This is a genomic window from Solilutibacter silvestris (assembly GCF_050574925.1).
GTDB lineage: Bacteria > Pseudomonadota > Gammaproteobacteria > Xanthomonadales > Xanthomonadaceae > Solilutibacter > Solilutibacter silvestris_A.
Genome location: NZ_JBCMOO010000002.1, coordinates 860,680 through 972,266, shown reverse-complemented (window position 1 = coordinate 972,266; position 111,587 = coordinate 860,680). Strand labels below are relative to the sequence as shown.

Annotated in this window: 116 protein-coding genes, 2 tRNA genes and 2 pseudogenes (2 of these 120 only partly in view); 74 read left to right on the top strand and 46 right to left on the bottom strand. The window is 63.8% G+C overall.

Annotated features, from left to right (window positions below; all coding sequences use genetic code 11):
* Positions 1-99, top strand: partial view of an acyltransferase family protein gene (locus tag ABE093_RS05100; protein WP_430759750.1) — the 3' end only. It extends 1,068 nt beyond the left edge of the window; 99 of the gene's 1,167 nt are visible here — the last part of the coding sequence; its start codon lies off the left edge, out of view; it ends in the stop codon at positions 97-99.
* A 52-nt stretch (positions 100-151) separates the two neighbouring features.
* A complete protein-coding gene (gene gnd, locus ABE093_RS05095; RefSeq protein ID WP_430759749.1) occupies positions 152-1,168 on the top strand; it encodes a phosphogluconate dehydrogenase (NAD(+)-dependent, decarboxylating) in 1,017 nt (338 codons plus the stop codon).
* Positions 1,169-1,182: 14 nt separating this feature from the next.
* On the opposite strand, the gene ABE093_RS05090 is transcribed toward gnd, so the two are convergent.
* Positions 1,183-2,103, bottom strand: a complete 921-nt coding sequence (locus ABE093_RS05090) for an AraC family transcriptional regulator (protein ID WP_430759748.1) — start codon at positions 2,101-2,103, stop codon at positions 1,183-1,185.
* Between the two features lie 81 nt (positions 2,104-2,184).
* On the opposite strand from ABE093_RS05090, the gene ABE093_RS05085 reads away from it, so the two are divergent.
* Positions 2,185-2,874 (top strand): alpha/beta hydrolase, encoded by a 690-nt coding sequence (locus ABE093_RS05085; protein WP_430759747.1) that lies wholly within the window; start codon positions 2,185-2,187, stop codon positions 2,872-2,874.
* 9 nt (positions 2,875-2,883) lie between these two features.
* On the opposite strand, the gene ABE093_RS05080 is transcribed toward ABE093_RS05085, so the two are convergent.
* Entirely contained in the window at positions 2,884-3,369 is a 486-nt protein-coding gene (locus ABE093_RS05080; protein ID WP_430759746.1) for a GNAT family N-acetyltransferase, read from the bottom strand.
* The gene (locus tag ABE093_RS05075; protein ID WP_430759745.1) at positions 3,366-4,256 is read right to left on the bottom strand and encodes a pseudouridine synthase; all 891 of its coding nucleotides are present in this window, start codon (positions 4,254-4,256) and stop codon (positions 3,366-3,368) included. Before ABE093_RS05075 ends, ABE093_RS05080 begins: the two co-directional genes overlap by 4 nt.
* A 74-nt stretch (positions 4,257-4,330) precedes the next feature.
* Here ABE093_RS05075 and ABE093_RS05070 point away from each other — a divergent pair, with 74 nt between their 5' ends.
* Complete coding sequence (locus ABE093_RS05070) at positions 4,331-4,915, top strand: GIY-YIG nuclease family protein (RefSeq protein ID WP_430759744.1); 585 nt, start codon at positions 4,331-4,333, stop codon at positions 4,913-4,915.
* Positions 4,916-4,969: 54 nt separating this feature from the next.
* On the opposite strand, the pseudogene ABE093_RS05065 reads toward ABE093_RS05070, so the two are convergent.
* From ABE093_RS05065 to ABE093_RS05050, 4 genes and pseudogenes are all read right to left on the bottom strand, one after another.
* A pseudogene (locus tag ABE093_RS05065) lies at positions 4,970-5,125 on the bottom strand (HupB); the annotation flags it as partial.
* Positions 5,126-5,136: 11 nt separating this feature from the next.
* A complete protein-coding gene (locus ABE093_RS05060; protein ID WP_430760091.1) occupies positions 5,137-5,568 on the bottom strand; it encodes a hypothetical protein in 432 nt (143 codons plus the stop codon).
* Between the two features lie 176 nt (positions 5,569-5,744).
* A complete protein-coding gene (locus tag ABE093_RS05055) occupies positions 5,745-6,518 on the bottom strand; it encodes an NrdJb (RefSeq protein ID WP_430759743.1) in 774 nt (257 codons plus the stop codon).
* A gap of 3 nt (positions 6,519-6,521) precedes the next feature.
* Positions 6,522-8,678, bottom strand: coding sequence for an adenosylcobalamin-dependent ribonucleoside-diphosphate reductase (locus tag ABE093_RS05050; protein WP_430759742.1), 2,157 nt, complete (start codon positions 8,676-8,678; stop codon positions 6,522-6,524).
* A gap of 346 nt (positions 8,679-9,024) precedes the next feature.
* Between ABE093_RS05050 and ABE093_RS05045 the strand changes: the two genes are divergently transcribed.
* The 8 genes from ABE093_RS05045 to ABE093_RS05010 are packed head-to-tail and all read left to right on the top strand — an operon-like array spanning position 9,025 to position 15,373.
* Entirely contained in the window at positions 9,025-10,407 is a 1,383-nt protein-coding gene (locus tag ABE093_RS05045) for a trypsin-like peptidase domain-containing protein (protein ID WP_430759741.1), read from the top strand.
* An 8-nt stretch (positions 10,408-10,415) separates the two neighbouring features.
* The gene (locus ABE093_RS05040) at positions 10,416-10,829 is read left to right on the top strand and encodes a hypothetical protein (protein WP_430759740.1); all 414 of its coding nucleotides are present in this window, start codon (positions 10,416-10,418) and stop codon (positions 10,827-10,829) included.
* A 7-nt stretch (positions 10,830-10,836) separates the two neighbouring features.
* Positions 10,837-11,208, top strand: a complete 372-nt coding sequence (locus tag ABE093_RS05035; RefSeq protein ID WP_430760090.1) for a hypothetical protein — start codon at positions 10,837-10,839, stop codon at positions 11,206-11,208.
* 10 nt (positions 11,209-11,218) lie between these two features.
* A complete protein-coding gene (locus tag ABE093_RS05030; protein ID WP_430759739.1) occupies positions 11,219-11,698 on the top strand; it encodes a phage holin family protein in 480 nt (159 codons plus the stop codon).
* Positions 11,695-12,087 carry a hypothetical protein gene (locus tag ABE093_RS05025; RefSeq protein WP_430759738.1) on the top strand — a complete coding sequence of 131 codons (393 nt, stop codon included), beginning with the start codon at positions 11,695-11,697 and terminating at the stop codon, positions 12,085-12,087. Before ABE093_RS05030 ends, ABE093_RS05025 begins: the two co-directional genes overlap by 4 nt.
* Before the next feature lie 8 nt (positions 12,088-12,095).
* On the top strand, positions 12,096-13,211 hold the full coding sequence (locus ABE093_RS05020) for an AI-2E family transporter (protein WP_430759737.1): 1,116 nt from the start codon (positions 12,096-12,098) through the stop codon (positions 13,209-13,211).
* Positions 13,212-13,255: 44 nt separating this feature from the next.
* Positions 13,256-13,966 (top strand): HAD family hydrolase, encoded by a 711-nt coding sequence (locus ABE093_RS05015; RefSeq protein WP_430759736.1) that lies wholly within the window; start codon positions 13,256-13,258, stop codon positions 13,964-13,966.
* Between the two features lie 6 nt (positions 13,967-13,972).
* Positions 13,973-15,373, top strand: a complete 1,401-nt coding sequence (locus tag ABE093_RS05010) for a leucyl aminopeptidase family protein (protein WP_430759735.1) — start codon at positions 13,973-13,975, stop codon at positions 15,371-15,373.
* On the opposite strand, the gene ABE093_RS05005 is transcribed toward ABE093_RS05010, so the two are convergent.
* The 5 genes from ABE093_RS05005 to ABE093_RS04985 are packed head-to-tail and all read right to left on the bottom strand — an operon-like array spanning position 15,368 to position 19,638.
* A complete protein-coding gene (locus ABE093_RS05005; protein ID WP_430759734.1) occupies positions 15,368-16,171 on the bottom strand; it encodes a hypothetical protein in 804 nt (267 codons plus the stop codon). The genes ABE093_RS05010 and ABE093_RS05005 overlap by 6 nt on opposite strands.
* On the bottom strand, positions 16,168-16,785 hold the full coding sequence (locus tag ABE093_RS05000; RefSeq protein ID WP_430759733.1) for a response regulator: 618 nt from the start codon (positions 16,783-16,785) through the stop codon (positions 16,168-16,170). Before ABE093_RS05000 ends, ABE093_RS05005 begins: the two co-directional genes overlap by 4 nt.
* Entirely contained in the window at positions 16,782-17,906 is a 1,125-nt protein-coding gene (locus ABE093_RS04995; RefSeq protein WP_430759732.1) for a sensor histidine kinase, read from the bottom strand. Before ABE093_RS04995 ends, ABE093_RS05000 begins: the two co-directional genes overlap by 4 nt.
* A gap of 29 nt (positions 17,907-17,935) precedes the next feature.
* On the bottom strand, positions 17,936-18,703 hold the full coding sequence (locus tag ABE093_RS04990) for an ABC transporter permease (RefSeq protein ID WP_430759731.1): 768 nt from the start codon (positions 18,701-18,703) through the stop codon (positions 17,936-17,938).
* Positions 18,703-19,638 carry an ATP-binding cassette domain-containing protein gene (locus tag ABE093_RS04985; RefSeq protein ID WP_430759730.1) on the bottom strand — a complete coding sequence of 312 codons (936 nt, stop codon included), beginning with the start codon at positions 19,636-19,638 and terminating at the stop codon, positions 18,703-18,705. Before ABE093_RS04985 ends, ABE093_RS04990 begins: the two co-directional genes overlap by 1 nt.
* 186 nt (positions 19,639-19,824) lie before the next feature.
* Between ABE093_RS04985 and ABE093_RS04980 the strand changes: the two genes are divergently transcribed.
* The 4 genes from ABE093_RS04980 to ABE093_RS04965 are packed head-to-tail and all read left to right on the top strand — an operon-like array spanning position 19,825 to position 24,345.
* The gene (locus ABE093_RS04980) at positions 19,825-21,075 is read left to right on the top strand and encodes an efflux RND transporter periplasmic adaptor subunit (protein WP_430759729.1); all 1,251 of its coding nucleotides are present in this window, start codon (positions 19,825-19,827) and stop codon (positions 21,073-21,075) included.
* 54 nt (positions 21,076-21,129) lie between these two features.
* Positions 21,130-21,822 carry an ABC transporter ATP-binding protein gene (locus tag ABE093_RS04975; protein WP_430759728.1) on the top strand — a complete coding sequence of 231 codons (693 nt, stop codon included), beginning with the start codon at positions 21,130-21,132 and terminating at the stop codon, positions 21,820-21,822.
* 14 nt (positions 21,823-21,836) lie between these two features.
* On the top strand, positions 21,837-23,003 hold the full coding sequence (locus ABE093_RS04970) for an ABC transporter permease (RefSeq protein WP_430759727.1): 1,167 nt from the start codon (positions 21,837-21,839) through the stop codon (positions 23,001-23,003).
* A gap of 16 nt (positions 23,004-23,019) precedes the next feature.
* On the top strand, positions 23,020-24,345 hold the full coding sequence (locus ABE093_RS04965; RefSeq protein ID WP_430759726.1) for an ABC transporter permease: 1,326 nt from the start codon (positions 23,020-23,022) through the stop codon (positions 24,343-24,345).
* Between the two features lie 3 nt (positions 24,346-24,348).
* On the opposite strand, the gene ABE093_RS04960 is transcribed toward ABE093_RS04965, so the two are convergent.
* The 8 genes from ABE093_RS04960 to cutA form a co-directional block, all read right to left on the bottom strand.
* The gene (locus ABE093_RS04960; RefSeq protein ID WP_430760089.1) at positions 24,349-25,185 is read right to left on the bottom strand and encodes an EamA family transporter; all 837 of its coding nucleotides are present in this window, start codon (positions 25,183-25,185) and stop codon (positions 24,349-24,351) included.
* A 41-nt stretch (positions 25,186-25,226) separates the two neighbouring features.
* On the bottom strand, positions 25,227-25,742 hold the full coding sequence (locus ABE093_RS04955) for a DinB family protein (protein WP_430759725.1): 516 nt from the start codon (positions 25,740-25,742) through the stop codon (positions 25,227-25,229).
* A 7-nt stretch (positions 25,743-25,749) separates the two neighbouring features.
* The gene (gene accC, locus ABE093_RS04950; protein WP_430759724.1) at positions 25,750-27,117 is read right to left on the bottom strand and encodes an acetyl-CoA carboxylase biotin carboxylase subunit; all 1,368 of its coding nucleotides are present in this window, start codon (positions 27,115-27,117) and stop codon (positions 25,750-25,752) included.
* Positions 27,118-27,129: 12 nt separating this feature from the next.
* The gene (accB, locus tag ABE093_RS04945; protein ID WP_430759723.1) at positions 27,130-27,606 is read right to left on the bottom strand and encodes an acetyl-CoA carboxylase biotin carboxyl carrier protein; all 477 of its coding nucleotides are present in this window, start codon (positions 27,604-27,606) and stop codon (positions 27,130-27,132) included.
* Between the two features lie 41 nt (positions 27,607-27,647).
* Entirely contained in the window at positions 27,648-28,094 is a 447-nt protein-coding gene (aroQ, locus tag ABE093_RS04940) for a type II 3-dehydroquinate dehydratase (RefSeq protein ID WP_430759722.1), read from the bottom strand.
* Positions 28,095-28,217: 123 nt separating this feature from the next.
* Positions 28,218-28,808: a TlpA family protein disulfide reductase gene (locus tag ABE093_RS04935; RefSeq protein ID WP_430759721.1), complete on the bottom strand. Its 591-nt coding sequence runs from the start codon at positions 28,806-28,808 to the stop codon at positions 28,218-28,220.
* 10 nt (positions 28,809-28,818) lie between these two features.
* The gene (locus tag ABE093_RS04930; protein ID WP_430759720.1) at positions 28,819-31,116 is read right to left on the bottom strand and encodes a protein-disulfide reductase DsbD family protein; all 2,298 of its coding nucleotides are present in this window, start codon (positions 31,114-31,116) and stop codon (positions 28,819-28,821) included.
* Positions 31,113-31,439 (bottom strand): divalent-cation tolerance protein CutA, encoded by a 327-nt coding sequence (gene cutA / locus ABE093_RS04925; protein WP_430759719.1) that lies wholly within the window; start codon positions 31,437-31,439, stop codon positions 31,113-31,115. The genes ABE093_RS04930 and cutA overlap by 4 nt, the downstream gene beginning before the upstream one ends.
* Before the next feature lie 206 nt (positions 31,440-31,645).
* On the opposite strand from cutA, the gene groES reads away from it, so the two are divergent.
* The 14 genes from groES to dusA all read left to right on the top strand — a co-directional run bounded on the left by groES (position 31,646) and on the right by dusA (position 51,199).
* Complete coding sequence (gene groES, locus ABE093_RS04920) at positions 31,646-31,933, top strand: co-chaperone GroES (RefSeq protein WP_430759718.1); 288 nt, start codon at positions 31,646-31,648, stop codon at positions 31,931-31,933.
* Between the two features lie 40 nt (positions 31,934-31,973).
* Positions 31,974-33,614: a chaperonin GroEL gene (gene groL, locus ABE093_RS04915; RefSeq protein WP_430759717.1), complete on the top strand. Its 1,641-nt coding sequence runs from the start codon at positions 31,974-31,976 to the stop codon at positions 33,612-33,614.
* Positions 33,615-33,758: 144 nt separating this feature from the next.
* On the top strand, positions 33,759-34,241 hold the full coding sequence (locus tag ABE093_RS04910) for a hypothetical protein (protein WP_430759716.1): 483 nt from the start codon (positions 33,759-33,761) through the stop codon (positions 34,239-34,241).
* A gap of 27 nt (positions 34,242-34,268) precedes the next feature.
* Complete coding sequence (locus ABE093_RS04905; RefSeq protein WP_430759715.1) at positions 34,269-35,654, top strand: ATP-binding protein; 1,386 nt, start codon at positions 34,269-34,271, stop codon at positions 35,652-35,654.
* 1 nt (position 35,655) lies between these two features.
* On the top strand, positions 35,656-36,333 hold the full coding sequence (locus ABE093_RS04900; RefSeq protein ID WP_430759714.1) for a response regulator: 678 nt from the start codon (positions 35,656-35,658) through the stop codon (positions 36,331-36,333).
* Positions 36,334-36,408: 75 nt separating this feature from the next.
* Positions 36,409-37,503, top strand: a complete 1,095-nt coding sequence (locus ABE093_RS04895; protein ID WP_430759713.1) for a S41 family peptidase — start codon at positions 36,409-36,411, stop codon at positions 37,501-37,503.
* Positions 37,504-37,612: 109 nt separating this feature from the next.
* On the top strand, positions 37,613-38,080 hold the full coding sequence (locus tag ABE093_RS04890) for a LuxR family transcriptional regulator (protein WP_430760088.1): 468 nt from the start codon (positions 37,613-37,615) through the stop codon (positions 38,078-38,080).
* Positions 38,081-38,210: 130 nt separating this feature from the next.
* A complete protein-coding gene (locus tag ABE093_RS04885; protein WP_430759712.1) occupies positions 38,211-39,587 on the top strand; it encodes an efflux RND transporter periplasmic adaptor subunit in 1,377 nt (458 codons plus the stop codon).
* Positions 39,584-42,748 (top strand): efflux RND transporter permease subunit, encoded by a 3,165-nt coding sequence (locus tag ABE093_RS04880; RefSeq protein WP_430759711.1) that lies wholly within the window; start codon positions 39,584-39,586, stop codon positions 42,746-42,748. The genes ABE093_RS04885 and ABE093_RS04880 overlap by 4 nt, the downstream gene beginning before the upstream one ends.
* Complete coding sequence (locus ABE093_RS04875) at positions 42,745-45,933, top strand: efflux RND transporter permease subunit (protein ID WP_430759710.1); 3,189 nt, start codon at positions 42,745-42,747, stop codon at positions 45,931-45,933. Before ABE093_RS04880 ends, ABE093_RS04875 begins: the two co-directional genes overlap by 4 nt.
* Positions 45,930-47,339 (top strand): efflux transporter outer membrane subunit, encoded by a 1,410-nt coding sequence (locus ABE093_RS04870; protein WP_430759709.1) that lies wholly within the window; start codon positions 45,930-45,932, stop codon positions 47,337-47,339. Before ABE093_RS04875 ends, ABE093_RS04870 begins: the two co-directional genes overlap by 4 nt.
* A gap of 33 nt (positions 47,340-47,372) precedes the next feature.
* A complete protein-coding gene (locus ABE093_RS04865; protein WP_430759708.1) occupies positions 47,373-48,986 on the top strand; it encodes a phytoene desaturase family protein in 1,614 nt (537 codons plus the stop codon).
* A gap of 17 nt (positions 48,987-49,003) precedes the next feature.
* Positions 49,004-50,170, top strand: a complete 1,167-nt coding sequence (locus ABE093_RS04860; RefSeq protein WP_430759707.1) for a M23 family metallopeptidase — start codon at positions 49,004-49,006, stop codon at positions 50,168-50,170.
* A gap of 36 nt (positions 50,171-50,206) precedes the next feature.
* Complete coding sequence (gene dusA / locus ABE093_RS04855) at positions 50,207-51,199, top strand: tRNA dihydrouridine(20/20a) synthase DusA (protein WP_430759706.1); 993 nt, start codon at positions 50,207-50,209, stop codon at positions 51,197-51,199.
* Between the two features lie 9 nt (positions 51,200-51,208).
* On the opposite strand, the gene ABE093_RS04850 is transcribed toward dusA, so the two are convergent.
* Positions 51,209-51,691, bottom strand: coding sequence for a MarR family winged helix-turn-helix transcriptional regulator (locus tag ABE093_RS04850; RefSeq protein ID WP_430759705.1), 483 nt, complete (start codon positions 51,689-51,691; stop codon positions 51,209-51,211).
* Positions 51,692-51,808: 117 nt separating this feature from the next.
* Here ABE093_RS04850 and ABE093_RS04845 point away from each other — a divergent pair, with 117 nt between their 5' ends.
* The 4 genes from ABE093_RS04845 (at position 51,809) to ABE093_RS04830 (ending at position 55,110) form a co-directional block, all read left to right on the top strand.
* Entirely contained in the window at positions 51,809-52,363 is a 555-nt protein-coding gene (locus tag ABE093_RS04845; protein ID WP_430759704.1) for an NAD(P)H-dependent oxidoreductase, read from the top strand.
* A 160-nt stretch (positions 52,364-52,523) separates the two neighbouring features.
* Positions 52,524-52,901 carry a hypothetical protein gene (locus ABE093_RS04840; RefSeq protein WP_430759703.1) on the top strand — a complete coding sequence of 126 codons (378 nt, stop codon included), beginning with the start codon at positions 52,524-52,526 and terminating at the stop codon, positions 52,899-52,901.
* 85 nt (positions 52,902-52,986) lie between these two features.
* Positions 52,987-53,673, top strand: a complete 687-nt coding sequence (locus ABE093_RS04835; protein WP_430759702.1) for a response regulator transcription factor — start codon at positions 52,987-52,989, stop codon at positions 53,671-53,673.
* 36 nt (positions 53,674-53,709) lie between these two features.
* Positions 53,710-55,110 (top strand): ATP-binding protein, encoded by a 1,401-nt coding sequence (locus tag ABE093_RS04830; protein WP_430759701.1) that lies wholly within the window; start codon positions 53,710-53,712, stop codon positions 55,108-55,110.
* 9 nt (positions 55,111-55,119) lie between these two features.
* Here ABE093_RS04830 and ABE093_RS04825 read toward each other — a convergent pair whose 3' ends face one another.
* Positions 55,120-55,407: a hypothetical protein gene (locus tag ABE093_RS04825; protein ID WP_430759700.1), complete on the bottom strand. Its 288-nt coding sequence runs from the start codon at positions 55,405-55,407 to the stop codon at positions 55,120-55,122.
* 59 nt (positions 55,408-55,466) lie between these two features.
* On the opposite strand from ABE093_RS04825, the gene ABE093_RS04820 reads away from it, so the two are divergent.
* From ABE093_RS04820 to rocF, 5 genes are all read left to right on the top strand, one after another.
* On the top strand, positions 55,467-56,459 hold the full coding sequence (locus ABE093_RS04820) for a biotin--[acetyl-CoA-carboxylase] ligase (protein ID WP_430759699.1): 993 nt from the start codon (positions 55,467-55,469) through the stop codon (positions 56,457-56,459).
* On the top strand, positions 56,456-57,172 hold the full coding sequence (locus tag ABE093_RS04815; protein WP_430759698.1) for a type III pantothenate kinase: 717 nt from the start codon (positions 56,456-56,458) through the stop codon (positions 57,170-57,172). Before ABE093_RS04820 ends, ABE093_RS04815 begins: the two co-directional genes overlap by 4 nt.
* Positions 57,173-57,191: 19 nt before the next feature.
* Positions 57,192-57,821 carry a hypothetical protein gene (locus ABE093_RS04810; RefSeq protein ID WP_430759697.1) on the top strand — a complete coding sequence of 210 codons (630 nt, stop codon included), beginning with the start codon at positions 57,192-57,194 and terminating at the stop codon, positions 57,819-57,821.
* A 15-nt stretch (positions 57,822-57,836) separates the two neighbouring features.
* Positions 57,837-57,912 (top strand) — tRNA-Thr (locus ABE093_RS04805).
* Between the two features lie 21 nt (positions 57,913-57,933).
* Positions 57,934-58,857: an arginase gene (gene rocF, locus ABE093_RS04800; protein WP_430759696.1), complete on the top strand. Its 924-nt coding sequence runs from the start codon at positions 57,934-57,936 to the stop codon at positions 58,855-58,857.
* Positions 58,858-58,870: 13 nt separating this feature from the next.
* Here the strand turns inward: rocF and ABE093_RS04795 are convergent, their stop codons facing one another.
* A complete protein-coding gene (locus ABE093_RS04795) occupies positions 58,871-59,056 on the bottom strand; it encodes a hypothetical protein (protein WP_430759695.1) in 186 nt (61 codons plus the stop codon).
* A gap of 28 nt (positions 59,057-59,084) precedes the next feature.
* On the opposite strand from ABE093_RS04795, the gene ABE093_RS04790 reads away from it, so the two are divergent.
* The 3 genes from ABE093_RS04790 (at position 59,085) to ABE093_RS04780 (ending at position 61,186) form a co-directional block, all read left to right on the top strand.
* Positions 59,085-59,285, top strand: coding sequence for a CsbD family protein (locus tag ABE093_RS04790; RefSeq protein WP_430759694.1), 201 nt, complete (start codon positions 59,085-59,087; stop codon positions 59,283-59,285).
* Between the two features lie 306 nt (positions 59,286-59,591).
* Positions 59,592-60,056 carry a lysozyme inhibitor LprI family protein gene (locus tag ABE093_RS04785; RefSeq protein ID WP_430759693.1) on the top strand — a complete coding sequence of 155 codons (465 nt, stop codon included), beginning with the start codon at positions 59,592-59,594 and terminating at the stop codon, positions 60,054-60,056.
* A 44-nt stretch (positions 60,057-60,100) separates the two neighbouring features.
* Entirely contained in the window at positions 60,101-61,186 is a 1,086-nt protein-coding gene (locus ABE093_RS04780) for a peptidoglycan-binding domain-containing protein (RefSeq protein ID WP_430759692.1), read from the top strand.
* A 48-nt stretch (positions 61,187-61,234) separates the two neighbouring features.
* Here the strand turns inward: ABE093_RS04780 and ABE093_RS04775 are convergent, their stop codons facing one another.
* Positions 61,235-62,059 carry a hypothetical protein gene (locus tag ABE093_RS04775; RefSeq protein ID WP_430759691.1) on the bottom strand — a complete coding sequence of 275 codons (825 nt, stop codon included), beginning with the start codon at positions 62,057-62,059 and terminating at the stop codon, positions 61,235-61,237.
* Positions 62,060-62,167: 108 nt separating this feature from the next.
* On the opposite strand from ABE093_RS04775, the gene ABE093_RS04770 reads away from it, so the two are divergent.
* Positions 62,168-63,481, top strand: coding sequence for a tryptophan--tRNA ligase (locus ABE093_RS04770; RefSeq protein ID WP_430759690.1), 1,314 nt, complete (start codon positions 62,168-62,170; stop codon positions 63,479-63,481).
* A gap of 3 nt (positions 63,482-63,484) precedes the next feature.
* Here ABE093_RS04770 and ABE093_RS04765 read toward each other — a convergent pair whose 3' ends face one another.
* Genes ABE093_RS04765 through ABE093_RS04755 form a run of 3 tightly spaced genes read right to left on the bottom strand, consistent with a single transcriptional unit; the run spans position 63,485 to position 65,029 of the window.
* Complete coding sequence (locus tag ABE093_RS04765; protein WP_430759689.1) at positions 63,485-63,877, bottom strand: hypothetical protein; 393 nt, start codon at positions 63,875-63,877, stop codon at positions 63,485-63,487.
* The gene (locus tag ABE093_RS04760; RefSeq protein WP_430759688.1) at positions 63,870-64,352 is read right to left on the bottom strand and encodes an OsmC family protein; all 483 of its coding nucleotides are present in this window, start codon (positions 64,350-64,352) and stop codon (positions 63,870-63,872) included. Before ABE093_RS04760 ends, ABE093_RS04765 begins: the two co-directional genes overlap by 8 nt.
* Positions 64,349-65,029 (bottom strand): DUF6058 family natural product biosynthesis protein, encoded by a 681-nt coding sequence (locus ABE093_RS04755; protein ID WP_430759687.1) that lies wholly within the window; start codon positions 65,027-65,029, stop codon positions 64,349-64,351. Before ABE093_RS04755 ends, ABE093_RS04760 begins: the two co-directional genes overlap by 4 nt.
* Before the next feature lie 70 nt (positions 65,030-65,099).
* Here ABE093_RS04755 and ABE093_RS04750 point away from each other — a divergent pair, with 70 nt between their 5' ends.
* Positions 65,100-65,801: an ArsR/SmtB family transcription factor gene (locus ABE093_RS04750; protein ID WP_430759686.1), complete on the top strand. Its 702-nt coding sequence runs from the start codon at positions 65,100-65,102 to the stop codon at positions 65,799-65,801.
* 9 nt (positions 65,802-65,810) lie between these two features.
* On the opposite strand, the gene ABE093_RS04745 is transcribed toward ABE093_RS04750, so the two are convergent.
* The 5 genes from ABE093_RS04745 to ABE093_RS04725 all read right to left on the bottom strand — a co-directional run bounded on the left by ABE093_RS04745 (position 65,811) and on the right by ABE093_RS04725 (position 72,967).
* Entirely contained in the window at positions 65,811-66,197 is a 387-nt protein-coding gene (locus tag ABE093_RS04745; RefSeq protein WP_430759685.1) for a VOC family protein, read from the bottom strand.
* A complete protein-coding gene (locus ABE093_RS04740; RefSeq protein WP_430759684.1) occupies positions 66,197-67,519 on the bottom strand; it encodes a dihydrolipoamide acetyltransferase family protein in 1,323 nt (440 codons plus the stop codon). Before ABE093_RS04740 ends, ABE093_RS04745 begins: the two co-directional genes overlap by 1 nt.
* Positions 67,520-67,528: 9 nt before the next feature.
* A complete protein-coding gene (locus tag ABE093_RS04735; protein WP_430759683.1) occupies positions 67,529-68,524 on the bottom strand; it encodes an alpha-ketoacid dehydrogenase subunit beta in 996 nt (331 codons plus the stop codon).
* Positions 68,521-69,594, bottom strand: a complete 1,074-nt coding sequence (pdhA, locus tag ABE093_RS04730) for a pyruvate dehydrogenase (acetyl-transferring) E1 component subunit alpha (RefSeq protein ID WP_430759682.1) — start codon at positions 69,592-69,594, stop codon at positions 68,521-68,523. Before pdhA ends, ABE093_RS04735 begins: the two co-directional genes overlap by 4 nt.
* 139 nt (positions 69,595-69,733) lie before the next feature.
* Positions 69,734-72,967 (bottom strand): lamin tail domain-containing protein, encoded by a 3,234-nt coding sequence (locus ABE093_RS04725; RefSeq protein ID WP_430759681.1) that lies wholly within the window; start codon positions 72,965-72,967, stop codon positions 69,734-69,736.
* 115 nt (positions 72,968-73,082) lie between these two features.
* Here ABE093_RS04725 and ABE093_RS04720 point away from each other — a divergent pair, with 115 nt between their 5' ends.
* A complete protein-coding gene (locus ABE093_RS04720; RefSeq protein ID WP_430759680.1) occupies positions 73,083-73,946 on the top strand; it encodes a tryptophan 2,3-dioxygenase in 864 nt (287 codons plus the stop codon).
* A 140-nt stretch (positions 73,947-74,086) separates the two neighbouring features.
* Entirely contained in the window at positions 74,087-75,613 is a 1,527-nt protein-coding gene (locus ABE093_RS04715) for a peptide MFS transporter (protein ID WP_430760087.1), read from the top strand.
* A 64-nt stretch (positions 75,614-75,677) separates the two neighbouring features.
* Here the strand turns inward: ABE093_RS04715 and ABE093_RS04710 are convergent, their stop codons facing one another.
* Positions 75,678-76,175 carry a MarR family winged helix-turn-helix transcriptional regulator gene (locus tag ABE093_RS04710; protein WP_430759679.1) on the bottom strand — a complete coding sequence of 166 codons (498 nt, stop codon included), beginning with the start codon at positions 76,173-76,175 and terminating at the stop codon, positions 75,678-75,680.
* 71 nt (positions 76,176-76,246) lie between these two features.
* Between ABE093_RS04710 and hppD the strand changes: the two genes are divergently transcribed.
* Both hppD and hmgA read left to right on the top strand, forming a co-directional pair.
* Positions 76,247-77,332, top strand: coding sequence for a 4-hydroxyphenylpyruvate dioxygenase (hppD, locus tag ABE093_RS04705; protein WP_430759678.1), 1,086 nt, complete (start codon positions 76,247-76,249; stop codon positions 77,330-77,332).
* Between the two features lie 55 nt (positions 77,333-77,387).
* Positions 77,388-78,668, top strand: coding sequence for a homogentisate 1,2-dioxygenase (gene hmgA, locus ABE093_RS04700; RefSeq protein ID WP_430760086.1), 1,281 nt, complete (start codon positions 77,388-77,390; stop codon positions 78,666-78,668).
* Positions 78,669-78,721: 53 nt separating this feature from the next.
* Here the strand turns inward: hmgA and ABE093_RS04695 are convergent, their stop codons facing one another.
* On the bottom strand, positions 78,722-79,447 hold the full coding sequence (locus ABE093_RS04695) for a hypothetical protein (protein WP_430759677.1): 726 nt from the start codon (positions 79,445-79,447) through the stop codon (positions 78,722-78,724).
* Positions 79,448-79,536: 89 nt separating this feature from the next.
* Here ABE093_RS04695 and nhaA point away from each other — a divergent pair, with 89 nt between their 5' ends.
* Complete coding sequence (nhaA, locus tag ABE093_RS04690; RefSeq protein ID WP_430759676.1) at positions 79,537-80,766, top strand: Na+/H+ antiporter NhaA; 1,230 nt, start codon at positions 79,537-79,539, stop codon at positions 80,764-80,766.
* Here the strand turns inward: nhaA and ABE093_RS04685 are convergent.
* The 3 genes from ABE093_RS04685 to ABE093_RS04675 are packed head-to-tail and all read right to left on the bottom strand — an operon-like array spanning position 80,733 to position 83,012.
* Complete coding sequence (locus tag ABE093_RS04685) at positions 80,733-81,641, bottom strand: DMT family transporter (RefSeq protein WP_430759675.1); 909 nt, start codon at positions 81,639-81,641, stop codon at positions 80,733-80,735. The two genes, nhaA and ABE093_RS04685, sit on opposite strands and share 34 nt — an antisense overlap.
* Before the next feature lies 1 nt (position 81,642).
* The gene (locus ABE093_RS04680; protein WP_430759674.1) at positions 81,643-82,122 is read right to left on the bottom strand and encodes a DUF962 domain-containing protein; all 480 of its coding nucleotides are present in this window, start codon (positions 82,120-82,122) and stop codon (positions 81,643-81,645) included.
* Entirely contained in the window at positions 82,119-83,012 is an 894-nt protein-coding gene (locus tag ABE093_RS04675) for a phosphoribosylaminoimidazolesuccinocarboxamide synthase (RefSeq protein ID WP_430759673.1), read from the bottom strand. Before ABE093_RS04675 ends, ABE093_RS04680 begins: the two co-directional genes overlap by 4 nt.
* 62 nt (positions 83,013-83,074) lie before the next feature.
* Between ABE093_RS04675 and ABE093_RS04670 the strand changes: the two genes are divergently transcribed.
* The 7 genes from ABE093_RS04670 (at position 83,075) to ABE093_RS04640 (ending at position 87,852) form a co-directional block, all read left to right on the top strand.
* Positions 83,075-83,428, top strand: a complete 354-nt coding sequence (locus ABE093_RS04670; RefSeq protein WP_430759672.1) for a DnaJ domain-containing protein — start codon at positions 83,075-83,077, stop codon at positions 83,426-83,428.
* Positions 83,429-83,445: 17 nt separating this feature from the next.
* Entirely contained in the window at positions 83,446-84,117 is a 672-nt protein-coding gene (gene rpe / locus ABE093_RS04665; RefSeq protein ID WP_430759671.1) for a ribulose-phosphate 3-epimerase, read from the top strand.
* Positions 84,118-84,403: 286 nt separating this feature from the next.
* A complete protein-coding gene (locus tag ABE093_RS04660; RefSeq protein ID WP_430759670.1) occupies positions 84,404-84,637 on the top strand; it encodes a hypothetical protein in 234 nt (77 codons plus the stop codon).
* 101 nt (positions 84,638-84,738) lie between these two features.
* Positions 84,739-85,023, top strand: coding sequence for a hypothetical protein (locus ABE093_RS04655; protein WP_430759669.1), 285 nt, complete (start codon positions 84,739-84,741; stop codon positions 85,021-85,023).
* 33 nt (positions 85,024-85,056) lie between these two features.
* On the top strand, positions 85,057-85,731 hold the full coding sequence (locus ABE093_RS04650) for a winged helix-turn-helix domain-containing protein (protein ID WP_430759668.1): 675 nt from the start codon (positions 85,057-85,059) through the stop codon (positions 85,729-85,731).
* A gap of 1 nt (position 85,732) precedes the next feature.
* Positions 85,733-87,100 carry an ATP-binding protein gene (locus ABE093_RS04645; RefSeq protein WP_430759667.1) on the top strand — a complete coding sequence of 456 codons (1,368 nt, stop codon included), beginning with the start codon at positions 85,733-85,735 and terminating at the stop codon, positions 87,098-87,100.
* Positions 87,101-87,132: 32 nt separating this feature from the next.
* Positions 87,133-87,852 (top strand): haloacid dehalogenase-like hydrolase, encoded by a 720-nt coding sequence (locus ABE093_RS04640; protein WP_430759666.1) that lies wholly within the window; start codon positions 87,133-87,135, stop codon positions 87,850-87,852.
* Here the strand turns inward: ABE093_RS04640 and ABE093_RS04635 are convergent.
* The 3 genes from ABE093_RS04635 to crp form a co-directional block, all read right to left on the bottom strand.
* Entirely contained in the window at positions 87,830-88,255 is a 426-nt protein-coding gene (locus ABE093_RS04635) for a zf-TFIIB domain-containing protein (protein ID WP_430759665.1), read from the bottom strand. The two genes, ABE093_RS04640 and ABE093_RS04635, sit on opposite strands and share 23 nt — an antisense overlap.
* Before the next feature lie 2 nt (positions 88,256-88,257).
* Positions 88,258-88,725 carry a GNAT family N-acetyltransferase gene (locus ABE093_RS04630; RefSeq protein WP_430759664.1) on the bottom strand — a complete coding sequence of 156 codons (468 nt, stop codon included), beginning with the start codon at positions 88,723-88,725 and terminating at the stop codon, positions 88,258-88,260.
* Between the two features lie 369 nt (positions 88,726-89,094).
* A complete protein-coding gene (crp, locus tag ABE093_RS04625) occupies positions 89,095-89,784 on the bottom strand; it encodes a cAMP-activated global transcriptional regulator CRP (RefSeq protein WP_430759663.1) in 690 nt (229 codons plus the stop codon).
* A gap of 199 nt (positions 89,785-89,983) precedes the next feature.
* On the opposite strand from crp, the gene speD reads away from it, so the two are divergent.
* Positions 89,984-90,775, top strand: coding sequence for an adenosylmethionine decarboxylase (gene speD / locus ABE093_RS04620; protein WP_430759662.1), 792 nt, complete (start codon positions 89,984-89,986; stop codon positions 90,773-90,775).
* Positions 90,776-90,817: 42 nt separating this feature from the next.
* Here the strand turns inward: speD and coq7 are convergent, their stop codons facing one another.
* A complete protein-coding gene (gene coq7, locus ABE093_RS04615) occupies positions 90,818-91,456 on the bottom strand; it encodes a 2-polyprenyl-3-methyl-6-methoxy-1,4-benzoquinone monooxygenase (protein ID WP_430759661.1) in 639 nt (212 codons plus the stop codon).
* Between the two features lie 132 nt (positions 91,457-91,588).
* On the opposite strand from coq7, the gene rplM reads away from it, so the two are divergent.
* The 6 genes from rplM to maiA all read left to right on the top strand — a co-directional run bounded on the left by rplM (position 91,589) and on the right by maiA (position 95,039).
* On the top strand, positions 91,589-92,017 hold the full coding sequence (gene rplM / locus ABE093_RS04610) for a 50S ribosomal protein L13 (protein ID WP_430759660.1): 429 nt from the start codon (positions 91,589-91,591) through the stop codon (positions 92,015-92,017).
* 8 nt (positions 92,018-92,025) lie between these two features.
* Positions 92,026-92,418 (top strand): 30S ribosomal protein S9, encoded by a 393-nt coding sequence (gene rpsI, locus ABE093_RS04605; protein ID WP_430759659.1) that lies wholly within the window; start codon positions 92,026-92,028, stop codon positions 92,416-92,418.
* Positions 92,419-92,430: 12 nt separating this feature from the next.
* Positions 92,431-92,505, top strand: a tRNA-Gln gene (locus tag ABE093_RS04600).
* A 70-nt stretch (positions 92,506-92,575) separates the two neighbouring features.
* Positions 92,576-93,325 (top strand): 2OG-Fe dioxygenase family protein, encoded by a 750-nt coding sequence (locus ABE093_RS04595; RefSeq protein ID WP_430759658.1) that lies wholly within the window; start codon positions 92,576-92,578, stop codon positions 93,323-93,325.
* Between the two features lie 53 nt (positions 93,326-93,378).
* On the top strand, positions 93,379-94,362 hold the full coding sequence (locus ABE093_RS04590; RefSeq protein ID WP_430759657.1) for a fumarylacetoacetate hydrolase family protein: 984 nt from the start codon (positions 93,379-93,381) through the stop codon (positions 94,360-94,362).
* 2 nt (positions 94,363-94,364) lie between these two features.
* Positions 94,365-95,039 (top strand): maleylacetoacetate isomerase, encoded by a 675-nt coding sequence (gene maiA / locus ABE093_RS04585; RefSeq protein WP_430759656.1) that lies wholly within the window; start codon positions 94,365-94,367, stop codon positions 95,037-95,039.
* 162 nt (positions 95,040-95,201) lie between these two features.
* On the opposite strand, the pseudogene ABE093_RS04580 reads toward maiA, so the two are convergent.
* Positions 95,202-96,320: pseudogene (locus ABE093_RS04580) on the bottom strand (PilT/PilU family type 4a pilus ATPase); the annotation flags it as partial.
* Positions 96,321-96,571: 251 nt separating this feature from the next.
* Here ABE093_RS04580 and ABE093_RS04575 point away from each other — a divergent pair.
* From ABE093_RS04575 to ABE093_RS04525, 11 genes are all read left to right on the top strand, one after another.
* Positions 96,572-96,790, top strand: a complete 219-nt coding sequence (locus tag ABE093_RS04575; RefSeq protein ID WP_430759655.1) for a YdcH family protein — start codon at positions 96,572-96,574, stop codon at positions 96,788-96,790.
* A 127-nt stretch (positions 96,791-96,917) separates the two neighbouring features.
* Positions 96,918-97,298, top strand: coding sequence for a CBS domain-containing protein (locus ABE093_RS04570; protein ID WP_430759654.1), 381 nt, complete (start codon positions 96,918-96,920; stop codon positions 97,296-97,298).
* Between the two features lie 19 nt (positions 97,299-97,317).
* On the top strand, positions 97,318-98,139 hold the full coding sequence (locus ABE093_RS04565) for an ABC transporter permease (protein WP_430759653.1): 822 nt from the start codon (positions 97,318-97,320) through the stop codon (positions 98,137-98,139).
* The gene (locus ABE093_RS04560; protein ID WP_430759652.1) at positions 98,129-99,394 is read left to right on the top strand and encodes an ABC transporter ATP-binding protein; all 1,266 of its coding nucleotides are present in this window, start codon (positions 98,129-98,131) and stop codon (positions 99,392-99,394) included. The genes ABE093_RS04565 and ABE093_RS04560 overlap by 11 nt, the downstream gene beginning before the upstream one ends.
* A gap of 2 nt (positions 99,395-99,396) precedes the next feature.
* A complete protein-coding gene (locus ABE093_RS04555) occupies positions 99,397-101,001 on the top strand; it encodes a methyltransferase domain-containing protein (RefSeq protein WP_430759651.1) in 1,605 nt (534 codons plus the stop codon).
* A gap of 111 nt (positions 101,002-101,112) precedes the next feature.
* On the top strand, positions 101,113-101,574 hold the full coding sequence (locus tag ABE093_RS04550; protein WP_430759650.1) for a hypothetical protein: 462 nt from the start codon (positions 101,113-101,115) through the stop codon (positions 101,572-101,574).
* Positions 101,575-101,619: 45 nt separating this feature from the next.
* Entirely contained in the window at positions 101,620-102,576 is a 957-nt protein-coding gene (locus ABE093_RS04545; RefSeq protein ID WP_430759649.1) for a glycosyltransferase, read from the top strand.
* Complete coding sequence (locus ABE093_RS04540) at positions 102,573-103,220, top strand: class I SAM-dependent methyltransferase (RefSeq protein ID WP_430759648.1); 648 nt, start codon at positions 102,573-102,575, stop codon at positions 103,218-103,220. Before ABE093_RS04545 ends, ABE093_RS04540 begins: the two co-directional genes overlap by 4 nt.
* A 6-nt stretch (positions 103,221-103,226) precedes the next feature.
* Positions 103,227-103,580 (top strand): EamA family transporter, encoded by a 354-nt coding sequence (locus tag ABE093_RS04535; protein ID WP_430759647.1) that lies wholly within the window; start codon positions 103,227-103,229, stop codon positions 103,578-103,580.
* Positions 103,577-105,166, top strand: a complete 1,590-nt coding sequence (locus ABE093_RS04530; protein WP_430759646.1) for a hypothetical protein — start codon at positions 103,577-103,579, stop codon at positions 105,164-105,166. Before ABE093_RS04535 ends, ABE093_RS04530 begins: the two co-directional genes overlap by 4 nt.
* 316 nt (positions 105,167-105,482) lie before the next feature.
* A complete protein-coding gene (locus tag ABE093_RS04525; RefSeq protein WP_430759645.1) occupies positions 105,483-106,868 on the top strand; it encodes a sulfotransferase family protein in 1,386 nt (461 codons plus the stop codon).
* A gap of 61 nt (positions 106,869-106,929) precedes the next feature.
* Here ABE093_RS04525 and ABE093_RS04520 read toward each other — a convergent pair whose 3' ends face one another.
* The 4 genes in view from ABE093_RS04520 to ABE093_RS04505 are tightly spaced (at most 27 nt apart) and all read right to left on the bottom strand, a layout consistent with a single transcriptional unit that may run on beyond the window.
* Entirely contained in the window at positions 106,930-108,123 is a 1,194-nt protein-coding gene (locus ABE093_RS04520; RefSeq protein ID WP_430759644.1) for a glycosyltransferase, read from the bottom strand.
* Positions 108,124-110,205: an HAD family hydrolase gene (locus ABE093_RS04515; RefSeq protein ID WP_430759643.1), complete on the bottom strand. Its 2,082-nt coding sequence runs from the start codon at positions 110,203-110,205 to the stop codon at positions 108,124-108,126. It lies immediately after the preceding gene.
* 27 nt (positions 110,206-110,232) lie between these two features.
* On the bottom strand, positions 110,233-111,174 hold the full coding sequence (locus tag ABE093_RS04510) for an electron transfer flavoprotein subunit alpha/FixB family protein (protein ID WP_430759642.1): 942 nt from the start codon (positions 111,172-111,174) through the stop codon (positions 110,233-110,235).
* On the bottom strand, positions 111,174-111,587 hold the 3' portion of the coding sequence (locus tag ABE093_RS04505; RefSeq protein ID WP_430759641.1) for an electron transfer flavoprotein subunit beta/FixA family protein. It continues 333 nt past the right edge of the window; 414 of the gene's 747 nt are visible here — the last part of the coding sequence; the start codon falls outside the window, past its right edge; the stop codon is at positions 111,174-111,176. The genes ABE093_RS04510 and ABE093_RS04505 overlap by 1 nt, the downstream gene beginning before the upstream one ends.

The following is a 111,587-nucleotide window of genomic DNA, read 5'->3' as shown; positions in this document are numbered from 1 at the left end:
GCGGTATCGCGCCTGGTCTTCGGGATGAAGCTGCGATCCGCGCGTCCCCAACCCGTTGCGATCCCGATTGCGCAGGGAGCACGCGAGGACGTCCAGTAGATTCGCTCCGGGGCTGCAGGCATGATGGTGCGGTCCCACGAGGAGCGCGCGCATGCAGCTTGGAATGATCGGCCTTGGCCGGATGGGTTCGAACATGGTGCGTCGTCTCTTGGCAGGCGGACACCAGTGCGTCGCATACGACAGGTCTCCCGATGCGGTGCAAACGGTCGTCAAGGAAGGCGCGACGGGCGCCGCATCGTTGGGCGAATTCGTGCAGGCATTGGCAAAGCCGCGCGCCATCTGGCTGATGGTGCCGGCAGGCGTGGTCGACGAGACCATCGCCGACCTGCTGTCCCTTCTCGAGCCCGGTGACATCCTGATCGATGGCGGCAACTCCTATTACATCGACGACATCCGTCGCGCCAATGCATTGGCGGCGCAAGGCATCCACTATGTCGACGCCGGCACCAGCGGCGGGGTCTGGGGATTGGAGCGCGGTTATTGCCTGATGATCGGCGGCGAGGCGGACGTGGTGAAGCATCTCGATCCGATCTTCGCGACGCTGGCACCGGGGCGCGGCGATATCGCCCGCACTGCAGGCCGCGAGCATGTCGGCGGCACCGCCGAGGACGGGTATCTGCATTGCGGTCCCAGTGGCGCCGGACACTTCGTCAAGATGGTGCACAACGGCATCGAGTACGGCTTGATGGCGGCCTATGCGGAAGGCCTGGCGATTCTCAAGGGCGCCAATATCGGCAATTCGAGCGGGACGGTCGATGCCGAGACGACGCCGCTACGCGATCCCGAACACTATCGCTACGACCTGAACCTGGCCGACATCACCGAAGTCTGGCGCCGCGGGAGCGTCGTCACGTCCTGGCTGCTGGATCTCTCGGCGGCGGCGCTGATGAAGGATCCGGCGTTGTCGAATTTCGCCGGTCGGGTTTCGGATTCCGGGGAAGGGCGCTGGACGGTCAAGGCCGCCATTGATGAAGGCGTGCCCGCGCATGTCCTGTCATCGGCGCTCTACGAGCGTTTCAGTTCGCGTGGCAATGCGGATTTCGCGGACAAGCTGCTGTCGGCGATGCGCTACCAGTTTGGCGGACATGTCGAAAAGCCTGCGGGGTGATGACCGATCGGCATTCACCGATGCTTGCGCGATGCGGCGCGATGGTCGGTAGGCGCCGAGCCGAATTGCCGTTTGAATGCGCGACTGAAAGCGGGCTCGGAGTCGTAACCCGCGCGCTGTGCGATTTGCGAGATGCGCAACTTCGTGGAAGTCAGCATGTCCGCTGCCAGGTGCATGCGCCAGCGTGTCAGGTAACGCATCGGGGGTTCGCCCAGCGTTTCGACGAAACGCTGCGACAGGCCGGAGCGCGACTGGTTCAATTCGCTTGCCAATGTGGCGACGTTCCAGTCTTTCCCGGGTTGCGCATGCAGCAGTGCCAGCGCGCGACCGACCACGGCGTCATCCAGTGCCCGGGCGAGGCCGCCGGCTTGCGGCGATGCAGTCACCAGCCAGTGTCGCAGCGACCACACGAACAGCAGATCCACCAGTCGCGACAGCATCACCGAACTGCCCAGCCACGGCTGGTCGGCTTCCCGCCGGATCGCTGCCAACGTCACGGACAGCCATTCTTTCGGCGTATCCGGGAAGGCCGCAGGCGGCTCTGCCGCATTCGCGACATGCAGCAGTGCGGGCAGGGCATTCGCCAGCAATATTCCACCAGCGCCTTCGAAACGGAACTCGCAGGTGGTCACCTGCGGTCGCGCAATGTCATTGCCTGTGCATTCCAACCGATGCGAGCCGCCTTGCGGCAGAAGCACCAGGTCTCCGGGTTCAAGCACGATGCCACGACGTTCGCCCGCGATATGCAGGCGGCATGGTGCGTGTTCGACGAAATGAAAGCGCGGCGAGGCGTGCGGAAATTCCAGCAATTGACCGGCATGCAATGCACGGCTGGTGGTGTTGCCGCCGCGAATCCGCGCGGACTCGAAGATGTCGAAGAACACGTCGGCATCGTGCATCACCTGGACCTCTTCCCTGTTCTGGCGTTTCGGCATGGCAATCCGGTGTTTGGGTCAATCCGGCGTCATGAAGCGGTTGTACAGTTCCCGCCACGTCCCTTCAAGCAGGAGTGAGCGATGAGCAAGCCCGCAGTGGTTCTGGTCCATGGCTTCTGGGGCGGTGCCGCCCATTGGGCCAAGGCGATCGTCGAATTGAAGCGCCTGGGTTACAACGACCTGCACGCAGTGGAGAATCCGCTGACCTCGCTGGCCGATGACGTCGAGCGTACCCGCAAGATGGTCGCGCAGATCAACGGTCCCGTCGTATTGGTGGGTCATTCCTATGGTGGCGCGGTCATTACCGAGGCCGGCAACCTGCCGAACGTCGCCGCACTGGTCTACATCGCGGCATTCGCGCCCGATGCCGGCGAAAGCCCCGGCGGCATTACCCAGCAGCATCCGCCGGCGGCCGTTGCCAATATCGCCCCGGACAGTGATGGCTATCTGTGGGTCATCCCCGACAAGTTCCACGAAAGCTTCTGCCAGGACCTCACCGCCGACGAAGGACTGGTGATGGCGGTGACGCAAAAGGCGCCGCTGGGTTCCACCTTTGGCGACAACATCAGCGATCCGGCGTGGAAGCACAAGCCGTGCTGGTACCAGATCTCCAGCCAGGACCGGATGATCGCGCCGGAAAACCAGCAGCGGATGTCGGCGCGCATGAATCCGCGCAAGACCATCACCCTGGAGTCCAGCCATGCCTCGCTGGCATCGCACCCAGCGGAGATCGCGGCGTTGATCGACGAGGCGGCGAAAGCGACGGCCTGAGTCGCGGGGCTACGACGTGGCTCGATACCGCATCGCCACGTCGCAGCGCTCGTAACGGGCGCCGTACTGTTCCATGATCTGCGCATCGTGCACGAAGCCGAGTTTCTCGTAGAGATGGATGGCCGGCGCGCACTTCGAGTTCGTGAGCAGGTACAGGGGATCGGCCTTCAGTGATTCCGCGCGCTCGATGATGGCGGACAGCAGGAATTCGCCGGCCTTCTGGCCGCGCACCGATTCCCGCACGCCCATCTTCGTGAGTTCGTAGCTGGACGCGCCGGTCTTCTGCAGGGCGCAGGCGCCGACGATGCCCAGTGTTTCGTGTTCGACGAAGAGGATGACGCCGCCCGGCTCGATGATCTTCTTCCCCGGGTTTTCGAGCACTTCGCGATCGGTGTCCTCGAGCCGGAACATCGAGCTGATCCATTCGGCGTTGATGTCGTGGAAATGTGGCGCCAGCGCTTCGCTGTACTCGCGGATGGTCAGGGCATTGTTCATGGCGACAGGATAAAGCCACTGGAGAAACTGCGCTCGGCGCCGCTGACGGGATCGATGAAATCGAGGCGCCTGGCGAGCAATTGCAGGGGCGCCGAATAGTCGCCTGCTCCGCGATGGCGCAGTAACGGATATACGCCATCGTTGGCGATCGGCGCGCCCAGCGCCGCCATGTGCACGCGCAGCTGGTGCTTGCGCCCGGTGATGGGTGTCAATGCGTAGCGCCAGTGCCCGTCGCCGCGCTCGATGACCTCGATGCGGGTTTCGCTGTTCGCCGGGCCTTCGATCTCCTGCATGCGGAAGAACGGTTCGCCGGCGAGGATGCGGCTCTTGCGAATGCACGGAAACTCGATGCCGGGCAATGCCGGGGCGAGCGCCTCATAGCTCTTGTGGATGTGTCGTTCGCGGAACAACGCCTGGTAGCGTGCACGGCTGCGTGGACTGGTGGAGAACAGCACCAGTCCGGCGGTCTCGCGGTCGATCCGGTGCAGCGGCGCCAGGTCGTGGTTCCCAGTGCGGCGAATCAAGCGGCCGAGCAGGGTTTCATGGACATGCGGGCCGGCAGGCACGACCGGGAGGAAATGCGGCTTGTCCGCGACCAACAGGTCCGGGTCTTCATGCAGCACGACTTCATCGAACGGAATCGGCGCTTCGTCGGGAACTTCGCGGTAGTAATGGACCTCGAGCCCGACCCGATACGGCGTTTCCGGCGTCAGGCATCGTCCTTCGCCATCGATCACGCGTTCGCGGGCCATGCGTTCCAGCCATTGCGCGCGCGACACCGACGGAAAACGCTCGCACAGGCAATCGAGCACCGTTGACCACGCTCCGGGTGGCAACTGCAGCGTGCTTGCGGCGAGGCCGTCGATGGCGGGAGGGCGTTTGCGCATGGTAAAGAAGCGTGCCCGTGGCACAGGATGTGGTTTCGTGGTGGCGCTCTGTTGATTGCCACATACTTCGCGTGATGATAACGACCCCATATCGCGGACGGGCATTCGTCTACATATTGCCCTTGGCCGGTCCCGAAGACCTGCTGAAGGTCGGGCTTACGCATGATCCCCTGGCACGCTGGTCGGCATTCCATTCCCGCTGGTTCGAAGAGTTTGATATCGATCGTGCGATGTTGCTGGAGACGGAATCCCGCAAGGATGCACAGGCACTGGAAACACGCCTGAGGCGAGAGCTTGTCGAATTCAACTGCCCGGTACCCCTGGCGATACGCGTGCAGGCAGGCGGGCAGAGGGAGTGGCATCGCGGTGCTTATGAACTGGCCCGGCGGTTCGTTTTTGATCGGGAGCTGGAAGGATATTTCGTGCGGTCATCGGCGAGGGAGTTCCTGACCGAATCGATGCATGAAATGGCGGGGAGCACCAATGCCTTGTTGCATCAGGCGGTCAGTGATTTCCAGGCCGGGCAATTGAGTGCTTCCCAGATGGCTGCGCTTGGAAATCTCGTGGATGCCCATCGCGCATTTGGCAGCGACGCTTTCCACGAAGGCTTCGACGCCCTTCAAGCGGAATGGCGTTTGAGGGCATCTGGATGCCCGTAACCAAAGGGCCCACGAATGTGAGCCCTTGGTCGAACTGCGCGGCTAGTGATGCTTGGCTTTCTTGCCGCCGCCATCCTGCTTGTTGACGGTTGCCCAGGCGATTCGCTCGGCGGTCTCCTTGCTCTTTCCTGCGCGTTCCTCGCTATGTTCGATGTGCTTGGCCTGGCGTTTTTGTTTGTCGGTATAACTCGATTTGTCTCCGCGTGGCATGTCGGTTCCTCCTAGTGGATCTTTTCGATCGTGAAGCCGCCGACTTCGACTCCCAGGTTCACGCCTTCACCCTTGCCGGCCAGCGCCAGCGAAACATTGCCCTTGGTCAGCACCTGCAGGGAGCCGGACTTGGCAAGCCCTGCGTTGACTTCGGCCTTGGCATAGGTGCCCAGGACGTCATTGATGTTCTGGACATCGGTAAAACGCCCGGTGCCCTTGTCGATCTGCCATTTGCCGATGCTGGCGCCCAGCGCCTTGGCGGAAATCCTGACCGGCATCGATTTCTTGTTGGAGCAGTCGACGGTTCCGCTGCCGGTCGCGGACGAATACACCATGGACCAGCCATCGAGTCTGTAGTGCAGCTTGCAGTCGATTCCTTCGGCGCTTGCGAAGGATGGCGCGGCAATCGCCATCGCCAGAACGAGCAGTGATGATTTTATGATTTTCATGATGCGTCCTCCTTTGGGACGCATCGACGCTAGCCTGTGCGGAGTAATGTGCAGTGATATCCGTGTGACGAATTTGATAGTTGTCATCCGTTCAACAATTCAATTGTCGTGACACCAATAGAAACGGGACCTTTCGGTCCCGTTTTCTATTGCTCGAATTTCTCAACCCGTCACCCGCACTTGCTGTATCCGCAGTTCAGGCAGGTTGCGCAGCCATCCATGATCACGATGGCCTTGTTGTTGCACTTGTGGCACATGGTGGCGCTGGGCGGGAAGCTGGTGCCTTCGCCGGTGACGGCGATGTCTTCCTCGATCACGACGACCGGGCTGGCATCAGCGTTTTTTTTTGAGCCCTGCTCGTAGGCGCGACGCTTTTCGGCGATCAGCGCGCGCTGGTGCTCGTCCATGTCCGGGTCGTGCATCATGCCGATGGTCTTGAGGTGGTCCTCGACAATACTGCCGAGTTCGGCCACCAGCGACGGCATGTAGACGCCACCGGCCTTGTAGTAACCGCCCTTGGGATCGAACACCGCCTTCATCTCGTCGACCAGGAAGGTGACGTCGCCACCCTTGCGGAACACCGCCGACATGATGCGGGTCAGCGCGACGATCCACTGGAAGTGTTCCATCGACTTCGAGTTGATGAAGACCTCGAACGGACGACGCAGTTCGTGTTCGGTGCCGGCATTGAGCACGATGTCGTTGATGGTCACGTACATCGCGTGTTCCACCAGCGGCGATTTGATCTTGTAGGTGCTGCCGATCAGGATTTCCGGACGCTCGATCTTCTCGTGCATCTGGATCACGTCGGCCATCGGCAATTCCGCTTCGGCCTTCTCGCGGCTGATGCTGCCGCCGGACTGCGCGGGCGCGGCGTCGCGTGCCTTGTCTTCCGGCGTGACGACGTTGTAGCCCTTGATTTTCTGGTCGATCTTGACAGCCATGATTCAGAACTTCCCGTAGTAGCCTTCTTTCAGTGCATCGAACAGGTTGGCGGCGGTGTGGGTTTCGCCGTCGTATTCGATTTCCTCGTTGCCCTTCACCTCGATCATGCTGCCGTCTTCGAGTTCGAAGCGGTAGGTGGTGTTCTCGAGGTCCTTCTCCTTCACCAGCACGCCCTGGAAGGCGGCCGGGTTGAAGCGGAAGGTGGTGCAGCCCTTCAGCCCTTGCTGGTAGGCGTAGCGGTAGATGTCCTTGAAGTCCTCGTACGGATAATCCGTCGGGACGTTCGCGGTCTTGGAGATCGAGCTGTCCACCCACTTCTGCGCGGCGGCCTGCACGTCGACGTGTTCCTTCGGCGTGATGTCGTCGGCGGCGATGAAGTAGTCCGGCAGCGCGGCCTTGGGGTCGTCGGAGAACGGCATCGCGTCGGCGTTGATGCGTTCGCGGTAGGCCAGCAGTTCGAAGGAATAGACGTCGACCTTTTCCTTCGACTTCTTGCCTTCGCGGATCACGTTGCGGCTGTAGTGGTGGGCGAACGACGGTTCGATGCCGTTGCTGGCGTTGTTGGCCAGCGACAGGCTGATGGTGCCGGTCGGCGCGATCGAGCTGTGGTGGGTGAAGCGCGCGCCGACGTCGGCGAGTTCGTCGACGAGTTCGGGCGCGACTTCGGCGATGCGCTGCATGTAGCGCGAGTAACGCGCGTGCAGCACCTTGCCTTCGATTTCCTGGCCGATGCGCCAGCCGTCCTTCGCCATCTCCGGACGCTTGCGCAGCATCTCGGCGGTGACTTCGAAGCGCTCGTCCATGATCGGCGCCGGGCCTTTTTCCTTCGCCAGGTCCACCGCGACTTCCCAGCCGGCGATCGCCATTTCGCGGGCGATGCGTTCGGTGAATTCGCACGACTCCTTCGAGCCGTACTTCATCTTGAGCATGGTCACGGTGCTGCCAAGGCCGAGGAAGCCCATGCCGTGGCGGCGCTTGCGCATGATCTCGTCACGCTGCTTCTGCAAGGGCAGGCCGTTCACTTCCACCACGTTGTCGAGCATGCGGGTGAAGACGCGCACCACTTCCTTGTATTCGGCCCAGTCGAAGCTGGCTTCGTCGGTGAAGGGCTGGCGTACGAACTTGGTCAGGTTGACCGAGCCGAGCAGGCAGGCGCCGTAGGCCGGCAGCGGCTGTTCGCCGCAGGGATTGGTCGCGCGGATGTTCTCGCACCACCAGTTGTTGTTCATCTCGTTGACCTTGTCGATCAGGATGAAGCCCGGTTCGGCATAGTCATAGGTGGACGCCATGATCATGTCCCACAGATGGCGGGCACGGACCTGGCCGTAGACGCGGCAGGCGACCAGGCCGTCGTCGCGGGTGACATAGCCTTCGTGGTTCGGCCAGTCGCGCCACACCACCTGATTGGGGTCCTCGACGTTCACTTCGCCGAGTTCCTTGTGCGACAGCGGGAACACCAGCGGCCACTGGCCGTCGGCTTCGACCGCCTGCATGAAACCGTCGGTGATCAGCAACGAGAGGTTGAACTGGCGCAGGCGACCGTCTTCGCGCTTGGCGCGGATGAAGTCGCGGGCGTCGGGATGGCTGACGTCGAAGGTGCCCATCTGCGCGCCGCGGCGGCCACCGGCCGAGGACACGGTGAAGCACATCTTGTCGTAGATATCCATGAAGGACATCGGGCCCGAGGTGTAGGCACCGGCGCCGGCGACGAAGGCGCCCTTGGGACGCAGCGTCGAGAATTCGTAGCCGATCCCGCAACCGGCCTTCAGCGTCAGGCCGGCCTCGTGGACGCGCTCGAGGATGCCGTCCATCGAATCCGGGATGGTGCCGGAGACGGTGCAGTTGATGGTGCTGGTGGCGGGCTTGTGGGCCTGCGCGCCGGCATTGGACGTGATGCGGCCGGCCGGGATCGCGCCGCGGCGCAGCGCCCACAGGAAGCGGTCGGTCCAGAACGGACGCTGTTCGACATTCGGTTCGGCTTCCGCCAGGGCCTTGGCCACGCGCAGGTAGGTGGCGTCGATGTCGGCATCGATCGCTTCGCCCTGCTTGGTCTTCAACCTGTACTTCTTGTCCCAGATGTCGAGCGATGCCGGCTGCATCGGGATATCCCCTTCGGGGGCGGCGATGCGAACGGCTTCCAGGCGGGGCGCGGTGCTCATGCGGCGTGTGTCTCCTCAAGTCCAGTATGGACCCGACAGCGCCAGGCGTGGCGGCCGCGAGTCCTCTATATATATAGATGAGAACCCCAGATTTGGGTCTTCCATCTCCCCCGACCACAAGATGTTGTGGAACGGGTGGAAAAACTAAAGCCAGCCTGAAGGACTGTCAAGCGCGAAGAATGTTTCAATCGGAAGACCGGGATTTCCTCGTATTCATCATTTTTTGCGACGCAGCATCCGGCCGCCGATGCGTCGCAGCTCCCCTGAAACGCCAAGGCTGCGTACCATTCATGTGCCAGCCACGGTCGGCTGGCGATAACACGGTGTCAGGAGTCCGGACACACCCATGCGCAAGACCCCGCTCATCCTCGTCCTGGCGGCTGCCGCGGCCTTCGGCGGCTTCGCCGCGACCGCCCTGCGCGAGGCCGTGACCACCCCGGCGGATGCCCATACGCCGCCCACCCTGGCCCTGCCGACAGCGGCCACGCTGCCCTCGGCGGTGGCCGGGCAGACGGTGCCTTCGCTGGCGCCGATGCTGCAGAAGGTCCTGCCGGCGGTGGTCAGCGTCCACAGCAAGCAGCGCCAGCGGGTGAACACCCCGTTCGGCGACGACCCGGTCTATCGCCGCCTGTTCGGCATTCCCGAGGAACGCGTGCTGGAGTCGCTGGGATCGGGGGTGATCGTCGATGCCCAGCAGGGCCTCGTCCTCACCAACCACCACGTGATCGAAGGCGCCGACGATGTCTCGGTGACGTTGTCGGACGGCCGAACCCTGAAGGCGGTCTTCCGCGGTTCCGATGCCGATACCGATATCGCGCTGATGCAGATCCCGGCGCAGAACCTCAACGCGCTGCCGATCGCCAACAGCGATCGCCTGCGCGTCGGCGACTTCGTGGTCGCGGTCGGCAACCCCTTCGGCGTCGGCCAGACCGTGACCTCGGGGATCGTCTCGGCGCTCGGCCGCAACAACCTGCCTGGCCTCGGCTACCAGAACTTCATCCAGACCGACGCCTCGATCAATCCCGGCAATTCCGGGGGCGCGCTGGTCGATCTCAACGGGCAACTGGTCGGCATCAATACCGCCAGCTTCAATCCGGGCGGATCGATGGCCGGCAACATCGGCCTCGGCTTCGCCATTCCGTCCAACCTGGCCTCGACGGTGATGCGCCAGCTGCTGACCAACAAGGGCATGGTCAGGCGCGGCACGCTCGGCGTCGCCACCACCGACTCGAATTCGCCGGTGGGCGCGCGCGTGACCAATGTCTACGACAAGGCCTCGGGGCTGCTGGTCGGCGACGTGATCACCGCGGTGAATGGCCAGCGCGTTTCCAGCATGGACGACTTCCACAACCTGGAAGGCCTGCAGGTCGGCGCGAGTTCGGCCAAGCTCGACATCCTGCGCGCGGGCAAGGCGGCGACGCTCAACGTGGCGCTGCGCCAGCAGTCGGGTGATGGGGCCAGCCTCGATCCACGCCTGGCTGGCGTCACATTCGCCGAGCTGCCGGAGAGTTATCGTCGTCAGGGCTTGAATGGCGTGCTGGTGGCGTCGGTGTCAGCCAACAGCCGCGCCGCGCGTTCCGGATTGAGCCAAGGCGACGTGCTTCTGGAGGGAACCAATGGCCGCTTCAACGATCTCACCAGTTTCCGTGCGAGTTTCCGCACGCAACCGCAACAACTTGTATTCCGTGTCCTGCGCGATGAACGCGTTGGGTCGATAGTGATTCGATGACAGTCATGATGACAAAAGCATTTCCCGTATTGATCCTCGGCCTGGCATTCATCGCCGGTTGCCAGAAACAGGACGCGCCAGCCGCCACGCCGCCGCCGCAGGCCGCAGCCACCGCGCCAGCAACCCAAGCGCCGACGCCGGCGAATGCCGCGACGGCCAGGAAGAAAGCCGTGGGTTCGCGCGACGGCATCTTCACGGGAATGCGCTTCCCGATGAACAAAGCCGACTTCATCACGCAGATCAACGGTCGCCTTAGCGACAATTGCAAACGTCCGGATCGTCATGGACGCTTGTGCCCGAAGCTGGAACAGCGGAGTGCCGTCTGTTCGGCCGCGGTGAAGCGCCCTGTCATCACCGATGCGGATGCGGCGCGCGACGCCGGTGGCAAGTACCTGCGCTGCCTGCATCGCGGCCACGCCTGATCCATCCATACAGGAGAACAGCATGTCGACGATGAAAGAAAACCTCAGCGATGCCGGTGGCCACCTGAAGCAGGCGGCGATCCATGCCGGCGACAGCATGAAGAGCGCGGCAGCCGCAGCGGGCGAGGAGTTCAAGCTCGGACGCGCCAACATGAAGTCGGAACTCGCGGATGGCGCGCAGTCCGGCAAGGCCGCTGCCGAACAGATGGGCGCCGCCGCCAAGGAACAGATGGATGCGCTGATGGGCAAGAGCCGCGACATGATGGATTCCGCGGCGGAACTGATCCGCGAACGTCCGCTCACCGCGTTCGGCATCGCCTTCGCCGCAGGCTGGGTGATCGCCAAGCTCGCCCGTTCCTCCGGCAACAGCGACACCTAAGCCGCTCCCCGTGACGGAAGAGTCCGGGCCGGAGCGCGATCCGGAGACGCCTGGAGCTCCGGGCGATCTTCTCGGTGCCTTCCGCGATGTCGGTGCGGCGGGACGATCCGGTTTCGCCGCGGCGAAGCACGTCGGCGAAGCGCTGCGCGCGCTGGTCGCTGCCGATATCGCGCTGGCACGCAGTGCGCTCGGTCGCGCGCTGGCATTCACCGCGGTGGCGATCGTGTTTGGCGTCTCGGCATGGTTGCTGCTGATGGCGGCGCTGGTCGCGGTATTGGGCGCGGCGATGCAATGGTCGTGGCCGCTGGCGTTGTCGGTGGTCGCGCTCGCCAATGTCGCGGTGACGGCATGGGCCGGCTGGCGCGCGATCAGCTATTTCGAACACACGCGGATGAAGGCGACGCGCCGGCAGCTGGCGCAGCTCGGCATTGGCGATGGAGACGGCGACAACGAGGACGTTGCCGACGGCGACGAGGCGACACGATCATGAGTTTCGACGAGAGCATCCAGCGGGTGAAGCGCGCGGAACTGGCGCTCGACGCCAGCACCCGCAAGGTCACGGATCACTGGCAGCAGTTGCGCCAGACCTGGCGTGACGCGTGGACGCCCGGACGCATCGTGGTCGCCGGCATCGCCAGCGGATTCGTGGTCGGTCGCGGTGAATTGCCGACGGCAACCGGCAGCGGCTTCATCAATCTCGTCAGTGCCGTCAGTGGACTGTTCGCAGTCGATCAGGCGGGTGAAGTTGCGGAGGTCGCGGGAGATGCCGTTGACCAGGTGCAACAGGTCGCGGAGGCGGCCGATGTCGGCGGTGTGGTTGCGGAAGACGAAGAGCCTGTCCGTGCATACGAGGCGCTGCGGCGATCGGGTGCATGGTGAATCCGCCGATGGACGACGCAGACGGAGAGGAATCCGCGCACCTTGAGGTGACGGACGAAGGCGCGGAACGACCGCCGCGACCGCGGTCCTCGAAAGCGGCGATCGTGATCGCCACGCTGATGGTGGCGGTGGTGTTGTGGGCGACGCAGGAAATCGTGCTGCCGATCCTGCTGGCGCTGTTCTTCGCGTTGATCGGCAATCCGATCATCCGCCTGCTCGGACGCCTGCATGTTCCGCGCGTGCTGTCGGCGATCGTGGTGGTGTTCGGCGGCATCGTGCTCGCGGTGGCGCTGGCAGGCCAGGTCGCGCAGCCGGCGATGGACTGGGCACGCACCTTGCCGCAGCAGGTGACGAAAGTGACGCCGAAGCTGCGTGCGTTGATCAAGCCGGTGCAGGAAGCCAACCGCATGGCCGAAAGCCTGGCCAAGGTCACGGCGACGCCGAATGCGCCGAAGCAGGTGCAGGTGATCGCGGCCGACAGCTCCGACCCGATGACGCGGGTCGCGAAGTTCGCGCCGCATCTGGTCGCGCAGTTGCTGGCGGTGGTGCTGCTGACGCTGTTCTTCATGATCTTCGGCGAGACGCTGCAGAAGCATTCGCTCGAACTGGTGCCGAGCTGGCGCAAGAAGCGCGTGACCATGGAGATCCTGCAATCGATCGAGCAGGAAGTGTCGCGCTACGTGCTCACCATCAGCCTGATCAATATCGCGCTGGGACTGGCGATCGCCGGCTGCCTGTATGCCATCGCCGGCATCGACCTGCAGAGCGCGCTCTTGTGGGGCACCATGGCGATGGTGCTGAACTACGCGCCGATCGTCGGGCCGCTGATCGGCGTGGTGGTGATGCTGGTGATGGGCATCGTCACCGAACCCGATCTCGCCCACGCGCTGATCCCCGGCGCCATCTATCTGGGCCTGCATACGCTGGAAGGGCAGATCATCACCCCGGTGGTGCTGGGCAAGCGCATGGCGATCTCGCCGCTGCTGCTGATGATCGCGCTGATGGTGTTCGGCTGGGCCTGGGGGATCGTCGGCCTGCTGCTGGCGGTGCCGCTGCTGGTCTGCCTCAAGATCGTACTGTCGAAACTCGATGGCATGGAGGGCTGGGCGCGGTTGATGGAATGAGCCCGGCGAGTGAGTCCGGGCGCGTTCGGCCCTAGACTATGCGGATGGCAAGTCCGATCTCCGCGATCACCCTCGACCTCGACGATACCCTGTGGCCGTTCCCGCCGATCGGCGAACGCATCGAACGCGTGCTCCACGCCTGGTTCGAACGCCACAGCCCGCCCACGGCGGCGATGTTCCCGATCCCGGCGATGCGCGCGTTGCGCCAGCAGCTGATGGCGCGCCATCCCGAACTGGCGCACGACGCCAGCACGCTGCGCCAGCGCGGCATCGAGCATGCATTGCGCGAGAGCGGCGGCGACCTGACCTTGGCCGGTCCTGCCTATGATGCTTTTTACGAGGAGCGCAATCGCGTCGAGTTCTACGACGATGCGATCGAGGCGCTGCAACGCATCGCCGCGCGTTTCCCGATCATCGCGTTGACCAACGGCAATGCCGATCTCGAACGCATCGGCATCGCCCATCTGTTCCGGGGCGTGGTGACCGCGCGCGAATTCGGCGCCGGCAAGCCCGATCCGGCGATCTTCCATCACGCCTGCGAGCTGTTGGACGCGTCGCCGCAACAGACGCTGCACGTCGGCGACGACATCGAACTCGACGTGATCGGCGCGCAATCGGCGGGATTGCAGACCGCGTGGATCAACCGCATCGACGCGATGTGGCCGGCGGATTTGCGCGCACCCGATACGACGTTCACCACCTTGTCCGCCTGCGCCGACTGGCTGGACACACACCACGCAGACCGTAACCGCTGAATCGCCATGACCGATCGATCGAGCCCGAATAGAGCAGCCATCGTCACCCATTCCGACAACGCCAGGCCGCTGTGGTGCCTGACCGCCGATGCTTTCCCGGCGTGGCTGGCCACGCAGCCCGCGGACGTCGTGCGCTGGATCGAAACGCAGGCATACACCGCGAATGCGGGCAGTGTGTTGTTGCTGCCAGGCATCGATGGCCTTGGCGGTGCGATTCTCGCCATCGGCGATCCGCTCGATGCGTATTCGTATTCGCATGGGCCGCTGGCGTTGCCGGTGGGCGACTGGGCTCCGCAGGACATGGTCAACGATGCGCGGCGCGCAGCCTTGCAGCTGGGCTGGAGCCTCGGTGCCTATCGCTTCGATCGCTACAAGGCGGCCTTGCGTGAACCGGCGCGATTGCTGCTGGCGCATCCCGATGCCGAAGTCGCCGACGTGTTCGCGGCCTGTTGTCGCGTGCGCGACATGGTGCACACGCCGACCGAACACATGGGGCCGGACGAGATCGAGGCGATCGCCCGCGAAATCGCCGCGAAACACGGCGCCAGCATCGACGTGCACGCAGGCGATGCCCTGATCTCCGACAACTACCCGGCGATCCACGCGGTTGGACGCGCTTCGCATCGCGCCCCGCGCATCATCGAATTGAACTGGGGCGATGCCAACGCGCCGCACCTGGCGATCGTCGGCAAGGGCGTGTGCTTCGATACCGGCGGCCTCAATCTCAAGGCCGGCCCCGGCATGCGCAACATGAAGAAGGACATGGGCGGTGCCGCGCACGCGATCGCGCTCGCCGAGTTGCTGATGCAGCGCAAGACGCCGCTGCGCATCACCTTGCTGGTGCCGGCGGTGGAGAATGCGGTCGGCCCGAATGCGCTGCGTCCGGGCGAGATCATTTCCACCCGCAAGGGCGTCAGCGTCGAGATCGACAATACCGATGCCGAAGGCCGCCTGGTATTGGCCGATGCGTTGACGCGCGCCGCGGAACTCAAGCCTTCACTGGTGATCGATTTCGCCACCTTGACCGGTGCCGCGCGTGTCGCGCTCGGTCCCGACCTTCCGGCGCTGTATGCCAACGATGAAGTCGTCGCGGCCGCATGGCTGCAATCCGGCGGCGAGCAGCGCGACCCGCTGTGGCGGATGCCGTTGTGGCAGCCCTATCTGCGCTATCTCGTCAGCGGGATCGCCGATATCGCCAACGGCAGTTCGACGACGATGGCCGGCAGCGTCACCGCGGCCCTGTTCCTGCAGAAATTCGTGCCGGTAGAACAGCGCTGGGCGCATGTCGACGTCTATTCCTGGAACGACAGCGATCGTCCCGGCCGTCCCGCCGGCGGCGAAGCGCAGGGCTTGCGTGCCGCGTTCGCGATGCTGAAGAACGCGAAAGTGGTCAGCCCGCAGTCATGAGTTCGTGATCGTCGGGCCGAACACGATCGCGTAGGCCAGCACCACCACGATGCTGGCGGCGATCCATGCCCAGCTGCGCGGGAATGTCACGGCATCGGAATCGCCGGCGCCGACGCGCGTGCGCGACGGGCCCCAGGCGAAGCCGGAGGTTCCGCCAAGACTCGCGGCCGCGGCGGAAGTGAGGACGATGACGATGCCTTCGGGATTGAACAGGCCGATGGTGATGCAGGTGACCGCGCCGGCGAGATAGGTGAGCAGGGCGATGCGTTGCACGCGTCGTGGGCGTTCTTCATGCCCGCCGACGATGCCGGCCAGCGTGCGCATGCTCCAGACCACGCTGCGGTCGTAGAAGAAGTAACCGACGCCTGCCATCAGCACGCGCCACAGCCACGGCATCGCCACATCGTGCAGCAGGCCATCGTTGCCGACGCCAAGATCGCCAATGCCGGCGACGCCCGAGAACATCATGTAGCCGAAAGCGGTCATCAGGCCGATGCTGGCCAGCATCCAGGTGAACAACCGCGCCAGCGGGGCACGGGCGACCGGCAGCAATCGTGCGCAGACCAGTCCGGTGAGCAGGCTCACGACTGGACCGGCCAGCGCCACCAACTTCACGCCCAGCGCGCTCAGGCGCGGATCGTTGCATTCGACGTAGAACGCGCCGAATTTCTTGACGTCGCTGCCGAGCGCGACGCAACTGGCCGCGTGTCCGAGATGTTCGTGCAGCGCAGTTCCGGTGACATAGGCCAGCGCAGCGAGTGCGATGACGGTCAGCCAGTCGAAACCGCGCGTGTTCACAGCCAGCCTTTCTGGCGCGCGAGTCGCGCCGCTTCGATGCGGTTGCCGACGCCAAGCTTGCCGATGATTTCCGACAGGTAGTTGCGCACCGTGCCCTGCGAGAGATTGAGCCGGCCGGCGATTTCGTTGCTCGACAGGCCGTCGCCGGCGAGGCGCAGCACCTGGCGTTCGCGATCGTTGAGCGGATCGGGTTCGGTCCACGCCGCCATCGCCAGTTGCGGGTCGATGGCGCGGCCGCCGCGATGCACCTGTCGCAGCGCTTCTGCGAGTTGTTCGGCGGGCGCGTCTTTCAACAGGTATCCGGTGACGCCGGCATCCAGCGCGCGGCGCAGGAAGCCGGCGCGGCCGAAGGTGGTGACGATCGCGACCTTGATCGGCAACTCATGGCGCTGGATGCGTTGCGCGAGATCGAGTCCGGACAGCCCCGGCATTTCGATGTCGGTGAGCAGCAGGTCGGGCTTGAGGCGCTGCAGTTCGCGCCAGGCGATTTCGCCATCGGCGGCGTCGCCGACCACGTCGATGTCGTTCTCCAGCCGCAGCAGCGCCGCCAACGCGCCGCGCACCATGGCCTGGTCTTCGGCGATCAGGACGCGGATCTTGTTGGGCGTGGTCATGCCAGGCACCTCGCGGGCAGGCGCGCGACCAGCGTGGTGCCGCGATCGCTGCGCTCGCCGTTTGCGAGCAATTCCAATGAGCCGCCGTGCGCTTCCAGGCGTTCGCGCATGCCGGTGAGCCCGTTGCCGGCGCGCAATTCGCCGCCGCGGCCATCATCGCGGATTTCCATCGCCACGCCCTTGCCGTCGCGTTGCAGGCGCACTTCCACGTAACGGGCCCCCGCATGTCGTTGCACGTTGGTGATGGCTTCGCGCAGGCTCATCGCCAGCGCCGATTCCGCGTCGGGCTTGAGCAGGATCTCGTCGATCTGGGTCGCGAGCAGGATGTTGTCGGCGTGCAGCAGCACCTTGGCCGAGGCCAGTTCCGCGGTCAGTACCGCGTTGCGCATGTTGGTGACGGTGGCGCGCACTTCCGACAGCGTGTCGCGGGCGATGCGCGCGACTTCCGCCATCTCGCGCTGCGCGCCTTGCGGATCGCGATCGATCAGCTTGCCGGCGAGATCGGCTTTGAGCGCGACCATCGACAAGGTGTGGCCGAGCAGGTCGTGGAGGTCGCGGCCGATGCGCTCGCGTTCGGCGAAGGCGGCCATGCGCCGCACTTCGGCATGCGATAGCGCCAGCTCTGCGTTCTTGCGCGCGTTGCTGCGTTCGAACTGCACCAGGATGCCGATGATGATGGTGGTGATCGGCAGCCAGGCCAGCGCGCCCCACGGATAGTGCAGCCAGCGTCCTTCGCCGATGCAGACGAGGTTGGCGAACAGCAGGCCCAGGGCATAGTGGATCGGTCGCAACAGGCCGCAGCTCAGCATGATGCAGCCGAACACGAAATAGGTCATGCCGCTGGGGTACCACGGCATCAGCACCAGGCTCATCACCAGCATCGCCGTGGCGTACCACCCCGCCACGCGCGGCGATCCGGTGCAGCACTTGGCGTAGAAGAACAGGAACAACGAATAGCTGACGAGTGTCAGCCACACCCAGCGGAGGGTATAGCCGTGGTCATCGAAGATCGGGATGATGAAGACCCATGACGACCACAGCAGCTGGATGGCATGGCTCCACACCGGGTGGCCGCGCGCCAGGTCACGCGCGACCAGCGAGTCCGGGGCGGGGGTGAACATGGCGCGTAATGCTTGCAAGATTGCGACCCTCAGCCGTTGTTGCGCAGGCGGCGCTGTGCGAGCAGGAAGAACACCAGCGCGAACATCGCCAGTGCTGCGATGTGCTGCCACACCGGGTAGCCGGAATCATAGCCCACCACTTTCAGCGACAGCTGCACCAGGTGCCAGGACGGCAGCGCCATCGCGATCTTGGACACGATCGGTGGCATCGCCGACAGCGGCATCCACAGGCCGGACAGCAACGACATCGGCAGGTAGATCAGGTTGACCGCCGCCGGTGCGCCATTGGCGGGAAGACGCGTGCCGAGGAAGAGCCCGAGCGAACCCATCGGCAACACGCCGAGGATGTTGATCAGCATCAGTTCCGCGTATTGCCCCACGTGCAGGCGCACGCCGCCGAGGGTGACCGCCAGCAACAACAGCCCGATGCTGACGACCGCCGCGAACAGCATCGCCATGCCGAGCTTGGCGACCAGATAGGCGGAAGGCGGCATCGGCAGTGCGCGCTTGTATTGCAGATGGCCGAGCGCCCGTTCGTTCGCCACCGTCAATCCGAAACCGAACAGGGAAATGCCCAGCGTGCCGAACACGCCGTAGCTGACGTAGAGATAGGTCGCGCCCTGGGCGTTGCCGTGGTTCATCAGCAGGCCGAACATCACGTAGAACAGCATCGGGAACCCGATGGTCGGGAACACGAACATCGGCGCGCGCAACAGTCGCAGGAATTCGTTGCGGGTTTCCAGCGCGTGGATGCGCAGGCGCGACGGCTGCGAAGCAGGAATGTCGAAGGCGGACATCAGTGGGTCTCCTGGACGTCGTGGGTAGGGGCGTCGCGGGTGAGGGCGAGGAAGGCGTCGGCCAGTCCGGCGCGGGTGACTTCCAGTTCGCTGAGGGTGGGATCGATCGACAACAGCCAGCGCAGCACCGCAGCCGCATCTTCCACCTGCAATTCGACGCGGCCGTCGATGACGCTGGCCTCGCGCACGCCGGGCCATGCCGCGAGCTGTTCCTGCGAGACCAGGCTGCGGCAACGGATGCGCTGGCCGCTCACGAGTGCGCGAATGTCGTCGACGGTGCCCTGCGCGACCTCGCGACCGTTGCGCACCACCACCACGCGGTCGGCGAGCGCCTGCGCTTCTTCCAGGTAGTGGGTGGTGAGGAGGACGGCGGTGCCCTGCGCGACGAGATTACGGATGGCGGCCCACAGGGTTTCGCGCGATTCGATGTCGAGGCCGGTGGTCGGTTCGTCGAGGAAGATCAGTTCGGGATTGCCGCAGATCGCCAGCGCGAATTGCACGCGGCGCTGCTGGCCGCCGGAGAGCTTCGCGTAGCGGCGCTTGAGCAGGTCTTGCAGCCCGGCCATGCGCACGCATTCGTCGAAGTCACGCGGCGCCGCGTAATAGCTGCGGGTGAGTTCGAGCAATTCCTGCACCGTGTTGTTGTCGGGCAGGCTCGCGGTCTGCAGCATCACGCCGATGCGCTGGCGCGCCGCGATCTCCTGCGGCGATTGTCCGAACAACTGCGCTTCGCCCCGCGTCGGCGCGGCAAGGCCGAGCAGCAGCGAGATCGCGGTGGTCTTGCCGGCGCCGTTCGCGCCGAGCAGCGCCAGCACTTCGCCGCGGTGGATGTCGAGGTCGAGGCCATCAAGGGCCACGACCGAGTCGTAGTGCTTGCGGGCGCCATCGAGTCGGGCGATCGTGCCCGTTGAAAGCGGGCGGGTGGGCATATCCATGCAGGCATCCTCTTGGGGTGGCCCACTGTGCGATTCGGCGCCGCCGGAATGGAGTCGCAGGCGTCAGCCGATCGACATGACAACCGTCACCTGACACCGGCGCCGACCAACCTTAATGTGGCATGGCACTCGACCGGGGTCCCCGGGACGGGCACACTCCGCCAAACGTCAGAACGCCCGCACTGCATGAATACGAACGCCGACCTGTTGTCACAATTGCGCATTGATCGTTCCGCGCCGCCACCCAAGCGCTCGTTGCGCTGGTTGTGGATCACGCTTGCAGTCCTGGTGGTGCTTGCGATTCTCGCGGTCGTCGGCTGGATGCTCATCGCGCGCAGCCGCGTCACCGAAGTGCAGACCGCAACGGTCGCGGCGATGGGCGGCTCCGGCAACCAGGCGGCCTCGGTGCTCGATGCCACCGGGTATGTCGTGGCGCGACGCATCGCGACGGTGTCGGCCAAGGTCACCGGGAAACTGCACGATGTGCGCATCCAGGAGGGCCAGCATGTCGTGGCGGGGCAGATCATCGCCACCCTCGATCCGATCGATGCCGACGAAGCGCGGGCGCTCGCGGTCGCGCAGGCGCACGCGACGGAAAGCCAGGCCGGCAGCCTGCAGGCGCAACTGACCGACGCCGAAGCCAACGTCAAGCGATTGGTCCCGTTGATGCAACAGAAATTGGTCTCACAGGCGCAGTACACGCAGGCGGTGGCGCAGCGCGACAGCCTGCGCGCGCAGCTGGCATCGGCCAACGCCAGCACCAAGGCCGCGCATGCGCAGCTCGCGATCGCCGGCACCGGCGTCGACAACACCATCATTCGCGCGCCGTTCGATGGCGTGGTGATCGCCAAGGCGGCGCAGCCGGGCGAAATCGTCTCGCCGTTCTCGGCGGGCGGCGGGTTCACCCGTACCGGCATCGGCACCATCGTCGACATGGATTCCCTGGAAGTGGAAGTCGATGTCGGCGAGGCCTACATCGGCCGCGTGCAACCGGGCATGCCGGTCGAGGCCACGCTCAACGCCTATCCCGACTGGAAGATCCCGGCGCACGTGATCGCGATCATCCCGACCGCCGATCGCGGCAAGGCGACGGTGAAGGTGCGCGTCGCACTCGACAAGAAGGACGACCGCATCGTGCCCGACATGGGCGTGAGCGTGAGCTTCCTAGAAAAAGCGCGCCCCGCGGACCAGCCCGCCCCCAAGGGCGTGAAGGTGCCGACGGCCGCGATCGTGCAGCGTGATGGCAAGGATGTGGTATTCGTGGTTGGCGATGGCGGCAAGGTGGCGATGCACGAGGTCACCGTCGCCGGAAAGGTCGGCAATGACGCGAAACAGGTGGTCGCGGGCGCATCCGCCGGCGACACGGTGGTGGTGCAACCACCGGCCGAATTGAAGGACGGCAGCAAGGTGAAGGACGCTGCCGCGAAAAGCGAATGACCGGCGCATCGCGCCAAAACCGAAGTGCCGAATCGAATCCCTGGGAGCAATGACATGACTGCATTGGTATCGACCCGCAATCTCACCAAGACCTATCAGCGCGGGCCCGAGAAGGTCGAAGTGCTGCACGGCATCGACCTCGACATCGCGCCGGGCGATTTCGTCGCCCTGATGGGACCGTCGGGTTCGGGCAAATCGACCCTGCTCAACCTGATCGGCGGACTCGACACCCCGACCTCGGGCGAGATCAGCGTCGGCGGCACCCGCATCGACCGCATGGGTGGCGGGCAACTCGCGCAGTGGCGCAGCGACCACGTCGGCTTCGTCTTCCAGTTCTACAACCTGATGCCGATGCTCACCGCGCAGAAGAACGTCGAGCTGCCGTTGCTGCTCACCAATCTGAGCGCGGCGCAGCGCAAGCAGAACGCCGAGATCGCATTGAAGCTGGTCGGCCTCGACGATCGCATGAAGCATCGCCCGAACGAACTCTCGGGCGGCCAGCAGCAGCGCGTGGCGATCGCGCGCGCCATCGTGTCCGACCCGACCCTGCTGATCTGCGACGAACCGACCGGCGACCTCGACCGCCATTCGGCCGAGGAAATCCTCAACCTGCTGCAGACACTCAATCGCCAGCACGGCAAGACCATCGTGATGGTGACCCACGATCCCAAGGCCGCCGAATACGCCACCCACACCCTGCATCTCGACAAGGGCGTGCTGGTGGAACAAGTCGCGCACGCGGCCTGACCGGAGCCACGGCGATGAAATATCTCCACCTCATCTGGGCGGAACTCTTCCGCCGCAAGACGCGCACGATATTGACGATCCTGTCGATCCTCGCGGCCTTCCTGTTGTTCGGCCTGCTCAACGGCGTGCGCGAGAGCTTCATCAACGCCGGCAAGAGCGCGATCGGCGCCGAACGCCTGCAGACCGGTTCGCGCCTGTCCTTCATCCAGTCGCTGCCGATGTCGCTACAGGCGCGCATCGCGCAAGTGGACGGCGTCAAGACCGTCACCTACGCCAACTGGTTCGGCGGCGCTTACCAGGAACCGCGCAACCAGATCTTCAGCTTCGCGGTCGCGCCCAACTATTTGGATGTCTATCCCGAGATCCAGGTCGATCCCAAGCAGCGTGAGACCTTCAACAATACCCGTACCGGCGCACTGGTCGGCGAGGGATTGATGAAGCGTTTCGGCTGGAAGGTCGGGCAGCGCGTGCCGCTGATCTCGACGATCTTCCCCAATCGCGACGGCAGCAAGAACTGGCAGTTCGACATTGTTGGCGTGTTGCACGCCAAGGACAAGAAGACGGCCGGCTGGTACGACCAGATGTTCATGCTGCAATGGAAGTATTTCGACGAATCGACGCCGTACAACCAGGGCGCCGCCGGCTGGTACGTCGAGTTGGTGAACGATCCCAAGCAGGCCGATCGTGTCGCCAAGGCGGTCGATGCCTTGTCGATGAATTCGCCGAACGAAACCAAGACCCAGACCGAAGCCGCGGCGATGGCGTCGTGGATGAAACAGACCGCCGACATCGGTCTGATCGTCACTTCGATCATGGGCGCGGTGTTCTTCACCTTGATCCTGTTGACCGGCAACACCATGGCGCAGGCGGTGCGCGAACGCATTCCGGAACTGGCGGTGCTCAAGACGATTGGCTTTCGCGATCGCACGGTGCTCGGCCTGGTGTTGGCGGAATCGGTGCTGCTGGTGCTGCTCGGTGGTGTCTGCGGACTGGGGCTTGCCGCCGTGCTCGGGCCGATTCTCAGTGCCGGATCAGGCGGCACGATCGGTCTTCCGCCGATCGGAGTCGCAAGTTGGTCGCTCGGTCTTGCGTTGATGGTCGTCATCGGTCTCGTCGTCGGCGCGCTGCCGGCCATCCGCGCCATGCGCCTCAACATCGTCGATGCCCTTTCCGGGCGCTGATCGGGAATTCAAGTCCATGAGCAAGTTCAAATCTTTCGCGCTCGGCTTCGGCCTGTTCCTGATCGTCGTCATCGGGGTCGCCATCTGGCTGGCATCGCCATGGTTCGTGCTGCTGGCGCTCGCGGTCGCGTTCGCCGCGTGGATGTTCGCCACCCGACGCGGCCAGCAGACGGCATCGGTGACGCAGGTCGGCGTCAGCACGCTGCGACAGCGTCTCGGTTCGTCGTCGGTGATCGTGCTCGGCATCGCCGGCGTGGTCGCGGTGCTGGTGGCGATGCTGGCGATGGCGGAAGGCTATCGCCAGACCTTGCAGGCCAGCGGCAGCGAGGACACCGCCATCGTTCTGCGCGGCGCATCCTCGGCCGAGGTGATGTCGACGCTGGGCAACGATGCGATCCAGGTGATCCAGCAGGTGCCCGGCATCGCCAAGGGCAGCGACGGTCGTCCGCTCGCGTCCGCCGAAACCGTGGTCGCGGCCAACCTGCCGATCCGCAATGGCGGCCCCGACGAGGACGGCAGCGTGCAGTTGCGTGGTGTCGGTCCGCAGGCGTGGCTGGTGCGGCCGAACCTCAAGATCACCCAGGGCCGCAAGTTCGAGCCGGGCCGTCGCGAGATCGTGGTCGGCAGCGGTGCACAGCGGCAATTCCGCGGGCTCGATGTCGGCAAGCAGGTGCGCATCGGCAGCGACATGTGGAATGTCGTCGGCGTGTTCCATGCCGGTGATGCCAACGATTCCGAAATCTGGGCCGATGCCGAAATCGTCGCCGCGACCTATCGCCGTGGCAGCTCGCGCAACTCGGTGATCGCGAAGCTGGAGAATCCGCAGGCGTTCAAGGCCTTCAAGGCGACGCTTGCCGCCGATCCGCGCGTCGAAGTGGAAACGCAGACCACGCTGGATTACTTCAGCAAGCAGTCGGAAACGATGACCAAGGTGATCCGCGCCATCGGTATGGTGGTCGGCGCGATCATGGCGATCGGCGCGGTGTTCGGCGCGCTCAACACCATGTTCGCGACGGTGGCGACACGTGCCCGCGAGATCGCGACGCTGCGTGCGATCGGTTTCCGCAGCGTGCCGGTGGTGATCGCGGTGATGCTGGAGACGATGTTGCTGGCCCTGCTTGGCGGGCTCATCGGGGGTGCATTGGCGTGGCTGGTGTTCAACGGCTATACCGCATCGACCATTGCCGGTGGCGTCGGCCAGCTCACCTTCGCCTTCAAGGTCTCGCCCGACGTGTTGTGGACCGGCCTCAAGTGGGCGCTGGCGATCGGCTTCATCGGCGGCCTGTTCCCGGCGCTGCGCGCCGCACGCATGCCGGTGACGGATGCGTTGAGGAGCCTGTAAGCCTCAACCGATCGGCAACGGTTCGTCTTCCGACACGGGGCGGCGCGTACTCAGCGCCGTCCCGGCCGCGGCCACGACGATCGCGGCAATCGCCAGCCATTGCAGCGGTCCCAGGTGTTCGCTCAGCAGCGCGACGCCCGCAAGCGCCGCGATCGCCGGTTCCAGGCTCAGCAATACGCTGAAGGTGCGCGTCGACATCCGCGTCATCGCGATCATCTCGAGCGAATACGGCAGCGCCGAACTCAGCACCGCGACGCCAAGCGCGTAGGGCAGCAGGTCCAGCGAGAACAATGCGGTGCCCGCATGCGCCAAGCCAATCGGGATTGTCGCCAGCGCGCCGATGGCGATGCCGAGCGGAACAGCGGTGGCGCCATAGGCGGCACCTGCCTTGCGTCCCAGCACGATGTAGAGCGCCCAGCCCACGCCTGCAGCCAGCGCATACATCACGCCGACCGGATCGAGTGGCTTGTCGAGGCCGCGTAACGGCAGCAGCAACAGCAGTCCGGCGATGACGAGTGCCGTCCACACGAAATCGACCGGACGTCGCGAGTGGAACAGCGCCAGCGCGAGCGGCCCGGTGAATTCCAAGGCCACCGCGATGCCGAGCGGAATCGTCCGCAGCGACATGTAGAACACGAAGTTCATCGCGCCGATCGCGAGGCCATAGCCCCACAGCACGCGCCAATCTTTCTTTGCTGACGACGGTGATGATCGCCATGGACGCCGCAGCAACACCAGAATGATCGCGCTCAGTCCGAGTCGATAAGCGGTCGCGCCTTCCGCGCCGACCGCCGGGAACAGATGCTTGGCCAGGCTCGCGCCGAACTGGTACGAGACCATCGCGGCCACCAGCGCAGCGATGGCGACGAGCGCGCCCCGATTCACGCGATGCCGCTGCGTGTCGCGTCGATCTTGCCGAGCAGCCATTGCAGTCCGGCCAGATGTTGCTGGTCGTGGCTGCAGAGGTAGTGGACGAGGCCGCGCGTGGTCGTCGGGCCGTAATCCTCGAACACCGCGGTGCGTGCGAGTTGCGTCGCGTCCAGTCCAGCCAGCATCGCCACCGTGCGTTCGCGCGCGGCGCGGAACCCCGCGAGCGCCTCGGCGGCGTCCTTGCTCGCATAGGCGCGCGACTGCGCCAACGCTTCGCTGCCGAGATCGGGCAGGAACGGATGCTCCTCTTCGAGGATGCGGCGGAAGCGCTGGTGATACCCGTCGATCTCGACATCGTGGACATGCCACAGCTGTTCGATCGCGGTGAAGCGTTCGCTGGGGATGCCCGTCCAGTCCGACGGCGCCCAATGGACGTGGCTGGCCGGGAATTCGCCGTAATACGCTGCCAGCTGCGTCGGGAACGCAGCCAGCGCGTCGAGCATTGCAGTGGAAATCGCGGCGCTCAAGAAAGCCTCAACCGATCGGCAGGGTGCGGCCCTTGCGTTCGGCCAGTCGCTTCTCGAGGTAGTGGATGTTCTGTCCACCATTCTGGAAGCCGACGTCGCGCATGATGCGCTGCTGCAACGGGATGTTGGTCTTGATGCCGTCGACCACCATCTCCGACAGCGCCACGCGCATGCGCGCGATCGCGGTCTCGCGGTCGGGGCCGTGCACGATCAGCTTGCCGATCATCGAATCGTAGTTCGGCGGCACGCGATAGCCTTCGTAGATGTGCGAATCCACGCGCACGCCGGGACCGCCGGGTGCATGGAAATGCTGGATCAGGCCGGGCGAGGGCAGGAACGATTCCGGATCCTCGGCGTTGATGCGGCATTCGATCGCATGGCCGCGCAACACGATGTCTTCCTGCTTGATCGTGAGCTTCTGCCCGGCGGCGATCTTCAACTGCTCGGCCACCAGGTCGATGCCGGTGACGAATTCGGTCACCGGATGTTCCACCTGGATGCGGGTGTTCATTTCGATGAAGTAGAAGCGCCCGTTCTCGTAGAGGAACTCGAAGGTGCCGGCGCCGCGATAGCCGATGCGCTTGCACGCCTCGACGCAGACCTTGCCGATCTCGGCGCGCTGTTCGTCGGTGATGCCGGGTGCAGGCGCTTCTTCCACCACCTTCTGGTGGCGGCGCTGCATCGAGCAGTCGCGTTCGCCGAGATGGATCGCGTTGCCCTGGCCGTCGGCCAGCACCTGGATCTCGACATGGCGCGGGTTCTCGAGGAACTTCTCCATGTAGACCATGGCGTTGCCGAACGCCGCCTTGGCTTCGGCCTGCGTGGTCGCGATGGCGTTGATCAGCGCGGCTTCGCTGTGGACCACGCGCATGCCGCGACCGCCGCCGCCGCCCGCCGCCTTCACGATCACCGGATAACCGATTTCGCGGGCGATGCGGATGTTCTCGTCGGCGTCGTCGCCGAGCGGACCGCCGCTGCCGGGCACGCAGGGCACGCCGGCGGACTTCATCGCGCGGATCGCTTCCACCTTGTCGCCCATCAGGCGGATGGTGTCGGCCTTCGGCCCGATGAAGACGAAGCCGGACTGTTCGACGCGTTCGGCGAAATCGGCGTTCTCACTGAGGAAGCCGTAGCCGGGATGGATGGCCTGGGCGTCCGTGACCTCGGCCGCGGCGATGATCGCCGGCATGTTGAGGTAGCTCTCCGACGACGGCGCCGGACCGATGCACACGGACTCGTCGGCCATGGCGACGTGCTTGAGATTGCGATCGACGGTGGAATGCACCGCGACCGTGCGGATGCCCAATGCCTGGCAAGCGCGCACGATGCGCAGCGCGATCTCGCCGCGATTGGCGATGACGACTTTATCGAGCATACCGTTGCCCATTTACCCGATCACGAACAGCGGCTGGTCGAACTCGACCGGCTGGCCGCTCTCGCACTGGATCGCCAGCACGGTGCCGCCGACTTCGGCTTCGATCGGATTGAACATCTTCATCGCTTCGATGATGCCCAGCGTGTCGCCCGGCTTGACCTGCTGGCCAACGGTGACGAAGGCCGGCTTGTCCGGCGACGGCGAGGCGTAGAAGGTGCCGACCATCGGCGCGCGCACCACGTGGCCCGGCGGCAGATCGCTCGGCTTCGGGGCGCCACCGGTCGCGGCCTGCACCGGCGACTGCATCGGCATCGGCGCGGCGGCAGCGGGGGCGACCGCAGGCGCGGCCACGACCACGGCGGGTGCGGCGGCCGGCGCGGCGCTGGCGCGCGACAGGCGCACGGCTTCCTCGCCCTCGCGGATTTCGATCTCGGTGAGGTTCGACTCTTCGAGGAGGTCGATCAGCTTCTTGATTTTGCGAAGGTCCATGGGGCCTCTCTTCTTTATTGAATTCTTGGTGACGACGTCGGTCAGGCTGCCGCGGCCAGCTTCTTCAGCGCGGCGTCCAGGGCGTAGCGGTAACTGTCGGCCCCGAAGCCGGCGATGGTGCCGACGGCGAGGTCGCTGAAATAACTGGTGTGGCGGAACGGTTCGCGCGTGTGCGGATTGGACAGGTGGACTTCGATGAAGGGGATCGCGACTGCCGCCAAGGCATCGCGGACCGCCACCGACGTGTGGGTGAAGGCCGCAGGATTGATGATGATGAAGGCAGTATCGTTGCCGCGAGCCGTCTGGATGCGCTCGACCATCGCGCCTTCGTGATTGGTCTGGAACGTTTCCAGCGCGATGCCGACCTGTTCGCTGCGTGTCCGCAGCTGTTCGTCGATGTCGGCCAGCGTGGCATGTCCGTAGATGCCGGGCTCGCGCGAGCCAAGCAGATTCAGGTTCGGACCGTGCAGGACGAGGATCGAGGGCATCCGGGGGAGAACGGACGATGGATTGGACGGTGGGCGCGTAGTCTGGCCGATCCCGGGGCTTGCTGTCCAGTTCGGCGACGATGGGCGATTTTAAACGATTGTTTGAGTTGCGATGTGGGTGCGTCAGTCGATTCTTGCCCATTCCGCCAGTTCATCGGCGCTCTGGAACGGTCCGACATGCTGGCGAACGACGCGTCCACCGGCATCGACCAGCAAGGTGTAGGGCAGCACGCTTGAAGGATCACCGAGCAGGGTGGCGTTGGCCTTGGTCGGTTCGGCCAGCAGCACCGGATAGCCCAATGGCCGGCGTTGCACGAAGGCGCGGACATCGTCGGCCTCGTCCCAGGCCACGCCGACCACCCGGGTGGTGCCGCGGCTGGCCAGCGACTCCAGCATCGGCATCTCGTGCAGGCAGGGGCCGCACCAGGTTGCCCAGACATTGATCAACAGCGGTTTGCCGAGATAGGCCGCAGGCAACGGGATGCGCGCGCCCTGGAGGTCGGGGAGTTCCATCTTCGGCAAGGGTTCGCCGTTGCGCGCCATCACCGCGCCCTCCGGCACGTGGGCGCGGAATTGCAGCCAGCGGTTGAGCATGTGCTGACCGATGCTGGTCCGCCACAGCGGTGCGAAGCCCTGGGTCACCAGCGTCACGAACAGCAGCAGGCTGGCGAAGATCGCCGCCAGCGAGACGATGGTGCCGAAACGCGGCTTCATGCGGGCACGCTCATTTCGCCGCGGCGCGCGCCAGGGCGTTGTCGACGATGCCGTTGGTCAGCACCGTTTGCAGCAGTTCGCCATCGCCACCGGAACGCGGATAGACCACGTAGAGCGGCACGCCGACCGCGTTGTGCGCCTTGAGGAAAGCGGCGATATCGGCGTCCTCGTTGGTGAAGTCACCGACCAGATAGACCGCATCGTGCTTCTCCAGCGACTGCTTGAAGGCATCACTGGTGAACACCGCCTTCTCGTTGACCTTGCAGGTGATGCACCAGTCGGCGGTCATGTTGACGAAGACGACCTTGTGCTGCACGCGCAGTTCGGCGAGGCGTTGCGGGGTCCATGGCTGCACGCGGCTGTCGGCATTCGCAGGGAGGGAAGACGTTGCGGTTGGCGTCGGCATCCGCGCGATCGTCGCCAGCGCCAGTCCGCACAGTGCGATGCCGAGGATCGCGGCGATCTTGCCCCAGCGCGCGCGCGACCACGCCCACAGCGCGAACGTCAGCGCGATCGCCGCCAGGCCCCAGGCGAGGACGACATCGGCACCACGCTGGTGGGCCAGCGTCCACAGCATCCATGCGGCGGTGATGTACATCGGGAACGCCAGCACCTGCTTGAACGTATCCATCCACGCACCGGGTTTCGGCAGGCGCTTCGCCAGTGCCGGCACGTAGGCGATCAGCAGCACCGGCAACGCGAGTCCGAGCCCGAGCATCACGAACACCAGCAGTGTCGCAGCCGCAGGTGCAGTCAGGGCATAGGCAAGCGCGGTCACCATGAAGGGGCCGGTGCATGGTGTCGCCACCATCACCGCCAGCAGGCCGGTCAGGAAATCGCCGCGCGCGCTGTCCACGTTCGATGCCGCGGCGAGGCGCTGCGGCGCGAATCCCGGCAACGCCCACAGGCCCGACAGCGACAGTCCGAGCGCGAACATCAGCAACCCGAGCACGGCGACCACCAGCGGCGATTGCAGCCAGAAGCCCCAGCCGGCGGCGTGGCCTGCGCGTTGCAGCAACACCACGGCCAGCCACAACGCGGCCATCGCGGCGAGGATGCCCAGCGTGTAGAAGATTGCGTGGCGTTTGGCATGTTCGCGACTGTGCCCGCCCTGCACCAGCGACAGCGCCTTGAGCGACAGCACCGGTAGCACGCAGGGCATCAGGTTGAGGATGACACCGCCAAGCAGCGCAAACAGCAACGCGCCGATCAGCCCGACGCGATTGACGGGTGCGGTGGCGGTGTTCGCGGGTGTCGTGGCCTGCACCGTCGATGCAGCGCCCGTCGCGGCGACTGCTGCAGTCGTCGCTGCCGCGGTTTCAGCCGGAGTGGCGGATGTCGGCGCCGCGGAAATCGCCGTCTGCACGGGTTCGCTCGTCACGGCCTTCGTCTGCTGCGTCGATGCGGCGGCGGGCAGCGCGAGATTGAAACGGTTGCGCATCACCGGATAGCAGATGCCGCCATCCTGGCAGCCCTGCCATTCGGCATCGAGCGTCACGTTGGCGGCGCGATCGTGCGCGCGCTGCAGCGGCACCGGGATCATCGCTTCGCCGAAGTACACCGCGACATCGCCGAAGTGTTCGTCGTGGTGGGGTTGCGCCTTCGGCAACTGCGGCGTGCCGAGCTTGATGCCGGGGTCGCCCGACAGTTTCAGCTTGAGCTTGTCGCGATAGAGGTAATAGCCCTTCGCCGGCGTCACCCGCAGCAACAGCCGGGAACCGCCATCGGCGATCGCCTCGAACTTGAACGCCTGTTCCGGCGGCAGCGGCGCGTTGGCCTGCCCGCCGATCAATCCACCGCCGGCGTCATTGCGTGCGCCACCGAGGCTCTTGCCGAAGGCCGCGAATCCGGCATCTCCCGCACCATCATTCGCGGCGGGCAACACCACCGACAGCGTGCGGGTCTGCGGCGGATAGCAGACGCCGGCATCGGCGCAGCCCTGGTATTTGATGCGCAGGCTCACCGCGTCGCCGCTGGCCTTGCCCGGCAGCACCGCGGTCACGCTGTCGCGATAGGTCTGAACGTCGCCGAAGAATTCGTCGTGATGTTTCGCGCCGTCGGGCAGTTGCAGCGCACCGGCTTCGAATCCGCCCAGCGGCTGCACGCCGATGCGATGGCGATACAGGTAATAGCCCTTGGCGATCGTCCACGTCACCTCGATGTGGTCGCGACTGGGCGCGCTCGCTTTCGGGATGAAGACGCTGTCGACGGGCGGCAGCTGGCTCGGGTCGACGGTTTGCGCCGCGACGGGCAGGAGCAGCGACAGGCCGACGGCCAGCGTGGCGAGGTGGCGGAACAGGAGCTTCATGGGGCGCGGGTTTCCGTGGCGATCCAGTCGAGATAGGCGGGCAGTCCGCCCGTCGCTTCGACCGCGATCAATTCCGGGAGTTCGTAGGGATGGAGTGTGGCCAGCCGTTCGCGCAGGGCGTCGAGGCGGTCGACGCCGGTCTTGATGACGAGCAGGATCTCGTCGTCGCGCTGGACCTGGCCCTGCCAGCGGTAGGTGGAGCGGACGCCAGGCAGCACGTTGACGCAGGCGGCCAGCCGTTCCTCCACCAGGGCGGTGGCGATGCGGTCGGCGCTGGCGGCGTCGGGGCAGGTGCTGAAACAGACGAGCGGGGTCATATACATAGGGTACGGGTTGGGCTTCGCCGGCGTCTGTGATCGACGGTCCGCGAGACATGCCGGGGCGTCCCCTTGAAACCCCGGGCCGCCGCCCCATCTCCAAGCCATGCCCGTTCGCGGCTCATTGCGCCCGGGATTCTGGCAGTCGCTTCGCCAGACTGCTAAAATCGACAAGTTTTCTCCATCCAATCAACTACTTAAAGAGATTGCGCATGAACCTCAAGCCGCTCTACGACCGCGTGGTCGTCAAGCCGATCGACGCCGAAGAAACCTCCATCGGCGGAATCATCATTCCCGACGCCGCCAAGGAAAAGCCGACCAAGGGTGAAGTGGTCGCAGTTGGCTCCGGCAAGGTGTTCGACAACGGCCAGACCCGCGCCATGACCGTCAAGGTCGGCGACAAGGTGATCTACGGCCAGTACTCCGGCAGCGCCTACAAGGCCGACGGCGTCGAATACAAGATCGTGAAGGAAGACGACATCCTCGCCGTCCTCGCCTGATTCGTTGTTCCAGAAATCAAATTAATTCGGAGTTACACACATGGCTGCAAAAGACATTCGTTTCGGTGAGGACGCCCGCTCGCGCATGGTGCGCGGCGTCAACGTGCTCGCCAACGCCGTGAAGGCGACGCTCGGCCCGAAGGGTCGCAACGTGGTGCTGCAGAAGAGCTTCGGCGCGCCGACGATCACCAAGGACGGCGTGTCCGTCGCCAAGGAGATCGAACTGGCCGACGCGTTCGAGAACATGGGCGCGCAGATGGTGAAGGAAGTCGCTTCCAAGACCTCCGACAACGCCGGTGACGGCACCACCACCGCCACCGTGCTGGCGCAGGCGATGATCCGCGAGGGCATGAAGGGCGTTGCCGCCGGCATGAACCCGATGGACCTGAAGCGCGGCATGGACAAGGCTGTCGCCGCCGCGACCGCCGAGCTCAAGAAGATGAGCAAGCCGACCACCGACGACAAGGCGATCGCCCAGGTCGGCACGATCTCGGCCAACTCGGACGAATCGATCGGCAACATCATCGCCGACGCGATGAAGAAGGTCGGCAAGGAAGGCGTGATCACCGTTGAGGAAGGCTCGGGCCTGGACAACGAACTCGACGTCGTCGAGGGCATGCAGTTCGACCGCGGCTACCTGTCGCCGTACTTCATCAACAACCAGCAGTCGATGTCGGCCGAGCTGGATGATCCGTACATCCTCCTGCACGACAAGAAGATCTCCAGCGTGCGCGACCTGCTGCCCGTCCTCGAAGGCGTGGCCAAGGCCGGCAAGCCGCTGCTGATCGTTGCGGAGGAAGTGGAAGGCGAAGCGCTGGCGACCCTGGTGGTCAACACCATCCGCGGCATCGTCAAGGTCTGCGCGGTGAAGGCTCCGGGCTTCGGCGATCGTCGCAAGGCGATGCTGGAAGACATGGCCATCCTGACCGGCGGCACCGTGATCTCCGAGGAAGTCGGCCTCTCGCTCGAGAAGGCGACCATCAAGGATCTCGGCCGCGCCAAGAAGGTGCAGGTCTCGAAGGAAAACACCACGATCATCGACGGCGCCGGCGAAACCTCGGGCATCGAAGCGCGCATCAAGCAGATCAAGGCGCAGATCGAAGAGACCTCGTCCGATTACGATCGCGAGAAGCTGCAGGAACGCGTGGCCAAGCTGGCCGGCGGCGTTGCGGTGATCAAGGTCGGTGCCGCGACCGAAGTCGAGATGAAGGAAAAGAAGGCGCGCGTGGAAGATGCGCTGCACGCCACCCGCGCTGCGGTGGAAGAAGGCATCGTCCCCGGCGGCGGCGTGGCGCTGGTGCGCGCGCTGTCCGTGATCAAGGGCCTGAAGGGCGCCAACGAAGACCAGACCCACGGCATCGAGATCGCCATGCGCGCGATGGAAGCGCCGCTGCGCGAGATCGTCACCAACGCCGGTGAAGAGCCGTCGGTCATCCTCAACAGGGTGAAGGACGGTTCGGGCAACTTCGGCTACAACGCCGCGACCGGCGAGTTCGTCGACATGGTCGAAGCCGGCATCCTGGATCCGACCAAGGTGACCCGCACCGCGCTGCAGAACGCCGCGTCGATCGCCGGCCTGATGATCACCACCGAGGCGATGGTTGCCGAGGCGCCGAAGAAGGACGAACCGGCGATGCCGGGCGCCGGAGGCATGGGTGGCATGGGCGGCATGGATTTCTAAGAAGTCCATTTGCCATTCGCGACACCAAAAACCCCCGCAGTGATGCGGGGGTTTTTGTTTGGCACGACCCGGGCGGGTGCGGCATCCGGCGCATTGGCTTTTCTGCGATAGTGCGCCTTCTTCCCAGCCAGCGAGGTTCGGTCCGTGAACATGCCTTCGATCAAGATGATTGTGTTGGTTTCGATCACCCTCGGATGCGCCGGCGTTGCGATGCCGGCATTCGCGCAATCGCATGCGCCCGTATCGAAGAATCTCGCGCAGCTTCCGCAAAGCGACGTGACGCTGGTGGAACGCGTAAATCAGCTCGAGAGCATGGTGAAGACCTTGCAGGCTCGCCTGGCCGATGACGAGGCCAAGCTCAAGAAGGCCGAGGATGCCGCCAACCAGGCCAACCTCGGCGTGGGTTTGGTGAACAGCGGGCTGGGCAAGCAGGTGGAAAACATCAAGGCGGAAGAAGCGCAGGTCGAGCAGAAACAGGCGCAAGCCGGGCAAAAACTGGACGCGTTGACTGCCCGCTTCAACAACCACAACCATCGCTACAACACGCTGGAGCTGATCCTGCACCCGGACAACAGCATCAAGACCCTGACCTACAAGGTGGGGAACACGATGGGGCCGAACAACTGACGGACGCGCGCCGGCGCAAGTTCCCGCATGAGGGTCTCCATCAGCCAACGCATTTTCCTCGCTACCTTCGGTGCGGCGTTGCTGATGGCGATCGTGGGCCTGGAAGTGGTGCGCTGGGCCCTGTTGGACAATTTTTCGGCGCGGCTGTATTCGCTTGATGCGCAGTGGCGCGAACTGGAGCCGCTGGAGAATCGGCTCGGCGAACGCTACCTGGTCGCGGGCGGCTGGGATTTCCTGCCCGCCGATGCGGCCGCGCGCAAATACTGGTTGCGCGATGCCCTGACCGAAGCGAAGACGAACCCCACGCTGGGGCAACGCATCGCGTTGTTCGACGAGAACAATCGCTATCTGGCCGGCATCAGGCCGGCGCGACCGCTCATCGTGTTCGCGTCGGTCAATACCTGGGTGCATCCATTGCGCGTGCAGGGGCGGACGATCGGCGCTCTGCAGATCGCGGCACCCGCAAACGCCGAAGACGAGTTGGCAGTGGCCTTCCTGATGGACCAGCAGGAACATCTGCTCATGCTCGGGGTGTTCGCGATCCTGGCCATGGCTGCCGTGTCCCTGCTGCTGGCGGCGCGCATCCGCAAGCCGGTTCGCGACCTCGTCAACGGTGCCCGCCGGCTGGAGAACGGCGAATTCGACACGCGCCTGGATGCGACCCGCAGCGATGAACTGGGCGAGTTGGCGCTGGCGTTCAACCAGCTTGCCGCGCGCCTGCAAGCGATGCGCGGGGAGCAGCGACGCTGGGTCGCCGATACCTCGCATGAACTGCGCACGCCGCTGGCGGTGTTGCAGGCGCAGATCGAGGCGCTGGCCGATGGCGTGCGGCCGGCTACGCCGGAACACATCCAGTTGATGTCGCGGCAAACCAAGGGGCTGGTGCGTATCGTCGATGACCTGCACATGCTGGCGAAAGCGGATGCGGGGCGATTGGATCTGCGGAAAACTTCGTGCGCGGTGTGGCCGCTGGTCGAGGAAGCGACGCAGGCATTCGCTGCGCGTTTCCGCGAAGCCGGGTTGACCGTGTCGTTCACCGATGTGCCAGCGCGTTCGGATGTGTCCGCCGATGCCGATCGCTTGCGCCAGGTGATCGATAATCTGCTCGAGAACAGCCGCCGCCATACCGATGGCGGCGGCCGCATCGAAATCGCTGGTCGCATGGTCGGGAAGGCGTTGCATCTGGATATCGACGACAGCGCGCCTGGTGTTCCGGTGGAATCGTTGCCGCGGCTGGGTGAACGCTTCTTCCGCGTCGATGCATCGCGCACGCGATCGCAGGGCACGGGCGGATCCGGGTTGGGCCTGGCGCTGTGCCGCCAGATCGTCGAAGCGCACGATGGCCAGTTGATGTTCGCGGCGTCGCCATTGGGTGGCCTGCGGGCGACCATCGTCCTGCCGCTGGAGGCTTGAGATGCCGGCACGCATCCTGATCGCCGAGGACGAAACCGATCTGGCAGGCATCGTCCATGACTATGCGATCGCCGCCGGCTGGTCGGCGGAAATCGTCGGCGATGGCGTCGCCGCGGTGGAACGCGTGCAGCGTGGTGGCATCGACGTGCTCGTGCTCGATCTCATGTTGCCTGGGCTCGATGGCCTGTCGGTTTGCAAGGCGGTGCGCGAGTCCTGCGACCTGCCGATCATCATGGTCACGGCGCGGGTGCAGGAAATCGATCGCCTGCTGGGATTGGAGGCGGGTGCAGACGACTACGTCTGCAAGCCCTTCAGCCCGCGCGAACTGATCGCCCGCATCAAGGCGGTGTTGCGCCGGGTGCAGGTGCAGCCCGGCGCGGTCGTGCGACCGCTGGAAATCGACGAGGCCGCGCATGTCGCCCGCGTGCGCGGTGAATCCCTGGCACTGACGCGCGCAGAATTTTCGTTGCTGGCGGCGATGGCGCGTCGTCCCGGGGTCATCCATTCGCGTGCGCAGCTGCTCGACTGCCTGAGCCAGGACCGACTGGATGTCAGCGATCGCGCCATCGATACCCACATCAAGAACCTGCGCCGCAAGTTGCAGCAGATCGCTCCCGACCTCGAGCTGATCCGCTCGGTCTATGGCGTCGGCTATTGCGTCGAGATCCAGGCCGCATAGCACCGCACATAATTTCCCCACATTTGCCCGGGACGATGCCTGCCATCCATCCAGATGACCTGCAGGCATGAACCCATGGAACTGAACCGCATATTCAAACCCCGTCGCCTCGCGATCGGCATCGCCACCGTCGGGGCGCTTTCGGCAGCGGTGGCGATCGCACTGGCAGCGCAAAAGCCCGGCGACGGGCCGCCGCAAAAGGACATGGCCATCGACGCCGCCGCGCGGAAAGAAGCGATCGAGCATGCCGCCGCGCTGCTGCAAGCGCGTTATGTCTATGCCGACAAGGGCGCGACGATCGCCGCCGAATTGCGCAAGCGGCTGCAGGCCGGACGTTACGACAGCATCACCAGCGCCGATGCCTTTGCACACAAGCTCACCGATGAACTCTCGGAGTTGTCGCACGACAAGCACATGGAAGTGCGTTATTTCGAGGCGGCGGTTCCCGAAACCGGAAACGGCGAGCCGTCCGCGGAGGAGCGAGCGCAGGAATTGTTCGAAATGCGCTGGATGAATGGTGGGGTGGATTCCGTGCGCCGCCTGCCGGGCAACCTGGGTTACATCGAGATCCGGATGTTCGCGCGCCCGCAGGTGGCGACTTCGCGCATTGCCGCCGCGATGGGGCTGGTCGCCGAGACCAAGGGATTGATCATCGATCTGCGTCGCTGCCACGGTGGCGATCCGGACGCGGTGCTGCAGGCGGCCAGTTATCTCTACGACGTTCCGACCCATCTCAATGACGTCTACGAGCGCTATACCAACAGCACGGAAAAACGCTGGACGGGCGATGTGACCGGGCCGCGCTACGGTGTCCAGCGCAAGCTTTACCTGCTCACCAGCCCCGAAACGATCTCCGGCTGCGAGGATTTCGCCTACGCATTGCAGGCGAACCACCGGGCGGTGATCGTCGGCGAGACCACCGCGGGCGCGGCGAATGGCGGCAGTCCGCAGCGCCTGGGCACGCATTTCATGATGTTCGTGCCGACCTTCCGGCCGACCAATGCGGTCACGGGCAAGGACTGGGAAGGCGTCGGTGTCGTGCCGGACCATGCCGTTTCCACCAACAAGGCGCTGGAGGTCGCGCAGAAGGACCTGTTGCAGGCGCTGATCCCGATCGAGACCAATCCGATGGCCAAGGAGAAGCTGCAGGGCGCGCTGAAGGATCTTTGAATATCGCGAGGGATGATATGGTGCCGCCAGGAATTTCGATTTCCGGCAGGAAGCCTTTGAAGTCCTGATCTCGCGAGGAGTCCGCATGAAAGCGACATTGATGGCGCTGTTGGCCGCAATCGTTCTCCACAGCGCACCTGCACATGCCGCGCCGGCTGCCGGATCGCCGCTGGCCGGTCATTGGGTGTTGGACACCAACAGCCTGCTGGCGCCACCGGAGGCGCGACCGAAGAGCGTCACCCTCGATTTCGCCACGGCGCCCGATGGCAAATGGGCGACCCATGTCGACATCGTCGACCAGGGTGGCAACAAGATGCAGGGAGAATCCATGTTGTCCCTCGATGGCACGCCCGGCCGTGCCATCGGCAATTACTGGGTCGATGTCATCGCCGCGAAGATGCCCGCACCGAACGTGTTGGTGATGCAATTCGTCTACCAGGGCATCCCGAGGTCGACACGGGTGTATTCCGTGAGTGCGGACGGCAAGGTCCTGACCGAAACCGAGGCATATTTCAAACCGGATGGGACGCCGATGTTGCGCACGGCGTTGTTCAATCGCGCCTCCGGACATCCCTGAGATGAAAACCCCGCAGAAATGCGGGGTTTTTGTTTGTCGTCCGACATGCCCGTGCCGTAAGTCATGGTCAACGTGACGCATTCATGCGCGTTGATTTAGCATCGTTCCAATTCCGTGCGGAATCCTGCGCATGTCAGATTCAAATCCTTCCTCCGCCCCGTCCAGAACCGGCGGCCCGCGTCTTCCGCAGAAATCCCCGAATTCGCGCCGCAATGCGATCCTGGTGATCGTGATCCTCGCCTTGGTCGGATTGGCGGCGTGGTGGTTCTTCGGCCGCGGCAGCGGCGATGCACAGGGACAAGGACAGGGGCGACAAGGTTCAGCTGGCAGTCGGAGTGGTCAACGCAGTGCTGCCGCAACGGGTGGTGGTCGCAGCGGGCGCGGACGGCCATCGGCGACGGTCGGCACGGCCAAGGTCGAGCAGACCGATGTGCCGCTGACCATCAGTGCGATCGGCACGGTGCAACCGACAGTCACGGCGACGGTGCGCAGCCAGATCTCCGGCGTGCTCAAGGCGATCTATTTCAAGGAAGGCCAGTTGGTCAGCAAGGGCCAGGCACTGGCGCAGGTCGATTCCGGTCCGACGTCGCAGGCCGTGGCGCAGGCGCAGGGCACGCTGGCGCGCGACACCGCGCAACTCGCGGTCGCGCGCATGGACCTGAAGCGTTACCAGACGCTGCTGGCACAGGATTCGATCGCCAAGCAGCAGGTCGATACCCAAGCCGCGCTGGTGAAGCAGCTTGAAGGCACCGTGCAGGCCGACAAGGCGGCAGCGGGCACGGCGCAGATCAATCTCGGTTACACCACGCTGCGGGCGCCAGTGAGCGGACGCGTCGGTTTGCGCCAGGCCGACATCGGCAATTACGTGTCGCCGGGCGATGCCAACGGTGTCGCGATCGTGACGGTGGAATCGCCGATCGATGTCGAGTTCTCGCTGCCGCAGGCGCAGATCGGCCAGGTGCGCGAAGCCAGCCGCAGTGGCACGTTGCCGGCGGTCGCGCTCGACCAGTCGGGCAAGAACGAACTCGCGCAGGGCAGCTTCCTCACCCTCAACAACGTGATCGATTCGACCACCGGCACGCTGAAAGCCAAGGCGCGTTTCGAGAATCACGATGGCGCGTTGTTCCCGAGCCAATTCGTGAACATCCGCCTGCAGGTCGGCACCGCCGACCAGGCGGTCGTGGTGCCGGTGAGTGCGGTGCGTTACGGACCCAATGGCAGTTTCGTGTTCACCCTGCAATCCGACGAAACCGCGAAGCTGGTGAACGTGAAGACAGGCGCGACGGTCGGCGACAAGATCGTGATCGCCAAGGGACTGAACGGCGGCGAGACGGTGATCACCGAAGGCGCCGACCGCATCGATGACGGATCGAAGGTGACGCTGGCGGATACCAGCGGCGCCGGCGCGACGCAGGGCGCGAATGGCGGTGGCCAGCATCGTCGTCGCAATGCTGCGCAAGGGGACACGCAAGGTGGTGGACAGCGCCAGGCGACGACATCGCCGTGAGCGACATCGACACTCCGCCGCCGGGCGACGCGATCTCGCAGTCGCACGCGAACAATCCGTCGCGACCGTTCATCGAGCGGCCGGTGGCGACGTCGTTGTTCATGCTGGCGATCCTGCTCGCCGGCATCATCGCCCTGCGCATGCTGCCGTTGTCGGCGCTGCCGGAAGTCGATTACCCGACCATCCAGGTCAGCACGCTGTATCCGGGCGCCAGTCCCGACGTGATGGCGATGACGGTGACTGCGCCGCTGGAGCGTCAGTTCGGGCAGATGACGGGATTGACGCGGATGTCATCGGTGTCGTCGGGCGGCGCAAGCATCATCACCTTGCAGTTTAACCTCAACCTGCCATTGGATGTCGCCGAGCAGGAAGTGCAGGCGTCGATGAACGCCGCGGCGACGATGCTGCCGAGCGATCTGCCGGCGCCACCGGTGTACGCCAAGGTCAATCCCGCCGACGCGCCGATCATGACGATCGCGGTGACGTCGAAGACGCGCACCTTGTCCGACGTGCAGAACCTGGTGTCGCAGCGCGTCGCCAACAAGCTCGCGCAGGTATCCGGCGTCGGCCTCGTGTCGATGTCGGCGGGCCAGCGCCCGGCGGTGCGCATCCAGGCCAACGTCCCGGCGCTCGCGGCGCAAGGACTGACGCTGGAGAACATCCGCACGGCGATTTCCTCGGCGAACGCCAATGGCGCCAAGGGCAGTTTCGACGGACCGACCCGCAGCTGGTCGATCGATGCCAATGACCAGCTCTCGACGGTCGACGATTACAAGACGCTGATCGTCGGCTACAACGGCGGCGCGGCGGTGCGCCTGTCCGATGTCGCCAGCGTGGTCGATGCCTCGGAGAACGCCCGCATCGGCGCGTGGATGAATCGCCAGCCCGGCATCATCGTCGATATCCAGCGCCAGCCCGGCGCGAATGTCATCGCGACGGTCGACGCGATCCAGAAGGCGCTGCCCGATCTCGAGCAGACCCTGCCGGAAGACGTCCACGTCAAGGTGCTGGCCGACCGCACCACCGGCATCCGCGCCTCGGTCGCCGATGTCGAGTTCGAACTGGTGCTCGCCGTCGTGCTGGTGGTGATCGCGATCTTCCTGTTCCTCGGTTCGCCGCAGGCGACGCTGATCGCCGCGATCTCGGTGCCGTTGTCGCTGGTTGGCAGTTTCGCCGCGATGTATTTCCTTGGCTTCTCGCTCAACAACCTCACGCTGATGGCGCTGACGATTGCCAGTGGTTTCGTGGTCGACGACGCCATCGTGGTGATCGAGAACATCTCGCGCCACGTCGAGAATGGCGATTCGCCGATGGAAGCCGCGCTCAAGGGCTCGCGCGAGATTGGCTTCACCATCATCTCGCTGACCATCAGCCTGGTCGCGGTGCTGATCCCGCTGCTGTTCATGGGCGACGTGGTCGGTCGCCTGTTCCGCGAGTTCGCGATCTCGCTGGCGGTGACCATCCTGATTTCCGCGGTGGTGTCGCTGACCTTGGTGCCGATGCTGGCCGCGCGCTGGTTGAAGCCGGGCAACCACGAAGAGCAGGCGCCGAAGTTCGTGCGTTCCTCGCTGCACCTGATCGATCGCGTTGGTGCCTGGTATGCGCGCACGCTCGATGGCGTGATCGCGCGCAGCCGCCTGATGCTGATGCTGTTCGCGGCGACGCTGGTGCTCACCGGCCTGTTGTTCTGGCTGATTCCCAAGGGCCTGTTCCCCGAACAGGACACCGGACAGTTGCAGGCGACGGTGGTGGCCGGGCAGGGCGTGTCGTTCGCGCGCATGGCCGAGTTGCAGCAGCAGGTCGCCGACGAGGTGCTGAAGGATGGCGACGTCGAATCGCTGAGCTCCAACATCGGCGTCGACGGCCAGAACATCACGCTCAACCAGGGTCGGATGCTGATCAATCTCAAGCCGAAGGACGAGCGCAAGGATCATCAGGACGAGACGATGGCGCGCCTGCTCGCTGTCGTGCACGACAAGATCCCTGGCGTCACGTTCTACCTGCGTCCGGTGCAGGACCTGACCATCGATGCCGAGAACGGGCCGACGCAATATCGCTTCGCGCTGCAGGGCGCGACCCAGGCGGAAGTGAACAGCGCCAGCCTCGACCTGGTGCGCGCGCTGCAGTCGGTGCCGGAATTGCGCAATCCGGTCAGCGACGTGCAGATGGAAGGCAATTCGGTCACCGTCAACGTCGATCGCGATGCCGCCGCGCGCGTCGGGGTGACGGCCGCAGCGGTCGATGCCGCGCTCTACGACGCCTTCGGCCAGCGCATCATCTCGACCATCTTCACGCCGTCGACGCAGTACCGCGTGATCCTCGAGGCGATGCCGAACATGCTGGTCGGCCCGGAAGCCTTGCAGAAGGTCTACGTCGCCGGCAGTGGCGGGACCAGCATCCCGCTGTCGTCGATCGCGACCATCGCCACCGGCAATTCCTCGTTGGCGGTGATGCGCGCGCAGCAGTTCCCGGCATCGATCGTCGGCTTCGATCTTGCGCCGGGCGTGTCGCTGGGCAAGGCGGTGGACGCGATCACCGCGACCGAAGCGAAGATCGGCATGCCGGCCGGCATCAGCACGCAATTCCTCGGTGCATCCAACGCATTCCGCGCGTCGCTGGCCAACGAAGGCTGGTTGATCCTCGCTGCCATCGTCTGCGTCTACATCGTGCTCGGCGTGCTCTACGAGAGCTACATCCATCCCATCACGATTCTCTCGACCTTGCCATCGGCTGGCCTCGGTGCGTTGCTGGCGCTGTTGCTGACCGGCAGCGACCTCGGCGTGATCGGCATCATCGGCATCGTCTTGTTGATCGGCATCGTCAAGAAGAACGCGATCATGATGATCGACTTCGCGATCGCCGCGCAGCGCGACGAAGGCAAGCCACCACTCGACGCCATCCGCGAAGCGGCTGCGCTGCGCTTCCGCCCGATCATGATGACGACGTTCGCGGCCTTGTTCGCCGCGTTGCCGCTGATCTTCGGTGGCGGCATGGGCGCGGAGCTGCGGCGTCCGCTCGGTATCGCGGTGGCCGGCGGCCTGATCATGAGCCAGGCGCTGACGTTGTTCACCACGCCGGTGATCTATCTCGCCTTCGAAGCGCTGGCCAAGCGTCGCCGCGAACGCATCGAAGCGCGCGCGGCACAAGAGGCCGCGACATGAATCTGTCGGCGCCGTTCATCCGGCGTCCGATCGGCACCTTGCTGCTGACGATCGGTATCGCGTTGTCGGGCGTCGCCGCCTACTTCGTGCTGCCGGTGGCGCCACTGCCCCAGGTCGACTATCCGACCATCAGCGTGTCGGCGAGCATGCCGGGCGCGAGTCCGACCACGATGGCGAGCAGCGTGGCGTCGCCGCTGGAGCATCGCCTCGCGACGATCGCCGGCGTCACCCAGATGACCTCGTCGTCGGGCATCGGTTCGACCCGCATCAACCTGCAATTCGACCTCAGCCGCAATGTCGATGGCGCCGCGCGCGACGTGCAGGCGGCGATCAATGCCGCGCGCGTCGACCTGCCGGCGGCGCTCAAGAGCAATCCGACCTACAACAAGGTGAATCCCGCAGACGCGCCGATCATGATCCTGGCGCTGACCTCGGACACGCGCGCGCCCGATGCGATCTACGACTCGGTGTCGACGGTGGTGCAGCAGGCGTTGTCGCAGGTGCCGGGCGTGGGCCAGGTCGAACTCGGCGGCGGCGCGCTGCCGGGCGTGCGCATCGATCTCGATCCCAAGAAGCTCGCCGATGCCGGCATCAGCCTCGACACGGTGCGCACCGCGGTCACGGCGACCAATGCCAACCGACCCAAGGGCGTGGTCGAGGATGGTGGCAACGCCTACCAGCTCTACACCAGTGCGCCGAGCCGTTCCGCGGCGGATTTCGCCAAGGTCGTGGTGGTGTCGCGCAACGGCACCAACGTCCATCTCGGCGATGTCGCCCACGTCTACGACGGTCCCGAGAACCAGCGCACGATGGGCCTGTTCAATGGCCAGCGCGCGGTGATGGTGATCCTCACCCGCCAGCCCGGCGCCAACATCATCGCCACCGTCGATGCGGTGAAGAAGGTGCTGCCCACGCTGAGCCAGCGCATTCCCGACGACATCAAGATCAACATCGCCTCCGATCGCACCACCACCATCCGCGCCTCGTTGCGCGATGTCGAGCTGACGCTGCTGATCGCGACCATCCTCGTGGTGCTGGTGGTGAGCGCGTTCCTGCAGTCGTGGCGGGCGACGGTGGTGCCGGCGGTCGCGGTGGTGGTGTCGATCCTCGGCACGCTCGGGGTGATGTACCTGCTCGGCTTCTCGCTCGACAACCTGTCGCTGATGGCGCTGACCATCGCCACCGGCTTCGTCGTCGACGACGCCATCGTGGTGCTGGAGAACATCAACCGTCACATCGAACAGGGCATGGGGCGGATGCAGGCGGCGCTGCTGGGCGCGCGCGAAGTCGGCTTCACGGTGATGGCGATCAGCATCAGCCTGGTCGCGGTGTTCATCCCGCTGCTGTTCATGGGTGGATTGATCGGTCGCCTGTTCCGCGAATTCGCGGTGACGATGACGGTCGCGGTGATGATCTCGATGCTGCTGTCGCTCACCACCACGCCGATGATCGCGGCGACCTTGCTGCGCGAGCGCCATTCGCATGCGTCGGCGCGGACGTCGATCGGTGGCCGCCTCGCGGCGCTGGCGGAACGCGCGGTGACGGGAATGCGGGCGCGCTACGAGCGCAGCCTCGACTGGGCATTGGCCAATCGCGGCGCGGTGTTGTTCCTGTTGCTCGGGGCCGCGGTGCTCAACGTCTACCTGATGGTGGTCGTGCCCAAGGGCTTCTTCCCCGAGCAGGACACCGGCTCGCTCAATGGCGGCCTGCGCATGGACCAGTCGGTGTCCTTCGTGCAGAGCGGCGAGAAATTGCACCAGCTGGTCGACATCCTGCGCAAGGATCCGGCGATCGAGAATGTCATCGCCTTCACCGGTGGCTCGCGCGCCGGCGGCGGTTTCCTCTTCGCCACCGAAAAACCGCGTGGCCAGCGACCGTCGAGCCAGGAAGTGATCCAGCGCCTGCGCCCGCAGCTCGCGCGCATCACCGGCGCAACCCTGTTCCTCAATCCGGTGCAGGACATGCGCGTCGGTGGCCGCAGTTCGAATTCCACCTACCAGTACACGTTGAAGGGTGACGATCCCGACGCACTGGCCCAGTCCGCCGACAAACTCACCGCGGCGTTGAAGCGCGATCCGGTCGTCACCGACGTCGATGTCGATCGCAACAACAGCGCGCTCGCCGCCTATCTCGACATCGATCACGCCGCCGCGTCACGCTTGGGCCTGAGCAGCAGTTCGATCGACTCGATCCTCTACAACGCCTTCGGCCAGCGCCAGGTGGCGACGCTCTACAGCGACGTCAACCAGTACCACGTGGTGATGGGCGTCGCGCAGGAAGCGCAGGGTTCGCCGGAAGCCTTCCACCTGATCTGGCTGCCGACGACAACGGCCAATGCATCCGCCAGCACGGGCACGACGACATCGACCGCGCCCGCCGGCAGCATCGGCATCGCCACGCCGGGAATGACGCCGCTGACCTCGATCGCGACCTGGCACGTGCAATCGGCGGCGGCGGAAGTGAACCACCAGGATGCGGCGCCGGCCGCGACGATCAGCTTCAACCTGCCGACCGGCGTGACGCTGGGGCAGGCCAGCGACGAGATCCGCAAGGTGCAGGCCAGCCTCAACCTTCCGCTGGGCGTGCGCGGCGAGTTCGCGGGATCGGCGCAGGTGTTCCAGCAGACCACCAACACCATTCCGCTGCTGGTGCTGGCCGCCATCGTCACCATCTACCTGGTGCTGGGCATCCTCTACGAAAACCTGATCCATCCGTTGACGGTGCTGTCGACCTTGCCCGCCGCCGGCGTCGGCGCCGCCGCGGCGCTGGTGCTGACGAAGACGCAGTTCGACCTGATCGGATTGATCGGCGTGATCCTGCTGATCGGCATCGTCAAGAAGAACGCGATCATGATGATCGACTTCGCCATCGAGCGCGAACGCCGCGGGCTGGAGCCGTTGGCGGCGATCCGCGAAGCGGCGCTGCTGCGCTTCCGCCCGATCCTGATGACCACGCTCGCGGCCGGTCTTGGTGCGTTGCCGCTGGCGATCGGCTTCGGCGATGGCTCCGAACTGCGTCGTCCGCTCGGCATCACGATCATTGGCGGTCTCATTGCCAGCCAGTTCATCACCCTGTTGACCACGCCCGTGGTCTATCTCGCGCTCGACCGTTTCCAGCGCGCGCGTCGCAAGCGCCCGTCGGACGCGTCGTCCACGCCCCCTTCCAATGACCCGGTGCCGGCATGATGTCCCTCCGTCCACTTCGTTCCGCACTCGCTGCCGCACTGGTGGTTGCCGCCGCAGGTTGCAGCCTGGTGCCGACCTACCAGCGTCCCGCGCTGCAGATTCCCGCCGAATTCAAGGAAGCGCCCGCGGGCTGGCACGCCGTCGCGCCCGCCGACGAGCAATCGCGCGGCGAATGGTGGCGCGGCTTCAACGATCCGGTGCTTGATGGCCTGGAAGCCGATGCCACCGCGCACAACCAGACGGTGGCCGCCGCGGTTGCCGCCTATGACGGCGAACGCGCGCTGTTGCGCGAATCGCGGGCCGGCCTGTGGCCGGACATTTCCGGCAGCGTCGGCGTCAGCAAGAGCGGCGGCAGCGCCAGTACCAGCAGCGGACGTCGCGCCAACGCGACGGTCAGCGGCGCGTGGACGATCGATCTCTTCGGCGGCCTGCGCGCGGCGGTGGCGCAGAACAACGCATCGATGCTGGCGTCGCGCGCCAGCATCGGCAACGCCTTGCTCGCCATCCATGCGCAGCTGGCCAGCGATTATCTGCAACTGCGCGGCATGGACGCGCAACTCGCGGCCTACCAGCGCACCATCGCCGGCTACCAGCGCGCGCTGACCATCACCCAGAACCGCTACAAGGTCGGCGTCGCCGCGCACATGGACGTGTTGCAGGCCGAGACCACGCTGCGCAACGCGCAGTCGCAGGCCACCGACATGCAGCGGCAACGCGCCACGCTGGAGCACGCGGTCGCGGTGTTGAGCGGACGCGCGCCGGCCGATCTCACGCTCGTGGCGCAGCAATGGAACGATCGCGTGCCCGCGGTCCCGGCGGCGCTGCCGTCCGACCTGCTGCAGCGCCGCCCCGATGTCGCCGCGGCGGAACGCTCGGTGATGGCGGCCAATGCATCGATCGGCGTGCAGCGCGCGGCGTTGTTCCCGTCGCTCAGCCTGTCGGCCAGCTCCGGCCGCAGCGCGCAGGTGCTCGGCGATCTCGCCAGCGGCGGCAGTGCGATCTGGTCGCTGGGACTCACCGGCGCGATGACGCTGCTCGACTGGGGCGCGCGTTCGGCGCGCGTCGACCAGGCCCGCGCATCGTACGAGCAGAGCGCCGCCAACTACCGGCAGACGGTGCTGTCGGCATTGCAGCAGACCGAGGACGCACTGGTCGACCTGCGCAGCTACGCGGACGAGGCGGCCAACCTCAAGGCGTCGTCGGAAGCGGCGGACAAGGTCGAGCAAATGACCTTGAACCAGTACCTCGCCGGCATGGCGGATTACACGACGGTCGTCACCGCGCAGAACACCGCGCTGGCGGCGCGGCGTTCGGCGATCGCGGCGGTGGTGCAACAGCAGCAGGCGGCGGTGACGCTGACCCAGGCGATCGGTGGTGGTTGGGACGATACGGTGCCGGCACGCTAAGCTCGCCGTTCCAATCGGAATTGCGGGACGGGAATGGCGGACGCGATTGATGCACTGATCCTCGGCGGTGGCCACAACGGCCTGGTCTGCGCCGCCTATCTCGCCGCTGCCGGCTTGAAGGTGCGCGTGCTCGAGCGTCGCCATATCGTCGGTGGCGCCGCGGTGACCGAGGAGTTCCATCCCGGATTCCGCAATTCGGTGGCGAGCTATACCGTCAGCCTGCTCAATCCCAAGGTCGCCGCTGACCTGCGCCTGCGCGAACACGGCCTGCGCGTCGTCGAGCGGCCGTACTCCAATTTCCTGCCGCTGCCCGATGGCCGTGCCTTCCGTCTCGGTGGCGGGTTGAGCGAAGGCGAGATCGCCAAGTGGTCGCCCCGCGATGCCGAACGCTGGAACGGTTATCTCGAGATGATCGATCGCGTGGTCGCGGTGTTGAAGCAATTGATCCATCTCACGCCGCCCAATGTTGGCGATCGCATCGCCTTCGCCGATTGGCTGCAGTCATACACGGTGGCGAAGAAGCTGGCGCCGCTCGACCTGCGCGGTCGCCGCGACCTGCTCGACATCTTCACCAAGTCCGCGGGCGAAGTGCTCGATCACTGGTTCGAATCCGATCCGATCAAGGCCGTGCTCGGCTGGGATTCGGTGGTCGGCAATTTCGCCAGCCCGTACACGCCGGGCAGCGCCTACGTGCTGCTGCACCATCTCTTCGGCGAAGTGAACGGCAAGCCCGGCACCTGGGGCCATGCGATTGGCGGCATGGGCGCGATCACGCAGGCCATGCGCAAGGAATGCGAAGCGCGCGGCATCGAGATCCTCACCGATGCCGCTGTCGATCATGTGCTGGTGGAGAACGGTCGCGTCGTCGGTGCGGTCACCGCGGACGGGCGCGAACATCGCGCGCGCATCGTCGCCTCCAACCTCAATCCGAAGCTGCTCTACCGCGACATCGTGCCGCAGCAGCATCTCGATGCCGACCTGCGCGATCGCGTGGCGACGTATCGCTGCGGTTCCGGCACCTTCCGCATGAACGTCGCGCTGGCGGAACTGCCCGATTTCACCGCGGCCCCCGGCAGCAACCTGCAGCCGCACCACCAGAGCGGCATCCTGATCGGGCCGTCGTTGCAGTATTTCGAGCAGGCCTATTTCGACGCCAAGTCGAAGGAACACAATGCCGGCTGGGCCCGCAAGCCCATCGTCGAAGTGGTGATCTCGTCGACTCTTGACGACACCCTCGCGCCGAAAGGCCAGCACGTCGCCAGCCTGTTCTGCCAACAGGTACATCCGGACGTCGATGGCGGCTGGGACATGCATCGCGACACCGTCGCCAGGCTGATGATCGACACCGTGAACGATTACGCGCCGAATTTCCGCGCCAGCGTGCTCGGCTACGAAGCGTTGTCGCCGCTCGATCTCGAACGCCGCTTCGGCCTGATCGGTGGCGACATCTTCCACGGCGCCCTCGGTCCCGACCAGATGTTCACCACGCGCCCGTTTCTCGGCCAGGCCAACTATCGTGGTGCGTTGGACGGACTCTACCTGTGCGGTTCGGGCAGCCATCCCGGCGGCGGCGTCACCGGCCTGCCGGGACGCAATGCCGCGCGCGAAATCCTCCGCGACCTGCACAAGCGCCCGCGACCGGATTGACCAGGAGAGCCCTACCGATGAGTCGCAATCTCTTCATTGCAGCGATGCTGGTCCTGTGCTGCTGTTTCCCGCGCGCACATGCCGGCCAGGCGCTTGCCCCCGTGGAGGCGCGGGTGCCGTTTGCGCCTGCGGCGTTCCCCGGAACCGACGGTGCGTTTCATTTGGCCTACGAGCTGCACGTCACCAATTTCTATGGCGATACCGGGCCGCTGAAGCCAACGGGTTTGCAGGTATACGCGGACGATTCGAAAACACCGCTGCTTGTGCTGGACCGCGAACAGCTGTCCAGGCAGGTCCGGCCGACGCCCGCGGAGAATGCCGAAGTGTCGATTGCCTCGGGAAAACGACTCGTCGTTTTCGTGTGGATCACGCTTCCGGCGAATGCCGCCTTGCCGCATCGTCTTCGCCACCGCATCGATTTCGAGACGGACAAGCATGCGATCGTCACGCTCGATGGGGCGACGATACGCGTGGCCGATCGGAAACCGATGGCGCTGGGGTCGCCATTGCGCGGAGGACGCTGGCTGGCGCACGAAGGCCCCGGAGCAGCGCAATCGCATCATTGGGGCAGCCTGGTCGCGGTCAACGGCGCACTCACCATTCCCCAGCGTTACGCACTGGATCTCGTCGGTGTCGATGCCTCGGGCCATGCGCTGCGTGGAGGCGTGAAGGATCTCCAGAAGACCGCCCACTCGGACTGGATCGGCTATGGCGCCGACGTGCTCGCTGTCGCCGATGGCATCGTGCGCGCCTGTCGCGACGGCGAACAGGAACATGCGCCGCTCACTGCGCAACCCGAGCCCGAGTCGTTGACGGCGGACGGACTCTTCGGCAACTACGTCGTGCTGGAAATCTCCCCCGGCGTGTTCGCCAGCTACGCCCATCTGCGCAAGGGCAGCGTCCAGGTCAAGCCGGGTCAGCGCGTGCGTCGCGGACAGTTGCTGGCGCAACTCGGGCAATCCGGCAATTCGGCGGCGCCGCATCTCCATTTCCAGCTGTCCGATGCCGCGGCGTTCGAAGGGTCGGAAGGCATTCCCTACGTATTCGAGCGCTTTGATTTCTTCGGGCCGGAATCGGAAGCCCAATTGTTCGGGCAGGGAGAGCCGTGGAAAGAAACGGCGGCGGGACGGCGCCGCCTGCAAATGCCGCTGAACGACGTGGTGATCGGGTTTCCAGGGCCCTGATGTCGCTATCTCCGGCGGGAAATTAGAATATTCGCCATGCATTCGATCGCCGCCAACGCCATCCGCCTCTCGGTCGCACCGATGATGGACTGGACCGACACGCACTGTCGGGCCTTCCATCGGGTGCTGGCGCCGAACGCGCTGCTCTATACCGAGATGGTGCACGCCAACGCGGTGATCCACGGTGATCGCACGCATCTGCTGGCGATGGATCCGTCGGAGCACCCGGTTGCGATACAGCTCGGCGGCAGCGACCCCGTGCTCCTGGCGCAGGCTGCGCGCATCTGCGTCGAGCACGGATTCGACGAAGTGAACCTCAACTGTGGCTGTCCATCCGACCGCGTGCAGGCCGGTCGCTTCGGCGCCTGCCTGATGCGCGAGCCGGCATTGGTCGCTGATTGCGTGCGGGCGATGGTGGATGCCGTCGACGGCGCACTCCCGGTGACGGTGAAGTGCCGCCTCGGCGTCGACGACGACAACGACTATGCGGCTTTCCGTGATTTCGTCGATCGCATGGACGCCGCCGGCTCGGCTTTCATCGTCGTGCACGCGCGCAACGCCTGGTTGAAAGGACTGTCGCCGAAGGAAAACCGCGAGGTTCCGCCGCTGCGCTACGACTGGGCCTATCGCCTGAAAAGCGAACGTCCGGCCATGACGGTGCTGTTGAACGGCGGCATCACAGACGTCGATGCCGCGCTGGCGCATCTCGATCACGTCGATGGCGTGATGCTCGGGCGCGCGGCCTATCACGATCCCTACACCCTGCATCGCTTGCAGGTGGCGATGTTCGGCGGCGAGCTGCGCGGTCGCGAAGAGCTGCTGCGCGCGTATTTCCCTTACATTGAACGCCAGCTCGAACGTGGCGTCGCGCTCAAGCACATCACCCGCCACGTGCTTGGCCTGTTCCACGGACAGCCGGGCGGACGGATGTTCCGCCAGGTGTTGAGCGAAGGCGTGGTGCGCGCGAACGCCGGCATCGGCTTGCTGGAAGAAGCGCTGGCGGTGACGTCGCGGCCGCTCGCCGCCTGAAGCGCGAAATCAGCTGCAGCTGTCGGGCATGTGATCGGCGCCGATGGTCGCCAGCGCCTCGCGCAGGATCGCCATCTGTTCCTTGCCGATGCGTTTGGTCCAGTCGCGCTCGATGTCGGCGAACAATTGCTTCACCATCACCTGCGCGGCGCGTCCGCATTCGGTGAGTTCGATCAGGCGCGCCCGCTGGTCGTCGGGGTCGGGCAGGGCGCGCACGAAGCCGCTGCGCTGGAGATGGGCGATCTGCTGGCTCACCGCCTGCTTGGTCACGCCGCAGCGGTCGGTGATCGCACTGGCGCGCAGCGGCCCGTTGCCGAGATGGCGCAGCACGTTGTGGGCATGCGCCAGCGACAGCGCACTCATATTGCTGGCCTTGATGCGGGCGTCGAACTCCGCGGCGAACGCTTCCTTGGCGGCGCCCAGCAGGGCGGCCACGGGCAGCGCGGCTCCAGGCAGGGGTGTCGCTTTGGCGGGGTGAGTGGGGGAGCTCATGGAATCGAATTCTAGACCGGACTGAAGTCAAGCGCTTGACATTCTCTCTTTCCCCGTTAATATGGTCAATAGCTTGACAATCAAGCGATTGACCACCCCATCGAGCGAGGAACTCCCATGAACGTTGTCACCCTGATCGGCAGCCTCCGCGCCGATTCCCACAATCGCCAGCTGGCCGAGGCCACTGCGGCCCTGTTGCCGGCCGGCAGCCATGTCGCCAATGTCGATTTCTCCACCCTCCCGTTCTATTCCGAGGAGCTGGACGTCGAGGGCCAGACCCCGGCCTCGGTGCAGAAGCTGCGCCAGGAAATCGCCGCGGCTGACGCCGTGATCGTCGCCACTCCCGAGTACAACGGTTCGCTGCCGGGCGGCCTGAAGAACGCCATCGACTGGGCTTCGCGTCCTTACGGCCGCGGTTCGCTGGTCGGCATGCCTGCCCTGGTCGTCGGCGCGTCGATGTCGCCATACGCGGCGAAGTGGGCGCGTGGTGACGCCGTGCGCGCACTCGGCGTCGCCGGCGCCAAGCCGATCGACGACACCATCGGCCTGGGTTCCAGCCACGAATTCCTCGGCGCCGACAAGGCGTTGCCGGAAGAGACCCTCGAGGCGCTGCGTGCCGGCGTGGCGTCCCTGGTCGCCGCCGTCGAGCAGGCGAACTTGCAGGCGGCCTGAAGCCGGGCAGGGGCGGTCGCGACGGAACGTGATCGCCCGAATCTGAACTTCTGCAATCAACGTCGCAGAAGTGTTCAGATAGCGTTAAATCATTAAGGACGAATTCACCGCCGGGGACCCATGCTGGCACGACTCCTGAATGCGTCGGTGCTTCTGCGTCATGTCCCGTCCCCGTTGGCTCCCCCTGTTTGCATCGCTGATGGCCTTGGCCATCGGCAGCACGCCGGCGTGGGCGCAGCATCGTGGCGGCAATGGCGGAGGTTGGCCACCGCCGCCGCATGGGGGACGCAACGACGCGCCACTGCCGCCGCAGGCGTCCGGTCCCCAGGGACGCGATCCTCGCAATGCGCCATCGATGGAAGCCAGCATGCGGCCCCGGCCCAGTGCCAGCGATTGCGGCCGCATCATGTCCCTGTCTCCCGGGGACCAGGTCCTCAACGTCCAGGCGCTGGATTTCGGCGGGCGTGTACAGTGCAGGATCAAGGTCATGGGCGCGGACGGCATGGTCCGCGTCATGACGGTTTCGCCGGGATTCTGAGCGGGCGCGTTTACATCGCCACGACATCCTGAATGAGAAAGTGAATGCGTGTGGATGCCCGTCATCCGCCTACAGGGAGTGAACGATGAGAATTCTGCTGGTTGAAGACGAAGCGCCGTTGCGTGAGACCTTGGCAGCACGCCTGAAGCGCGAAGGCTTCGCCGTGGATGCCGCGCAGGACGGCGAGGAAGGCCTGTACATGGGCCGCGAGGTTCCGTTCGATGTCGCGATCATCGATCTCGGGCTGCCCAAGATGTCGGGCATGGAACTGATTCGTGCATTGCGCGACGATGGCAAGCAATTCCCGATCCTGATCCTGACTGCGCGTTCCAGCTGGCAGGACAAGGTCGATGGCTTGAAGCAGGGCGCCGACGATTACCTGGTCAAGCCGTTCCACGTCGAAGAATTGCTGGCGCGCCTCAACGCGCTGGTGCGTCGTGCCGCGGGCTGGAGCAAGCCGTCGCTGGAATGCGGTCCGGTCATGCTCGATCTCGCCGCGCAGACGGTGGCGGTGAACGGCCAGAACATCGACCTCACCAGCTACGAATACAAGGTGCTGGAATACCTGATGATGCATGCCGGCGAACTGGTCTCGAAGGCTGATCTCACCGAGCACATCTACCAGCAGGATTTCGATCGCGACTCCAACGTGCTGGAAGTGTTCATCGGGCGCCTGCGCAAGAAGCTCGATGCCGACGGCACGCTCAAGCCGATCGAGACCGTGCGCGGCCGCGGTTACCGCTTCGCGATTCCGCGCAACGCCGACACCTGATCGTCGTCACGGCATGATCGCGGTGGCCGTTCGCGCATGAGCGCGCAGTTCTGGAAACCGCGATCGCTGCTGCGCCGGCAATTGCTGGTCAGCACGATTGGCCTTGCGGCGTTCCTTGCTCTGGCCGGCGTTGCGCTTGACCGTGCTTTCGAACAGACCGCGCAGGAAAACATGCGCATACGTCTGTCGAATTACGCGCTGACCTATGCCGCGCGCACCGATTTCGACGTCACCAACGCCTTGGTGCCGCCGGCGATCACACCCGATCCACGCCTCGATCTTCCCGCCAGCGGTCTCTACGCGCAGATCGTCCAGCGCAACGGACGCTGGCAATCGCAGTCGGCGGTTTACGGGCCGCAGCTGCCGTTGCCGCCGTTGCTCGAACCCAACGTGGAAACCTTCAGCGGGCCGGTGGCGCTGCGCGATTCCGCGGGTTTCGGCAGTGCGGTCTATGTCTACGGGCGTGGTTTCGCGTGGTCGGAAGGCAACAAGCCGCCGGTGCCGTACACCATCTACGTGATGGAGGACATGCGGCCGTTCACGATGCAGATGAATCAATTCCGCACGGCGTTGTGGAACAACCTGGCGCTGGCGGGGCTGCTGCTGGTGCTGCTGCAGATGGTGACGCTGTGGTGGAGCCTGGCGCCGCTCAAGCGCGTGATCACCGAGCTCGATCGCGTCAAGGAAGGCATGGCGACCAAGATGAGCGGTGCGCATCCGCGCGAACTCACGCCGCTGACCGAAAGCATCAATGCGCTGATCGACAGTGAACGCCGCCACCTCGATCGCCAGCGCGACGTCATGTCCGATCTCGCGCACAGCCTGAAGACGCCGCTGGCGGTCTTGCGCTCGCAGCTCGACAGCCAGGGACCCGATGCGGAATTGCGCAGCGAACTCGACACCCAATTGCGGCGCATGAACGACATCGTCGGCTACCAGCTGGGACGCGCGCGTTCCACCGGCCACAAGCTTTACGCCGCGCCGATCGCCATCGAGTCGTATGCCGAGGGGATCGTCACCGGGCTGGAGAAGATCTACGCGGCCAAGGGCGTGTTCTGCGAATTCGAGATCGCACCGGAAGCGCGCTTCCACGGCGAGGTCGGCGATCTCCAGGAACTGCTCGGCAATCTGCTGGAGAACGCCTTCAAATGGGCGCGCTCGCGCGTGCTGCTGACGGTCGCGCCACGCCAGGTGCCCGGTTCGCGCCGCGCCGGTCTGCGTATCGCCGTCGAGGACGACGGTCCGGGCGTGCCGAAGGCGCAGGTGATGGAAGTGTTGCAGCGCGGCGTGCGCGGCGACGAGCGCGTGCAAGGCCACGGCATCGGCCTGTCGATCGTGCAGGACATCCTCGCCAATTACGGCGGCGAACTGGAAGTGGGCGATTCCGCGGAAATGGGTGGTGCGCGCTTCGAGGCGTTGTTGCCGCCGCCGAACTGATTCAACGAATCAGCGGAACATCCCGGGCAGGTAGCTCTGGAACCGCATCGTGCCGTTGCGGACGCTGCCATCGGTGCGATTGCGGCGCTGCGGCACGGGAGTCCGTGGCGAGGTCGTGGCGGTGGCCGGCACGTTCGATGTCCGCGAGCCCGGTGGCGTGGCGCTGCCGCTGCTGGCGTCGCAGTCGTCATCCTGGTGCGGAACACAGACGTTATCGCCGCTGGTGCGCGCAGCCGCTGCAAACGCGGAAGCGCTGCAGGACAGTAGGGCGAGAGCGAGCAGGAGGCGCTTCTTCATGGAGCGTCCGGTGCACGGCGGAATCGCGACTATACCCGGTTTCCCCGGATAATGCCGGGATGGACGGCACCCCCCTCGACGACCGCAGCCTGCTGCACTGCCTTGGCCCGCATCCGGTCTCCGGAGCGGAGCTGGCAGCCCGCGCCGGCCAGACCCGGGCGGCGATCGGCAAGCGCATTCAGGCCCTGCGCAAGGCGGGGCTCGCCATTGGCGCCGACCGTGGCCGTGGCTACTGGCTGGAGGCGCCGCTCGACCTGCTGGATGTGGAGGAGATCCGGGCGGCGGTGTCCCCGGACCTGCGCCCCCAGCTGCAAGTGCTTGATGTGGTGTGGCGCATCGATTCGACCAACAGCGCGCTGCTGGCCCGCCGGGCGCCCGAGGTCGGCGTTGCCGCCTTGCTGGCCGAACAGCAGACAGCCGGGCGCGGTCGTCGTGGCCGGACCTGGGTGTCGCCGTTGGCGGCGCATCTCTATCTCTCGGTCTTGCGGCGTTTCGAGGGCGGACTGGCGCGGCTGGGCGGGTTGAGCCTGGTTGCGGGTGTCGCCGTCGCCGAAGCGCTGCGTGATCTCCAGGGGATCGCGGTCGGCTTGAAGTGGCCGAACGATTTGCTGGTCGATGGCCGCAAGCTGGGCGGCATCCTGGTGGAAGGTGGCGGCGAACACGGCGGCCCCGTGCAGGCGGTGATCGGCATCGGCATCAACGTGCGGATGCCGGCGACGATGGCCAAGGACATTGGCCAGCCGTGGATCGATCTCGCATCCGCGAATCCGGACGTGACGTTGCAACGGTCGCGGGTCGCCGCGGCGGTCCTGGAACATCTGATCCGCGCGCTCGATACCTTCGACACGGAGGGGCTGTCGCCGTTCCTCGAACGCTATCGCGCGCTGGACGTGCTTGCCGGCCATGCCATCGACGTGCATGCGGCCGATGGCGTGCACGCGATGCATGCGCTGGGACTGGCGAGCGATGGCGGTTTGCGCGTGCGTCGCGGCGACGGCAGCGAATCGACCGTGCATTCCGGGGAAGTCAGCGTGCGCAGGACGACGGCATGAGTGCGTGGGTGTTCGATCTCGGCAACACCCGGCTGAAATGTGCGCCACTTGCAGGCGCGGGCGAGGCCTTGGCGTTGCCGCACGAAGCGGAAACGCTGGCATTGCCGGACGACGTGCGCGGAGAAGTCGCGCTGGTATCGTCGGTGGCGCCCGAGGCTGCGCGCGTCGCGTTGCTGCAGCGGTTGTCGGAACGCTTCCGGCGCGTCCACCTGGCGCGGACATTGCCCGAATGCGCGGGACTGAAGATCGCCTATCCGGTGCCGGCACGCCTCGGCGTCGATCGCTTCTTGTCGTTGCTGGCGATCGCCGATGAAGGTCGCGACACTTTGTTGGTCGGTGTCGGAACCGCGCTCACCATCGACCTGTTGCGCGCCGATGGTCGGCATCTCGGCGGGCGCATCGCGCCGTCGCCGACCCTGATGCGCGAAATGCTGGCCTCGCGTTCGTCGGCGCTGCCGGTGGATGGCGGTCGCTACGTCGAATTCGCCGACGACACCATCGATGCGCTCGCTTCTGGTTGCGATGGTGCGGCATTGGCGCTGGTCGAGCGCAGTCTTGCGATCGCCGGCGAACAATTGGGCAATGCGCCGCGCTTGCTGGTGCATGGCGGTGGCGCACGGGCGTTGTTGCCTCTGCTGCCCGCCGCCGAAGTCCGCGCGGACCTGGTGCTGGCGGGGCTCGCGCATTGGGCGCGTTGGGCCGGCATTGCATGACGCATTGCATAATGACGCCATGATCGTTCGCCTGTTGCTCGTCGTCCTCGTCATGCTCAACCTCAGCGCCGCGGCGTGGTGGCTGTTCCATCGCGACCCTGCGTTGGCTGCGTCCGCGACGACAAGTACGATTCCGGCATTGAAGCTGGCCGATGCCGCGCACGCAGCGACGGAAGCGGCGCCTCCCGTCATTCCCGCCGATGCGGTGTGTGCCAGCTTCGGACCGTTCACCGACGCCGCGACGACCGAGCAGGCAAAACAGCAGCTGCGGTCGCAGGCGATCCGCGTCGATGCCCGCCAGGTCGCGCAAGCCGGGCGTGGCTACGACGTGATCCTCCCGGCCACGGATAGCACGGGTTCCGCCATGCTGGAACGGCTCAAGGCCGCCGGCATCAAGGACATGTTCGCGATCCGCGATGGCGCCGATGCCGGTGGCGTCGCGCTGGGTCATTTCGGATCGCAGGATGGCGCGCAACGGCGCCTCGTCGAGCTGCAGGGCAAGGGCTTCCAGCCGCGGATCCGCCCGGCCGGGCAGGCGACGTTCTGGCTGGATGTCGTCGCCGCAAACGGCTTCGATCCCGCGCCCGCCGCCGCTGCGGTCCATGCGCCGCACGGCGAACGCGTGTCCTGTCCCGCCGCGTCGGGCTAAAATCCCCGTCCCAGTGCCGCTTTAGCTCAGTTGGTAGAGCAACCGCCTTGTAAGCGGTAGGTCCACAGTTCGAGTCTGTGAAGCGGCACCACACATCAGGCCTCGCAACGCCATGACCGCGCAATCCAGACCCGTCTCCGTCTTCGGCGTGCCCACCGATATCGGCGCCGCCCACCGCGGCGCATCGATGGGGCCGGAAGCGTTGCGCGTCGCGCGCCTGGTCGAATCGATCGCCGCCCGCGGCATCGACATCCGCGACGAAGGTAATCTCGGCGGCCCGCGCAATCCGCTGACCAAGCCGGTCGACGGCTATCGCCATCTCGAGGAAGTGGTGGCGTGGAATCGTTCGATCATGGCGATGTCGACGCGCATCCTCGGCGAAGGCCGCATGCCGATCATGCTCGGCGGCGACCATTGCCTGGCGATGGGTTCGATCACCGCGGTCGCCGACCATTGCCGCGCCAACGGCAAGAAGCTGCGCGTGCTGTGGCTGGATGCGCATGCCGATTTCAACACCCGCGACATCACGCCCAGCGGCAATCTCCACGGCATGCCGGTCGCCTGCCTGTGCGGACTCGGACCGAAGGAGCTGGTGGAGCTGGGCAAGCATGTGCCGGCGCTGCTTCCGGAGCAGATCCGCCAGATCGGTATCCGCTCGGTCGACGCTGGCGAAAAGCGCCTGGTGCGCGAACACGATCTCGACATCTACGACATGCGCTACATCGACGAGATCGGCATGCGCAGGGTGATGGAGGAAGTGCTGGACGGCGTCGACGCCAATACCCATCTGCATGTCAGTTTCGACGTCGACATGCTCGATCCGCACATCGCGCCCGGCACCGGCACGCGCGTGCCCGGCGGCGTCAACTATCGCGAAGCGCAATTGATGATGGAGATGATCGCGGATACCGGCCTGATGGGCTCGCTGGATCTGGTCGAAGTGAATCCCGCGCTCGACAAGCGCAACGCCACCGCGAAGCTCGCCGTCGATCTCGTCGAGAGCCTGTTCGGGAAGTCGACCCTGATGCGCGATTAGCGCATCAGCGAAATCAGGATCGAAGATGCACGACTGAACGCGCATCGTGGAAACGCCCCATCCATGTGACAGACCCGCGGCTGAACGGCATTGCACATTCATCTAGTGCAATGCGGCGTGCATACTTTTTTAGAACACGCAGCTCACTTTTGTTGAATGAAAGCGCGCCCAGAATCGTTCCTGCGATCAGCGTGATCATCGCGCTGACGCAAAACGAGGAGTACGCAATGAACAAAGACATCATTTCCGGCAAGTGGGAACAGGTGAAGGGTAGTGCCCAGGCCAAGTGGGGCAAGCTCACCAACGATGATCTCGATGTTGCCGAAGGCGACGCCAAGTATCTCGCCGGGCGTCTGCAGGAACGCTATGGCTGGCAACAGGACCAGGCCAAGCGCGAAGTCGACGAATTCCAGAAGACATTGCAATAACGCACAACAGGTTCCGTGTCCTCGGAACACAGCGATGGGTCGCGAAAGCGGCCCATCTTCTTCAAGTACAAATTGCTGTGGTCTCGATATGAGAGGACAACATGAGGGTGCAGCGAATTTTGTCCTACGCATGGCACGGATCATTCAGTTGGGTAACTCGTAACCGGGAAACCTGCGATTGATTTTTTGAGAGCCCCGTCATATTTTCAGGGCGTGAAGACTTTTTTCGCCCTCGCTACGGTTTTGTGCCTGCTGGGATGCAAACGGGCGCCCGCACCTGACGCACAGACGCCAGCTGCTAGCCCCGTGTTCAAGCCGGCAGCCGTGCCGACGAATGTTTCCGAAGCCGCTACTTCGGGTGCTTCGGGAAAACCGGCTCCTCAAGAAACTAAGTCGGTTGTGAGTTCACGGGCTCCACAACAGGTGGTCGCCTCTGTCGTACAAAAATCAGGGAGCGATTCACCCAAGCTGCGCCCCTCCTATGACGAATGCATTAGTGCTGCCGGCGGCGTGACGCCGTCGATGCACGACTGCATCGACGCAGAATACAGGTTTCAAGATGCACGTCTGAATAGTGCCTATAAGGCATTCATGGCAAAACTTGGTGGAAAAGAGCGAACAAAGCTTCGCGATGCCCAAAGGCACTGGATTGCAAAGCGGGACGAACAGTGCGCATCCGATCCCGATAGCGGGCAGGCCGGAGCGCTGGACGCCTACGAATGTCGTCTTGAACTGACGGCAAATCGAGCCGCCGAACTCGAATCCCATTGATTTTCTATTTGCGTGCAATGGGCTACCAGGCAGGGAGATAGAAGGTGAGTGGAGGCGAATGGGAGTTGGGTCAGACTTCGAAGCAGTACGAAACTGGCGGCCGCGGTGCGAATACGGTTTCATCCGGGATCGATGATCCCGGGGGCGTGTCCTATGGCTCGTACCAAATGACGTCACAGAGCAAGGCCCAAGATGGCACGGTCGTTATCGGTGGAACCGTGGCCGCGTTCCTGAAGAGCACGAAGTACGGCGAAGAATTCAAAGGGCTGACGCCGGGAAGTGCTGATTTCAGCGCGAAATGGAAAGAGGTCGCAAAAACGGATCCCTCATTCGCGGAAGAACAACACGACTACATCAAACGGACGCATTACGACAAATTGGTCGACAGGCTGAAGGACAAGGGGTTGGATTTGTCCGATCGTGGCCATGCGGTGCAGGATGCGATGTGGAGTACGGCTGTTCAATATGGCCCCGGAAGCGACAAAAAGCCTGGGGGATCAGGTGTTTTCCTGAAAGCGATGGAAGACAGGTTCGGCAAGGGCTATGACCTTGAAAAAATCTCGGACAAGAAAATCATCGAAGCGGTCCAGGACTACAAGGCCGATCACGTCAAAGAGTTGTTTCCTCGGGTGAAGAAACAAAAGACCCTTGATTCTTTGGAAAACCGCGCAGAAAACGAAAAGGCGGATCTGCTCAAGCTAGTTGATCAGGAAAAGTCGATTAAAAGGGAATCTTCGATTGACCCCACTCAGGGAAACCCGAACAAGTCTGCACATGCTGTCGCGGAGACACTTGATCCTAGGGATCGCGCTATTTACGACCGTATCCGTTCCGGCGCTCCCCAGAATGTCCAGGATGATGCAGTGCTCCAGGCTACGGCTGACCTAAAACAGGCAGGGTTAACCAGCGCCCAAAGCATTGACAAGATCGCGCTTCACAACGGAGCACTCTTCATTACAAGTGACCACACTGCGGGCTATGCTCATAGCAAGACAATGGTGGATGGGCAACAACAAGTTCCCGCACGGGCCGCCCAACAAATCGAGCAGGTCAATCAGCAACAACAACAGAACCAGGCCTTCCAGCAGCAACAGCAGCAGTCTCAAACTATGTCGATGGGGCTTGGCTGAGCATTTGCCGAGTTAGATACACCAAAGGCCTGTCGTGCAGTTCCAATTTTAATCGCCGCGCGGCGGATCGGGCACGAAACCGCCAGGGAATGGTTGCGGGCGACGGTTGACCGGCGGACGCCAGTTCGGAATCACGCCGATGCGGCGCAAGGTGGCGACATCGTTGTAGCGCACGCTCACCACTTCGGTCGGGCGATTGCTGGCGCGACGGAATGTCGTCGAATCGACTGGCGACCATTGCGATTCGCCGTGGCCGGTGCCGATGCGTTGCGGTGCCGCGTTGCGCGACTCCGCGACGTTCCCTGCGTTGGGCGCTGCGGCATCCGCCGCCGCCGAGGCTTCGCCACGCGACTTGTTGGCTGCGCCCTCGTACGAGCGCGGCAGCATGATCGGTGGTGGCGGCAGCGGGCGGATGCGGCGTTCGCGGAACACGGCTGCGCCGATCACGCCGATGTTGTCTGGGCGTCCGGTGCGCGCGGCGTAGCTGTCATCGACATCGGTGAACACGAACTGCGCGACGCGCTGCATCGACTTGCGCCAGCCGTCGATCTCGGCGCTCTGGCCGGGTTCGAGCACATAACCCGATTGCTCGGTCGCCGCGGTCTGGCCGCTGATCGCATTGACGCCATCGACCGACAGCACCACCAGCAGGCGTTCCCCCGAAGTATTGATCAGGCGCACCGAATAGCGATGGCCGGGGGCGCCCGGCACCCAGGTATCGCCGCGATGCCGGTATTCCGGCAGGGTCGAGCCGCTGTCGCGATCGACGATTGAGAGATCGAGCCAGTCGCCGGCACGGGCGACGCCTGGAGCAAAAGCCAGCGGTGCCAGTGCGAGGAGGCAGGCGCAGGACAGCGGGAGGGAGCGGGGCATGGCGGTTCTCCGTGGGGATCCTGTAGACCAGCAACGCACCGGCGCGGGGAACGGGGTTGGCCGTTACACTGGCGACACACGATTTGCCATTCGATTCGCCATCCGTTCATGGACAACCGCAAGACCCGCATCCTCACCGGCATCACCACGTCCGGCACGCCCCACCTCGGCAACTACGTCGGTGCGATCCGCCCGGCGATTGCCGCCAGCCGCGCCGACAATGCCGAAAGCTTCTATTTCCTCGCCGACCTGCACAGCCTGATCAAGGCGCAGGATCCCGCGCGCACCCAGCGTTCCACGCTGGAGATCGCCGCGAGCTGGCTGGCCTGCGGACTCGATCCCGAACGCGTGTGGTTCTATCGCCAGAGCGACATCCCCGAGATCAGCGAGCTCACCTGGTTCCTGACCTGCGTCGCCGGCAAGGGCATCCTCAATCGCGCCCACGCCTACAAGGCGGCGGTCGACAAGAATCGCGCCGAAGGCGAGGACGACGATGCCGGCGTGACCGCCGGCCTCTTCATGTATCCGGTGCTGATGGGCGCCGACATCCTGATCTTCAATGCCGACCAGGTGCCAGTCGGACGCGACCAGATCCAGCACATCGAGATGGCGCGCGATTTCGGCCAGCGTTTCAACCACATCTATGGTCGCGAATACTTCACGTTGCCGGAAGCCCTGGTGGACGAGGAAGTAGCGACGCTGTCCGGTCTCGATGGCCGCAAGATGAGCAAGAGCTACAACAACACCATTCCGTTGTTCGCGCCCCGCGAGCAGCTGAAGAAGCTGGTGTTCTCGATGCTCACCGATTCGCGTGCGCCGGGTGAACCGAAGGAGACCGAAGGTTCGCCACTGTTCCAGTTGTACAAGGTATTCGCGAGCGCCGAGGAAACCGCAGCCTTCGCGCGTGCCTACGCCGATGGCATCGGCTGGGGCGATGCCAAGCAGCAGGTCTTCGAGATCGTCGATCGCGAGATCGCGCCGCTGCGCGAACGCTACGAGGCATTGATGGCGCGACCGCAGGATATCGAAGTCATCCTGCGTGATGGCGCGAAGCGCCTGCGCGAGCGCTATGCGATGCCGTTCATCGCCGAGCTGCGCGAAGCGGTCGGATTGCGTGACCTGTCGAACGCGAGTGCGGTCGCGGATCCGGACGACGAAGCACCCGTCGAAGCGCCGGTGCCGACTTTCAAGCAGTACCGCGAAGCCGACGGCAAGTTCTATTTCAAGCTGATGCAGGGCGATCGCCTGTTGCTGACCAGCATCGGCTTCGATTCGCCGCGCGATGCCGGCCGACGCGTCGCCGCGATGAAGGAGGGCGCGCTGGAAGGCAACGAGGACTTCCGGCTCGCCGATGGCGTCAGCAGCGATGAGGTCAATGCTGCCTTGGCGCGCTTTGTCGCGGCGCAACTCGAGCAGAACTGACGCTCACCAGGTTTCGCGCATCCACGTGTCGGCGACTTCGCCGGCACGCGCGGGATCGCTGGTGACAAGCACCAGGTTGTGGTCGTGGTCGCTGTAGAGCACCTCGATATTCACGCCGGCGTCGGCCATGCGCTGCGTCAGCAGGCCAAGCTGTCCCGGTCGCGACTGATGCAGTCGCAGCATCACCACCTCGCTGACGCGCGCGACATTCAATCCGCGATTTTCCAGCGCGGTGCGCGCGGCGTGGCCGTCGACGAACAGGAAGTGGGCGACGCCGCGTCCTTCCACCACCCAGGCGCCGCCGCCTTCGATGCTCAACCCGGCATCCGCCACGGCGGCACCCATCTTCGCCAGGGCGCCCGGAACATCGTCGAGCAGGATCGCGACGTCATGCATGGTCCGTGTCTCCTTCGATCACCGGTTCGTGGGTGATGCGCGACTTCACCGAATTGGCCAGGAAGCAGCGGTCGTGCGCCTCGGCGTGGGCGGCGTGGAATTCATCGGGCGGCGGTGCGACGCCGGCGAAACGCACGCGTGGCCGCAGCACGACTTCGGCGACCATTTCGCGGCCATTGGCGGCGGTGCCCATGTGGCCGAGGGCATCGTCGCTGTAGTCGTCCACCGTCCAGCCGCGTTCGGCGGCGAGCGACAGGAACCACAGCATGTGGCAACTGGCGAGACTGGCGACGAAGGCTTCCTCGGGATCGACCAGCGTCGGATCGGAGAATGGCGTGCGCACCACGTGGGGCGAGGACGATGCGGCGATGCGCGCGCCGCCATCGAAGCTCCAGTCGTGCACGCGGCTGTAGCGATTGTCGGTGAAGCGCGCGCCATCGCGTCGCCATTCGATTCGGGCGGAATGGGTACTCATGCGGGTTGCAGGTCTCCAAGTCTGGTCAAAAGATCGTCCACCAGCCGTTTGCGGCTGCTGTGCGGATATTCAGCGGGGGAAAAGGGCATGCAGCTTCCGGCGTAATCGAGGACCAGCGCATGCAACTCAGTCCTGGAAATGGCATCCGGCGTGATGGTGCTGCCGTTGTGCGTCACCGCGGTCAGCTTTTCCTGCAGGATTTCCTTGCGCGCGATGGACGATGCGCTGGACGGATCGGCAACGCAGAGATTGAAGGTTCCATCGAGGAAGCTTTGCCATGCCGATTCCGCTCTCCGTTCGATCCCGCTCGGGATTTCATTCCCTTCGTCATCGAATGCATCGGCCAGGCGCCATGTCGTTTGATTCAGGCTCGTCAGCGCCTGCCTGAATTCGCGAGTGAAAGCATCGTGCATGGCATGGGCATCGTTCAATCGCCTTGCCAACGCGATCCAGGGGGATGCGGCGGTCCTGAAGTAGAGGCCGGGCGCGGCATCGCCGGCAGGAGAGGCGCCGAACACACGCGAGGAGATCATTCCATTCGCGGCAACGACATAGGACGGCCCCGGGGCGGCGATTCCAGCCAAATCACGCAAGTCTGCCGTCGTGATGCCACAGTGCGCGGCGAATTCCGCCTCGGTCTGGAAATGGGTCGCGAGGTAGGCAGCGATGGCGTCCATGGGCGTTCCGGCAGGGCACGACACCACTGTAGACCTTGAATGACGAGAATGTTTCGACCATGATCGAAGCATGGGCGCACGCGATCCCTGGCAACCCGATATCGCACGGTTGGCGGCACTGATCGCCGATCCGGCGCGGGCACGCATGCTGGTGGCGTTGCTGGGCGGGCAGGCGCTCACCGCCGGGGAACTGGCGCGGATCGCCGACATCACCCCGCAAACCTGCAGCAGCCATCTCGCCCGCCTGCGCGAAAGCGGACTGCTGAAGATGGTCGCGCAGGGGCGGCACCGCTATTACGCATTGGCGGATGCGCGCGTCGCGGCCTTGCTCGAACATCTGCACGATCTCGCCGGCGACCAGGTGCCGACCGACCTGCAACTCGGACCGAAGGACGCGCAGCTGCGTCGCGCACGCGTGTGCTTCGATCATCTCGCGGGCGAAAGCGGAGTGCGGATGTTCGATGCGTTGATGCGTCGACGCTGGTTGCGGCGTATCGGCGATGCAATCGAACTCACGCCGGCCGGCGAATCGGGGTTGTCCGGATTCGGCATCGATGTCGATGCCTTGCGCGCGCAACGCAGGCCGCTATGCCGCAGCTGCCTCGACTGGAGCATGCGCAAGCCGCACCTGGCAGGCGGGCTTGGAGCCGCCTTGCTCGATCATTTCTTCGATGCCGGTTGGGCGAAGCGCCAACGCGGCAGCCGCATCGTGGTGTTCAACGCCGAGGGGCAGCGGCGGTTCGATGCCCTGTGCGACTCGACGCGGGCCTGATTGCTTTAGTCAATCCCAGCTTTTCGGCGCGGCGCCGCGTTCGGGATGATGCATCTTCACCACGCAGAAGCGTTGGCCGGTCGGTGCTTCCATCACCCACCAGCGCTTGACGAAGGCGATCTTCTTCGCGCCCAGCTTCTCGAGACGATCTGCTTCGGCATCGACGTCGTCGGCCTCGATGTCGAGGTGGACGCGCGAGGGATGCGTGACCTTCTGCACTTCGATGTGCAGGTCGCCCGGCGTGTCGCCGAATTGCTGGTATTCCGACGTCGCGTCGCCGGCATCGCGATTGGCGATGGTGCAGCCCAACGCCTGCGACCAGAAATCGGCCGCGGCGTCGAGGTCATCGGTCTGGCAATCGATGATGAAACCGGCGAGACGACTGCGATGCGCCATCAGTTCGGCGATGCCATGTCGTCGAGCAGCGCCTTGAGGAAGCGCGCGGCTTCGCCGCCGGTCGCGGCGCGATGGTCGAAGGTCAGCGAGATCGGGATGCGGCGATGCACCTCGATGCCGCCCATCACCGCGACCACGTCGTGCGAGAGCTTGCCGGCGCCGACGATGGCCACGCACGGCGGTACCACCACAGGCGTCGCGTAGCGGCCGGCGAACATGCCGAAGTTGGACAGCGAGATGGTGTAGCCGCTGAGCTCGCTGGACGGGATCGAACGATCCTCGACCTGCGCGCGCAGGCGCTTGATCGCCGCACGCACGCCGTTGCCGTCGAGCATGTCGGCGTTGCGCAGCGCCGGGACGAACAGGCCGTCATCGGTATCCACCGCGATGCCGATGTCGACCTGCGGATGCAGGGTGCGGGTGAGGTTGGCGCCGTCGAACCAGGCGTTGAGCGCCGGCACCGTCTTGCAGGCGGTGACGATCGCGCGCACCAGGCGCGAGGTGATGTCCTGCTTGCCGATCCATGCATGCAGGTCGGCATCGTCGACCAGCGTGGTCGGGACGACTTGCGCGTGCGCGTCGGCCATCACGCGCGCCATGTTGCGGCGCACGCCCTTGAGCTGTTCCGGCTGGCCGGTGACGGCCACGCCCGGCGGCTGGGTGCGCATCGGTTTGCCCGACTGTGACAAGGTGCTGCGCTGTTGCGCCGGTGCTGCAGCGGCAACCGGTGCATCGACGGCACGCTGCGCCGGCGCGGCGCCGATTTTCGCGGAACCATCTGCGGCGGCCTGCTTCACGTCCTGCATCGTCACCACGCCGTCGGGGCCGCTGGCGCGGACGCGGGCGATGTCGACGCCGAGCTTGCGCGCCATCGCGCGCACCGCGGGCACGGCCTTGACGCCACCGATGCTGGTCGCCGCTTCGGCATGCACGGAATCGCCGACCTGCATCGCGCCGACCACGGTGCCGGCGTCTTCGCTCTTGGCCGCAGCAGGTGCCGGCGCTGCGGCAGGCGCCGGTGCCGGTGCGCCGCCATGGTGATGGCCGGTGTCCTGGCCTTCCGCGCGCTGCGGCATGTTGGGATCGATCTCGAACTCGGCCAGCATGTGGCCGGTGATGATCACGTCGCCTTCGCCGCCGGAAAGTTTCAGTACCTTGCCACTGACCGGCGAGGGCACGTCGACCACGGCTTTCGCCGTTTCCATCGACACCAGGTTGTCGTCGAGGCGGATGGTGTCGCCTTCCTTGACGTACCACTTGACGATGGTGGCGTCGGGCAGGCCTTCGCCGAGGTCGGGGAGATTGAAAGTCTTGTTCGCCATGTGTGTTCCTTACTTGTGCGCCATCGCGCGGTGCGCGGCGGCGGCGACCTTGTCCACGCTCGGCATGAACTTCATTTCGAGGCGGAACAGCGGGATGTGGGTGTCGTAGCCGGTGACGCGCTCGACCGGCGCCAGCAGGTCGAACAGGCATTCCTCGGCGATGCGCGCGGCGATCTCGGCGCCGAAGCCGGCGGTCTTCGCCGCTTCGTGCACGATCACGCAGCGGCCGGTCTTGGCCACCGACTCGGCGATGGTCGCGAAGTCGAGCGGCTTCAGCGTGGCGACGTCGATCACTTCGGCGCTGATGCCTTCCTTCGCCAGGGCGTCGGCAGCTTCCAGCGTTTCCTTGACCTGCGCGCCCCACGTCACCAGGGTGATGTCGCTGCCGTCGCGCAGCACGAAGCAGACGTCGAGCGGCAATGCCTCGCCGTCATCCGGCACCAGTTCCTTGTACTGGCGATAGATGCGCTTGGGCTCCATGTAAATCACCGGATCGGGATCGCGGATCGCGGCCAGCAACAGGCCGTAGGCGCGCTGCGGCGACGACGGCATGACCACGCGCAAGCCGGGCACGTTGGTGAAGATCGCTTCGTTGGCTTCGGAATGATGTTCCGGCGCGCGGATGCCGCCGCCCCACGGCACGCGCAGCACCATCGGGCAGTGCAGGCGTCCGCGCGTACGATAGCGCATGCGCGCGGCGTGGCTGACGATGAAGTCGACCATCGGGTACATGAAACCGTCGAACTGCGCTTCCGCGACCGGCTTCATGCCCTGCGAGGCCATGCCGACGGTCAAGCCGGCGATCGTGGTTTCGTCGAGCGGCGTGTCGAGGATGCGCTGGTCGCCGAAGCGCTGCTGCAGGCCGGCGGTGGCGCGGAACACACCGCCGTTGACGCCGACGTCCTCGCCGAGCACGACGACGGAATCGTCGTGGGCGATTTCATAGGCCAGCGCCTGCGTAATCGCTTCGATCAGCGTGATCGGTTGTGCTTCCTGGCCGCTCATGCGCGCTTCTCCAGGGCGATGGCGGCATCGCGTTGTTCGCGGATATCGGCGGGCATGTCGGCGTACAGGTAATCGAACATCGCTTCCACCGGCTGCACCGGCGTCTCCAGATAGGCGTTGATTTCAACGTCGACGACCTTGCCGCATTCCTCGATCCACGCGGCTTCTTCCTGTTCGCTCCACACCTTCTTGTCGATCAGGAATTTGCGCAGGCGGAGGAAGGGCTCGCGCGTCCAGGCGTCCTTCACTTCGTCCTCGCCGCGATAACGGCGGGCGTCGTCGGCGGTGGTGTGATCGTGCAGGCGATAGGTCATGAACTCGATCACGCTGCCGCCTTCGCCCTTGCGTGCGCGTTCGTTGGCGCGGCGCATCGCTTCGAGCACGGCGATCAGGTCGTTGCCGTCGACCTGCAGGCAGCTCAAGCCACCGGCCAGGCCCTTCTGCGCCAGCGTCTGCGCGCCGGTCTGCGATTTGCGCGGCACCGAAATCGCCCAGCCGTTGTTGATCACGCACAACACCAGCGGCAGCGAATACGCGCCGGCGGAATTGACCGCGGCGTAGAAATCGGTCTTCGACGAGCCGCCGTCGCCGCAGCAGGCGACCGCGATGCGCGGCTGCTTGCGCAGCTTGAACGCCAAGGCCGCGCCGGCTGCCATCAGGCATTGGGTGGAAATCGGCACGCACCACGGGTAGTCGTTGCGCGGGCCTTCGAAATCATTGCCGCGCTCGTCGCCGCCCCAGTACATCAGCACTTCGCGCGGACGCACGCCGCGCATGAATTGCGCGCCGTATTCGCGGTAGCTCGGGGCGAACACGTCTTCGGGCGCCATCGACGCACCGATGCCGACATGCGTCGCTTCGTGGCCGAGGCTGGCGGCATAGGTGCCGAGCTTGCCGGTGCGCTGCAGGGCGATTGCCTTGGAGTCGAAGGTGCGCACGAACAGCATGCGCTTGAACAGCGGAACCAGCTTGGCGGGATCGTTGAACGCCGCCGGCAGTGGTGCCGCCAGCGTGCCATCGGGCTTGAGGTATTGCAGGTATTCGATCTCGAACGATGCAGCGATGGTCATCTGGGCTCCGTGGGCGGACCAAGACCGCCAATGATACCGGCGGAGTAGAAAACTCCCGTTGCGCGCTGCGCAAATGCCGGGCGCCAAATGGAAAACCCGGCCGGAGCCGGGTTTTCCTGGTGATGCACGGGAACGGCAATCAGGGCACGCCGACGATGCGGTTGCTGTAGTTCGCCGAATTGTTGCCGGAGACCGGGTCCGGCGTGCTTGCGGACGCGCTGGCGTTCAAGTTCAGGCTTTGCGTGCTGTTCGGGCGCGCCGGGATGGTGATGGCGAAGTCGAACTGCTGGCGCTCACCGGAGGTGAACTCCATCGTGGACTGGCAACGCGTGGTGAAATCGCCGCTGCCGCCGGTGGTCGTGCAATTCCAGCCCGTGGGCGCGCCCAGCGAGACGTTCGCGGCCGGGGCGTCGCCGTGCAGGACCAGCACGGGTTGCCACGCCGTGTCCGGTCCGGCATTGCGGAGTACCACCGGGAAGGATTCGACACGGCCGTAGTGCAGCTTCTTCGCCGGTCCGGACATCGAAACCGCAAGATCGGCGTTGGCATTGACCGTGACCACGGCATCGGCGCGGTTGTTGCCGCCGGCCGGATCGGTGGTCTGCGAGGTCGTTGCCATCGCGACATGCAGCTTGCCGCCGCCGTTCGCAGGAGGCGTGACCACGCTGATCGAGAACGCGGCGTGTGCGCCCGCGCCCAGCGACGGCGTGGCGCAGGCGACGGTGGTGGTCGTCGCGGACACGACCGGCTGCTCGCAGATCCAGCCCGCCGGTGCGGAGACTTGCGGCGAGACCTGCGCGTCGAAGGCGAAGGCGACGCTGGCCGCTTCCGCCGCACTCGGACCGGCGTTGGACACGTCGGCGACGAACTGCGCGGCGTCGCCCACGTGCACCGAGTCCGTGCGCGCGACGAGCACGGCCGCGAGGTCGGCGCTGCGGAACGCCGGCACTGCGATCGCGATCCGCACCGGGTCGTGGTCGGACACGCGCACCGGCACGCTGGCGTTGCCGAAGTTGTCGACGCCGAACTCGGCGTTGATGCGCGCGTGATCCACCCGCACGCCGAGCGCGGAGTCCAGCAACGCACGGTTCAGCAGCGCGTGGTCGAGCGATTGCGCATTGCCCTGGAACACGTAGGAGTAACGCTCCGCCGGGTCGGTGATCAGCGACGAGCCGTCGACCAGCGGCGTGGTGACCGGGCTCGGCACCCAGGTCAGCACCTGGTCTTCCGGCACCTCGTTGCCGCGGATGATGCCGAGCACGTCGACATAGCCGTCGTTGAACTCGAAGGCGTTGAAGTCGCCGAGGAGGGCGATGTGCTGCGACGGGTCCGCCTGCTGCAGCTGCTGCATCAGGTTGGCGAGGTAGGCGGCCTGCGCGGCGCGCTTGGCGCGCACGCGGGCACCGCCGGTGGACCAGCCGTTGCCGCCGGCGGTCACGTCGTCGACGCCGTTCAGTGAACGCAGGTGGTTGATGATCACCGTGACCGGATAACCCGCGCCGTTGTCCTGGTGCACCACCGCGCGCAGCAGCAGCGGCGGGCGGTCATTGAGCAGGCTGGTGCTGCCGTCCGGATTGGCGAAGGTCGTGGTCTTCCCGTACTGGGTTACTTCGGCCACTTCCACGCGCGGCACGCCGGCGCCGTTGTCGCCGGTTCCAATCAGGCGGGTACTGACGAGGAAGCCGACGTCGATGCCGCCGACGTCGTTGCCTTCGACCAGGTACGGAACGTACTTCGGTGCACGCGGGCAGGTGCCGTTGATGCGGTCGGCGAGCAGCTGCAGCACGTGCAGGTTCTCGACCTCGACCACGCCGAGGATGTTCGGCGCCTTCAGGTAGTCGCAGATCGCGCCGCTGGTCTTGCCGAGGCGCTTGTCCAGCGCGGCCGCGGTCAGGGTCGGCGCGCTGTTGCCGTCGGCGACGTCATCGAAGAAGCGCTCGAGGTTGAAGCCGCCGATGGTCACGTCTTCGTAAGCGACGTCCGGAACCGGCTGCGGCGCCATGCCGCCGGATACCGTCGGCGGCGTCGCGCTGTCGGGGAGCAGCGCCCAATCGGCGTCGTAGTAGTCGAGCACGCCGACCAGGCCGTCGACCTGCGCGCCCTTGTCGACCGAGATCGGCTGCGCGCCGATCTGCTGGAAGCTGCGCACCATCAGCCGTTCCGGATTGTGGTCGAAGCGCGGCGGATGCTTGTCCGCTGGCACCGGGACTGCGTCGAGCACGTCGAGTCCGGCCTCGCGGAACGGCGTGGCCGTGGTCGGCAGGGTGACGTAGAACACGCCATCGCTGGTGGAGGTGGCATTGGCCTCGTCGATGCTGCCGTCGGAGGCGCCGACCACGATCGAGTGGGCGACGCTCACGCGCATGCCTTCATAGCGTTCCAGCGTGAGCGGCGTGGCGGCCGGCGACAGCTCGGCGGCGCCGAGTTCGATCGGCGCGGGCAGTGCGTTGCCGGTGCTGACGACCTCGACCGTGGGCGACACGATTTCGGTGATGCTGAGCTGGCTCGGGTTGGAGGCGGGCGTGAATTCGCTCACCTTGCCCGTCACGCGCACGCGGTTGCCCACCGCGGCCGACGCAGGCGGCGCGCTGCCGGTGTAGACGAACACGCCGTCGGAGGTGGCCGGGTTGCCGTCGCCGGTCGGATCCTGGAGGAAGAAGCCGCTGTTGTACTTGCGCGCGGTGACCACGCCTTCGGTGATCACGTTCTCGCCGTTGTGCGAAGACACCAGGTCGGCCCCCTGGATTTCGGGAATGGTCAGTGCGGTCGGCGGCGCCGGCGGGGCGGAGCCGCTGTTGCGCGGGGCGGGGGCGCCGGTCGCGAAGTCGGCCGCGTTGTTGTTGCTGTCGATGGCGCCATCGCCCTTGCGCAGGATCGCGCTGGAGTTGCTGGGGGCGGGGGCGGCTGCGCTGCCTTCGAAGCAGTTGGCGCCGCCGAAGCCGACCAGGTCCAGGACCGCGCCACCCAGCGGGCAACTGCCGCTGAGCGTGGTCTGGGCGCCCACCAGTGCGACCTTGCCCGCGGTCGCGGACATGGGGATCGTGCCGGTGGCGTCGGGCGCGGGCAGGCTGGTCGTACCGCCAGTGCCGTCGGCTTCCTTGACCAGGTAATAGGCGCCCGGCGCGATGCTGCCGGAGAGGTTGGTGCGCTGCCAGCCGGTGCCTGCGGCGGAGGTGTATTGCACGCTCCAGCCGTCCACCGACACCGCGGTCGCGCCGTTGTTGCGCAACTCGATGAAGTCGCTCTTCAGCGTCGCGCCGGAATTGCCGCCGCCCCCGTAGATTTGGCTGATCACCACCTGCGCATTCGCGGCACCCGCGACGAAGGTCAACAGGAAAGCAAGCGCCCAGCGGCGCATGGAAGCGTTGGTCATCTGGTTTTTCCCCTCAAAGTGGCGCACGCGGGGCGCCATGATTCGATGATGCCCCAAATCGATGCCAATGATGTGACAGCCGACCCACTTCAATGGCGCATGCGAGAATCGCCGGATGAGCATCGAAGACAACACCCGCGCGCTGGAAAGCGGCATCCATACGGACCTGTCCGGACGCATGACCTATGCCGGCTACCTGCAGCTGCCGACGCTGCTGTCGGCGCAGCAACCGCTGTCGCAGCCACCGCACCACGACGAGATGCTGTTCATCATCCAGCACCAGACGTCCGAGTTGTGGCTGAAGCTGCTGGTGCACGAACTGACCGCAGCGGTCGAACAGTTGCGGGAAGATCGCGTCTGGCGCTTCGGCAAGATCGTCGCGCGCTGCAAGCGCATCCTCGACCAGCTCACCGCGCAATGGTCGGTGCTGGAGACGCTGACGCCGTCCGAGTACCTGGAGTTCCGCGACATCCTCGGGCCGTCGAGCGGCTTCCAGTCGCGCCAGTACCGCACCGTCGAATTCCTGCTCGGCAACAAGAATGCGGGCATGGTCAAGGTGTTCAAGCACGACCCGGTCGAACAGGCGGCGCTTGAAGCGGCATTGCTCGCGCCGAGCCTCTACGACGAATTCCTGCGCTACCTCGCGCGCTGGGGCCACGCGATCCCCGAACGCCACCTGCAACGCGACTGGTCGATCGCGCACGCCAGCGATCCCGAACTGCTGCCGGTGTTCCGCAATATCTACGAACACACCGACCAGTACTGGCGCGAATACCAGTTGTGCGAAGACCTGGTCGATCTCGAGACGCAGTTCCAGTTGTGGCGCTTCCGCCACATGCGCACGGTGATGCGGGTGATCGGTTTCCGCCGCGGCACCGGCGGTTCCTCGGGCGTCGACTTCCTCAAGCGCGCGCTCGACCTGACCTTCTTCCCGGAACTGTTCGAGGTCCGCACCCACCTCGGCGTGGAAGGCGAATGATCCCGCAGGCGTGACCGCTGCCCGGAAATCACGGGGATGAATGGGGTTCCGGTTTGACGGCGACCGCCAAAGTCCGGTAAATCTCGCAGGATTGCCCACCGGGCGCCTGTTCACCCAAGGAAAACCGCATGACCACAGCCATGCCCGATCGTGTCGAGCCTGCCGGCCCGGCGATGGAAGCGCCCAGCAACGGCAACCCGCCGGATTTCGCCACGATGATGGGGCACCCACGGCCGCTGTGGATGCTGTTCATGACCGAGTTCTGGGAACGCTTCGCGTTCTACGGCATTCGTTGGGCGATGGTTCTCTACATCGTTGCGCAGTTCAAGAACGGCGATCCCGCCGGACAGAAGGACGCCAGCCACATCTACGGTGCCTATCTGGCATTGGTCTACGCCGCCGCGATCTTCGGCGGTTACATCGCCGACAAGCTGATTGGCTACCAGCGCTCGATCCTGACCGGTGCGCTGATCATGGGCGCCGGGTTGTTCATGCTGGCATCGCCGACCGAACCGCTGTTCAAGCTCGGTCTCGCGACGGTCATCGTCGGCAACGGCATGTTCAAGCCGATCATCTCGACCCTGGTCGGCAAGATCTACCGGCAAGGCGATGAACGCCGCGACTCCGGCTTCACCATCTTCTACATGGGCATCAACCTCGGCGCGATGATCTCGCCGATCATCACCGAGTACCTTGCGCGCAACGTCTTCGGCATGGGCGACCAGCCGGCCTACAAGGTGGTGTTCGTCGCTTCCGGCGTCGGCATGATCCTGAGCTTCCTGTGGTTCTGGTTCGGCCGCGCGCAATTGAAGGGCGTGGGCGCACCGGATGCCGCGCAATCGAGCGTCGCCCGTCTTGCCGGCGTGATCGTGGCCAGCCTGGTGATCGGCATTCCGCTCTACTACTTCCTGCTCAACATCGACGCCAAGATCCTCAACTGGATCCTGATCGCCTGCCTGATCGGGCCGGCCATCATGCTGGTGGTCGAGGGGCTGCGCGAAGGCAAGGTGCCGCGCGACAAGGTGGTCGCGATGCTGATCATCCTCGTCTTCAACGTGTTCTTCTGGGCCTTCTTCGAGCAGGCCGGCAGCAGCTTCACCTTCCTCGCCGACAAGATCGTCAACCGCGACCTTGGCTTCACCATCTTCCAGAACGCATGGTTCCAGTCGGTGAACTCGGTGGCGATCATCTGCCTCGCGCCGATCATCGCGTGGATCTGGGTGAAGATGGGCCGCAACAATCCGACCATCCCGCGCAAGTTCAGTCTTGGCCTGATCTTCAATGGCCTGGCCTTCCTGTTGCTGATGTTCGCGCTGTCGTCGCTGGTGGACCCGACGACCGGCAAGATCCCGTTCTGGACGCTGTTTGCGGTGTACTGGATCCAGTCGATCGGCGAGCTGTGCCTGTCCCCGATCGGTTTGTCGATGACGACCAAGCTGGCGCCAGCGCGCCTGACCGGTTTCGCGATGGGTGCGTGGTTCCTGTCGATTGCCGTGGGCAACAACCTGGCCGGCCTGTTCGCGGGCGAGGCCAGCGGCGAGGGTGGCATGACCGTCCAGTCCGCGCATGCGGCCTATACGCAGGGCTTCTGGATCCTGATGATCGCGGGCGTGCTGCTGTTCCTGGTCGCACCGCTGGTCAATCGCCTGATGCACGGCGTGAAGTAATCCGCGCCGATGCGAAAACGGCGACCTTCGGGTCGCCGTTTTTGTTTGCGGGTGATGAAACGTCTCAACCCTGTGGCGCGTCGCCGTCCTTGCCGGCGTGTTCCGCGCGCAACTCCATCTCGTCGAGGCGGTCGAGCAGGCGGAACAGCAGGGCGCGTTCTTCCTCCGCCATGCCTTCCAGCATCTGGCGCTCGAAGCCCAGCGCCAGCGGCGCGATCTGGTCGTAGATGACATAGCCGGCCTCGGACAGCCGCAGCACCGAGCGGCGGCGGTCGTCGTCGTCGAAGTCGCGGGCGATCCGTCCGGAATCGAGCAGGCGCGCCACCGCGCGGCTCACCGCCACCTTGTCCATCGCCGTGCGCTGGGCGACCTGGGTCGCCGACAGGCCCGAATAGCGCCCGAGGACCGCCATGACCCGCCACTCGGTGATGCTGAGGGCGAAGCGCTGCTGGTATTCGCGGGCGATCGCGCCGCTGATGCGATTGGACAGCACGCTCAGCCGGTAGGGCAGGAAGCGTTCCAGGGCGAGTTCGGCGTGGCGGGCAGGGCGGGGCTTGGTCATCCGGGAGGGGGTACCTTGAGATGGTTGCAATTGAAACTATAGAATGGGGGTTCAACGAGAGGAAGCTTGCCATGAACGCGCAACCCAACGTCGGCATGACCGTCACCACCTTCGAGAACCCGATGGGAATCCACGGATTCGAGTTCGTCGAGTTCGCGGCGCCGGCCGGCCAGGGCCAGGCCATGCGCGCCTACCTCGAGAACCTCGGCTTCACCGCGGTGGCCAAGCACAAGTCGCGCGACATCACCCTGTTCCGCCAGGGCCGGATCAACTTCCTGCTCAACGAAACCGCCGACTCCTTCGCTTCCGATTTCGCGCAGAAGCATGGCCCGTCCGCCTGCGGTTTCGCGATCCGTTTCCGCACGCCGAGCGCCGAAGTGTTGAAGCATGTGCTGGCCAACGGCGGCGAAAAAATCGACTTCCGCGCCGAGACTGGTGCGGTCGATGCGCAGGTGATCAAGGGCATCGGCGATTGCATGCTCTATCTGATCGATGACGGTCGTGAGGACCTTTACGTCGATTTCGTGCCGCTGGCCGGCGTCGACCAACATCCGCCGGGTTTCGGGCTGACCTTCATCGACCACCTGACCCACAACCTCTTCCTCGGCAACATGCAGAAGTGGTCGGATTACTACGAGAAGCTGTTCAACTTCCGCGAGATCCGCTACTTCGACATCAAGGGCGCCAAGACCGGCCTGCTGTCCAAGGCGATGACCGCGCCGGACGGCATCGTGCGCATCCCGCTCAACGAATCCAGCGACGAGAAGTCGCAGATCAACGAATACCTGCGCGAATACAACGGCGAAGGCATCCAGCACATCGCGCTGTTCACCGACAACATCTACGACACGGTGGAAGCGATGCGCGCCAAGGGCGTCGATTTCCTCGACACGCCGGACACCTATTTCGACGTGATCGACATGCGCGTGCCCAACCACGGCGAGGACGTGCCGCGCCTGGCGAGGAACAAGATCCTGATCGACGCCGATCCGGAAACGCACCAGCGCAAGCTGCTGCAGATCTTCACCAAGAACGCGTTCGGTCCGATCTTTTTCGAGATCATCCAGCGCAAGGGCAACGAAGGCTTCGGCGAAGGCAACTTCCAGGCGCTGTTCGAATCGATCGAGCGCGACCAGATGCAGCGCGGCGTGCTGTAATCGATCCGGCCAACACCAGCGAAGAAGCGCCATGACCATCGCGAACAACGGCTACATGTCCGGCTTCGGCAATGAGTTCGCCACGGAGGCGGTTGCCGGCGCGTTGCCGGTCGGGCGGAATTCGCCGCAGCGTGTCGCCCATGGTCTCTATGCCGAACAGCTGAGCGGCACCGCCTTCACCGCGCCACGCCACGCAAACCGCCGTAGCTGGCTGTACCGCATCCGCCCGGCGGCGATGCACGGGCAGTTCTCGCTGCTCGGCCATCCGCATTTCCATAACGACTTCGGCGATGGTCCGGTCACGCCCGACCAGTTGCGCTGGAATCCGCTGCCGATTCCATCGGCGCCGACCGATTTCGTCGATGGCCTGTTCACCATGGGTGGCAACGGCTCGGCGGCGGCGCAGCACGGCATCGGCATCCACTTGTACGCGGCCAACCGCGACATGCAGGGGCGCTACTTCTACGACGCCGATGGCGAATTGCTGATCGTGCCGCAGCAGGGCCGGCTGCACATCGAAACCGAACTCGGCACGCTCGATGTCGAACCGCATGAGATCGCGGTGATCCCGCGCGGCCTGCGTTTCCGCGTCGCGCTGCCCGATGGCGATTCTCGCGGCTACATCTGCGAGAACTTCGGCGCCTTCCTGCGCATCCCCGACCTCGGTCCGATCGGCAGCAACGGCCTGGCCAATCCGCGCGATTTCCTGACGCCGAACGCGGCCTATGAAGATGTCGAAGGCGACTTCGAGCTGATCGCGAAATTCCAGGGCCATCTGTGGCGCGCCGACATCGGCCACTCGCCGCTGGACGTCGTCGCCTGGCACGGCAACCACGTGCCGTACAAATACGACCTGCGCAAGTTCAACACCATCGGTTCGATCAGCTTCGACCATCCCGATCCGTCGATCTTCCTGGTGCTGACCTCGCCGTCGGATACGCCCGGCGTTGGCAACATGGACTTCGTGATCTTCGGGCCACGCATGCTGGTCGCCCAGGACACCTTCCGCCCGCCGTGGTTCCACCGCAACATCGCCAGCGAATTCATGGGCCTGATCCACGGCGCCTACGACGCCAAGGCCGACGGCTTCGTGCCCGGTGGCGGTTCGCTGCACAACTGCATGACCGGCCACGGCCCGGATGCCGAGACGTTCGAGAAAGCCAGCGCCGCCGATACTTCCAGGCCGCATGCGATCACGGACACCATGGCCTTCATGTTCGAATCGCGCAACGTGATCCGTCCGGCGCAACAGGCGATCGACGCGGCGCACCGCCAGCGCGACTACCAGCATTGCTGGGCCGGTTTGCAGAAGCACTTCGATCTCGGGAAGAAGTGATCAAGCAGGCTCCTTGGCCTGCGAATTTCCCTGGCGCGTGGCGACGCGTTGATTTATCCGGCTCGGGGCAGGGCTTGTCGCGGCGCCATTTCGAACCGAACCACGTTGCTGCCGGTGTCGGCGGCCGATAAGTCGTTGACGATCATCTGCTGCCACGCCGCTTCGATTCCGGCGAGATAGGCCTCGGGCACGATTTCCTTCAAGCGTTCGGCCACGCGTTCGCACACCGAGGCCTTGGTCGCTGTGCGCAGCCAGGTCAGCGCATCGACCAGCGCCAGCGCGCGTTCGTCGTCGTCCTGCGCCGTCTGCAGCGCGACCGCCAGCGATGCCGCTTCCGGCGTGCGTTGCAGTTGCAGCATGTCGATCATGTACATCTTGCAGGCCGCCATCGAGCGCCGCGATTGCGTTGCGCGCGGGGGCGTCGAGGCGACTGGGGCTGCTGCCGCGGCAACGGCGGGCACGGGAGCCGGGGCTGCCGGTGCTGCAGGTGTTTCCGGCGCGGGTGTCGTGGCCTGGCGCGGACCTCCGGCGAGACGACCGAACAATCCCTTGCCTGCCGACGGTGTCGGTGATGGCGCCGCGGCCGCGCCTTGCGCGAGATAGCCCGAGGCGATCAGCGACTGGATCATCCCCAGCGAATCGACGCCGAGCATCGAGACGATGTCATTGAGGTTGCGCTGTCCATCGCAGAGGATCAGTACCTGGCGTTCGCGCCGGCCCAGTTCGGTGCCGGTGCGGGCGAGCGTGGCGCGTGCGAGTTCGGTCTTGTGCAGCAGCATGTCGGGGGCAACATGTGGGTCGGGAGGACTGCAAGCTAGTTGTCGCCGATGTACGTTCGATGACGCTGGCGTGGCAACGCCTCTCGCGAATGAGCGAAACTACGGAAATGCCGGACCACGTCACGAAATCCGTTCGCTTCGACATGCGCATGCGGGCCATGCGCGCGTTGCAGGAATTCTTCCGGCTGGAAGCGGCGGGCGGATTGCTGCTGATCGTGGCTGCGGCCTTGGCATTGGCCATCGCCAATTCGCCGTGGCAGGCCGTTTACGCGCAATGGCGTGGCCATGCATTGCACTGGATCAACGATGGCCTGATGGCGGTGTTCTTCCTGCTGGTGGCGCTGGAGATCAAGCGCGAAACGGTGTCGGGGCAATTGTCCGGAAGAGGGCAGCTGTGGTTGCCCGTGGCCTGCGCCTTCGGCGGCATGGTCGTTCCGGGCATCTTCTATGTCGTGCTTTCCGGCGCTGACCCGGGCGCGCAACGCGGCTGGGCGATTCCCACCGCGACCGATATCGCGTTCTCGCTCGGTGTGCTGGCGCTGCTCGGTCGCCGCGTGCCGACCGCGTTGCGCCTGCTGCTGTCGACGATCGCCGTCGCCGACGATCTCGGCGCGATCCTGATCATCGCGCTGTTCTATGCCGGGCAGTTGTCGTGGCTGGCATTGGCCGGTGCGGTATTGGCGTGGCTGCTCATGGTTGCGCTGAATCGCAAGGGCGTCCGCAGCGCGTGGCCGTACCTGCTCGTCGGCGTGGCGATGTGGGCCTGCATGCTCCTTTCGGGCGTGCACGCGACACTGGCGGGCGTGGTCACGGGGTTGATGATTCCGCATCGCGCCGCCATCGATGACGACACAAGCGAGACGCCGCTCGAATCACTCGAACACGCGCTGCATCCATGGGTGGCTTACGCCATCCTGCCGATCTTCGCCTTCGCCAACGCCGGCTTGACCCTGCATGGCCTGCAGTTGGGCGATCTCGCGCACGGGGTGCCGCTGGCGGTGATCGCCGGACTGGCGCTCGGCAAGCCGCTCGGCATCTGTGCCGGCGCCCTGTTCTGCCATGCCACGCGTCTTTCCACGCTGCCGGCGGGAATTTCGCCGGGCGCGTTGCCCGGACTCGGCATGCTCTGCGGAATCGGCTTCACCATGAGCCTGTTCATCGCCTCGCTGGCATTCGGCGGCGATGGCCAGCACTTCGATGGCGCGGTGCTCGGCGTGTTGTGCGGATCGCTGATCTCGGCCTTGCTCGGATTGGCGTGGCTGCGTTTCGTCCCGCGTCGCGTCGATCAGGTTTCCGGCACTGGCGGCGATACCGCCTGACGACCGCGTTGCAGCTGGCGGATGGCGATGACGAACACGCCGCCCAGCACCAGCGCGCCGCCGATCCATACCCGCGTTCCCGGGCGATCGCCGTAGAAGGCGATGCCGAGCGCCATCGCGAACACCGGCACCAGCAGCAGCCACGGCATCAGTTGTGCGACCGGACGCCGTTGTACCAGGTAGTAATACAAGCCGTGGCCGAGCAGCGACGATGCATAGGCTGCGAACGCCGCGCCGAACCATGCCTTCCACGACACCTGCGGCAGGTGCGCGATCGCGCCCGGTTCAAGCCATGCGCTCAATGCCAGCAACGGGAGGATGCTGAGCGCGGCCATCCAGCCTTGCTGCGACCACACGCTGATGCCGGACTGTCCCTTCATCATGATGGTGGCGATGGCCAGCATCAATGCCGCCGTCAGCATCGCCAACGACGCCATCGGTTTCGCCAGCACGTCGGGATCGAGGCCGAGCACCAGCACGCCGACGAAACTCGTCGCGATCGCCAATCCGGTGCGCCAGCCGAAACGTTCGCCGAGCAGCCACCACGCCAGCAGCGTCGTCATCGGCACATAGCTCTGCATCAGGATGGCGGGCGAGGTCAGTTGCCCGGCCAGTTTCACCGCGACGAAGCCGAGGGTGAAATGCAGCACGCCGACCAGCAGCGAACTGGCGATCAACCGTGGCCATTGCGCGGGTGGCGGTCGCCGGATCAGCGGCAGCAACACGACCAGCAACAGGATGAAGCGCAGTGCGGTGAACAGGATCGGCGGCACTTCGCGCAGCGCGATCGCCGAGGTCAGGAAATTGCAGGCCCAGGTCAGGCAGACCAGCATCAGCAGGGCGATATCGCGCCCGCGCAGGTCGCCCGCCGCCATTTCAGTACGCGATGCCGAGCTTGCGATAGAGCTTGGCGAGCACCCACAGCGGGCCGATCAGCAAATAGGTGAGGTCGGTGAAGAAGCTGGGCTTGCGTCCTTCGATCTTGTGGCCGATGAACTGGCCGATCCACGCTACAACGAACACCGCCAGCGCCAGCCACGTCAGTTGCATGCCGCCGATCGCGCCATGCAGCCAGCGCATGCTCCAGGAAATGACGATGAAGACCAGCAACATGCCGAGCCCGAGTGGTCGCGACAACCGGAAGTAGTACGACCACGCGATGAACATCGCCAGCGCCGCCCACAGTCCCTGGCGGAACAGCGAGCCCGGCACCGGGATGCACCACAGCAATGCGATCACCGACCAGAAAATCGCCGGCACGCAGACGACATGGATCAACTGGTTGGTCGGATTGACGTGGTCGCCCGAATAGCTCGAGAACCAGCGATCGACCGGGCGTTCGGCTTGGGTGTTCATGCGTCGATTCCTGCAAGGCGTTGCAGCGCTTCCGCGTACTTGGCGCGGGTCTTGGCGATCACGTCGGCGGGCACGTTCGGACCCGGCGCGCGCTTGTTCCAGTCCAGCGTTTCCAGATAGTCGCGCACGAACTGCTTGTCGTAGCTCGGCGGGCTGGTGCCGACGTGGTAACTGTCGGCCGGCCAGTAGCGCGAGGAGTCCGGCGTCAGGATCTCGTCCATCACGTACAGGGTGCCGCTGTCGTCGGTGCCGAATTCGAACTTGGTGTCGGCGAGGATGATGCCGCGTTCGGCGGCGTAGTCGCGCGCGAACGCATACAGCTTCAGCGTCGCGTCGCGCACCTGCGTCGCGAGGGATTCGCCGACCGTCGCGGCCGCCGTGGCGAAATCGATGTTCTCGTCATGGTCGCCGACCGCCGCCTTGGTCGACGGCGTGAAGATCGCTTGCGGCAACTGCTGCGCCTGCTGCAGGCCGCTCGGCAGTTCGATGCCGCTGACCTTGCCGGTCGCCTGGTAATCCTTCCAGCCGCTGCCGATCAGGTAGCCGCGCGCGATGCATTCCACCGGCACCGGCTTCAGCTTCTTGGTCACCACGCTGCGCTTGGCATACAGCCCCGGATCGACGCCGGCCGGCAGCACGCTGGCGACGTCATCGCCGGTCAGGTGGTTGGGCAGGAGGTGCGCGGTCTTCGCGAACCAGAAATTGCTGATCTGGGTCAGCATCTCGCCCTTGCCGGGAATCGGATCGGGCAGCACCACGTCGAACGCCGACAGGCGATCGCTGGCGACCATCAGCAGGCGGCCATCGTGCAGGTCGTAGACATCGCGGACCTTGCCGCGGTGGATCAGGTCGAGACCGGGCAGGTCGGACTGCGAGAGAGTGGTGGCCACGCGGGACTCCGGCAAAAAACCATTGTATCGGGCCGCCGGCAGCGGGCGGGTATCATGATGCGATGAGTGGCCACTGGACAGGACGGGCGATCGCTGCCGTGGCGGGCGCCCTGTTGATGCGCGGCAATCCGCTGATCGGCGCCCTGATCGGCGTGCTGCTGTGGATCCTCGCGCTGGAACGCCGTTTTCCGGCGAACCGTCCGGCCAACGCAGGCACCTCCGATGATCCCTATGCCGTCCTTGGCGTGAGTCCGCAGGCCAGCGATGCCGAGATCGAACTGGCGTGGCGACGCGCGGTTGCAGCGGCCCATCCCGATCGCCAGGTCGATGCCGCGGCGCGTGCCGCTGGCGAACGACGCATGCACCAGCTCAACGCGGCGCGCCGCCGCATCCAGGCCCTGCGCCGCAACCGTTGATCCAGGAAAGAGATTCCATGCAATCCACCGTCATCGCCCCATCGATCCTGTCCGCCGATTTCGCCCGTCTCGGCGAAGAGGTCGACAACGTCCTTGCCGCCGGCGCCGACTGGGTGCATTTCGACGTGATGGACAACCACTACGTGCCCAACCTCACCATCGGTCCGATGGTGTGCGAGGCGCTCCGCAAGCACGGCGTGACCGTGCCGATCGACGTGCACCTGATGGTGGAGCCGGTCGATGCGCTGGTGCCGATGTTCGCCAAGGCCGGCGCGACCCATATCAGCTTCCATCCCGAAGCCTCGCTGCATCCGCATCGCACCGTGCAGCTGATCCGTGCCAGTGGCTGCCAGCCCGGCGTGGTGCTGAATCCGGCAACGCCGGTCGACGTGCTCGACTATCTGCTGGAAGACCTCGATTACGTGCTGCTGATGTCGGTCAATCCCGGCTTCGGTGGCCAGGCTTTCATTCCGTCGACGTTGCGCAAGCTGCGCGAAGTGCGCGCGCGCATCACGGCGTTTGGCAAGCCGATCCGCCTGGAAGTCGATGGCGGGGTCAAGCCGGACAACATCGGCGAGATCGCAGCTGCGGGTGCCGACACTTTCGTCGCCGGATCGGCCATCTTCGGTCAGCCCGACTATCGCAAGATCATTGCGGAGATGAAGGCCGCGGTCGCCGCGACGCGCTGATCGCCGCGGACAAAAAAAGGGCGCCCGGAGAGGCGCCGTCGTCTCGAAATTGAATGGCGCCCAAGGGCGTCATCCGGAATATTTGGAGGCTCCATCCCCCGCGTTTCTTCCCTGCGATGGCCTTCCATGCTGCAGGTGCGTCATGACGCGCGAATGACACCGCTCCGGGACATGACCAAATGTTCATGTTGGGGCAAACCTGCGGGCAACCCGGCCGGCGCACTGTGGGCCCACGGTGGATGTCCCACCGCGTGTTGCACCCCCACACAGTCATGAGGAAGTTCAAATGAAGCTCTCCGCCCTGCTGTTCGCCGGCCTGCTCGCCTTCGGCGCCAATGTTGCCTTTGCCCAGGACGCCACTCCGGCTCCGGCCGCCGCCCCGGCTTCCGATGCCAAGCCGATGGCCAAGCATCATCACAAGAAGATGCATCACAAGAAGCATCACAAGCACCACAAGGCTGCCGCCGCCAAGACCGACGCCGGCATGGATGCTCCGAAGGACGCGACCCCGGCCAAGTAAGGGACGCGCACCCGATGCGGGGCCGCAGGGCACCCGCATCGCGGGAACCAACGAACCGCCCGCCCTGCGCGGGCGGTTTCGTCTGAAAGAACGGAGAACGGATGATGTGGCGGGTGGCGTTCATCGCGATGTTGCTGGTGATGGTGGGTGCCTCGGCGCACGCCGTGCCGGTTGCCGCTCAGGTGGCCGCGAGCGAGCCCGCAGTGACGGCGGTTGATCCCGTCGATCCCGGCAACGCCGCCGGCCATGTCCGCAAGAAAGTGGTGCGTCGCTGCGCACGCCGCAGCCATCTCGGCATTTGCGAACGCTGGAACATGCCGAAATCGGCGATGCCGGCCAAGCCCGATCCGGGTGCCGATGCACGGAATACACCGACGAAGCATTAAGCTCTCGGTTTCGGTCTGAAGCGGAGTTGGTGCATGCGGATCCTGATCATCGAGGACGATACGCAGACGGCGGATTTCGTCCTCAAGGGATTGCGCGAGGACGGCCACACCGTCGATGGCGCCAGTGACGGCCGCGAAGGCCTGTTCCTCGCCACCACCGAACAGTACGACGCCATCGTCATGGATCGCATGCTGCCGGCCCTTGATGGCCTGACCGTGCTGCGCACGCTGCGTGGCGCCGGCAACCGCACGCCGGTGCTGCTGCTCACCGCGCTCGGCGATGTCGAACATCGCGTCGAAGGATTGCGCGCCGGCGCCGACGACTATCTCGCCAAGCCGTTTGCCTACGCCGAACTGAGCGCGCGCCTCGACAGCATCGCGCGTCGCGGCAATTCCGGCGGTTCCGAACCGGTGCGGCTGAAAGTCGCTGACCTCGAGCTCGACCTGCTCAAGCGCGAAGCGGTCCGCGCCGGCAAGCGCATCGAACTGCAGCCGCGGGAATTCCGCCTGCTCGAATACCTGATGCGCCACGCCGGGCGCGTCGTCACCCGCACCATGCTGCTGGAATCGGTGTGGGACTACCATTTCGATCCGCAGACCAACGTCATCGACGTCCACATCAGCCGCCTGCGCCAGAAGATCGACAACGGCTTCGATCGTCCGCTGCTGCAAACGGTGCGCGGCGCCGGTTATCGACTGGACGGCTGAGATGGCGCCGTGGCGCTCCACCAGCCGGCGCCTGGCGTTGATGGTGTCGGCCGCCTTCCTGCTGGCCTTCATGTTGATCGGCGCCGGCGTGTATTTCGGCGTATCGGTCCTGCTCGAGAAGGACAGCCAGGATGTGCTGCGCCTGCAGACCGCCGGCCTCCTCGATGTCGCGCGTTCCGGCGGCATGCCGGCGTTGCGCCAGGAAGTGCAGTCGCGCACCGAGCAACCCGACGATCCCGACAGCGCGTTCGCGTTGTGGGATGCCAATGGCCGCCTGTTGGCAGGCACCGCACTGCCGTTGCCCGCCGGTGGCGCGACCGCCGCCGTCGGCACCAGCCACAGCTATGAATTTTCCGACGAGGACACCGACGACGATGCCCGCACGATGGCGCATGCCACGCCGCTCGGCGATGGCAGCGTGCTGGTGGTGGCCTTGCGCACGCGCGCGCAGGACGGTTTCCGGCGGCTGATGTTGCGCACCTCGGTCGCGACGCTGGTCGCCGGCATCGCGCTCGGCATGTTGCTGGGCTGGTTGGTTTCGCGCTGGGTGACCGAACGCCTGCGCGCGCTCGATGCCACCGCGCAACGCATCACCGCCGGCGACATGACGCAACGCGTCCGCGTCGACGGAAGCGGCGATGCCTTCGACCTCATGGCCCAGCGCGTCAACAGCATGCTCGATCGCATCAATGGCTTGATGGAAGGCGTGCGCGCCGCCACCGACCACATCGCCCACGACCTGCGAACGCCGCTGACGCGCCTGCGCAACCGTCTCGACGATTTGCGCGAGGACGCGGAACCGGGATCGTCGCAACGGACGTCGCTGGATACCGCGGTCAATGACACCGACCAGTTGCTCGGCACCTTCGCCGGCCTGCTGCGGCTGTCGCGCATCGAGGCGCAATCCCTCGGGCCGGACGCGCCACGCGTCGCGCTATGGCCGCTGCTGGAAGACGCGCAGGACATGTACGCGCCGATCGCGGCGGAACGTGGCATCCGCATCGAACTGGGGGGTGAAGCCGCGGACACGCACGGCGACGCCGACCAGTTGTTCCAGATGGTGTTGAACCTGCTCGACAACGCGATCAAATACACGCCCGATGGCAGCGCCGTGCAACTCGCGGTACGGCCCGATGGCCCTGTCGTTCTCATCGATGTCGCCGACCAGGGCGCCGGCATTCCCGAGGAGGACCGCCTGCGCGTGTTCGACCGTTTCGAACGCCTGGAAGCGCATCGCGGTTCGCCCGGCAGCGGGCTGGGGTTGAGTCTGGTGCGCGCGATCGCCACCCGCCACGGCGGCCGCATCGAGTTGCTCGATCACCACCCAGGCCTGCTGGTCCGGGTTACCCTTCCACGCGCCGTTGCCTGACGCCAGGCTTCAAACAAACTCATTCGCCTTCCATGCCCGACCCCGGACATTTCGTCGTTTTCGATTTCGACCACACGCTCTACAACGGCGATTCTGGCAGCCACCTGTTCGCGTGGCTGATCCGTCGCAGCTGGTGGCGCCGCCTGCTGGCACTGCTGATCCTGCCGGTCGCGGGGCCGATGGTGGCGTGGTTGCCGACGCGTCGCCACGGCATTTCGGCATTCGTCTGGGTCGGAACGGTGGGGATGCATCGCAGCCGCGACCTCGACGCGCTGATCGACGAATACGTCGCGACCCACGCCGACCAGATCCGCGCCCGCCTGCTGCCGGATGCGCTCAAGGTGCTGCACCTGCATCGCGCCCGTGGCGATACCGTGATCGTTGCGACCGGCGCGCCGCCGGAACTGGCGCGCGCCATCCTCGATTTCGTCGCGCACGACGACCTGCCGGTGATCGGTACCGAGGTCGGGCCGCGCTTCGGTGGCGTGGTGGCGACGCGCCACTGCCATCACGAGATGAAGATGGCGATGATCCGCGATGCGGGCTACACCGCGCCGATCGATGCCGCCTACAGCGACAGCACCGCCGATCTGCCCCTGTTGCTGTCGGCGCGGCGCCCGGTGGTGGTGAATCCCAAGCCCGGTTCGGTCGAGGTGTTCCGCCGCCTGCTGCGTCCGGACACGCCCATCCTCAACTGGGGCTGCCCCGGCCGCGCCGGCGATCCCGATCCTAGAGCGATGGCGCGAGGTTGAGGCGCAGCGTCTCGATCAGCGCGCCGATGTGCTCGCGCCAGGTTTCTTCCGACACGTCGCGAAACTCGCCGGCATCGTAATAGCGGCCGTAGCAATTCAGGCAGCTCTCGAAATGGATGTGCGGCTGGGCGCTGTCCACCATGTGGATCAGTTCGCGGTCGACGCAATACGGGCACGGCATCGTGCGATGGTCATCGGCATTGTTGGGGCGATCGGCCGCCACGGCGCCCGTGTCGATCGCGTCGGCCTGCTCACGCAGATGGGCGTAGGCGTTCATGCCCAGCCACAATCCCTTGCACTGTTCGCAACGCCAGGCGTCGTCTTCGGCGATCGCCAGCTTGGGCATGTTGCCGCCGCACTTGGGGCAGGTCAGGGATTTGGGAACGATGGGACTGCTGGACATGTTCAGGCGGCGCCGAGGTATTTGACGAAACGGACGGTGCCGTCGCTGTAGTTGTTGTCGCGGTAGAACTTGTGGGCGTCGGTGCGCTGCGATCCGCTGGTCAACTCGATGCGGGCGGCGCCGGCGGCGCGCGCGCGACGCTCGGCCTCGCGCAGCAACTGGCGACCGATGCCGCGCCCCTGCGCTTCCGTCGTCACCACCAGCGCGGTGATACGGCAGGTGGTCGTGTCCAGCGGCAGGTAGTACATGAAATCTAGAGCGATCAGGCCGGAGACCGCGCCATCGGAACCGCGCGCCAGCACCAAAGTCTGGCGATCGTTCTCGATGATGGTGAGGATGCGATTGGCCGCGTCATGGCGATCACAGGGATAGCCAAGCGTGGTCAGCAGCGAAGCGACATCCTCGGCATCCATCACCGAGGCCAGCCGCAGGTCGGCCTCGGGCAGGGCGCCGTATGGATCGCGGGTCACAAGGGCCTATTAGCGCTATCGGCACAGGCCATGTTGCCGTGTCCGATTGTCAGGTGGTCGCGCGCGGCGCAGCGACAGGCTGGCCGCCTGTTCAAGCCGCGCGCGACCGCATGGCGGCCGGACACGGCAACCCGAAGGGCCGCGTCAAGGCGCACGCGCTGCATCGTCATCACTCGCTCATTTATTGGCCGCCTGTTCAAGCCGCGCGCGACCGCATGGCGGCCGGACACGGCAACCCGAAGGGCCGCGTCAAGGCGCACGCGCTGCATCGTCATCACTCGCTCATTTATCGACATAAACTCGTTCGTTCTTCCTTGCATCGCATGCGCCTTGGCACGGCATGGTCTGTGCCGATAGCGCTAACAGGCCCTAGCGGCTGCCGTAGAGGACGATGGTCTTGCCGCGGGCGTGGAGCAGGCCGTCGGCCTGCAGCTTCTTCAGCACGCGACCGGCCATTTCGCGCGAGCAACCGACCAGGCGGGCGATTTCCTGGCGGGAAATGCGCAGCTGGGTGCCCTGCGGATGGGTCATCGCCTCCGGTTCCTGCGCCAGGTCGTGCAGGGTGCGCACGATGCGGTCGGTCACGTCGAGGAAGGCCAGGCGGCCGGCCTTGCGACCGGTATCGCGCAGGCGGCGGGTCAGCTGGGCGCCGATCGCGAACAGGATCTTGGGGGCGTCCGCGGCCAGCTCGCCGGTCAGCAGCTGGGTCAGGTGCTCGTAGCTGATTTCGGCCAGCTCGGTCTGGGTGCGGGTGCGCAGGGTGACTTCGCGACGCTCGGAATGGATGTAAAGGCCCATTTCGCCGACGAATTCGCCCTTGCCGTAGTAGCCCAGGATCAGTTCGTGGCCGTCCTCTTCCTCGGTCAGGATGCTGACCGAGCCATCCAGGACGTAATAAAGGGTGCTGGCCGGGTCGCCGGGACGGAACACGTCGACCCGGGACGGGTAGCGGTGGCGCTGGCAGCGGGACAGGAACCGGTCAACTGTCGCGGCATCGAGGGACAACGGGCTCGCGGGAAGGCGTTGGGCACCGATTTGCGACAGGGCGTGGTAGTTCATTCTGAACCGTATGGCATGAAATCTCCCCAAGAGTATGGCGAAGAATTGTCCACGGCAACTCGTGACCGCCACCTGCGGTCACACATGGATTCATGACGGGGTTCCGTTCAGGTTCGCGATGGCTGTCATGGCGCCGCGGTTTCGGCGGGGGGAGGTTTGCCTCATAATCGCCGCCTTGCCGGATCCTTAAGGCCCGCTGGTGATCAAGCCGCTGCCCCGTTTGAAGCTGCAAGGCTTCAACAATCTCACCAAATCGCTCAGCTTCAACATCTACGACGTCTGCTATGCGGCGTCGGAAGACGAGCGCAAGCGCTACATCGAGTACATCGACGAACAGTACGATGCCGACCGCCTGACCCAGATCCTGACGGACGTGGCGGAGATCATCGGCGCCAACATCCTCAACATCGCGCGCCAGGACTACGATCCGCAGGGCGCGTCGGTGACCATCCTCATTTCCGAGGAGCCGGTGATCGACAAGGCCGATGCCAAGGGGGTGATTTCCGACGCGGTGGTCGCCCACCTCGACAAGTCGCACATCACCGTGCACACCTATCCGGAAACGCATCCGGACAACGGCATCGCGACCTTCCGCGCCGACATCGACGTGTCGACCTGCGGCGTGATTTCGCCGCTGAAGGCCCTGAACTACCTGATCGAAAGCTTCGAGTCGGACATCGTCGTCGCCGATTACCGCGTGCGCGGCTTCACCCGCGACATCAAGGGCAAGAAGCACTTCATCGACCACAAGATCAATTCGATCCAGGACTACCTGGCCAAGAACATCAAGTCGCGCTACGAAATGCTCGACGTGAACGTCTACCAGGAAAACCTGTTCCACACCAAGATGCATCTCAAGGAATTCGACCTTGATACGTATCTGTTCGAGGAGAAGGCGAAGAACCTTTCCTTCAAGGAACGGATGAAGATCGAAGCGCGCCTGAAGCGCGAGATCGAGGAGCTCTACCAGGGCCGCAACCTGGTCGAATGACGAATGAGAAGCCGGCGCAAGCCGGCTTCGTTGTATGAGGCTTCAGATTCTGTAAGCCACCGTCTTCATCAACCAGCTGGCGGCCGTCATCACCTTCGGGATCGGGAAGGGCAGCTTGCGCGCGCCGGCCGCCTCGGCGGCGTCGGCGTGGCGGGCCTCATCGGCCTTCATCGTCTGCAGGATGGCGCGGCTGCGCGCGTCGGCGGCCGGCAGTTCCTGCAGATGTTCGTCGAGGTGGGCCTCGACCTGGCGCTCGGTCTCGACCACGAAGCCGAGGTTCCAGCCGTCCCCGCGCAGGCCGGCCAGGGCACCGATGGCATAACTGCCGGCGTACCACAGCGGGTTGAACAGGCTGGGGCGGCTGTCGAGCTCTTCCAGACGGTCGGCGCACCAGGCGAGGTGGTCGGTTTCCTCCTGCGCGGAATGCAGCAGGTGGGAGCGGGTGGCAGGGTCGCGGGCGACTGCGGCCTGGCCGAGGTAGAGCGCCTGGGCGCAGACCTCGCCGACGTGGTTGATGCGCATCAGCCCGGCGGCGTGCCGGCGCTCGGGCTCGTCCAGCACCAGGTCGGCCTCGCCGTCGCCGGGATTGGCGCGCTCGGCGACCGGGTGCCCGGCCACCGTCTGCACGGCGTTCTGGGCGTCGGCGAGCAGGGCGTCGAGGGCGGAAGGCTGGCGGAACATGGCGGGATTGTTGCACGACCCCGGAATCCGGGCTATCATTCCGCCTCTTTCGTCCCCGATTCGCACATCGCGTGGTGAAGTTCCGTCCCGGAACCAGCCCGACCATGTACCGATCACACAGAGTCAATGCTCATGAAGACCTTTTCTGCCAAAGCTGACAACGTGCAGCAAGATTGGTACGTGGTGGATGCCGAAGGGCAGACCCTCGGCCGCCTCTGCGTCGAACTGGCGCACCGCCTGCGCGGCAAGCACAAGCCGACCTACACCCCGCACATGGATACCGGCGACTACCTCGTCGTGATCAATGCCGAGAAGATCGTGGTCACCGGCAACAAGCTGCTGGACAAGAAGTACCACCGCTTCACCGGCTACATCGGCAACCTCAAGACCGAAACCCTGGGCCAGGCGCTGGAGCGCCACCCGGAACGCGTCATCGAAATCGCCGTCAAGGGCATGCTGCCGAAGAATCCGCTCGGTCGCGCGATGTACCGCAAGCTCAAGGTCTACGCAGGCTCCGAGCATCCGCACGCTGCCCAGCAGCCCAAGCCGCTGTCCTTCTGAGAACTCACATGGCTATCCAGCAGAATTACGGCACCGGCCGTCGCAAGTCCTCCACCGCTCGCGTGTTCCTGCGCAAGGGTCAGGGCAACATCACCATCAACGGTCGTTCGATCGATGAGTTCTTCGGCCGCGAGACCGCGCGCATGATCGTGCGCCAGCCGCTCGAGCTCACCCAGTCGACCGACAAGTTCGACGTCGTCGTCACCGCCACCGGCGGCGGCACCACTGGCCAGGCCGGCGCCATCCGCCTCGGCATCGCCCGCGCGCTGGTCGAATACGACGAGTCGCTGAAGTCCGAACTGCGCAAGGCCGGCTTCATGACCCGTGACGCCCGCGAAGTCGAGCGCAAGAAGGTCGGCCTGCACAAGGCACGTCGCGCAACGCAGTACTCGAAGCGCTAAAATACGTTCCATAGCCCGTTCGCCAAGCGGTAAGGCACCTGACTCTGACTCAGGCATTCGGAGGTTCGAATCCTTCACGGGCTGCCACACACCAACCGGTTCGCCGGACGCAAAAGCCCGCCTCGGCGGGCTTTTCGCGTTTTATAGTGGGATGAACATGAGCGACATCAGCTTCCCTCCACCGTACACGCCACTGGCGCGACTCCATGAAGCCGTGCGCACGCGCGGTTTCGCGGTGTTGTCGCCGGCGGATGTCGCGGCATTGGCCGGTGTCGACGAGGGCGCATTCGATGCATTGCTGCCGTCGTGGAATCATCTCGAACCCGATGGCTATCTGCGCGATGGCGGGCGCTATCGCCGTCGCCGTCATTCCAGCTTCATCGTCGAAAACGATGCCTTGGCGTTGCAGCCGCATCGCGCGCACTGGCAGCCGGTGGAATACAACGCGCTCCATGGCGGCATGCAGCGCTGGTTCGAGCCGATCGAGGAGGCGACGCTCGCGCAATCGGTCTGGTCGAAGCTGTTGCTGGCGCTCGCGTCCGCCTGCAGCGCGCTTGCCGCGAATCCGCCACACTGGCACGTCGAAGCGCACCAGTTCCGTATCGATACCGCCGATGGCATCGGCCGGCCGACGCCGGAAGGCGCGCATCGCGATGGCGTCGATTTCGTCGCGGTGTTGCTGGTGGGGCGCGTGGACATCATCGGTGGCGAGACGCGGGTGTTCGATGTCGCCGGCCCCGATGGCCAGCGTTTTACCCTCGATGCCCCGTGGAGCCTGTTGTTCATGGAGGATGCGCGCGTCATCCACGAATCGACGCCGATCCGTCCGCGCCAGGGCGCGGCATCCGGCCATCGCGACACGCTGGTGGTGACGTATCGCGCCAGTGGTTTCCTCGGCAGCGATTGAAAAGTTACAATTGAAACCAACGACACATCCATCATTTTGAGTCTGAGGGCGCGATGAAACTGGGTTCACTGAAGGAAGGCGGACGCGACGGCACCCTGATCGTGGTTTCGCGCGATCTCGGCAAGGCCGTGCGCGCCACTGCGATCGCGCCGACGCTGCAGCGCGCGCTGGAAGACTGGTCGAACGTGGCCCCGCGCCTCAACGCACTGTCCGAAGCCTTGAACGCCGGCAACGCCGAAGGTGCGTTCGATCTCGACATGGCCGATCTCGCCGCGCCGATGCCGCGCGCCTACGAGTTCGTCGATGGCAGCGCCTACCTGCCGCACGTTGAGCGCGTGCGTCGCGCCCGCGGCGCCGAAGTGCCGGAGAGTTTCTATGTCGATCCGCTGATGTACCAGGCGGTGAGCGCCGGTTTCTATGGCCCGCGCGACGCGGTGAAGGTGACCAGCGAGGACTACGGCATCGATCTCGAAGCCGAGGTCGTGATCGTGACCGACGACGTGCCGATGGCGGTGACGCCGGCCGATGCCGCCGCGCACATCCAGCTGGTCGGCCTGGTCAACGATGTCAGCCTGCGCGGCCTGATTCCGCCGGAACTCGCCAAGGGCTTCGGCTTCCTGCAATCCAAGCCGCGTTCGGCGTTGTCGCCGGTGTTTGTGACGCCGGACGAGTTGGGCGATGCCTGGAAGGACAACAAGGTCCACCGTCCGATGCTCACCCACATCAACGGCAAGTGGTTCGGTGCGCCGGAAGCGGGCGTCGACATGCAGTTCGATTTCGCGCAACTGGTCGCGCACGCCGCCAAGACGCGTCCGTTGACGGCCGGCACCATCGTCGGTTCCGGCACGGTTGCAAATGAAGACACTTCGCTCGGCGCATCCTGCTTTGCCGAGCAGCGCACCGTCGAAACCCTGCGCGACGGCAAGCCGTCGACGCCGTTCATGAAGTTCGGCGACACCGTGCGCATCGAGATGCTGGATGCCGAAGGCAAGACGATCTTCGGCGCGATCGAACAGAAGATCGAGCGCGCGGGTTGATCATGGCCGACGCGTCGCTCCGGCTGTTTGCCTATTGGCGTTCGAGCGCGTCCTATCGCGCGCGGATTGGTCTTGCATTGAAGGAACTGCAATACGAACTGGTGCCGGTCCACTTGCTGAACGATGGCGGGCAACAGCATTCGCCCGAACACCATGCACGCAATCCCCAGGAGCTGGTGCCGGCACTCGAACATGATGGCCGCATGCTCGCGCAGTCGCTGGCAATCCTCGAATACCTCGACGAGGTCTGGCCGGATCGTGGAGTCCGTCTTCTTCCGGGCGATGCCGTGGACCGGCAACGCATCCGCGCGCTGGCCCAGGCGATCGCCTGCGAGATCCAGCCGCTCGGCAACCTGCGCGTGCTGCAGGCGTTGACGCGCGACTTTGGCGCCAGCGAGGAGCAGCGCTTGGCGTGGGCGCGGCACTGGATCGAACTGGGCCTCGGCGCCGTCGAGGAAATGCTGTCAAACGCACCGCGGCAGGGTCGCTATTGCTTCGGCGATGCGCCGACCCTGGCCGATTGCATGCTGGTTCCCCAGCTCTACACCGCGCGTCGCTTCGGAGCCGATATCCAGGCGTTCGAGCGCATCATCGCGATCGATGCGGTATGCGCGCAGCATCCGGCCTTCATCGCCGCGCATCCCGACAACCAGCCGGACGCGCCGAAGGCCGCCTGATCGCGAATGACGAAACGGCACCCGTGGGTGCCGTTCGTTCGATCAATACATGTTCTCGAAGCCCTGGCTCAGGTTGGGCATCGTTGGTGGCGTGATCGCCTCGTCCTTGCCCGGCGTCTTCGGTGCTTCCGCTGCCGGCTCGGCTGCCGGGGAAGGTGCGGATGCGGCCGCGGCTTCCTGGGCCTTGAAGATTTCGGCGTAGGGATCGTGGTCGGCGTCGGCGCCTTCCGACAGGCGGAATTTCACGGCGAGGCCGTCGCGCGAGTCGGCGGCGTTGAGCGCTTCTTCCTGGGTGATGCGCCCGGTCTTCGCCAGCTGGAACAGCGACTGGTCGAAGGTGTGCATGCCTTCCTCCAGCGATTCCTCCATCGCCTGCTTGATCGCATGGACCTGTCCGCGGCGCATCAGGTCGCGGATGTGCGGCGTATTGATGAGCAACTCGGTGGCGGGCAGGCGCTTGCCGTCGACGCCCTTCACCAGGCGCTGCGAAATCACCGCGTGCAGGTTGAGCGACAGGTTCATCAGCACGTTCTTGTGCGCGGCTTCCGGGAAGAAGTTGAGGATGCGTTCCAGCGCCTGGTCGGCATTGTTGGAATGCAGCGTCGCCAAACATAGGTGGCCGGTTTCGGCGAAGGCGATCGCCGCCTCCATGATCTCGGCGTCGAGGATCTCGCCGATCAGGATCACGTCGGGCGCTTCGCGCATGGCATTGCGCAGCGCGCTGTGGAAGCCCTTGGTGTCGATGCCGACTTCGCGCTGGTTCACCAGCGAGCGCTTGTGGCGGTGCAGGAACTCGATCGGGTCCTCGATGGTGAGGATATGGCCGGTCATCGTGTTGTTGCGATGGTCGATCATCGACGCCAAGGTGGTCGACTTGCCGGAGCCGGTCGAACCCACCACCAGCACCAGCCCGCGCGGGGTGCTGATGATGTCGCGGAACAGCGGCGGCAGCTGCAGCTCGTCGATGCTCGGGATCTGGGTGCGGATGGCGCGGATCACCATGCCGACCTCGCCGCGCTGACGGAACACGTTGACGCGATAGCGCCCGGCATCGGCCAGCATCAGGCCCATGTTGAGCTCCATCTCGCGCTCGAACGTGGCCTGCTGTTCCTCGTCCATCAGCGAATAGGCGATCCGCTTGACCAGTCCCGGCGGCAGCGGCGAGGTGCCGAGCGGGTGGATCTTGCCTTCCACCTTGATGTGGATGGGCGCGCCGGTGGTCAGGAACATGTCCGACCCGTTCTTCTGGGTCATCAACTGCAAGAAATTGGTGATTTCCATGGCGGGGGGACCTGGAACCCGGAACCTGAATTCGATCTTCACATGGCAGCACGCCGGCGCCATTTGTGCAAGCGCGGGCACAGGGAGATTTCCACCATTCGTGGCCGTATGGAAGGCGTTTATCCGTTCCCTTCAACTTCAATGCGGCCCGGGACTTGCGGGCCGGGAAGGCAGGGGAGTAGGGTCGAATCGTGGTCAATCCACCGATCCCCCACGGCGCCGGCGGCGCCCACAACCCAGGAGGTTCTGCGATGTTCGAAGGGCAACCCCAGGAATCGATCGAGACGTTGATGAAGGCCAACCCAGAGTTCCGCCAGCTGTATTACCGACACCAGGAACTCGACCGCAAGACCGCCGAGGCCGGACTTGGCGTCCTTCCACTCGATGATGCGACCCTGGGCAGCATCAAGCGCGAAAAACTCCAGCTCAAGCAGCAGCTCAACCGGATCTACGCCGACCTCAGCCACTGACGGCGAGACAAGCCAACACGAAGCCGGCGCGGACGCAGAGGCGTCTTCGCCGGCATTTTTGTGTTCACGATGAGGCCACTTGATCGGCGATAATGGCCGATCGTCACATTCTGCGTGCCCGCCGTCCATGAGCCGATCGAATACCGTCCGCGAGCTGATCAAGCGCGCCCCGATCACCACCAACCCGGCCGATCCGCTATCCGAGGCCTATCGTCTGATGCGCGAGCACGACGTCTCGCAGCTGCCTGTCCTCGATGGCGACCACATCGCCGGCATCGTCGACGAGTCCGACATCCTGCTGCACGTCTATGGCGATCCGAAGCGCTTCGCCGATCCGGTGTCGATCGCGATGGTCACCCGCCTCGAGCTGACCCCCGCCGATGCGTCGCTGGAAACCCTGCTGCCGATCTTCGAGCGCGGCCATGTGGCGATGATTGCGGAGGGCGGGAAATTGACGGGGCTGATTACTCGGGTGGATTTGCTGGATTGGTTGGGTGAAAAGCGTTGAACGGACGGTGGTCTGAGCGATGAGTTCGACAATCCATTCGGGCTACTTTGCCCCCCTAGCCATCATCAAGCATCGATTTCTTCTGCACCAGCTCATCCGCCGAGATGTTCTGGGACGCTACAAGGGATCATGGCTCGGATTATTGTGGTCGTTCTTCAATCCCCTGCTGATGCTGTTTGTTTATACCTTCTTCTTTACCGTTGTTTTCAAGGCGAAGTGGGGGACTGACGCGTCGGGAAATAGGGCGGAATTCGCAATCTTTGCTTTCGTCGGGATATTGGTTCACGGCCTCGCAGCCGAATGCATCAATCGCGCTCCCGGACTGATTACAGGGCATCAGAATTATGTGAAGAAAGTGGTATTCCCGCTGGAAATCCTTCCCATGGTTTCGCTTGGGACGGCATTGTTCCATTGCGGGGTCAGTGTTGTGGTTTTGACTCTTGTGCAAATCATGCTGGGGGCGCCACTTCACTTTACGGCGTTTCTCTTTCCATTGGTCCTGTTGCCGCTGGTGCTGCTGATTCTTGGGGTTTCATGGTTCCTTGCGTCGCTAGGAGTCTTCATCAGGGATGTTGGGCAAGTTACAGGGCTAGTCATGACGATCTTGTTGTTCATATCCCCTGTATTCTTCCCCGTGAGCGCCATGCCGGAAGGGTTTCGGAAATGGCTGGAATTCAACCCCTTGGCAGCGGTGATCGAGAATGCACGCGCTGTTCTTTTGATGGGTGTCGTCCCGGATCCAAGGCAATGGGCATTCGCATGCCTCATCTCCTTGGGGGTCGCATGGTTGGGTTTTTGGTGGTTCGAAAAAACAAAGCGCGGATTTGCTGATGTCCTCTGAAATTGCCATTCAAGTCCAAGGCTTGAGCAAGTGCTACGAGGTTTACTCAAAACCCCTGGATCGCTTGATGCAATTCGTTGCTCCTGCCTTCTCGAAGTTCAGGAGTCAGTCGAATTTTTATAAGGAGTTTTGGGCGCTCTCCGATATCAACTTTGAAGTTCACAAAGGGGAAAGTGTTGGCATTTTGGGGCGGAATGGTTCCGGGAAATCAACCTTGCTGCAGCTCATTACCGGAACTCTCGCGCCAACGACAGGTGTCGTGCGCACATCCGGTCGGATTTCCGCGCTCCTAGAGCTGGGTTCTGGTTTTCACCCGGACTTTACAGGGCGGGAAAACGTTCATCTTGGCGGGGCGATGCAGGGTTGGTCGCCCGATGAAATGGATCAAAGGTTTGCTGCCATAGCTCAATTTGCCGACATCGGCGAATTCATGGACATGCCCGTCAAAACATATTCAAGCGGCATGTACGCACGGTTGGCATTTTCGGCGGCCATCCATACGGATCCCGAGATACTCATCGTCGATGAAATACTGGCCGTCGGTGATTCGGCTTTCCAGCAGAAGTGCATCAAGCGCATCTATTCGATGATGGATCGTGGCGTTTCGGTCCTTCTTGTTTCCCACGATGCATATCAAGTGCGTTCGATTTGCCAAAAAGCCCTGGTGCTGCGGAATGGGCGTCAGGTTTTTTTCGGGACAGCCACGCGTGGAATGGATGAGTACATCTCCATCTTGAGCGAGGCTGAACAGGAGCCCGGTGCAGACGGCCAAAACTTCGAGCCTGACGTGCAAAGTGATGCGCCTGAAATTGCGCCGACCAATGGATTCGCCATCACGATCCATGATGTGGAGATGCGCAATCCGGAGACCACCGGATGCACTGATGCGATCCAGAGTGGGGATCCTGTCGAGATCTCATTCGAGTACCGGGTACATGGGCAGTACGACGGAGATCTCAGCTTCGTCATCAATCTCTACCGCGACGATGGCATCTACGTGTTTGGGGCGACTACCTCCATGCGCAAGCTGGCACCGTATGATGCGATGCTGCGCGGGCGCGTTACTGCACATTTTCCGAGCCTCAAGCTTGTGTCAGGCAACTACAAATGGAGGGTCGCCGTCAACGATGGACGAGGTCTCCACATCATCGCGGAGGCCGTTCCGGTCTGCCCTTTCGTTGTTGAAGATGACTTCCGTGCAGTCGGAGTCTACGATATCGATCACGATTGGCATGCAGTTGCTATTGTCGGCTGAGAATGGAAAGGCTTCACTCCGGGCACTTCGAGCTAAAATCACTTGCCGATGAGCACGCGCATCGATATCAGATCGTTGCGCGGATGGCACACGGCATGGTGGTCGATTGTGCTTGCGGGATTGGGTATGGCAGCGAGATTCTCCTCCAGAACCCTGACGTCCTGAAATATATCGGTGTTGATCCTTCCGAAGCTGCCATTCACGAGGCTGGAAAGAGATCAGCCCAAGACAATGTTGTCTTCAGGCTGGGCAGTCTGGAATCTCTCCCGGATGAAGTGCGTGGTGCTGATACCTTCGTGATGCTGGAAACCCTGGAGCATACGACGGACCCCGATGCAGCCTTGAAGTCCGTTGCCAGCGTGCTCGGCAGGAACTCCATCCTGATCGGAACTGTTCCCAGTAAAGCCTATGAAGAGCTGTGCGAAAAGGCCTATTCTCCAAACCCATATCATTTGCAGCGATTTGCCCAGGAAGAACTGACAGGTCTATTGAGCAAACATTTCCCCGCGCATGAGTTGATGGCTGCCGAATTCAGGGTAGGCACTTTGTTGCGGCGTATCGCCGACGAAAGTCTTGGCCCTGGAGAGGTGATATCCATGCCTCCGGATCAGCGCGGGCGAATTGCCGGTTCTATCTTGTTTATTGCTGGCCATCAGCACATGGTGAAGACCGCGTTGGCCAAGCTTGGAAGCGCCTGCCAGTTCTATCCAAGCATCAGCAAGGCGGAGATGGATCTGCAGGAGATCAAGCCAGTTCGTGAGGCATTCGCCGATGTCGAGGAGCGAGTCAGGCACAGGGACATAGTAATCAAAGCACAAGCGCAGCTTGTCGATGACCGCGATCATCTGATCCGCAGCCATGACGCTGCGATTGCGGCACGCGATGCAGCAATTCGCGAGCAGACCGCAATGATCGACGATCGCGTTGAAGCGATGCGGCGCTTGGAAGAGATGATCGTGGCTCGGGACGAAGCGGTAGCAGCGCAAAGTCGGATGCTGGAAGAACGAGAGGGCGTGATGCTGCGCCTGGAAGAGATGATTGCGGCACGGGACGATGCAGTAGCAGCGCAGGGGCGGATGCTGGAAGAACGGGCAGGCGTGATGCAACGGCTGGAGGAAATGATCGCGGCGCGGGACGAAGCGGTGGCTGCTCAAAGCCGAATGCTGGAAGAGCGAGCCGGTGTCATGGGGCGTTTGGAGGAGATGGTCGCGGCGCGCGATGAGGCCGTGGCCGCGCAGGCAAGCCTGATTGACGATCGCGATGATCTGATCAAGACATTGGAGGCCTCAATATCGGAACGCGTTGCCTTGATCCACGCGCAAATGGCGATGATTGACGAGCGCGACCGTATGTACAAGGATCTCGAGGCCACGGTTAAGAAGCGTGACGGTCTGTTGGAATCACAGGGCCGCGAACTGGAAGAAAAGGCGGCAGCAATGCGCCAACTGAGGACTGCAATCACCACAGGTGAGCAAGGGTTGCAGGAAGTTACTTCACGGTTGACGGAATCGGATTCAAATCGCGAGGAGCTGGCCCGGGAGCTTGCGAAACTGGAGTCGAATGCCCTTGTGCGATTATTGCGCTTTTTGCGGGTCATGCCGTCCTGATGCAGTCATATTGAGCCCACAGGCACTATGGTAGAGTGCCGGGCTGATGTGAGTTCTCGATTGGAAATCAATCACTTATCGTGAATATTTAACTATCCGGAGATGAATTTTATGAATCGTACGCGTATTGTCGCCATGCTCATCAGTGGGGCACTTGTGATCACGGCGGGCTGCAAGAAGGATGTGGCTACGGAACCGCAGCCGGCTGCGAATGCATCGGCCCAGTCCGCCGAAGCACCTGCGCCGACGGGCAAGAAAACGCATGTGACGATTACAGCAACTACTCCGGGGTCGGTCGAACTTGCATTGCCCGTGAACTCCAACAACAAACGCATCCGGTTTGAAGAGCTGAAGGATGTCAAGGGCAACTGGGAACAGACCTTTGGCGGCGAGCGCATTCGCAGTCTCGATAATGGTGCTTCCGTGACTTTCGACATCGTGTCGGACAAGCCGGAGATCCCGTTCCTGCAAACGGCCGACGGTGCCGATGTAACGTTGATGGTCGATGGCCAAGCCAGGCAGATCTCGCTCAAGGGACCGAAATACGATTGGCGCCCCGAGAAGCTGTACTGACGTCCATAAGTCGGCTATAAAATCATGCGAGACTCAGGTCGGACGATGTTCGCCCTTTCGGGCGCGTTACTTGTCGTTGTCGGTGTAACTCTTTATCTGCTGGGGGCTTTCTTCGGCGCTATCAGAGCGGTTCTCTTTGCTCATGTGATCGACAAGGCGTGGATTGAATGGTTGCTGTGGTATTCGGCACTTCCGATTGTCGCGGGCATTTTGCTTTTCCTGTTCGACATCAGGACCGTGCACGGGAAGAGGGGCAAAAAAAGCCTTCTGGATGCCCCTGTCAACGATGAAAAGTTCACCGTTGCGCTTACTGCATACAACGATGAACTTTCAATTGCGGAAGCGGTTCGTGATTTTCAAGCACATCCAAATGTTCAGCGTGTCATCGTCGTAAGCAACAATAGCTCCGACAGGACTGAAGCTTTTGCGCGCGAAGCAGGTGCTATCGTCTTCAATGAAACGGTGCAAGGCTACGGCGCGTGCGTGCGGCGCGCCATTACCGAAGCGGCTGCCTACGACGACACCGAAATGATTGCACTTTGCGAAGGTGACATGACATTCCGGGCCTACGATCTGGACAAGATGAGGCCTTACCTCAATCATTCGGATATCGTAAACGGCACGCGCATTGTCGAGGGCTTGCAAGAGAATGCCACGCAACTTACGACATTCATGCACTATGGGAATCTTGCAGTAGCCAAGCTGCTCGAGCTGAAGTATTTCGGAGATGCGACGCTGACGGACGTCGGCACGACTTACAAGATATTCCGAACCGAAAGCGCAAGACGTCTGCTGCCCAAATTGACCGTTCCCATCAATCTGGAGTTCAATCCGTATTTGATGGAAACCGCCATCTCGAACGGCATGAAATTCATCGAAGTACCCATTACTTTCCATCCCCGGATTGGTGTCAGCAAGGGAGGAAACATTTCCAATCGTGTAGCGATCGGAGTGGGACTGCGGATGATCAAGGGAATCGTGACTGGATGGCGAGCTCCATGAGTGATGCGAAAAGCGAGAACTACCATTCAACCAGGCTCGTCTCTGATCGCCGCAGGGATGTGTTGTGGGAGGTTTTGTCGCGGCACTTTCAGCGATACATTCCGGCCAACGCCACGGTGCTCGATTTCGGGGCTGGCTATTGCGGGTTCATTAATGGCATCAAAGCCCCCAATCGATATGCCTTTGATCAGTGGGAAGGCATCAAAGAGCATGTTGTGCCAGGGGTCACCCCCATTTTCGGGCCTTTCTCGGCCCTCACGGAATCAGTGCCGCCAGGCAGTCTAGACGTTATTTTTTGCAGCAATGTCTTCGAGCATTTCGCATCCCAAGAGCTTGAACATGTTCTTGCAGATCTGCGCGCCCTTCTAAAGGTAGGCGGGCGACTGCTGCTGCTGCAGCCCAACTATTACTACGCATACCGTAATTACTTCGACGATTACACGCACAAGTCGGTATGGACGCATGTCTCTCTTCCAGATTTTCTTGGAGTCAACGGGTTTGAGACGGAAGTGGTAAAAAAAGCCTTCTTGCCTTTGACGGTCAAGTCCCGTTTGCCAGTCAATCCATTGTTGATCGAAGCTTATTTGATATCGCCCATCAAGCCCATGGCGGGGCAAATGTTTATCGTTGCAAGAAAGCGTTGAGTGCAAATGAATATTCTCGTCCTTATTGCAATCGTCATTGCGGCATCCATCGGACAGGTCTTGCTGAAACTTGCTGTCGCTGGAGTCAAGCACGAAAATTCGATGCAATGGTTGTCATTGCTACATAACGTCTATTTCTGGGGTGGCGTTCTGACATATGGCCTCACATCGATAGCGTGGTTGTGGGCATTGAAAACGTTTCCACTCTCCAAGGCATACCCGATGCTTGCGCTCACATTCGTCACTGTTCCCTTGTTGGCCCACTTGTGTTTTGGAGAAACCATCAAGCCGATCAATGCGGTTGGTATTGCAGTTATCGTGATCGGGGTTATCTTGGTCAATTCGGGAAGCGTACGGTGAGTCGACTTTGGGTCCGGCACAGGGATTTTTTGCTGACGGGGTTGCTCTGCATCGCGTTGTCGATATTTTGTTTGCGCTTATGGTTCAGTGCTTATACGTCGGGTGACGATGGTTACACTGCGTTCGCAGCCTTGAATCCAAATGGCTTGTGGGCATCAGCAAAGGAAATGGCTTTTTTCCAAGGCCGCTTCTATCAACTGCTGGTATATCCAGTGGCCATGCTGCCGTTTAAGGCGGAAAGCATGGATGTCTTCAACATCTGCCGCATAGCCAATTTTCTCTTTTACATGGCGGGCTTTGCCTATCTGTGCTGGGTGGCGTTCGGCAAAAGCATCATGTGGTTGTCGCTGTTCCTTTTCATTGGGTTGTATGACACCGTAGGCGGTTCCTACAATCCTTTCCATGGCCTGCCATTGTGGTTTGGTGTGGGGTGCGGGCTGCTGTGTTTCAGCATCGGCAGTTTCACGACTGCAATACGGGCTGGACGATACCCCGTCATGGCGACTTTGCTGTTCGCCCTCTCGTTGCTTACGTATGAAATTGTGCTGCTGTATGTGCCTCTATATGGGCTCATTGCCATGTGGGTCCAGGGCAAGGGCCGAGAGCACTCAGCGCGAACGAGAATTTTTTGGGCGTTGAAATCGACCAGCGGTATTGCACTTGTCTCGATCGCGTATCTGATCGCGTATGCGGTGTTCCGGAAAATCCATCCCGCAAGTTACGTGGGGGCGGAAGGGCTGAGTCTGGGAAGTCCGTTGGCGACCTTGAAGCCCATTTACGAGTTCTCAGTCCTGTCCCTGTACTGGACGACAAAGTATTCAGGGGCGCATGGATTGACTGCCCAAAGTCTATTGCTCGCTATCACGGTATTGGTGGGGATATTTGCCTCCCTCAGACAATTCGGACGAGCTGGCCATGATGGAGCAATTGCCGAAAGTCCCGGAATGGTCCTCCTCATTGCCGGCTATGTATTTGTCCCGAACATATTGTTCGGGCTGACACAGCGTTACAGGATCTGGTCCGGAGACGGTGTTCAATTCTATCTGGGCAGTCTTTCGTCCGCGATGGCCATGTGCATTCTCCTGGCGGTGATTATTGCCATGCTCCGCCCCAAGTTTTCTGCTAGAACATGGCAGTTGGTCGGAGGAGGCATTGCGCTTGGAATTGCCGTGCTGGGTTATGCCAATTCCAGGAACTCACAGAATTTTTTCGCCCAGAGCGAAGAAATGTCGAGTCGCTGGGGATTGGCTGACCTGGTATCCGCAAGGCTCAAGAATGAGTTGCTGGATGCGAATGCGCCAGTCCCGGCTCCCTATGTGATTTGCGGTGACGGATTTACACAAACGACACAGCTCCCGGTCTATTTCAAAAACCCGGACATGCTCGCCGATGCGGATCTCTACTGGTCGCGTTACTTCTCGAGGCAGATGAAGCGAGACGTCAAATACACCAGCAAAGGAGTGGCGCCGGGTCACTGTGATGCTTCGATCGCGTTGGACTATTCACATCACATGGCGACTTATTCACGCATAGGCGCTGCTGCCACGCAAATCCGGTTGCCCGAAAACCATCATTTGGAGTGGTGAGTTCGACGGAACAACAGCATTGGATCTGGCATAGATCAAGACTGTCTCAAGCGCGCGTACTGCATTTCGTGCCATGTAAATCCGCGTCGAGGGAGACTTTGCATTCCTTGAGATGTGGTGCGGCTCGGAATGATGCGGTTCGAATGGCTGATATGGGCAGAATGAAACTGCCTCGCGTCCCAAGCCTTGTGCTGCTGAAGCTGCTGTATGAACCCAACTGCCTGTTGCGATTTCGCTCGATTGCGGCGTCAGTGTAGCTGTACGTGGTTCACTACACATTTTGTGTCAACCTTATTACAGTCTGCGCGTTATACCCATGCGGGCTATGTATTGCGGGATTCCTAGGCCGCGGTACTGGCTTGAACACGTCAAAAATCTCGGTGCTGTCCGGCCCGTATGGCTGGCCCAGCGCAAGACAGGATGCTGCATGGAATGTAACGGTGATCGCCAGTTGTTTATATTCGGACCGCCCAGATCCGGAACGACATTTCTTTCCGCACTTCTGAATACCCATCCGCGGATCTTTGTTACGAACGAGCTCAGGGTTCTGGACTTTGTAAACGCGACCATGCGCGACAAAGCATCGGATCATCATCTCATCCACAATGCCGAGTATCGAAACGAGTTCATTGCGAAGATCGAGCCGAGTTTCGCAAGCTTGATCAAGGATTTTTACGTCGAGAAGTTGAGAGCAAAAACCCCGGAGGCAGGCATCTGGGGCGACAAGACTCCAGGTTATGGCGATCCGCGCTTGTCTCCGGGGTGCCTCGAGACCATAGACAGGCTCTTTCCCGAATCCAAATTTATTTTGGTCGTCCGCAATCCTTTCTCCTGCGTAAACTCGATTGTCGCGAAAAGATGGGAGACCCTTGATGGCGCAGTCGATCTCTGGAGCAGGATTATCCTCAACGGCAGGCGTTTCGGGCGCGAGATTGGATCGAGCCGCTTCCTCGAGGTGTCGCACGAGCGGATGCTCAAAATGCCGTTCGCTGTTCTCGCCGAACTCGAAGAATTCTTGGGGATTCAACCGAGTGCCGAACTTCGTGTCTTCGTCGAAGGACAGGAGCAGAAAAGAATCCCTTATTCGGATCCGGTATCAATGAGCGCGGATCCTTATCGTATGACCGAGGAGCAGGTAGCGCGGATGCGCGAACTTCTCGGGATGGATTTGATCGACGTGGATGCCTCGCTTGCGCACTATTCTGGTGTCGAGAAAGACGATCCGTTTCGTCTGCAGATTCTTGAAACCAAGAATGAACCCCTCCCGTTTCGAGTGGAATCATCGAAATGCTCCGGCGAAGGCGAGATCATGATCACGGCCTTCGATGTCGCGGTCAATGGCGAGAAGCGACAGGCCGCGGATCTCGAGTGCCTGACGACGAACTGCGAGATTGTTGTGGAAATGGATCTCGATGCGACACGTGCAATAGAGGAGCTCGTCGTCGGTTATATACTTACCGCCACAGACGGCGCACATCTCCACGCCGAAACGAATATCTCGCGAGGGCTTGCTCCGTGCGCGATCGGGACGGGGCGAACTCGCGTGGTCCAACATTTTCGTTGGCCCAGCATCGGGGAGCAGCCATGCACGATGACCCTTGTGGTAGGTGAAGGGAATCATTCGACGAATCATGTGCGACAGTGCTGGGTGCACCATGCAATAAAATCTGCGCCGATGTCACTTCCAGAATTCGCAGGTTGAGATAGCCATATGACTGATCCGTGGGCCAGGCTACGCTGCTATCTCGGCTGGAGTATTGCTCTCAGGGCCAGTATTCCCTGAGAAAGCCATAATGCCGCTTGAGCTCGGCCAGTCGAGGGTGGCGCTGGACGAAGCTTTCCAGTTTCCTGTCAGGCCTCTGGGGTTTGGCGGCCAGCCGCTGATTTTCCAGCTCCACGTACTCAGCCATGGACTGGGAATTCCGGTTGCGAATGGTTTCTCGATCTGGAGAATCTCCAATTGAAATCAAGGCATCGAGGAATTCGCGCGAAGACTGCGTCCAATCAGGCCAGGCTGCTGCGGTCTGTGCAGCAGCTTCTTTCATGCTAGCCAACAATTCCGGATCGTCGTTGAGCCGGTTGAGCGCATTGATAACCCCATTTTCGTCATCGCGAGCAACAACCATTGCGTTTATGCCATCGCGGATATATTCGTCATGTCCGGTCACGTCATAAACCACGGATGTGCCTCCGCAGTGGAACATCTCAAGAGGCGGCCCGAACATCCCTTCAACATAGCTGAGCTTGAGCAGCACGTCGCATGATCGATAGATCTCGGGTGTCGATGCGACGGGAACGTGCGAAAACACCCTGTCGATGAAGGGCAGGGTTCGAATGCGAGTCGATGTCAAAAGCCATGTCGATTCGGCGCGGCTTTTCCTGGACAACCGCAGACTATTTCCCACGTTCTTGAATGGAACACCCATGGGGCCCTCAACCAGAACGCGCATGCGACCATGGTTGGGGCGAGCTGCAATGGCAGGGCCATTTTGCGTATACAGATCCTTGCGGATGCCGTTGCGCACGAGATCAGCTGTACAGTGATGCTTGGTGCGAAGGTATTCCTTGATCCAGCTCGCTTCTGTAATCGTCGGCAATCCGAGGTCGTAGGTTCGATCCACCAGCCCTTTGAGCGGTATTTCTTCGTCCGGATAAAAGCGCGACTCGATCGACTGGACGAAAAATGCATAACGACTCGCTTCGAGGGTGTGCAGCTCGGTGGCTGTTTTCCACCATGTGGCGACTGCCAGATCGAAATGCTCCTGGCCGACTTCAGCAACGGGGACGAACCGTAGTTGTCGTGTGGCAGGGTGCCAGCCAAGTTGTGATTGATCATATGGGTACAGGACGACGATTGTGACGTCATGACCACATTGGCTCGCATGCAGGGCATGCTGGTAGATCACGTATGTTCCGCCGCTGATGTCGACGGAGCCGATAAAGAACGCGATCTTCATTTATTCCCCGATGAGCTTGAAGCGTGAATTGGCATACCGCAGAGCGACTAATGAACCGCCTTGTTGATAAACCTTGAGCCAAGGCCAAAATCCCAGGTCGACAGCTGCTGGATGCTTTCGGAGCTTGAGGTAGAACAGAATGCCCTTGAGGGGGTTTGGCCATCCCCGTGCAGGTTTGCCGAACGTCGACGCTTCGAACACTCCGAAATTTTCGACGTGATAGACGTTTTCGAACCAGTGGATTTCCTTCTGCCTTGGGCGAAGCACCATGCGCGCATGTTGTCTCGCCGTGAACGCAAGCAAGCGATTGCGTGGGTAGAACGTGTCGCGAAGGACGTCATCGATGGCCTGGAAACGAGATTTGAGGTTGCGCTGTAGTGGGCGGATTTTCGATGCGAAAAGTTCGGCTTCTTCGAACTCGCTTTCCTTGATGATGGGAGTACCCGAATCGGGATCGAATTCATAGGACTGCGCGGAGCCATGATCTGCTCCAAGCGCGACCTCGAACAATGCCCTGTTTTCGTTGAATACGTGGAAGTTGCGCGATAAATGGCCGATGCATGAAAAGATCACCCCCGATTTTTCACTGTCCGAGCGAACGTTGCCCGAAGCGATCAAGCCCAAGTAGTGACCGGTGATCTTGAGGGAATCATAAGGCTGCCCGAGGAGATCGAAGATATTCCGTAGGTTGTCCTGTATGGTGCCCTTCCAGCCTACATCGACGAAATGGACGCCATTGACATGTTCGAAGTCGGCGCCAAACGATTCAAGGTAACGGCGAAACGCCGATTGCCGTGTCAATCTTGCAGCTTCGTATGAGTCACGGAAAAAGCTGTTGGAGAGCAGGGCAGCGAATGCCTCGCTGGTTGGCAAGTCTTCCTGACGTTCGGCGAGAGAGTACGGGAATTGTGCTCTCAATGTGCTGGCAATTCCGTCGAGGCCCAAGCTGCCCAGGAATTCCGCGATGGATATCCGCCGGTATTGCCGGAACAGTGTAAAGAAATCTTCTTCGTCCACGGGGCGAAGCGAAGGAAGGAAGGTGGCCCTGCGAGACACCTTGAAATAGTGGGGCCGGATCCGGGATTCCCCGCTCAGGCCACGACTGTCCTGGTATTTCTTGAACAGCTTTCTAAGGAGTTGGCCTTCCCGTGCCATGAAGAAGACGTCACGAGCGCCATTCTGCTTCAATCTATGAAAAAGATCGTCAATGAAGGCATATAACGTAAGCGAAAGTTCGCCGAATACATCCGTACGATCGTCATGGCGAAAAATCTGCATCAGCCTTGATTCGATCCTGTCATGGTTTCCGGATGTACTGGAGAGTTTGGCGTACTCTGCGTGCTGATGCTCGCGATTGAGCCAGATCGACGGAATCCCACGGCTGTTTGCCGAGGCCCCGTCGGAATGAATGTTGTCGCCGATCATGAGTATTTTGGAGGGTTGAATACCCTCCGCGTCTATGATCGTGTCGAACAGTCGCCCACTGCGTTTGGTCAACAGGGCATCACTTGAGATGTAAACATGATCGAACAGGTCGAGGATGCCCATCCGTTCCAGCATCCGCTTGAAGTGGACGAGCGGGATATAGAAATCGCTGGCCAGTACTATCCTGCGTCCCTTGCGTTTTTGCGCATGCAACAGGTCGACCAAGCCATGATCGAGTATCTGGACGGAGCATTCGATGGATAATTCCGTTTCAACTGCTTCCTGAATGAAGTGGGAGGCAGTCATGTCTTGCAGGAATGATTCCGAGTGCCAGAGTCTTTCCAGCAGAGCCGGCAACGTGAATTCGAGATCCTTCCCAGACGCCTCGTTCTCGCGACAGCATTCCACTTCCAGTGCGGAACGGGCTGCATAGAGTGCGCTGCCCCGGTCATTGCTGCCAGCCATGCGACTGATCCGTTCGCAGGCTATTCGCTTGACGTCCTCGGGAGCGATGGTGCGTCGGACCAAGGTGTCGAAATAGTCAACGCAAATCAAAGACGGGTCGAAACGGTCGATGATTGCACTGAGTTCATCCCGAAAATCCGGCCGAGTGGTATCTATCTTGACAAGTAGGGGGTAATCGGCTGGAACATCCATTCTCGAGGCGTTATCGGCTGGGGGCGCTCAAAGTGTTGCCGACAGCGTGTGAAGAACCTCGAAAAGGTCTCCCACCAGGCCCACGTCCGCGATCTCGAAGATCGGTGCGTCGCCGTCCTTGTTGATGGCGACGATCGTGCCGGCGTCCTTGATGCCAGTCAGGTGCTGGATGGCGCCCGATATGCCGACCGCGACATAGAGCTCCGGGGCAATGATCTTGCCGGTCTGGCCGACCTGTAATTCGTTCGGCACATAGCCGGCGTCAACTGCCGCGCGCGAGGCGCCGACTGCCGCACCAAGCTTGTCAGCGAGGTCGTAGATGATCTTGAAGTTTTCGGCGCTGCCGACACCGCGGCCGCCGGAAACCACACGCTTGGCGCTCTGCAGGTCAGGGCGATCGGACTTGCCGGCGGCCAACTCGACGAAGCGGGTATGCGCCGGCAGGACGGCGCTGACATTGGCCGCTTCGATCGTCGCGCTGCCGCCCTTCGCGGCCTCTGGCCATGAGGCGGTGCGCACGGTGGCGACCACCGCATGGTTTGCAGGGGCCTCGACGGTGACGATGGCGTTCCCAGCGTACATCGGGCGCTTGAAAGTATGTGTCCCTTCGACGGCCATCAGGTCCGAGACCTGGCCGACGTCGAGCAGAGCTGCCACGCCGGGCATCACGTCCTTGCCGAAGGTGGTGCTCGGGCCGAACACGTGGCTGTAGCCGTTCTTTGCGACTTCGGCGATCTGTGGCGCTAGCACCTGGGCGATTGCGTGGGCGTTCGCAGCGTTGGCGACAGTCAGCACCTTGGCAACGCCGGCGATCTGCGCGGCCTCGGCAGCGACAGTATCGGGCGCGTCGGACAGCACCAGGACATCGATGGCGTCCGCTTTCAGCGCCTGGGCGGCCGACACGGTCTTGGCAGTAGCAGCATTGAGCTTGCCGTTCAGGTGTTCAGCAACGATGAGAACCTTGGACATCAGAGCAACCCTTTCTGCTTGAGCACGGCGACCAGTTCGGCCGCATCCTTGACCATCACTCCGCGCTGACGTTGGGCCGGCGGCGCGTAGCTGGTGGCCTTGGGCGCATCGGTGGCGGCGATGGCGAGATCTGCCAGCGGGATGGTTTCCAGCGGTTTGCTCTTGGCCTTCATGATGTCCGGCAGCTTGATGAAGCGGGGTTCGTTCAGGCGCAGGTCGGTGGTGACCACGGCCGGCAGGTCGACCTCCAGCGTTTCCAGGCCGGCGTCGACCTCGCGGGTCACGGTGGCCTTGCTGCCGTCGACCACCAGCTTGCTGGCGAAGGTCGCCTGCGGGCGGCCCCACAGGGTGGCCAGCATCTGGCCGGTCTGGCTGGAATCGTCGTCGATGGCCTGCTTGCCCATCAGGACCAG

Bases quoted from the DNA above. Each gene is read 5' to 3' on its own strand.
- gnd (WP_430759749.1), top strand. From the start codon at position 152: ATGCAGCTTGGAATGATCGGCCTTGGCCGGATGGGTTCGAACATGGTG.
- ABE093_RS05090 (WP_430759748.1), bottom strand. From the start codon at position 2,103: ATGCCGAAACGCCAGAACAGGGAAGAGGTCCAGGTGATGCACGATGCC.
- ABE093_RS05085 (WP_430759747.1), top strand. From the start codon at position 2,185: ATGAGCAAGCCCGCAGTGGTTCTGGTCCATGGCTTCTGGGGCGGTGCC.
- ABE093_RS05080 (WP_430759746.1), bottom strand. From the start codon at position 3,369: ATGAACAATGCCCTGACCATCCGCGAGTACAGCGAAGCGCTGGCGCCA.
- ABE093_RS05075 (WP_430759745.1), bottom strand. From the start codon at position 4,256: ATGCGCAAACGCCCTCCCGCCATCGACGGCCTCGCCGCAAGCACGCTG.
- ABE093_RS05070 (WP_430759744.1), top strand. From the start codon at position 4,331: ATGATAACGACCCCATATCGCGGACGGGCATTCGTCTACATATTGCCC.
- ABE093_RS05055 (WP_430759743.1), bottom strand. From the start codon at position 6,518: ATGGCTGTCAAGATCGACCAGAAAATCAAGGGCTACAACGTCGTCACG.
- ABE093_RS05050 (WP_430759742.1), bottom strand. From the start codon at position 8,678: ATGAGCACCGCGCCCCGCCTGGAAGCCGTTCGCATCGCCGCCCCCGAA.
- ABE093_RS05045 (WP_430759741.1), top strand. From the start codon at position 9,025: ATGCGCAAGACCCCGCTCATCCTCGTCCTGGCGGCTGCCGCGGCCTTC.
- ABE093_RS05040 (WP_430759740.1), top strand. From the start codon at position 10,416: ATGACAAAAGCATTTCCCGTATTGATCCTCGGCCTGGCATTCATCGCC.
- ABE093_RS05025 (WP_430759738.1), top strand. From the start codon at position 11,695: ATGAGTTTCGACGAGAGCATCCAGCGGGTGAAGCGCGCGGAACTGGCG.
- ABE093_RS05020 (WP_430759737.1), top strand. From the start codon at position 12,096: ATGGACGACGCAGACGGAGAGGAATCCGCGCACCTTGAGGTGACGGAC.
- ABE093_RS05015 (WP_430759736.1), top strand. From the start codon at position 13,256: ATGGCAAGTCCGATCTCCGCGATCACCCTCGACCTCGACGATACCCTG.
- ABE093_RS05010 (WP_430759735.1), top strand. From the start codon at position 13,973: ATGACCGATCGATCGAGCCCGAATAGAGCAGCCATCGTCACCCATTCC.
- ABE093_RS05000 (WP_430759733.1), bottom strand. From the start codon at position 16,785: ATGACCACGCCCAACAAGATCCGCGTCCTGATCGCCGAAGACCAGGCC.
- ABE093_RS04995 (WP_430759732.1), bottom strand. From the start codon at position 17,906: ATGTTCACCCCCGCCCCGGACTCGCTGGTCGCGCGTGACCTGGCGCGC.
- ABE093_RS04990 (WP_430759731.1), bottom strand. From the start codon at position 18,703: ATGTCCGCCTTCGACATTCCTGCTTCGCAGCCGTCGCGCCTGCGCATC.
- ABE093_RS04985 (WP_430759730.1), bottom strand. From the start codon at position 19,638: ATGGATATGCCCACCCGCCCGCTTTCAACGGGCACGATCGCCCGACTC.
- ABE093_RS04980 (WP_430759729.1), top strand. From the start codon at position 19,825: ATGAATACGAACGCCGACCTGTTGTCACAATTGCGCATTGATCGTTCC.
- ABE093_RS04975 (WP_430759728.1), top strand. From the start codon at position 21,130: ATGACTGCATTGGTATCGACCCGCAATCTCACCAAGACCTATCAGCGC.
- ABE093_RS04970 (WP_430759727.1), top strand. From the start codon at position 21,837: ATGAAATATCTCCACCTCATCTGGGCGGAACTCTTCCGCCGCAAGACG.
- ABE093_RS04965 (WP_430759726.1), top strand. From the start codon at position 23,020: ATGAGCAAGTTCAAATCTTTCGCGCTCGGCTTCGGCCTGTTCCTGATC.
- ABE093_RS04960 (WP_430760089.1), bottom strand. From the start codon at position 25,185: ATGGTCTCGTACCAGTTCGGCGCGAGCCTGGCCAAGCATCTGTTCCCG.
- accC (WP_430759724.1), bottom strand. From the start codon at position 27,117: ATGCTCGATAAAGTCGTCATCGCCAATCGCGGCGAGATCGCGCTGCGC.
- accB (WP_430759723.1), bottom strand. From the start codon at position 27,606: ATGGACCTTCGCAAAATCAAGAAGCTGATCGACCTCCTCGAAGAGTCG.
- aroQ (WP_430759722.1), bottom strand. From the start codon at position 28,094: ATGCCCTCGATCCTCGTCCTGCACGGTCCGAACCTGAATCTGCTTGGC.
- ABE093_RS04935 (WP_430759721.1), bottom strand. From the start codon at position 28,808: ATGAAGCCGCGTTTCGGCACCATCGTCTCGCTGGCGGCGATCTTCGCC.
- ABE093_RS04930 (WP_430759720.1), bottom strand. From the start codon at position 31,116: ATGAAGCTCCTGTTCCGCCACCTCGCCACGCTGGCCGTCGGCCTGTCG.
- cutA (WP_430759719.1), bottom strand. From the start codon at position 31,439: ATGTATATGACCCCGCTCGTCTGTTTCAGCACCTGCCCCGACGCCGCC.
- groES (WP_430759718.1), top strand. From the start codon at position 31,646: ATGAACCTCAAGCCGCTCTACGACCGCGTGGTCGTCAAGCCGATCGAC.
- groL (WP_430759717.1), top strand. From the start codon at position 31,974: ATGGCTGCAAAAGACATTCGTTTCGGTGAGGACGCCCGCTCGCGCATG.
- ABE093_RS04905 (WP_430759715.1), top strand. From the start codon at position 34,269: ATGAGGGTCTCCATCAGCCAACGCATTTTCCTCGCTACCTTCGGTGCG.
- ABE093_RS04900 (WP_430759714.1), top strand. From the start codon at position 35,656: ATGCCGGCACGCATCCTGATCGCCGAGGACGAAACCGATCTGGCAGGC.
- ABE093_RS04895 (WP_430759713.1), top strand. From the start codon at position 36,409: ATGGAACTGAACCGCATATTCAAACCCCGTCGCCTCGCGATCGGCATC.
- ABE093_RS04885 (WP_430759712.1), top strand. From the start codon at position 38,211: ATGTCAGATTCAAATCCTTCCTCCGCCCCGTCCAGAACCGGCGGCCCG.
- ABE093_RS04875 (WP_430759710.1), top strand. From the start codon at position 42,745: ATGAATCTGTCGGCGCCGTTCATCCGGCGTCCGATCGGCACCTTGCTG.
- ABE093_RS04870 (WP_430759709.1), top strand. From the start codon at position 45,930: ATGATGTCCCTCCGTCCACTTCGTTCCGCACTCGCTGCCGCACTGGTG.
- ABE093_RS04865 (WP_430759708.1), top strand. From the start codon at position 47,373: ATGGCGGACGCGATTGATGCACTGATCCTCGGCGGTGGCCACAACGGC.
- ABE093_RS04860 (WP_430759707.1), top strand. From the start codon at position 49,004: ATGAGTCGCAATCTCTTCATTGCAGCGATGCTGGTCCTGTGCTGCTGT.
- dusA (WP_430759706.1), top strand. From the start codon at position 50,207: ATGCATTCGATCGCCGCCAACGCCATCCGCCTCTCGGTCGCACCGATG.
- ABE093_RS04850 (WP_430759705.1), bottom strand. From the start codon at position 51,691: ATGAGCTCCCCCACTCACCCCGCCAAAGCGACACCCCTGCCTGGAGCC.
- ABE093_RS04845 (WP_430759704.1), top strand. From the start codon at position 51,809: ATGAACGTTGTCACCCTGATCGGCAGCCTCCGCGCCGATTCCCACAAT.
- ABE093_RS04840 (WP_430759703.1), top strand. From the start codon at position 52,524: ATGTCCCGTCCCCGTTGGCTCCCCCTGTTTGCATCGCTGATGGCCTTG.
- ABE093_RS04835 (WP_430759702.1), top strand. From the start codon at position 52,987: ATGAGAATTCTGCTGGTTGAAGACGAAGCGCCGTTGCGTGAGACCTTG.
- ABE093_RS04830 (WP_430759701.1), top strand. From the start codon at position 53,710: ATGAGCGCGCAGTTCTGGAAACCGCGATCGCTGCTGCGCCGGCAATTG.
- ABE093_RS04825 (WP_430759700.1), bottom strand. From the start codon at position 55,407: ATGAAGAAGCGCCTCCTGCTCGCTCTCGCCCTACTGTCCTGCAGCGCT.
- ABE093_RS04820 (WP_430759699.1), top strand. From the start codon at position 55,467: ATGGACGGCACCCCCCTCGACGACCGCAGCCTGCTGCACTGCCTTGGC.
- ABE093_RS04815 (WP_430759698.1), top strand. From the start codon at position 56,456: ATGAGTGCGTGGGTGTTCGATCTCGGCAACACCCGGCTGAAATGTGCG.
- ABE093_RS04810 (WP_430759697.1), top strand. From the start codon at position 57,192: ATGATCGTTCGCCTGTTGCTCGTCGTCCTCGTCATGCTCAACCTCAGC.
- rocF (WP_430759696.1), top strand. From the start codon at position 57,934: ATGACCGCGCAATCCAGACCCGTCTCCGTCTTCGGCGTGCCCACCGAT.
- ABE093_RS04795 (WP_430759695.1), bottom strand. From the start codon at position 59,056: ATGATCACGCTGATCGCAGGAACGATTCTGGGCGCGCTTTCATTCAAC.
- ABE093_RS04790 (WP_430759694.1), top strand. From the start codon at position 59,085: ATGAACAAAGACATCATTTCCGGCAAGTGGGAACAGGTGAAGGGTAGT.
- ABE093_RS04775 (WP_430759691.1), bottom strand. From the start codon at position 62,059: ATGCCCCGCTCCCTCCCGCTGTCCTGCGCCTGCCTCCTCGCACTGGCA.
- ABE093_RS04770 (WP_430759690.1), top strand. From the start codon at position 62,168: ATGGACAACCGCAAGACCCGCATCCTCACCGGCATCACCACGTCCGGC.
- ABE093_RS04765 (WP_430759689.1), bottom strand. From the start codon at position 63,877: ATGCATGACGTCGCGATCCTGCTCGACGATGTTCCGGGCGCCCTGGCG.
- ABE093_RS04760 (WP_430759688.1), bottom strand. From the start codon at position 64,352: ATGAGTACCCATTCCGCCCGAATCGAATGGCGACGCGATGGCGCGCGC.
- ABE093_RS04755 (WP_430759687.1), bottom strand. From the start codon at position 65,029: ATGGACGCCATCGCTGCCTACCTCGCGACCCATTTCCAGACCGAGGCG.
- ABE093_RS04750 (WP_430759686.1), top strand. From the start codon at position 65,100: ATGGGCGCACGCGATCCCTGGCAACCCGATATCGCACGGTTGGCGGCA.
- ABE093_RS04745 (WP_430759685.1), bottom strand. From the start codon at position 66,197: ATGGCGCATCGCAGTCGTCTCGCCGGTTTCATCATCGATTGCCAGACC.
- ABE093_RS04740 (WP_430759684.1), bottom strand. From the start codon at position 67,519: ATGGCGAACAAGACTTTCAATCTCCCCGACCTCGGCGAAGGCCTGCCC.
- ABE093_RS04735 (WP_430759683.1), bottom strand. From the start codon at position 68,524: ATGAGCGGCCAGGAAGCACAACCGATCACGCTGATCGAAGCGATTACG.
- pdhA (WP_430759682.1), bottom strand. From the start codon at position 69,594: ATGACCATCGCTGCATCGTTCGAGATCGAATACCTGCAATACCTCAAG.
- ABE093_RS04725 (WP_430759681.1), bottom strand. From the start codon at position 72,967: ATGACCAACGCTTCCATGCGCCGCTGGGCGCTTGCTTTCCTGTTGACC.
- ABE093_RS04720 (WP_430759680.1), top strand. From the start codon at position 73,083: ATGAGCATCGAAGACAACACCCGCGCGCTGGAAAGCGGCATCCATACG.
- ABE093_RS04715 (WP_430760087.1), top strand. From the start codon at position 74,087: ATGCCCGATCGTGTCGAGCCTGCCGGCCCGGCGATGGAAGCGCCCAGC.
- ABE093_RS04710 (WP_430759679.1), bottom strand. From the start codon at position 76,175: ATGACCAAGCCCCGCCCTGCCCGCCACGCCGAACTCGCCCTGGAACGC.
- hppD (WP_430759678.1), top strand. From the start codon at position 76,247: ATGAACGCGCAACCCAACGTCGGCATGACCGTCACCACCTTCGAGAAC.
- hmgA (WP_430760086.1), top strand. From the start codon at position 77,388: ATGTCCGGCTTCGGCAATGAGTTCGCCACGGAGGCGGTTGCCGGCGCG.
- ABE093_RS04695 (WP_430759677.1), bottom strand. From the start codon at position 79,447: ATGCTGCTGCACAAGACCGAACTCGCACGCGCCACGCTCGCCCGCACC.
- nhaA (WP_430759676.1), top strand. From the start codon at position 79,537: ATGAGCGAAACTACGGAAATGCCGGACCACGTCACGAAATCCGTTCGC.
- ABE093_RS04685 (WP_430759675.1), bottom strand. From the start codon at position 81,641: ATGGCGGCGGGCGACCTGCGCGGGCGCGATATCGCCCTGCTGATGCTG.
- ABE093_RS04680 (WP_430759674.1), bottom strand. From the start codon at position 82,122: ATGAACACCCAAGCCGAACGCCCGGTCGATCGCTGGTTCTCGAGCTAT.
- ABE093_RS04670 (WP_430759672.1), top strand. From the start codon at position 83,075: ATGAGTGGCCACTGGACAGGACGGGCGATCGCTGCCGTGGCGGGCGCC.
- rpe (WP_430759671.1), top strand. From the start codon at position 83,446: ATGCAATCCACCGTCATCGCCCCATCGATCCTGTCCGCCGATTTCGCC.
- ABE093_RS04660 (WP_430759670.1), top strand. From the start codon at position 84,404: ATGAAGCTCTCCGCCCTGCTGTTCGCCGGCCTGCTCGCCTTCGGCGCC.
- ABE093_RS04655 (WP_430759669.1), top strand. From the start codon at position 84,739: ATGATGTGGCGGGTGGCGTTCATCGCGATGTTGCTGGTGATGGTGGGT.
- ABE093_RS04650 (WP_430759668.1), top strand. From the start codon at position 85,057: ATGCGGATCCTGATCATCGAGGACGATACGCAGACGGCGGATTTCGTC.
- ABE093_RS04645 (WP_430759667.1), top strand. From the start codon at position 85,733: ATGGCGCCGTGGCGCTCCACCAGCCGGCGCCTGGCGTTGATGGTGTCG.
- ABE093_RS04640 (WP_430759666.1), top strand. From the start codon at position 87,133: ATGCCCGACCCCGGACATTTCGTCGTTTTCGATTTCGACCACACGCTC.
- ABE093_RS04635 (WP_430759665.1), bottom strand. From the start codon at position 88,255: ATGTCCAGCAGTCCCATCGTTCCCAAATCCCTGACCTGCCCCAAGTGC.
- crp (WP_430759663.1), bottom strand. From the start codon at position 89,784: ATGAACTACCACGCCCTGTCGCAAATCGGTGCCCAACGCCTTCCCGCG.
- coq7 (WP_430759661.1), bottom strand. From the start codon at position 91,456: ATGTTCCGCCAGCCTTCCGCCCTCGACGCCCTGCTCGCCGACGCCCAG.
- rplM (WP_430759660.1), top strand. From the start codon at position 91,589: ATGAAGACCTTTTCTGCCAAAGCTGACAACGTGCAGCAAGATTGGTAC.
- rpsI (WP_430759659.1), top strand. From the start codon at position 92,026: ATGGCTATCCAGCAGAATTACGGCACCGGCCGTCGCAAGTCCTCCACC.
- ABE093_RS04595 (WP_430759658.1), top strand. From the start codon at position 92,576: ATGAGCGACATCAGCTTCCCTCCACCGTACACGCCACTGGCGCGACTC.
- ABE093_RS04590 (WP_430759657.1), top strand. From the start codon at position 93,379: ATGAAACTGGGTTCACTGAAGGAAGGCGGACGCGACGGCACCCTGATC.
- maiA (WP_430759656.1), top strand. From the start codon at position 94,365: ATGGCCGACGCGTCGCTCCGGCTGTTTGCCTATTGGCGTTCGAGCGCG.
- ABE093_RS04575 (WP_430759655.1), top strand. From the start codon at position 96,572: ATGTTCGAAGGGCAACCCCAGGAATCGATCGAGACGTTGATGAAGGCC.
- ABE093_RS04570 (WP_430759654.1), top strand. From the start codon at position 96,918: ATGAGCCGATCGAATACCGTCCGCGAGCTGATCAAGCGCGCCCCGATC.
- ABE093_RS04565 (WP_430759653.1), top strand. From the start codon at position 97,318: ATGAGTTCGACAATCCATTCGGGCTACTTTGCCCCCCTAGCCATCATC.
- ABE093_RS04560 (WP_430759652.1), top strand. From the start codon at position 98,129: ATGTCCTCTGAAATTGCCATTCAAGTCCAAGGCTTGAGCAAGTGCTAC.
- ABE093_RS04555 (WP_430759651.1), top strand. From the start codon at position 99,397: ATGGAAAGGCTTCACTCCGGGCACTTCGAGCTAAAATCACTTGCCGAT.
- ABE093_RS04550 (WP_430759650.1), top strand. From the start codon at position 101,113: ATGAATCGTACGCGTATTGTCGCCATGCTCATCAGTGGGGCACTTGTG.
- ABE093_RS04545 (WP_430759649.1), top strand. From the start codon at position 101,620: ATGTTCGCCCTTTCGGGCGCGTTACTTGTCGTTGTCGGTGTAACTCTT.
- ABE093_RS04540 (WP_430759648.1), top strand. From the start codon at position 102,573: ATGAGTGATGCGAAAAGCGAGAACTACCATTCAACCAGGCTCGTCTCT.
- ABE093_RS04535 (WP_430759647.1), top strand. From the start codon at position 103,227: ATGAATATTCTCGTCCTTATTGCAATCGTCATTGCGGCATCCATCGGA.
- ABE093_RS04525 (WP_430759645.1), top strand. From the start codon at position 105,483: ATGCGGGCTATGTATTGCGGGATTCCTAGGCCGCGGTACTGGCTTGAA.
- ABE093_RS04520 (WP_430759644.1), bottom strand. From the start codon at position 108,123: ATGAAGATCGCGTTCTTTATCGGCTCCGTCGACATCAGCGGCGGAACA.
- ABE093_RS04515 (WP_430759643.1), bottom strand. From the start codon at position 110,205: ATGGATGTTCCAGCCGATTACCCCCTACTTGTCAAGATAGATACCACT.
- ABE093_RS04510 (WP_430759642.1), bottom strand. From the start codon at position 111,174: ATGTCCAAGGTTCTCATCGTTGCTGAACACCTGAACGGCAAGCTCAAT.